Origin of the sequence: Cryobacterium sp. TMT3-29-2, from assembly GCF_004564305.1 — a bacterium.
Taxonomy (GTDB): domain Bacteria; phylum Actinomycetota; class Actinomycetes; order Actinomycetales; family Microbacteriaceae; genus Cryobacterium; species Cryobacterium sinapicolor.
This window is the reverse complement of sequence record NZ_SOGK01000065.1, coordinates 1-107,396: the sequence shown is the minus strand read 5'-3', so window position 1 is coordinate 107,396 and position 107,396 is coordinate 1. Positions and strand designations below refer to the sequence as shown.

Genomic DNA, 107,396 nt, shown 5'->3' with positions numbered 1-107,396 from the left:
TGCGCTACATCAAGCCGGACTTCGTGCACGTCTTCGTCGACGGCCGCATCGCAGAGCAGGGCGGCCCCGAGCTCGCCGACCGCCTCGAAGACGAGGGCTACGATCGCTTTCTCACGGAATCGAACGTAGGCTAGATTCATGGTTTCCACGCTGACCCCGGCGCGTTTCGATGAAATCGAGGAGGCGCTCAAAGACGTCATGGACCCGGAACTCGGCATCAACGTCGTCGACCTCGGGCTCATCTACGACCTGGGCTGGGACGATGAGAACGATGCCCTGATCATCCACATGACCCTGACCTCGGCCGGCTGCCCGCTGACCGACGTGCTTGAGGAACAGACCGCCGAGGCGTTGGACGGCGTCGTCGACCAGTTCCGCATCAACTGGGTCTGGATGCCGCCGTGGGGTCCCGAGAAAATCACCGACGACGGTCGGGACATGATGAGGGCCCTCGGCTTCTCCATCTGATCCACGTGCCTCCCTGTGCCCACGAGAATGGGGCACCGGCTATCTGGCCGGTGCCCCATTCTCTGTTCCGGTCCGCGCTCCGCACCGGCGTCACTCGTCCGTCTTGGTGTCCGCAGCGCCCGTTTCCTCTGTGCCTGCCGAGGACGCCAGTTCGGACGGCTCCCAGTTCTCCAGGTTGATCAGGGACGGGTGCGGCCCGACATCGGTCTCGCCCTCCTCGAACATGTCACCCACCGGGCTGGTGGATTCCTGTTTCTCGTCAGGCTCGTCCTGCGGGGGCCCGCTCTGGTTCGCTGGGGGTGGTGTGGCTGAATTCCTGTCCATCGTCGACCTCCTCGCAATCGCGCAGCGACCGCTGCGGCTGCAACCGACGGTAGGCCTCAGCCCTCCCCGCCGCTAGATCGGGAACCCATTTGGTTCCCGCGGCTCGACCGACGGCCGGTGGAAGGTATCGGCTAGGCCTTCGTGACGGTGACGGTCACCGGGGTGGGGTTCGCAAACAGGTCGAGCACGGGGCAGTGCGCGTCGACGGTGGCCCGGAGCTCCTGGTAACGCTCATCCCGTTCCGGACCGCTGAGGGTGATGTTCAAGCGGATCGCGGAGAAGCCGGCCCGCACGTCCTCGTCGAGGCCGAACAGCTTCCGCACGTCGAGGTCCCCTTCCGCGACGATGTCGATCTCGTCGACCTGGATACCGAGCGCCTGGGCGTAGAGGCGATAGACGACTACCTGGCACGAGAGCAAGGCGCCGAGCGCGATCTCCACGGGGCTGGCCGCGCCGTCGTCACCGGCGAGGGCGCCGGGTTCGTCCACGAGGAAGACGTGTCTGCCGGCCGTGACGCGGGTCGCGACCGACCCCTCTCCCGTGGCCGTGACCCGGTAGATGAGTTGCGCCTTCGTGGCGTCAGCCCGGATGCGTTCAGTCCAGGAGATTCCGGCGGCGGTGAGGCGGCCGGCCCGATCGTCGGCCAGGGGGGAGAGGGAGGCAGGCGGCTGCAAGAGTGTCATGCCGTAACCATAGAAGCCGAGTGCGGCTTGGATGCCCCGCCTGGTCACTCAACGTCATGGAGGCCGGCCGGCGGGATGCCACCCGGATTGGCTCAGGCCTATTAGAATGCCATGACAGTGAGTGGAAAGATATTCTAAGTTTATGGTTGAAGTCCTGATAAATGCGAAATCCCGGCGTGAAGCGCAGACGCTGGAGACCCGTACCCTGATTGTTCGCGCCGCGCTGCGCCTGATGCTTCAGCGTGGGTACATGTGCACCACTCTCGGGGCCATTGCCACCGAGGCAGGCGTGGCGGTGCAGACAATCTACAACTCGGTGGGCGGTAAGTCCGCCGTCCTCTCCGCCGTGCTCGACCTCGCGGCCGCACACCCCGGAGAAGCGGATGCCCATCCTGCACCACTGCGCAACCGGGTCGCCGAGGCGCGCACGGCCGCTGAGATCGTCCGAATCCTGACCGATTGGATCGCCGACCTGAACGTGCTGACGTCCGGGGTGCACCGGGTGATCGCCCAGGCGGCCGGCGTCGACGCGGACATCGCCGAGTTGGAGACCCGGCGGTCCGCCCAACGACTCATCCAGTACGGAGAGGTGGCGTCCGCGCTGCGCTCACGGCACAGTCTGCGCGGCGGAGTCAGCGACCACGAGGCGGCGGCAACGGTCTGGGCGCTCGGACATCCGCAGGCGTACAGATCTCTGGTGCTCGACCTCGGCTGGTCCGATGATGCCTACCGGAGCTGGCTGGGGAAGGCGCTCCGGGGGACGCTTTCGCTTCCCGGCGCACTCGGAGACGCAGGCGATCAAATATAGTGGAGAGTTGGTCCGCTTCGGCCCAAAAAAATCCTACGACTCCCCTGAACGGACTGTTGCTGTGCTGAGTGTGCAAAATCTCGAAATCCGAGTTGGGGCGCGCGTGCTCATGGAAGACGTGAGTTTCCGCGTTTCCGCTGGCGACAAGATCGGCCTGGTCGGCCGCAACGGTGCCGGCAAGACGACGCTGACGAAGACCCTCGCAGGCGAGACTGTTCCAACCAACGGTTCCATCAACCGCACCGGTGACATCGGCTACCTGCCCCAGGACCCCCGCTCGGGCGACCCGGAGATGCTCGCCCGCACCCGCATCCTGGACGCGCGCGGCCTCGGCACGATCTCGCTGGGACTCGCCCAGGCCGGCGTCGACATGGGCAGTGACGACCCCAAGGTCAGCGCCAAGGCCATGCGCATCTACGGCAATCTCACCGACGAGTTCAACGCGCTCGGCGGCTACGCGGCCGAGGCGGAAGCCGCGTCGATCGCCAGCAACCTGAACCTCCCCGACCGCATCCTCGACCAGCAGTTACGCACACTGTCCGGTGGACAGCGCCGCCGTATCGAGCTCGCCCGCATCCTGTTCTCGGCGGCGGAAACGATGATCCTCGATGAGCCCACGAACCACCTCGACGCTGACTCCGTGGTCTGGCTGCGGGAGTTCGTCAAGAATTATCGCGGCGGTTGCATCATCATCAGCCACGACATCGAGCTGGTCGGTGACACCGTGAACCGTGTGTTCTACCTCGACGCCAACCGCATGGTCATCGACATCTACAACATGAACTGGAAGAACTACCAGAGGCAGCGCGTCGCCGACGCGGACCGTCGCAAGAAGGAGCGCGCCAACGCCGAGAAGAAGGCGTCGACTCTGCAACTGCAGGCCGCGAAGTTCGGCGCCAAGGCGAGCAAGGCCGCCGCCGCCCACCAGATGGTGGCGCGCGCCGAGAAGCTCCTGTCCGGACTAGACGCCGTGCGGGCAGTCGATCGCGTCGCCAAGCTGCGCTTCCCCGAGCCGGCTCCCTGTGGACGTACCCCGCTGATGGCCACCGACCTCTCGAAGAGCTACGGCTCTCTCGAGATCTTCGCGGCCGTGGACCTGGCCATCGACCGCGGCTCGAAGGTCGTCATTCTCGGCCTCAACGGTGCGGGCAAGACCACCCTGCTGCGCATGCTGGCCGGCGTGGACAAGCCGGACACCGGAGAGATCGTTCCCGGCCACGGCTTGCGGATCGGCTACTACGCGCAGGAGCACGAGACGATCGATGTCAAGCGCAGTGTGCTCGAGAACATGGTGTCCTCCTCGCCCAACATCACCGAGATGGAGGCGCGCCGGGTTCTGGGCTCGTTCCTTTTCACCGGTGACGACTCGCACAAGCCGGCCGGGGTCCTGTCCGGTGGCGAGAAGACCCGGCTGGCCCTGGCCATGATCGTGGTGTCCGGTGCCAACGTGCTACTGCTCGACGAACCGACTAACAACCTCGACCCGGCCAGCCGCGAGGAGATCCTCGACGCCCTGGCGCACTACGCCGGCGCTGTCGTTCTCGTCAGCCACGATGAGGGGGCCGTCGAGGCGCTCAACCCCGAGCGTGTGCTGATCATGCCCGACGGCACAGAGGACCATTGGAACAAGGACTATCTCGATCTGATCATGCTGGCCTGATCACCCTCGCGGACACGACACGAAAGACGCCCGTACCTGCTGGTCCGGGCGCTTTCGTCTGTCTGCGGCTGCGTGGCGATCAGCGGCGGTCGATGAGTTCGTCTTCGATCTCCGAATCACTGCGCGGTCTGGCCGCCAGACGGCGGGCCCGCTCGGCAGCGCGAACGCGCTCGTCCGGATCGTCGAAATTCACGGTGCGGTATTCCTGCCGGATGGCCCAGCCGAGACCGACGAAGCCCATCAGTGCGAACACGAACCACTGGAACGCGTAGGACAGGTGCGGTCCCTCGTCCTTGACGGGGCGGGTGACGGCCACGGGGCGTTCGTCTGGTGCCGGGTCCTCCGACGCCATCAGGCCGTACGCGCCGGTGTACGTCGGGAGATCCAGCCGGGAGGCAACGTCGTCGAGGTTGATGGTGGCGATCTGATTGCCCGTGGCCGACCGGCCGGGCAGTAGGGGCTCACCGGCTTTGAGCCGGGCGACGACGGTGACGGTACCCGAGGGGGCAGCCGGAACGGATGCCGGGGCGTCGGCTGTCTGCCCCGTTGGCAGCCAGCCCCGGTTGACGATGAAGACCGAGCCATCGGCGAGCAGCAGGGGAGTGAGAACCTCGAATCCCGGGTTGATCTGCAGCGGGCGATTTCGCACGATCAGCTCATCGTTGGTCAGATATGTGCCGCTCATGACAACGGGCAGCCACTTCTGGGCCTCGGAGAACGTCTCCAGACCCGGTAGGGCCTCGGCCAGCGGAACCGGTGCCGCCGCGTAGTTGGTCTCGACCTTGCCCATCTCGGTGAGAGCGTCGGCGCGGCGCGCGAGTTGCCACAGGCCCAGACCGGAGCAGACGGCTGCGAAGAGGATGGTGAGGGCAAGGTACCCCGCCCAGCGCCGGGTGAACGCGAATTTCCAACCGATCACGCCGGTCCTGCTTCCGATTTCGTAACCAGCGGGGACACGGCCAGCGGGAAGTCTCGGCTGACCAGGAAGCCGCGGAGGAAGTCCACGTGCAGGTCGCAGGCGAGCCAGGTCTTCACGCGGTCGTCAGCATGAATTCGGGGATTGCGCCAGTCCAACCGCCAGCCGGCGCTCTCACGGCAGCCGGCGCGAGAGCAGTTCGTCGTTTCGAGTTCGGCGCCGAGGCCGATCACGTTCCGCTCTCATCGTTGCCCGGTCCGCGGCGCGGCGCACGGGACACCTGTACGGCGCCCGGGCGAACGACCGTGGAGGCCACGGCGCTGCCCTGCACATTCGCGAAGACGACCGCGACATAGGGGAGGGCGATCGCTCCGATGGCGCAGACGAGAAGCCACCAGCCCTGGACGAAGAGCATGAGCACGATGCAGACCATCCGGATGCCCATGGCGATCGAGTATTTGATCATCCGGGTACGTCGCTCATCCTCGGGCGAGGGTGGGAGCGAGGTGATCGACTGCTGCTTCATGGGTGCCATCGATTCGGTCAGTCGGGGAAGAATCTCCCTGTAAATTCTACGTCTCGTGAGGGCTGAACTCAGACGCCCTAAACTGAAATATACGTGCGTGCGACTGTTCGTTCGCTGAGAAAAAGAGATTGGACCCAGCATGACGACTGGCAGAACTGTCCTTGTCACCGGCGGAAACCGCGGCATCGGATTTTCGATTGCCGAGGAGTTCATCCGGCAGGGCCACCGTGTCGCGGTCACCGCCCGCGCAGGTGTTGGCCCCACCGGTAGCCTGACCGTGCGCGCCGATGTGACGGACGCCGCATCCATCGACGCAGCGTTCACCGAGATCGAGGCTGCGCTCGGCCCGGTCGAGGTTGTGGTCGCCAACGCGGGTATCACCCGGGACATGCTGTTGATGCGGATGAGTGAGGACGACTTCACCTCGGTCGTCGACACCAACCTGAACGGCGCCTTCCGAGTCGTGAAACGCGCCTCCAAGGGGATGCTCAAAGCACGGTTCGGGCGCATCGTGTTGATTTCCAGCGTGGTCGGCCTCTACGGCTCGGCCGGGCAGACCAATTACTCGGCGTCGAAGAGCGGCCTGGTCGGCCTGGCCCGCTCGGTGACCCGTGAGCTGGGCGCCCGAGGCATCACGGCCAACGTCGTCGCCCCCGGCTTCATCGAAACCGATATGACCGCCAAGCTCTCCGAATCACAGCAGGCCGATTACAAGAAGAGCATCCCGGCGGGACGCTTCGCCACCCCGGTCGAGGTGGCCCGGGTCGTCACCTGGCTTGCCGGCGACGACGCCGGGTACATCTCCGGCGCCGTCATCCCCGTGGACGGGGGTCTGGGGATGGGACACTAACCGCGCAGGCCGAGCATCGGGAGGACCTGGCTGAGGTCGCGGGCATCGACGGCCAGGTCCGCCTGGGCCTTCACGATCGGCTTCGCGTTGAAGGCGATCCCCAACCCGGCAGCCCGCATCATGGTCAGGTCGTTGGCGCCGTCGCCGACGGCGACGGTCTGGGGGAGAGCCACGCCTTCGAGGGCAGCCCATTCCCGGAGCGTTGCGGCCTTGGCCGCGGCGTCGATGATGGGTCCGACCAGGCCGCCGGTGAGGCGGCCGTCCGCCACCCCGAGCCGGTTCGCCCGCCAGTGGTCCAGACCGAAGGCGGCGGCAAGGGGGTCGAGCACCTCATGGAAGCCTCCCGAGACCACCCCGATGCGGCTGCCGTGGGCGTGGAGGCCATCGATCAGCTCCCGCACCCCGGGGGTCGGACGGATGAGCCGCCCGACCTCCGCGAACACGTCCGTGGACAATCCGGCCAGGGTCTCCACCCGCAATCGCAGGCTTTCCGCGAAGTCGATCTCACCGAGCATTGCCTGCTCGGTCACCTGGGCGACGAGGGCCAGCGAGCCGGCCGCATCCGCGAGCAACTCGATGACCTCGTCTTCGATCAGGGTGGAATCGGCGTCCAGGACGACGAGGAAACGAACGGGTGCGGTCACGGGTGGACGTGCACTCCCTTGCCGACCACGGTGATGCCGGACTCGGTCACGCTGAAGCCCCGCGCGAGGTCCCGCTCGCGATCGACGCCGACTTCCGCTCCGGCGGCGACAACCACGTCTTTGTCCAGGATCGCCCGACGCACGGTCGCTCCCGGCTTGATCTGCACCCGGTCGAAGACGATCGCGTCCACCACCTGGGCGCCGGAGTCGATGGCGACCCAGGGACCGAGAACGCTGCGTTCGATGTGCGCTCCCGAGATGACGCAGCCGAGGGAGACGATCGAGTCGATCATCGTCCCCAGGAAGCCCCGTCCGTCGCGAACGAACTTCGCCGGCGGGGAGTTCAGCTGCTGGCTGAAGATCGGCCACTTCTGGTTGTAGAGGTTGAACACGGGCAGCGCGCTGATCAGGTCCTGGTGCGCCTCGAAGAACGAGTCGATGGTACCGACGTCGCGCCAGTAGTCCCGGTCACGGTCCGTGGAGCCGGGGACGTCATTGAGCTTGAGGTCGTAGACGCCGGCCTCGCCGCGGGACACGAAGTCGGGGATGATGTCGCCGCCCATGTCGTGGCTGGAATCGGCGCGTTCACCGTCGCGGAGAACGGCCTCGATCAGCGCGTCCGTGTTGAAAACGTAGTTTCCCATGGAGGCGAAGACCTCGTGCGGGGCATCGGCCAGGCCGACGGCGTCCTTCGGCTTCTCGCGGAAATCACTGATGCGGTCCGGCGTCGCCGCATCGACCTCGATGACGCCGAACTGGTCGGCCAGGCCGATCGGCTGACGGATTGCCGCGACGGTCGCGGCGGCTCCGGAGGCGATGTGGGCCTCGATCATCTGGCTGAAGTCCATCCGATACACGTGGTCGGCTCCGACGACGACGACGATGTCGGGCTTCTCGTCATGGATCAGGTTGAGGCTCTGCAGGATCGCGTCGGCGGAACCACTGAACCAGCGTTTGCCGAGCCGCTGCTGTGCAGGCACCGATGCGATATAAGAGTTGAACAGGCCGCCGGAAACGTGCCACGTCTGGGAGACGTGACGGTCGAGGCTGTGCGACTTGTACTGGGTGAGCACCACAAGCTGGGTGAGTCCGGAGTTGATCAGATTCGACAAAGCGAAGTCGATCAACCGGTAATGACCCCCGAAGGGCACCGCCGGTTTCGCACGGTCCTCCGTCAACGGCATGAGCCGTTTTCCTTCTCCGCCGGCGAGCACGATTCCGAAGATCTTCTTTGACTGCATGTCTTTACAGTAGGGCCATTCATCACGTCGATCCAGCACGGATGGGTGTGTCCGTGGCCTGCCTGCGCTAGCTTTGCCTCATGCGAGTGGATCTATTGACAAAGGAATACCCCCCGGAGATTTACGGCGGGGCAGGCGTACATGTGGCGGAGCTTGTGAAGGCCCTCCGCACCGACATCGACGTCTCGGTGCGGTGCTTCGGCGCGCCCCGCGAAGCCGTCGACACCTACACCTACGAGGCGCCGACGGAGCTGGCCGACGCGAATGCGACGCTGGCCACGCTCGGTGTCGACCTTCAAATGGCACAGGACGTGCAGGGTGCCGACATCGTGCACTCGCACACCTGGTACGCCAACGGGGCCGGCCACCTCGCGAAGCTGCTGCACGGGGTCCCGCACGTGGTGACCGCGCACAGCCTTGAGCCGCTCCGCCCCTGGAAGGCCGAGCAGCTCGGCGGGGGCTACCGTGTCTCCAGCTGGATCGAGCGCACCGCCTTCGAAGCGGCGGATGCCGTCATCGCCGTCAGCGGCGGAATGCGCCGTGACATCCTCCGCAGCTACCCGGCGCTGGACGCGTCGCGGGTGCACGTCGTCTACAACGGCATCGACCTCGAGCGGTGGAAGCCCACCGTCGACCTGGACACCGTGCGGGCCCTGGGCATCGACCCGGACCGCCCGGCCGTGGTCTTCGTGGGCCGCATCACCAGGCAGAAGGGACTGCCCTACCTGCTTCGCGCCGCAGCCCTGCTGCCGCCGGAGGTTCAACTGGTGCTCTGCGCAGGAGCCCCCGATACCCCGGGCATCCTGGCGGAGGTCACGGCCGGGGTCGAGGCCCTCCAGCGCGAACGTTCCGGCGTGGTGTGGATCGACCGGCTCCTCTCGCAGCACGACCTGTCCGCGGTACTCACCGCCGGCACCGTCTTCGTCTGCCCGTCGGTGTACGAACCTCTCGGCATCGTCAACCTGGAGGCCATGGCCTGCGGACTGCCGGTCGTCGGAACGGCTACCGGAGGCATCCCCGAGGTCGTCGCCGACGGGGTGACCGGCCGGCTCGTGCCGATCGACCAGGCCACCGACGGAACCGGAACCCCCATCGACGCGGACCTCTTCGTCGCCGACCTGACGCGCACCCTGATCGAGGTCCTCGCCGACCCCGCCAAGGCCGCGGAGATGGGCAGGGCCGGCCGGGTCAGGGCCGAGCAGATGTTCAGCTGGACCCAGATCGCCACCCGCACCCGGGAGATCTACGCCTCGCTGCTCTGAATCAGGGTCTGAATAACCGCCCAAACGGGTGCCGCAGGAATGCGCGGCACCCGTTTCGCGTGTCGGTCGCTCTGCCTCGGCAGATAACATGGTCGTATGGTCAACGTTCTCCAATTCACCGGCGTCTCCGTCGTCCGGGATGGCACCCCCATTCTCGACTCAGTGAATTGGAGTGTTGATGACGACCAGCGCTGGGTCATCCTGGGTCCGAACGGCGCCGGCAAGACCACACTGCTTCAGATCGCCGCCGCGCTCATTCACCCGTCCAGCGGGAGTGCCGTGGTTCTCGACGAACCGATCGGACGCACCGACCTGTTCGAGCTGCGGCCGCGGATCGGGTTCGCCTCCACGGCGATGGCGCGCCGGGTCCCCGCGAACGAGAAGGTCCTCGACGTCGTGATGACGGCCGCGTACTCGGTCACCGGTCGCTGGACCGAGGAATACGAGGCCATCGACGAGCGACGCGCCCAGCGGGTGCTGGGGGAGTGGAAGCTCGACACGCTGGCCGGTCGCAAGTTCGGCACGCTGAGCGACGGCGAGCAGAAGCGGGTGCAGATCGCCCGGTCGATCATGACCGACCCTGAGGTCCTGCTCCTGGACGAACCGGCCGCCAGCCTCGACCTCGGCGCGCGGGAGGAACTGCTGCAGCTCCTCGGCGGGTACGCCAGCGAGTCCGGGTCTCCGGCGATCATCATGGTCACCCACCACGTTGAGGAAATCCCGCTCGGGTTCACCCACGTGCTGCTTCTGTCCGGCGGCCGCGTCGTCAGTGCCGGACCCATCGGCGAGGCTTTGACCGCGGAGTCACTGACCGAGACGTTCGGCCTGTCGATCGAGTTGAGCGAGACCGACGGACGTTTCAGCGCCCGCGCGATCTGACCCTGCCGGATGGCAGTCACCGCCACCGGATTCTGCTAAACTCCATAGTCGGTCCTTGGACCGCACATCTTTTCTGCCGCACCGGGCGAGTCTGAACTCGCTAATCGAAGCGCAACTCACCAATCGAACAGCAATAAGGAAGTCTTCATGAAGTCTGACATTCACCCCACGTACGCTCCCGTGGTTTTCCGCGACCTCGCGTCGGGTGCGACGTTCCTTACCCGTTCGACGGTCTCCAGCCCCAAGACCATCGAGTGGACCGACGGAACCACGTACCCGGTCATCGACGTTGAAATCTCGTCGGAATCGCACCCGTTCTACACCGGCAAGCAGCGGATCATGGACTCCGCCGGCCGCGTCGAGAAGTTCAACTCCCGTTACAAAGGCTTCGGCAAGTAACCCCGCCGCACTCTGCAGCACCCTGTTCAAGACAGGGCGATAACACAGGGCGACCAGCTTCGGCTGGCCGCCCTGTGTTTTTGGGGTTCAGCGCAGGTCGGCGGGATCGGAGGCGTTGTCGTGCGGGTGGCCCCGGGTCAGCGCTCCGGCCAGCCGCCGGCCGCGACGAACTCCGGGTCGCGTTCGCGCCGCATGTAGGTCTGGAAGCTTTCCGCCTGCTGGAGGGACCACTGCGCCTGCAGCACGTGCAGCTCACCGACGGTGACCGGCAGGGCCTTCTCGTGCGCCCGGGCGATGGCCTGGGCGACCCGGCCGGCGGCGATCGCATCAGCACCGGAGTCGTGCGCGTCGTCGAGCCGGACCCCGTAGAACGCACTGGTCACTTCGAGGGTGCGCTTGCCCTTGCGGTACCGGTCGACGGCCTTGTCGATCACCAGCGGGTCGACCACCGGCGACGGTGACACCAGTGGTGCGACCCCGTAGCGGATCGACTCGCGGTTGAGCAGGGTGAGGTCGTAGGGGGCGTTGTATGCCACCAGAGGCAGACCCCGGGCGAGGTGCTTGCGGATCGTGGCGACGATCTCGGCTACGCCGTCGGCGGCGCCCCGGCCGTTTTGGGCGGCGTGCTCGGTCGTGATGCCGTGCACGTTGGTCGCCTGTGCCGGGATCTCGATGCCGGGATCGAGGAGCCAGTCCACGCGCTCGAGCACCTCCCCGGTCACATCGATGATCGCGACGGTGGCCGACACGATGCGGCTCGTCTCCACGTCGGTGCCGGTCGTCTCGAGGTCGAAAACGGCGAGGTTGTCACTCCAGTTGCTCATGGGGAAAGCCTAGGGCCGACCACCGTCATCCTCGGGCACCCGGGGGCCTGGGACGTGGGCCGACGATCCGCCGTGACCGACGTTCAGCCGCAATGCAGCCAGTAGAAGCTCTGCGCTCCCAGGGTCAGGGTCAGCGTGCCCTCGGCGTCAAAGCTGGGGAACACCGACCCGCCGAAGACGTCGTAGAGGCGGAGGCCGGACAGCGACGGGTCTTCGATCCGGCAGGCGATCGGGTTGTGGGAGAAACTGAACACGCACAGCACAGTCTCCGGCTGATCGCCGAAACTCGTGCCCGATCCGGCGTATTCGCGGGTGAAGGCGAGCACCGATTCGTGGTCGGTCGCTAAGACCCGGAGAGCGCCGAGCCCGAAGACCGGATGATTCTTGCGCACGTGGATCACGTTGCGCACCCAGTGCAGCAGCGAACTGGACTGCGCCAGGTTCGACTCCACGTTCGTCTGGGTGTAATTGAAGACCAGGGACTGCACGACCGGCAGGAAAAGCTTTCCGGGGTCCGCAGCCGAGAATCCGGCGTTCCGGTCCGGTGTCCATTGCATGGGCGTGCGGGAGCTGTCCCGGTCGGGCAGCCAGATGTTGTCGCCCATGCCGATCTCGTCCCCGTAGTAGAGAAACGGGCTGCCGGGCAGCGCGAAGAGCAGGGCGTTGGCCAGTTCGAGTTCCGACCGCGAATTGTCCAGCAGGGGCGCGAGGCGACGGCGGATGCCGACGTTCGCCCGCATCCGTGGATCGTACGCATACCAGCCGTACATCGCCTGGCGGTACTCCTCGCTCACCATCTCGAGCGTCAGCTCGTCGTGGTTGCGGAGGAAGACGGCCCACCCGGCCGCAGCGGGGATGTCGGTCGTTTCCGAAAGCACCCGTACGAGTTCATCGGCCCGTTGGGAGCGTAGTGAGTAGAAGATGCGGGGCATGACCGGGAAGTCGAAGGCCATGTGGCACTCGGGTTCGGATTCGGAGCCGAAGTAGGCTGCCACCTCGCGGGGCCACTGGTTCGCCTCGGCGATCAGGACCCGGCCGGGATAGTCGCGGTCCACCAGCGTTCGCAGCTTTCGGACGAACTCGTGGGTGGGCGGCTCGCCCTCGCCGTTGCCCTCGTCGGACTCGTACAGGTAGGGGACGGCATCGAGCCGGAAACCGTCGACGCCCAGGTCGAGCCAGAACCGCACGACCTCGAAGATGGCCTCGTGCACCTGCGGGTTGTCGTAGTTGAGGTCCGGCTGGTGCGAGAAGAACCGGTGGAAATAGAACTGGCGCCGTTCGGAGTCGAAGGCCCAGTTCGAGTCCTCCGTGTCGGTGAAGATGATGCGGATGTCCGGGTACTTCTCGTCCGTGTCGCTCCACACGTAGTAGTCGCCGTAAGGCCCCTCCGGGTGCTCCCGGGACTGCTGGAACCAGTCGTGTTGGTCCGAAGTGTGGTTCAGCGGCAGGTCGATGATGATGCGCATATTGCGTTCGTGCGCCTTGGTCACCAGCTCCTTGAACAACTCGAGGGTACCGAACTCGGGCAGGATCGAACGGTAGTCGGTGACGTCGTAGCCGCCGTCCTTGAGCGGCGATCGGAAGAACGGCGGAGTCCAGAGCGCGTCGATGCCGAGCCACTGCAGGTAATCCAGTTTGGAGATGAGTCCGGCGAGGTCACCGGTCCCATCTCCGTTGCTGTCCACGAAGGAGCGCACCATCACCTCGTAGAACACGGCGCGCCGGTACCAGCGCGGATCCAGGGTGAGGCCCGGAAGCTGGATCGGGGCGGTGAAGCTCATTGCGTTCCTTCCGGCCCGTGGGGCGTCGAGTGCTCAACCGTCGGCCGCCCTAAACTTGGGATGATGAATGTTCCTTCGCCCTACGACGCACTGCTCGCCCAGATCCCTGTGAGGGTCCGGGACGTCCCGGTGCTGGGCAGCGTAACGCGGTATTGGGAGTACGGCGATCCGGCCGCGAGCACGACCGTCGTCATGGTGCACGGATTCCGCGGCGACCACCACGGCCTGGAGCCCGTGGTCGCCCAGCTCCGCGGATTCCGGATGATCTCACCGGACCTCCCCGGCTTCGGAGAGTCCGGGGTACTCCAGGGCGACCGGCACGACATCGCGGGCTACGGCCGGTGGCTGGCGGAGTTCGTGGCGGCGCTGGGTCTGACCGGCCGCGTGGTGGTGCTCGGGCACTCGTTCGGGTCGATCATCGTCGCCGCCTCCGTGGCGGGAGGCCTGCACGCCGACGACGTGGTTCTGGTGAACCCCATCGCCGCGCCCGCCCTGGCCGGGCCGCGCGGCATCCTGACCCGCCTGGCCGTGTTCTACTACTGGGCGGCCGCGCGCCTGCCGGAGCGGCTCGGCTTCGCCCTGCTGCGCAACCGGGTGATCGTGCGGGTGATGAGCGTGACCATGGCCAAGACGGGGGATCCCGGGCTGCGCCGGTGGATCCACGACCAGCACGACCGCTACTTCTCCGCCTTCGCGGACCGCAGGGTCGTGCTGGAGGCCTTCACCGCATCGGTCGGCTCCGACGTCAGCGAGTACGCCGGCCGCATCCCGCAGCGCACGCTGCTGATCGCGGCGGAGAAAGACGACATCACGCCTGTCGCAGCCCAGCACCGGCTGCAGAAGCTGTTCCCCGATGCCACCCTGCAGGTGATCCCCGATGTGGGACACCTGATCCACTACGAGGTCCCCGCCCAGGCGGCCGACGCCCTGCGTCGCTTCCTCGGCGAGGCGGTGACGACATGAGAATCGTCTTCGACTGCCGGTACACCCGGTTCGACCGGCATGACGGCATCAGCCGGTACACGACCGGGCTGGTCACGGAGCTGGGCAAGCTCCACCCTGTCACCATGCTGATCAACGACCACCGGCAGCTCGAGCTGCTTCCCGACCTGCCCTGGCAGCTCGTCAGCGCGCCCACCAGCATCCGGGAACCGTTCATCGCCCGGCAGATCAACCAGCTGAAGCCCGACGTCGTGTTCACCCCGATGCAGACGATGGGCTCCTGGGGCCGGCGTTACCGCCTGCTCCTGACCGTGCACGACCTGATCTACTATCGCAACCGCACCCCGCCGCGGGACCTGCCCGCCCTGGTGCGTCTCGCCTGGCGGTTGTACCACCTGTCGTGGTGGCCGCAACGGATGCTGCTGAACCGGGCCGACGGGGTCGTGACCGTCTCCGAGACCACCCGGAACCTGATCCGGGACAACCGTCTGACGCGGCGGCCGGTCACGGTCATCCACAACGCCGCCGACACGCTGTCGACGCCGCCCGCCGGTCGTCCCCACCCGGAGACGAGTCGCCTGGTCTACATGGGCTCCTTCATGCCGTACAAGAATGTGGACACCCTCGTGCGTGCCGCCGCGGAGCTAACGGGGTACGAGCTGCACTTGATGAGCCGGGTGAGCGAGCCCGAACGGGAGCGCCTGGCCGCCCTGGCGCCGCAGGCGACGCTGGTGTTCCACAACGGAGTCACCGACGAGGACTACGTTCGGGTGCTGCGATCGGCGACCGCGCTGGTCACGGCGTCCCTGGACGAGGGCTTCGGCATCCCCCTGGTCGAGGCGATGAGCCTCGGAATCCCCGTCGTGGTGAGCGACATCCCGATCTTCCGCGAGATCGGCGGCGACGCGGCCCTGTACTTCGACCCGGCCAGCACCGATGCGCTCGTCGCGGCGGTGCGGAGGCTGGGCGCGGGGGAGTGGGCGGCGCGTTCCACGGCATCCGTGGGCGAGGCGGAACGATTCACCTGGCGGGATTCGGCCCAGCGGCTGCTGGAACTGCTTACCGCTGCGGAGCCGGTTCAGCCGGTGTAATGCGTGTTCTCGGCCCGGCCGCGGAGGGTGGCGTCGAAATGTGTCAGCTCGAGCCGGCCGTCCCGCCAGACGAAGTCGTGCACCGACCCGTTCGCGATGAGTTCGTTCTGGCGCGGCCGTTCGCCGGCCGTGCTGTGGCGCAGCAGGGTACCGATCACCCCGCCGTGGCAGACGACCAGCACTGACTGGTCGGGTCGCGCGGCGGCCAGCAGCCCGAAGGCAGGCAGCACCCGGTCGAGCACCTCCTGGCGCGTCTCGAGGCCGGGAACGGAGACGCCGTTGGGAAAGCGGAGCTGCCTCTCGGCGAACGTCAGTCCCTCGATCTGGCCGTGATGCCGCTCGGTGAGCTCCGGGATGACCTCCGGTCTCGGCAGTCCGAGCTCGCCGGCGATGATCCGGGCCGTCTCGTGGGCACGGTCGAGCGGGCTCGTGACGATCGTGTCCCAGTTCCGGGAGCGCAACCGCAGGCCTGCCTCAGCGGCCTGCGCCCGGCCGGTCGAGTTGAGGGGGATGTCCGTGCTGCCCTGGATCCGGGTGTGCAGGTTCCACTCGGTCTGTCCGTGTCGCACGATCGAAAGTCTGGTCATCCTGCCGTTTCCGTTGTCGCCGGGGGTGGTGGTCGAAAAGGTCTGATTCACGCCGGTGTCCCGGCGAGACGGTCGGCCAGCCCCGTCAGGGACTCCGACGTGCCGGCTTCCAGTTTGATCAGAGCCCGGCCGTCCCCCTTGGTCTCGCCACGGTTGATGACGACGATCGGAAGTTTGCGGCGCCGGGCCTGTTCCAGCAGACGGATACCCGAGTTCACGAACAGGGACGATCCGGCGATGATCAGGGCCTCCGCACCGGAGACGAGCGCCGTGGCCTCGGTGAACTTCACCGTCGGCACCAGCTCACCGAAGAAGACGACGTTGGGCTTGAGCATGCCGCCGCAGACCGTGCAGTCTGGGATCGTGAAACCGTCGACGTCGGACACGTCGGCATCGCCGTCGGGGGCGGTGCGCACGTCATCCGGTGTCATCAGGGTCGGGTTGGCCGCTTCGAGGCGTGCGGCGACGCTGTCGCGGCCGTACGCCTGACCGCAGTCCAGGCAGACGACGAGGTCCAGCGACCCGTGCAGGTCCACGACGTGCCGTGACCCGGCCCGGGTGTGCAGGCCGTCCACATTCTGCGTGATGACGCCGCTGATCAGACCGGCGTGCTCCAGCCGGGCCAGGGCGCGGTGCCCGTCGTTGGGCTCCGCGGAGCGGAACCGGTGCCAGCCGAGGTGGCTGCCGGCCCAGTAGCGTTTGCGGGCGCGCTCGTCGCCGACGAAGGTCAGGTAGTTCATCGGGGTGCGCACGGGGGCACCCTTCCCACGGTAGTCGGGAATGCCCGAATCGGTGCTCAGACCGGCTCCGGTCAAGACCGCGGTGTGGCGGCCGCGGAGTAGCTCGGCCACGGCGTCCAGCGCGTCGGCGGCGCCGCCGACGGCGACCGGAAGCGTTTCGGTGGTCATGCAGCTCCATCCTGTGTACACCGAGTCTAAACTCGCGAGTTTTCGACTTGGAGACGTTCCTGGCAGGCTGGACGGATCATCTCCGTGAAAGGCGCCCCCGCTGTGCAGATCGTTCCCATCGAAAACCTTGACCTGCCTGGTCTCGCCGACTTTTCGCGACTGACGGATGTCGCGCTCCGCCGCGTCTCCGAACCCGCCGGCGGGCTGTACATCGCCGAGTCCAGCAAGGTCATCACCCGGGCCCTCGCCGCCGGCCACCGCCCGCGGTCCGTGCTGCTGCAGGAGCAGTGGCTGCCCGACGTGCTGCCGCTGCTCGCGGACTGGCCGGACGTGCCCGTGTACGTCGGCGCAGCATCCGTGCTCGAACGGCTCACCGGCTACAACCTGCACCGCGGTGCGCTGGCGGCGATGCACCGCCCGGACCTGGCTTCGGTGCACGAGGTGATCAAGGATGCGCGGCGCATCGTGATCCTCGAGGACATCGTGGACCACACCAACGTCGGCGCCATCTTCCGTTCGGTCGCCGGACTCGGCGCAGACGCCGTGTTGATCACGCCCCGCTGCGCCGACCCGCTGTACCGACGCAGCGTGCGGGTGAGCATGGGCACGGTGCTGCAGGTGCCGTGGACCCGGCTGCCGGAATGGAACGAGGCCGCCCCGATGCTTCACGACGCCGGTTTCCACCTCGCGGCCCTCGCGCTGGCGGACGACGCCGTCAGCCTCGACCGGTTCGCCGGGAACACGCCGGAACGCCTGGCCCTGATCCTCGGCGCCGAGGGCGACGGCCTCAGCACCCAGGCTCTCGCTGCCGCCGATACCGTCGTGACGATCCCCATGCTGCACGGAGTCGACTCGCTCAACGTGGCCTCGGCCAGCGCGGTGGCGCTGTACGCTCTGCGCGTCTGAACACGAGCGCTTGATAGAGTCGTCGGATGCCCCTGACCCGACGCCAAACGTTCCTCCGCCGTCGGATCGCCGTCGTGGCGGCTCTGGCTCTCACCCTCGGTGGTGTCGGCTATCTGGCCGGCACGGGGCTGGCGCCGGTTCCGGCCGCGGCGGTCGAGCTGATCGAACCGGCGACGCTCACCCAGCCGGCCGCCGAGCTGGTCTGGCCGGATGACGGCGCGGGCTCCATCGGCGCCGTCGGCTACCCGGGACTGCTCGGGTCCACCGGCGATCAGGGGTCCATGCCGATCGCTAGTATCACGAAGATGGTCACCGCGCTCGTGCTGCTCGAAGAGAAGCCCCTGAACGGCAAGGAACCCGGCCCGGACATCCGATTCACCGACGACGACGTCGACATCTACTACGACGTACTGGCCGAGGACGGTTCGGTCGCGCCCGTGTCCGCCGGCATGGTGCTCAGCCAGCGGGAGGCCTTCGAGGCCATGCTCCTGCCCTCCGCGAACAACTACAGCATCTCCCTGGCCATCTGGGCGTTCGGCTCCGTGGACGCCTACCTGGCTGAGGCCGAAGCTTGGCTGACCGACAACGGCCTGACCGACACAACGGTGGCGGACACCAGCGGGTTGTCGCCGGCCAGCGTGAGCAGCCCCGCCGACCTGGTAAGGCTCGGCAAACTCGTTCTGGCCGATCCCGTCCTGGCCGAGATCGTGTCCATGGAGACCTCCGACCTGCCCATCATCGGCACGGTCAGCAACACCAACAAACTCCTCGGCTCCAACGGTGTCACCGGGATGAAGACCGGAACCACGGATGAGGCCGGCGCCTGTCTGCTGTACTCGGCCGAGTTCTCGGTCGGCGGCGAGACCATCACCGTGGTCGGCGTCATGCTCGGCGGCGACACGCACAGTGCGCTGAACGCGTCGATCGTGGACCTGCTCGACAGCGTCGAGCCCGGCTTCCGCGAGGTCAACCTGGCCGACAAGGGCACCGCCTACGCGTCCTACGGTACCCAGTGGGGGCAGACGAGCCGGGCGGTCGCCGCAGAGGGGGCATCCGCCGTGGTCTGGTCGGACACGCCGATCACCGCCGTTCCCTCGGCGCGACCGGTCACCCTGGGGAAGGTCGGCGACTCGGCCGGCGCGATCGACTTCCAGGTGGGGGAGAGCACGGTGAGCGTGCCGCTGGTGCTCGACGGTGAGCTCACCGACCCGGGGCCCGCCTGGCGGTTCACACACCCGGGCGAGCTGGCCGCCGGCTAAACGCAACTCGGATCGGGCGGGCCGGCCCTAGCGCCGGGGCTGGCTGAACGGCCCGGCGTCGGGGCGCTTGGGCAGCATGTTGTCGCCGGAGGACTGGTGCCGGATGCGGCGCAGCGCCCAGGGCAGCAGGTACTCCCGCGCCCACTGCATGTCCTCCGTGCGAGCCTCCCGGAAGGTGCGACCCGGCGCGGGTTCGGGTTTCTGCGGTTCGAGTGCATTGGGAACTTTGAGCACGGACAGCACCATCCGGGCGACGGTGTGGTGGCCGAGCGCGTTCAGGTGCAGCCGGTCCTGAGACCACATACGGGCATCCTGGATCTCGGTCAGCGACCAGAGGTCGGCGACGACACAGTCGTATTTCGTCGCGACCGCGCGCAGGTTCTCGTTGTAGATGGCGATCTTGCCTCGGATCCCACGGAACATGGGGGAGAAGCCCACATCGGCGCCCGTGAACAGGACGATGGTGGCGTTGTCGCGGCTGAGCCGGCTGATCTCCTTCTCGACCTGGGCGGCGATCAGGTCGGGGTCGGAACCCGGTCGGAGCACGTCGTTTCCGCCCCCGGAGAAGGTGATCAGGTCCGGATGCAGCGCGAGCGCCGTGTCCACTTGCCCTTCGCTGATCTGGTGGATCAGCTTGCCGCGCACGGCGAGGTTCGCGTAGGCGAAGTCCGGCGTGCCCTGGCTGAGCACCTCGGCGAACCGGTCCGACCAGCCCCGGTTCCCACCCGGGCTCGTCGGCTCCGGATCACCCAGACCCTCGGTGAAGGAGTCGCCGAGGGCGACATAGCGGGACCACGGATGCATCGGCGTCGTCATTACTCCATTCTCCCCCGCACCACAGCCGTCCGTTCAACGGGTAAGTTCTTATGAAGTGAATACTCCACCCCCTTTCGGTCCTGCCCAGGGGACGAGTGCAGCCGAGCACCTTTCACCCTCGTTTCCGGAGCGTGCCGCGTGGGGTACTGCCGGCAAGCTGCGGGCGTGGCAGGCCGAGGCGCTGGAAGCGTACTTCGTGCACCAGCCGCGGGATTTCCTCGCCGCTGCAACCCCGGGCGCCGGCAAGACCACGTTCGCCCTGCGGCTCGCCGCCGAGCTGAAGGCCCGCCGGTTGATCGACAGCATCACGGTTGTCGCACCCACCGAGCACCTCAAGCGCCAGTGGGCGGATGCCGCTGCTCGGGCGGGCATCCGGCTGGACCCGAACTTCAAGAACGCCAACGGCCGCTATGGCAACCACTACCACGGCATCGCCGTCACCTACGCCCAGGTGGCCAGCCGGGCGGCCCTGCACCGGCAACTCACCCAGTCCAGCCGCACCCTGGTGATCCTGGACGAGGTGCACCACGGCGGGGACGCGCTGAGCTGGGGCGACGCGATCCGGGAGGCCTTCGAGCCGGCCACCCGCCGCCTCTCGCTCACCGGCACCCCGTTCCGTTCGGACACCTCACCGATCCCGTTCGTGAGTTACCTGCCGGACGAGCACGGCATCCGTCTGTCCCAGAGCGACTACAGCTACGGTTATGGCCGCGCACTCGAAGACGGTGTCGTGCGCCCGGTGATGTTCATGGTCTACGCCGGCCACATGAAGTGGCGCACCCGCGCCGGCGACGAGATGGAGGCCAAACTCGGCGAGGGGAACACCAAGGACATCACCTCCCAGGCGTGGCGCACCGCCCTGGAACCCACCGGGCAGTGGATCCCCGCGGTTCTTCGCGCGGCCGACTCGCGTCTCACCCAGGTGCGCCACGGCATCCCGGATGCCGGTGGCCTCGTCATCGCCACCGACCAGACCATGGCGCGGGCCTACGCGGCCATCCTGCAGGAGATCTCGGGGGAGTCGGTGACCGTCGTGCTCTCCGACGAGAAGGAGTCGAGCGACCGGATCGACGAATTCGCGCACAACACCTCGCGTTGGATGGTCGCGGTGCGGATGGTCTCGGAGGGAGTCGACGTGCCGCGCCTCGCCGTGGGTGTCTACGCGACCAGCGCCTCCACGCCGCTCTTCTTCGCGCAGGCCATCGGCCGGTTCGTGCGGGCCCGCCGCCGCGGCGAGACGGCGTCGATCTTCCTGCCCAATGTGCCCAGCCTGCTCAGCCTGGCGAACGCGCTCGAACTGGAACGCGACCACGCCCTCGACCGGAGCAACCGCGATGACGGCGACGACGGCATGTACAACCCCGAAGACGCCATGGTCGCCGACGCCAACAAGTCGGAGAAGGCCTCCGACGACCTCGGCGAGGAGTTCACCTGGCAGGCCATCGACTCCCAGGCCACCTTCGACATGGTGATGTTCAACGGCGACGAGTTCGGCGAACTGGCGGAACCGGGCACCGACGAGGAATTCGACTTCATCGGCATCCCCGGGCTGCTCGAGCCGGAGCAGGTCTCCGAACTGCTGCGGCAGCGCCAGCACCGGCAGGCCAAACGCTCCACCGACCGTCGCAAGGACCCGAGCACGGGCGAGGTCGCTCCGGTGGAACCGCCGCCGCTGTATCGCACCCTCAAGGAGCAACGAACCCTGCTGGCGAGCCTGGTGGGAATGTGGTCGAAGCTCGCCGGTGAGCCCCACGGCATGGTGCATGCCGAACTGCGGCGGGAGTGCGGCGGCCCCGCGGTGGCGCAGGCCAGCGTCACGCAGCTGCAGAACCGGATCGACCTGCTCCGCCGCCGGCTCGGCCGCAGCTGACCGGCGAGAGTGCCCGTTCCGGTCGAGAGTGACCCGCGCAACGGCCACTCTCGATCGGAACGGGCACTCAGGCGACGGCCTGCCGGGGCTCGCCGGCCGCGCCGTCCATTGCCGCGTTCGACCCGACGTCCATGGCCACGTCCAGGGCCGTGAGGATGTCGGCGAGCAGGTCGTCGACGTGCTCGAGGCCGATCGAGAGCCGCACGATCCCGGCGCCGGGCCGGGCGCCGGCCTCGACCGGGCGGTGGGTCAGCGATGCCGGATGCTGCACGAGCGAGTCGACGCCGCCGAGGGAGACGGCATGCGTGATCAGCGCGCAGGCCTCCGTGAACCGCACGGCCGTCTCGAAGCCGCCCGCGAGCTCGAGGGCGATGATCGAACCGGCCCCGCTCGCCTGGCGGCCCAGGAGCCGCTGCGGGTCCTGCCCGGGCAGCCCCGGGTACAGCACCCGGGTCAGGGCGGGATGGCCTACAAGGCCCTCCGCGACCATGCCGGCCGTGGCCTGCTGGGCGCGCACCCGTACCGGCAGGGTGCGTAGCCCCCGATGCAGCAGATACGCCGCGAACGGATGCAGGATCCCCCCGGTCAGGGCCCGAACCTGCCGCAGGCGGACCATCCATTGCTCGGTGCCAGAGACCGTACCGCCCATCACGTCCCCGTGGCCGCCCAGGAACTTGGTCGCACTGTGCAGCACGAGGGTGGCGCCCGATTCGACCGGGCGCTGCAGCACAGGGGTGGCGAACGTGTTGTCGACCAGAACCGGTACGCCGCCGGCCGCCGCGACCACGGCCCGGATGTCGGTCAGTGCCAGAGTCGGGTTGGCGGGGGACTCCAGGATGACCAGCCCCGTGTTCGGCCGGATCGCGTCGGCGACCCCGTCGGCGTCGACCCAGGTCACGCTCGTGCCGAGCAGCCCGGTGGCGAGCACATGGTCGGTTCCGCCGTAGATCGGCCGAAGCGCCACCACGTGGGGCGTGCCGGCGGCGACGGATGCGATCAGCACGGCCGCCAGTGCGGCCATTCCGCTCGCGAAGGCGACGGTTCCCCCGGTGCCCTCCAGCGCGGAGAGCGCCGTTTCGAAGCGGGCGACCCCGGGCTGCCAGAGCCGCTGGTACACCGCGGAGTCACCGTCACGGATCGTTCCTCCGGTGGCCAGGTTCTCGTAGGAGTCGCCACCGCATTCGACACCGGCCAGCGGATTCGTCGTGGAGAGGTCGATCACGGGCACGTGCGACCCGGAAGCGGTCACCCCGGCCATCCCGCCGTGGACGGCGACGGTATCAGGGTGTAGGGCAGGCGCCCGCTGAATCGGTTCGTGCTGTGGCAGCGGTGGCAGCAGTGGCATCGGTGGCGTCATGCACAGACAAAAGCAGATTCTGTGGCGCGACGCAATCCATGGTGCAGACCCTTCCGAATCAGCGGTTGCTTTCGCATAAACTGCTCACGGAAGAAAGAGTGTGGCAATGGAACCGAAGAAAACCGAAATCGACCGGGTCGACCGGGCGCTCCTGCGAGCACTGTCCGTCAACGCCCGCGCCTCCGGAGCGGCGCTGGCCGCGGAGATCGGCGTCGCCGAGTCGACCGTGTCTCTGCGGCTGCGCCGCCTGCAGCAGCTGGGACACATTCGCGGCTATCGTGCGAACATCGACCTCGCCGCGCTGGGCGCGTCCCTGCAGGCGCTGATCTCGGTTCGCCTGGTCAAGCACGCTCGCGTGCAGATCGACGAGTTCCGGGCGGCGGCGCCGCACTGGCCCGGGGTGATCGGCCTGTTCCACACCGCCGGCGCCGACGATTACCTGCTGCACGTGGCCGCGGCCGACGCGTCGGACCTGCGCGATTTCGTCCTGCAGCACCTGGCGGAGCATCCGGCGGTGGCACACACCGAGACCAACCTCATCTTCGAGTACGTCGACGGTGACGGCTGGCAGGACCTGGTCAAATAGTTCGCTTAACGCAGACAGTGCCCCTGCCGAAGCAGGGGCGCTGTCGAAGCTCGTGAGCTACGCGGCTCGGAAAGCCGCCTCGCTGGTTGAGCAGTTGCGCAATTTAGAGGGCGCGGATGTTCTCGGCCTGAGGACCCTTCGGGCCCTGGGTTACCTCGAACTCGACCTTCTGGTTCTCGTCGAGCGACTTGTAGCCGTTCGAAGCGATCGCGGAGTAGTGCGCGAACACGTCGGCGCTTCCGTCGTCGGGAGCGATGAAGCCGAAGCCCTTTTCAGCGTTGAACCATTTCACGGTACCTGTTGCCATTATGAAACTCCTCCAGGAGTGTTAGAAAGGCCCCGACTTTCGAGGCCGTTCGTCGCGGTATTCGTCGTCCGCTTCCGAAAGGAATACGCCGCGGTGACCGGAGTCTCCGCGTTTTAAGACGTGCAAGCACTACAACTACTGAGATAACCCTAGCCCACATCGCCGTGGTGCGTCCGGATTCGGCGGCAATTCGGTTCCAAAGTGTTACGTATATTGCAGGTGATGATCCAATCCGGGTGCACCTGCACTACTCGGTCGTGACAAAGTCGATCAGTTGCTCCACCCGGCCCAGCAACTGCGGCTCCAGGTCGGCGAAGGTGCGCACCCGGCCCAGGATCCGCTGCCAGGCCCGGGCGATGTCGGCCTGGTCCTCATGGGGCCAGCCGAGGGCCTCACAGATCCCGTGCTTCCATTCGACGCTTCGCGCAATCGCAGGCCACTCGGTGAGTCCGAGGCGGTTCGGCTTCACGGACTGCCACACGTCGATGTACGGATGCCCGACCACGAGCACATTCCGGCCGTGCGGACCGCGCGCCACGGCTTCCGCGATCCGGCTCTCCTTCGATCCGCGCACCAGATGATCGACCAGCACCCCGACCCGGCGGGTCGGTCCCGGGCGGAATTCCTTGAGGAGCTCCTCGAGGTTGTCGACGCCCTCGATGAATTCGACGACGACCCCCTCGATCCGCAGGTCGGCTCCCCAGACCTTTTCGACGAGTTCGGCGTCGTGCCGGCCCTCGACGAAGATGCGGCTGGCACGGGCCACCCGAGCCGGGGCATCCCGCACCGCCATCGATCCCGACGCGGTACGGGCGCGGCCCTGCGACGCAGCCCGGGCCGGGACGACGAGCACCACCGGTTCGCCGTCGATCAGGAATCCGCCGCCGAGCGGGAACAGGCGCAGTTTGCCGTGGCGGTCCTCCAGGGTGACGATCTTCTTCTCGATTCGCACCACGGCGCCACAGAAACCGGTCGCGACCTCTTCGACGACCAGGTCCGGCGTGGCCTCCCGGGTCGGAATCACCGTCCGGCCGGCGTCGCGCCAGCCGGGGGAGAGCACGTCCGCGCTGTACCGATCCTGCATGTTCCGTTCGTTCATTATCGGTTTCCTCGCTCCTGCGCCTCGCCGACGCCGGAATCGACGCTAGCGGATGCCCGGTTCGGGCGCCGCTCCCAGACCGGTGGTGTCGGCGGCCGGTAGTAGCCTGTCCCCATGTGCGGTCGATTCATCATCACGGATACGGCGTCCGATCTCGCCGCGATGTTCGACGTCGAGCACGAGGGCGTGAACCTGCCCGAGCCGTCCTGGAACATCAAACCCACCGAACAGATCCCGATCGTGCTCGAGTCCGCTAAGGCCGGGCCGGTCGTGCGCCGGCTCGAGGCCGCGCGCTGGTCCCTGGTCCCCTCCTTCGCGACGGAGCTGCAGGCATCTTTCCCCACATTCAACGCACGCGCCGAAACGGCGGCGGAGAAGCCCACCTTCAAGAGCTCGGTCGTCTCACGGCGCGCGCTTGTGCCGGCCACCGGATACTACGAGTGGCGCACGGTCGGCGGCATGAAGACCCCGTACTTCATCTATTCCGACGACGGCCTGCCGCTGGCCTTCGCCGGACTCTATGCCTGGTGGCGCAACCCGGCCCTGGCTGATGACGACCCGGCGCGGTGGGTGTTGTCGGCGACGATTCTGACCCAGGACGCCGAGGGCGCGGTGGCCGACCTCCACGATCGGATGCCCGTGATCCTGGCCGAGGAATGGTGGGACCAGTGGCTCGACCCTCACACCAGGGGGGACCAGTCGCTGATCGACGCCGCGGTGGCCGCCTCCCGGGAGGCGGACGAGAGCCTGCGATTCCACGAGGTCGCCCCGGTGCGGGGTAACGGCCCGGAACTCATCGAACCGGTCGGGGCGCCGTCGTCGGTCTGACGTTCGACCGGGTACGCTCGTTTCATCGGCCCGGCGACCAGTGCGGGCACCGCTCGAAAGGATCGCACCATGAACGCCGTCGCCTTCACCGTCGCAATGGCCATCTTCGTCTTCGGTCTCTGGCTGTTCGGGTTCGCGTTCGAGGTGACGGCGTATCAGCTGCCGATCTTCCTCGGCGGCATCCTCTGCGTCTCCCTCGCCGTGGCCATTCCGGTGCAGATCCTTCGCGACTAGCACGCACACACCGGCTCCGGAGGGCGCACCGTGCGTGCCAGCCAGAGGACAGATCCCGTGGCCTTCCACGCCGAGGGCCCCGTCTGGTCCCAGCAGTGGGGTGGGCTGCGCTGGGTGGACATGTTCACTGGCGACATACTCTCCCTGCACGGGGACACCGTGAGCCGGCGCCACGTCGGCACGCTCGCCGCGGCGCTTCGGCCCCGGAGCGCCGGCGGCGCCGTCATCGCACTCGAACACGGATTCGCACTCGAGGACTCCACGGGCAACATCATCGAGCTGAGCGCGCTCTGGGACGACCCCGGACTGAGGATGAACGAAGGTGGCTGTGACCCGGACGGCCGCTTCTACTGCGGTTCCATGGCCTACGACCAGGCTCCGGGGGCGGGAAGCCTTTACCGGCTGGATCCGGACGGCACCGTGACGACGGTCCTCGAGAACCTCACCATCTCGAACGGGCTGGAATGGAGCCCGGACGGCTCCCTGGCCTACTTCAACGACACGCCGACCGGCCGCATCGCCGTGCTCGACTACAGCCGGGAGTTCGGCCTGACCGGCCTGCGACCCTTCGTCGAGATTCCGGCCGAGGCGGGCTACCCCGACGGGCTGACGGTGGACAGCCAGGGTTGCGTGTGGGTAGCCCTCTACGGCGGGAGCGCCGTGCGCCGCTACATGCCCGACGGCCGACTCGATGCGATCGTCGAGGTCGGCGCCACCAACGTGACCGCGTGCACCTTCGGCGGTCCGGAGCTGAAGCAGCTTTTCATCACCACCTCGCGGGAGAATCGGGGCCCCGATCAGGACCCGCTGGCCGGGTCGCTGTTCATGGCCGAGGTCGGCGTCGCCGGTCGCCCGGTGCGGGAGTTTGCCGGCTGAAACGACACATCACCGAAGCAGACCGGCTACCAGGTTGATCAGGGTCGCCAAGATGAACGAACCGAACAGGTACGAGAGCAGGCTGTGGCGCAGCGCCGTCATCCGGATCGCGTGCGACTGCAGGCTGGTGTCGGACACTTGGAACGTCATCCCGATGGTGAAGGCCAGATAGGCGAAATCACCGTAGCGGGGAGGCGAGGCCTGATTGAAATCGACCCCTCCGTCAGGACCGGCGTAATACAACGAGGCATAGCGGAGCGTGAACAGTGTGTGCACCAGAATCCAGGAGAGCCCGACGCTGAGCACCGCGGCCGCGGCCATGATCCCCCGTTCGGTGCCGGACGTGGCAGGGGTCTCCACCAGGAGGAAGACCAGGGCGCCGAGGCTGCCCAGGCTGCTCAGAAGAATCAGGATGTCGGCCGCGCCTCGGGACGGATCTTCCTGAGTGGCATGGCTGGCCGTGTTCTCCACATTCATGGGGCCGATGATGAGCCATACCCAGGTGACATACGTCACGCACGCCGCCGCCCAGCCTGCGACAGGCGCCAGTGTCCAGTTCGCGGCCGTGCCGACCAGGGCTGCGGCAAGGACACCCGCAGTCAGCATGCCGAGGAGTCGGGTACTCGAACGGTGGAGCCGTCGGCTGCGCGTGGTCATATGCCGATCGTGCCATGAATTCAGGTGCCGCCGGTCCGAGGCACGAAGCGTGTCCGGCGAGATGCCAGCCAGGGTCGGTAGGGTGTTGTAACGATTGGCCGGCTGCTCCACCGCCGGCCGCACTAACGCTGAAAGAGACCGCTGGATGTCAGATAGCCCGGCCGCGGCGTCGCCCTACGAGGTGCTCGGCGTCAGCCCGTCGACGAGTGACGAGGAACTTCGTCGCGCCTACCGTCGCCTGCTGCGCCACACGCATCCGGATGTCGGCGGAGACGCCGCCGCCTTCCACACCGTGCAGATCGCGTGGGAACGGGTGGGAACCCCGGCCGATCGCGCCGACTACGACCGCCGGCGGTATCCGGACTCGGACCCCGAGCCCGAACGCCCTGCCTATGCCTCCGGGGCCGGCCGAGGACAGGCCGCGCAGGCGGGGCCACGGGCGCGCATGTACGGCCATCCGGGCGGTGAGGCACGCCAGCGCTACCTCGATCTGCTCCGGGAGTGGGCCGGGCGGGGAACCTCCATCGAGGACCCGTTTGCCCCCGCGCTCATCCGTTCGGCGCCACGGGAGATCCGGCACTGGCTGGCGAAGGCCCTGGCCGAGGAATCGACCGCGCAGCTCGTCTCCGCCCTCGGGATCGGCTTCACGGCCTGGCATGACGTGGCGGCCGGCGCGCACGGAGGCAAGGTCGATCACGTGGTTCTCGGTCCGGCCGGTCTCTTCGCGGTCCTGTCCGAGGACTGGGGTGGGCCGGTGCAACTGCGCCGCGGGGAGCTCGTCGGTGATGCGCTCGGTTCGGATGACCGCCCGATCGAAGACGTCGAGGGTGCCGTTCGGGCTCTGGCGAAGTCACTTCGGGTTCGGTTCACTGCCGTGTTGATCGTGCTGCCCGACGAGGCCCTGACGGATCTGCTGACGGTCCCCGGCCGCGGCCGGCGCCCGACCGTGATCACGCTGCCTCGGTCCCGGTTGATCGGAGTGCTGCGCAGTGGGCTGCCCGGAATCGACCGCGGCAGTTTTGAGAAGGTGTTCGAGCTGCGGAGCCGCCTGCAGGACGGAATCCGCTTCATTTCGGACTAGCCCCTCAGCGCAGGCCCAGCTTGTCGACCCAATACCCCAGGAATTCCGCTCCGGCCGCGTCGTGGATCAGGGAACCCTCCACGATCACGGGGTAGGGGCGCTCGAGAATGCCGTCGGAGGGTCGCACGTCCACATGCGAGACGTCGTAGCCGGCTGCATGCAGGTGGTCGGCCATCAGGTAGTCACTGCGCGAGTCCCCGACCGATCGCCAGACACGGGGGAGGCCCCCCGATTCGGAGAAGAAGGCCAGCGCCCGCTCCGCGCCGCGGTCCTTGTCCAGGGTGACCGACTCGATGTCGGTCGAGATGATCGTCGGGTCGATCCGGAATCCCACAGTGCCGGCCTGGTCCGGCACCACTCGATCACCGAAACGGATTCCCAGGCCGAGTTCCACCATCACCGAGAATGCGGCCTCGTTGAACACCGCCGCGGCGCCCTGGTAGCGGCCGTGGTCGGCATCCGTGCGCTGCTCGACCGAGACCATGGCCTGCTTGGTCTCGTCGAAGAACATCGTGTCGTCGAACCGGTCGACCACGAGGTTGCGGAGCCGGTCGACGGCGACGGCCGGCAGGGCCACGCTGTCGTCGACGACGATCTCGCCCATCCCCGCGGCCGTGATCGGGAACCAGACGGCCCCCTTCTCGCAGACCCCGTACATCCGCATCGACTCGGGCAGGCCGGCCGCGCGAAGGGGCGCGACGACCTGCTCGCGGATGAAGGTCGACGAGCGCCCGGTGATGAACGCGATCGGAACGTTGGCTCCGGCCAGGCTGATCAGGTCCGTGATGATGCTGGGCGTGGCAATGGTTCGGGTCACCGGACTGGCGATCGGCCCGTCCACGTCGAGCAGCAGGCCAAGGGGAGAGGGTGTTTCGCGCATACCCCAGTGTTTCACGGGCGCACACTCTGACCGGTCAGCGGACTCCGACCGTCACCTTCCCGTTGGTGGTCGCCGCGGTGACGGATCGCCGGGAGGACGGGTCGCTCGGGACCGATCTGCTGTCGATCTCGCCGTTGGTCGTGCGGGCGTCCACCCGGTACGTCACCCCGTCCGCCGGCAGCCGCACCGTGATCGCGCCGTTGGTGCTCCGGGCCTGAACCGTGGAAGGCGGGTCGAGGAAGTCGAGCGCGACCCCGCCATTGGTGGTCGTGGCGGCCACCCGTCGGGAGCCGGAGTCGCGCACGTCGATCGCCCCGTTGGTCGTTCGAAGTTCGAGGTCGCCCCGGCTGCCGTCGGTCGTGATGGCTCCATTCGTCGTTTCCAGGGTCAGGGCCCCGGTCAGGCCGGTCGCGGTGAGACGTCCGTTCCGGGCGACGACGTTCAGCGGCAACGCTGTGGGGAGGCGCACTGTCAGCTCGACCGAGCAGAAACCGAACCACCGACCGGGGCAGCCGCCGGAGATGCTGGTGACGCCGGCCTCGGTGGTGACCCGCAGCGACGGTGCCGCGCCGACATAGGTGCCGCGAGCCTCGACGTACACCCGATCGTCCGGGCTGGGCCGCAGGTCGACGGATGCGTTGGGCACCGTGGCAAGAACCCGCGGGCCGGCGTCGACAATCTGGGTATCCGCGTAGGTCCCGCCGAGGCTTCCCCCGCGCAGGACTGTCCCGATCACGACCACACCGACCACGATCGCCACGGCGACCACGGACAGCGTCACGATCAGCGCGGTTCGGCTGCCCGAGGACATCGGCGTGCCGGACGGCGGCCGGGTGGGCGGCTGCGCGAGTGGTTGTGCGTGCGGCGGGAGCGGCGTCTCGGTCATCGCGGGCCTCCAAACGGTCGAGCGGCGAGGGGCGTGCCGCTGCCGACGAGGATACCCGGCCACGGAACGCCTATTCTTGAACACGATGATTACGCGACGAATGGCGGCCCTGCGCCTTGATATCCCGATCGAGATGGCGCAGCGCCACGAACTGCCCTCCCGGATGTCGGAGGCCGAACTGGTCGAGATCGAGCGCAACCCGCCGCCATGGCTCGTGCAGTCCCGGGCCAACCGCACCGGCAAGAAGCCGGTCTGGGTGGAACTCCGCTGCGACGTCTGCGGCTTCACCGAGGCCGCTCGGCCCAAGAAGTGGTGGCCCGCCTTCACCTACTTGACCTGCGACTACCACGGCTCCGAGGAATTGCCGGATGCTGCGGTCGGACTCAGCCGCTCCGAGGTCGACGGTATCGGCAACGCCTTCATCGGAGTCGTCGACGAGGCACCCTAGGCCGGGCTGGAACCAATTCGACGGAGAATTTGGCTCAAACACCCGTTTTTGAGCCGAAATGCGGTGTCTGGCGCAAAATCTCCGTCGAATTCGTGAGGGGAGAGTACACCTCGCCTGGTGCGTCCCCGTGCACCCGGTTGGTGTCGGTCAGCCCGCTCAGCCGGGGTAATTTGGCGGTAGCCGCCTGAGACCGGAGGACTTCTGACCATGCTGCGCACCCTGGGTGTTTTCATCGCCCGTCACCGGTTCACCTCCCTGCTGGTCTGGGCGTGCACGATCGCCGCGTGCGTGGCGACCGCACTGTTCGGGATAACCGGTGAGAGCCTGTTCCAGCGGCTCTCCAGTGCCGGTCCCACCGTCGAGGGTGACGCGAGCCAGGCCGCCGACCTGCTGCAGGGCAACGACGGCGAAGACACGGTGTCCCTGTCCCTGCTCGTCCACGGGGTCGACCTGTCCGCGCCGGATCTGGCCGCAATCCTCACTGCGGCCACGACCGACCTGACCGAGATCGACGGGGTGTCCGGCGTCGCTGATCCGCTCGCCGTCCCGCCGCTCCCGGACGGCGCGCCGAACCCGGCTGCGGTGCCCCTCCTGGCACCAGACGGCACCGGACTGCTGCTGAACGTCCAGATGGAGGCACCCGACGGTGATCTCAGCGGTGAGCTGCTGGGGGAGGTGGAGGACCGGCTGGCCGTGGCGGCCGACGACGTGCGGCAGATCGAGCCGGGAGCCACCGTGGAGGTCGGCGGAACCCCGCTGCTGGTGGAATCCCTGGTGGCGGTCGCCGAGGCCGACCTGCGGAAGGGCGAACTGATCGCGTTACCCATCGCCCTGCTGGTGATGCTGATCATCTTCGGCGGTTTCCTGGCGGCCGGCATTCCCCTGATCGGGGCGCTGGCGTCGATCGCCGGGGCTCTCGGGGCCCTCTACGTCTTCAGCTACCTGATGGAGATCGACACCACGGTGCTCAACGTCATCACCGTGATCGGGCTGGGACTCTCCATCGACTACGGGCTGCTGATCGTCAGCCGGTTCCGGGAGGAATTCCGGGCCCTCATGGAACGGGCCGGCGATAGTGAGACCCGCTCGGAACGGCACGAGCGTATGCTTCAGGCCGTGGGCGTGACGGTCGACACGGCCGGCCGCACGGTGCTCTACTCCGGCCTGACCTTCGCCATAGCCACGGTGGGCCTGCTGGTCTTCGAACCGACGATCATCCGGGCCATCGCCATCGGCGCAGTCTCCGTGGTGCTGATCGCGATCCTGACGGCGCTCGTGCTCGTGCCGGCGCTGCTCGGGTATTTCGGCGAACGACTCGTGAAGCCGGGCCTGCTGACCCGCGTCCCCGGTCTCGGCCCCCTCCTGACCCGCTTCGGCGACGTCGCCCCCCGGGAAGGCGTCTTCTCCCGGCTGACCCGCCGGGTGCAACGGGCGCCCGTGCTCGTGTCGCTGGGCGGCATCGCCCTGCTCCTCCTGCTCGGGAGCCCCGCCCTGAACATCACCGTGGCCAGCGGCGGCGCCGACGCCATCCCGAAGGCCTCGACCCAGTACGGGTTCGTCGCGGCGCTGAACCACTACTTCCCCCTCGCCACCGCCCCGCTCGTGCAACTCGTCTCGGACACCGACGAGGGATCCGCCGCGGCCTGGGCCTCGGCGGTGGCGACGCTGCCGAACGTCACGGGCACAACACCGCCGGTGGAAGTCAACGGCTACTGGGTGTCGCGGGTCGGCGTCGAGCAGAACGAAGGTCCGGCCGTCGTGCGGGAGATCCGGGACGACCGGCCCGACTTCGAAAACTGGGTCGGTGGCACGGATGCCGCGTCGGTCGACTACGTCGACTCCCTGGTCGTCAGCGCCCCCTGGGCTGCCCTGATCATCGCCGGCGCCACGTTCCTGCTGCTCTTCCTGATGACCGGTTCCGTGGTGGTCCCGCTCACCGCCCTCGTGATCAGCGTCATCTCGCTCGGCGCCTCCGTGGGCATCCTGGTCTGGGGATTCCAGGAGGGAAATCTCGCCGGGCTGCTCGACTTCGACGCCGACACGATCGCCGGCGTGGACCCTCTGGTCCTGACCCTCGTGCTCACCTTCGGCTTCGGTCTGGCCATGGACTACGAGATGTTCCTCCTCGCCCGGATCAAGGATTACCACGACGCCGGGGAGAGCACGCGCTTGGCGATCGTGACGGGTCTGCAGAGCTCGGGCCGGATCATCTCCTCCGCGGCCCTGATCATCGTGATCGTCTTCGCCGGGTTCGCCACCGGCAACCTGCTGCAGATGAAACAGATCGGAGTCGCCCTGGCCGTGGCCGTGCTTCTGGATGCGACCCTCGTGCGCACCATCGTGGTGCCCGCCGTGATGACCGCACTCGAGAAGGGACTGTGGTGGGCGCCCCGGTGGATGCATCCGATCCACGCTCGCTTCGGGATGCGGGAGTAGTCGCGGGAGTCGGCTGCGGCTACACCGGGGCCGGTTCGTCCACGTCGTCGTGATGGACCCGGTCGGCCAGGCTGCCCAGCGGCTCGCCGCTGCCGCCCCACTGCCGGGCGATGATCTCCGCGGCGATGGACACGGCCGTCTCCTCCGGAGTGCGGGAGCCGAGGTCCAGCCCGATCGGGCTGTGCAGCCTCGCCAGGTCCGTCTCGCCCAGACCGGCCTCGCGAAGCCGGGCCAGCCGGTCCTCGTGGGTGCGCCGCGAGCCCATCGCTCCGATGTAGGCGAACGGGCCATGGGTCAGGGCCACCTCGAGGAGCGGCACGTCGAATTTCGGGTCGTGGGTGAGCACGCAGACGACACTGCGCTCGTCCACGAGCCCGGCCTCGACCTGCTCGGTCAGGTAGCGGTGCGGCCAGCCGACGACGACTTCGTCGGCGTCCGGGAAGCGGGCCGAAGTGGCGAAGACCTCCCGGGCGTCACACACGGTGACGCGATAGCCGAGGAAGGAAGCCAGCCGGGCCAGAGCGGCGGCGAAATCGATGGCGCCGAACACCAGCATCCGTGGGCGCGGGGCATAGCTGTTAACGAAGACCTGCATGCCCGCACCGCGTCGCTCGCCGTCGGGACCGTAGGTGAGGGTGCTGTTGCGCCCGGCGGCGAGCAGCCCGCGGGCGTCGTCGCTGACCGCCCGGTTGGCGCGGTCCGAGCCCAGGTCGCCGGTGGAGCCGTGCGGCCGGATGACCAGGTGCCGGCCCAGCCGGCTGGGATCGGGGTGCTCGATCACGGTCGCGACCCCCACCGGAACCGAATCGGCGATGTCCTGCTCCACGGCGGCCAGCTCCGGGAAGCTCACCCGGCTGACGGGCTCGACGAAGACGTCGAGGATTCCGCCGCAGGTCAGACCCACGGAGAAGGCGTCGTCGTCACTGATGCCGTAGCGCACGAGCACCGGCCGCCCGCCCTCGATGACCTCGGTCGCGAGGTCGTAGACGGCACCCTCGACGCAGCCGCCGGAGACCGATCCGACCACGGCGCCGTCCGCGGTCACCAGCATCGACGCTCCCGCCGGTCTGGGGGCGGACTGGAAGGTGCGCACGACGGTGGCTAGTCCGGCGACGCCGCCGGACTGCCATCCCGTCAGTAACGGATTCAGGACCTCACGCACGGGGACTGACCCTTCCGGTTACGCTCATCCGGGCCTACCGGCCGCCGGCGCGGCGGCCGAGGCGATAGGCGACGAACGCAACCGCGGCGATCACGCAGAGAAGCTTCGGCAGGCTGCTGAGCTGGTCCAGGACGATGCCCTTAGCCAGTTCGAACGCGTTCAGGCTGGTCTCGGCGGCGGCGGCCGCTTGGGGCGGGCGCGGTGCGGGAGTCGTCGTGATCGGCGGTGCCGGTGGTGCGGCGGCCGCCGATTCCGTCGTGTCGGTGCCCGCTCCGGCGACCTGCCCGGCTGCGGGCTCCGCCTGGTCCGGAGCCGGACCCGCGACCATAGCCTGCAGGTTCTCGGCGAAGAGGGACATCATCTGGTCCGTGACGCTGCCGATGATGCTGCGCCCCATCGCGGCTACCTTGCCGGAGAGGCCCACGTCGGCACTGACCGTGCCCAGGGTTCGACCCTCCGCCTCGACGAGGGTGAGGGTGGCCGTTCCCTGCGCCGTGCCCTGACCGCGGGTCTCCTGAGCGCGCCCCTCGAACACGGCGCGATGCGCGTCGCCATCCCGCTCGAGAACGGTCATCTGGCCTCTGTATTGCATGGTCACCGGACCCAGTTTCACTTTCATTCCGACCTGATAGGCGTCGTCCGAAAGCTTGTTCAGCACCTGTGCCCCCGGCACGCAGCCGGCGACACGTTCGAAGTCCATCAGAGTCTTCCACACCTCGTCGATCGGTGCGGCGACGGAGAACGTGCTGTTGATGTCCATTATCGGGTCCTCGTATTCTCGTGTGTGTCCGAACGGTCGGCGCGAATCGCCGCCGCCACTTCAGCCAGGGCCGCATAACTGTGGCCGCTGACGAATGCGTCCACAAACGGCAACGCGGCCGCCATGCCGCCCACCACCGGCTGGTAGTCGAGGGCGACCTTCCTCGGGTTGACCCAGACGATGCGGTAGGCCAGGCGACGCAGGCGGGCCATCTGGGTACGCACCGAATCCGGGTCGTCCAGGGCCCACCCGTCCGAGATGATCACGATGACCGCCCCGCGGGCGAGGCCGCGCCGACCCCAGGTATCCGTGAAATGACGGATGCTCTCCGCCAGCCGCGTGCCGCCCGCCCAGTCCTGGGTGCTGGCGGCCGCCCGGGCCAGAGCCTGGTCCGGGTCGCGCACCGCGAGCTGACGAGTCAGCCGTGTCAATCCGGTCGAGAAGATGAAGGCCTCCGCCTCCGCCTCGGCCGCGGCGACTGCGCCCTGCAGGAGCGACAGGAACACCCTCGTATACGGCTCCATCGATCCGGATACGTCACACAGCAGAATCAGGCGGCGCAATCGCGTGCGCCGGCGCCGGTAGACCAGGCGCACCGGCTCCCCACCGGTGTGCTGCGCCGCCCGTGCCGTTCGGCGCAGGTCCAGTCTCGGGGCGCTCCAGATGGTCTTCCTGGTGCGGCGGCTGACGCGTTCCGGCGTGGCGAGGGCGATCCGGCGCACGAGCTGACGCATCCGGGCGACCTCGTCCGGGGCCAGATCTGCAAAGGATTTCTGGTGCAGGCGCTCCTCGGCGGCCGCCGTCACCAGGATCGTGTCCCGCTCCGGCGCATCCGGGTCAATCGAGCCGTCCCCGCCCGGGGTCAGGGCCGGCGGCTGGGGCAGCAGCACCGGTTCCGCAGCGACCGCCGGCCGGTTGTCCGACGCGGTCGGCCGGGTGCGGGGTTCGGCGCCGATCGACGGCGGCGCGTTCTGGTCGCCGCGGAAATCCGCCGGGTCGAGGGTGCCGGCGAACACGGCGTCGAAGACCGCGTCGAATACGGGCACCTGCTCCCGGGACGAGACCAGGACCACCCGGCACGTCCAGTACAGCGGGTCGCGCGCATGCGGCGGAACCAACCGGAGGGCCTCCGCCAGCCGGGCGGCACGGTCCGGGGAACTCGGGACGCCCGCGCGGCGCAGCGCCGCGCTGAACCCGACCGCCAGTGCGGCCGCTTCGACGCTGGTCCGGCCGGCCCCGGACCGGTCGACGAGGCCCGGCGAAGCCAGGTCAGCCATGGTCGCCCACCAGCCACGCGGCCCCGCGGCCGAGCGCCAGATCGAGGTCGTCGCGGTTCTTCAGAATCGATCCCCAGGTCTGATCCACGCCTTCGGCGTCGAGCTGGCCGACGCCGAGCACGCTCAGGGCCGAGACCCAGTCGATGGCCTCGGCGATCCCCGGTGGCTTCGCCAGGTCCAGGGAGCGCAGCCGGGTGATGGCCGACGCCGCCTGCAGGGCGATCGGTGCGGCGCTGTCCGGCACCCGGCGGCGCACGATCTCGGCGATCCGCTGCGGCGTCGGATAGTCGATCCAGTGGTACAGGCACCGCCGGGTCAGGGCATCGTGCAGGTCACGGGTGCGGTTGGAGGTCAGGATCACGATCGGCGGATGCGTGGCCCGCACCGTGCCCAGCTCGGGGATCGTCACGGCCGCCTCGGCCAGCAGCTCAAAGGTGAAGGCCTCAAATTCGGCATCGGCCCGGTCGATCTCGTCGAGGAGGAGCACCGCCGGCCGGGGCCCGCGGTGCTCGATGGCCTGCAGGAGTGGGCGGCGCAGCAGATACTCCGGGCCGAACAGTTCCGTCTCGGCTAGGTTGGCCTGGCGGGCCTCGGCCAGCCTGATGCCCAGCAGCTGGCGCGGGTAGTTCCACTCGTAGAGCGCCTCGCCCGCGTCGATGCCCTCGTAACATTGCAGCCGGAACAGGGGCGTATCCAGCACCCGGGCCAGCGCCTTGGCGGCCTCAGTCTTGCCGACGCCGGGCTCACCCTCCAGCAGGATAGGCTGCGGCAGGCGCACCGCCAGGAACATCGCGGTGGCGAGGCCCTCGTCGCCCAGATAGTCGACCGCGTCCAGGGCGTCCAGCAGGGCAGGCACGTCGGGGATCATCCGGCGAACGTCGTCCTCGGCTCCCGTGCGAGCGGCACCGGTCATTGTTTCTGTCCTGACTGCGCCGGTCCCGACCGTGCCTGCCCCGATTCGGCGAGCGCCCGCTGATAGTCCGCCTCGGTGTCGATGTCCAGGGGGATCGGTCCCGCCACGACGACTTCGCACACCTCGGCGGCACGCTGCTCCAGGAGCGCCCAGACCGCCTTGTCACCGTGGAGCGCGGCCAGGTCCGGGTGCACCGATCGGTCGAAGGCGAACGGATGTCCCACGCCGTCGACGTAGCGGCACACGGCGAGGTGAGAATCGCCCCGGCCCTCCAGCAGGCGTTGCACGGTCTCCGGGCGCACACCGGGCTGGTCGCCCAGCAGAAGCACCAGCACGTCGGTGTCCGGGTGAAGTGCCTGGATGGCGGCCGCGATCGATGAGGAGCAACCGGCACCGGACGCGGGATTGATGACGACGTCGCAGCCGTCGGTGTCCACGCTCTGCCGGACGGCGTGCTCCGCTCCGCCCAGGGCCAGCAGGATCTGGTCGAAGCCGCTTGCCCGTGCGATTGCGAGAACCGCATCCAGGAGCACCCCGTCGCCGTAGGGGAGGAGCTGTTTGGGTCGGCCCAACCGACGTGACTCCCCGGCGGCCAGGATCAGCCCGGCAATGCGTGGTTCATGTGGCGACGACATACCGCACCGGATCGGCGAGGAAGCTGCGGCGGCAGGACTCGGAACAGAAGTAGACGGTTTCCCCGTCGTGCGGTGCCCGCGGCGTCGAATCCCCGAGGGTGACGGACATGCCGCACACCGGGTCGACGACGACGGGAACCGTGTCCGGGGAAGGTGCCTGTGCCGCCGGCCACTTGGCCCGCTCGGCGACGAGCTGGGCCAGGATGGACAGCGCGATCTCGGCGGGGGAGCGGGCACCGAGCTGCAGCCCGGCCGGGCTGTGTACGAGCGCCCGCTGTTCCTCCGTGACGTTGAGGGAGGCCAGCACGGCGGCGCCCCGGGCCTGGCTGGCGACCAGGGCGATGTAGGGCACCTCGGCGTTCAGGGCGGCCTCGAGGACGGGCTCCTCGTCACGCCCGTGCGACGCCACGATCAACGCCGCGTCGTCTGTCCGAGGCAACGCATCGGCTCCCACCGTGCGGTGCATCTCCAGACCCAGCGGGCGCCCCAGGGCCACGAGGGCCTGTGCCACCGGCGTCGTTCCGATGACCAGCACCCGTGGCGCGGGCACGGACGGCTCGAGGAAGATCTCGACGGCGCCGCCGCTGAGGCACGGGTTCGACACCTGCACGGCTCCCTCCTCGCGCACCTGGGATGGTTCGCCCGCCACAACGCGCAGCAGGAGGGGCTCGTGGGCGGCCAGACTCTTCAGACCGTATTCCCGCACCGACGCTTCCACACAGGCGCCGCCGACGAATCCCTCGAGCGTGCCGTCGGCCAGCAGCAGGCCGGTGTCCCCGGCCCGGGCGCTCGTGGGATGCTGGGCGCGCACCACGGTGGCGCGCACGAACGGCTCCCGGTTTACTGCCAGTGCCCGAGCCCTCTCCGCGAGGGCGTCTCTCATTTCCGTCATGGCGACCCGCGGATCAGATCGGCGGGCGTGGCCGGCCCTGCATGGCCTCCCAGACCCGGGCGGGGGTGCACGGCATATCCATGTGCGTGATGCCGAAGGGCGCGAGGGCGTCGACCACCGCGTTGACGATGGCCGGTGGCGACCCGACGGTGGCGGACTCGCCGATGCCTTTCGCTCCGATCGGGTGGGGCGGCGACGGGGTCACGGTGAACCCGGTCTCCCAGTCCGGCACCTCCAGAGCCGTGGGGATGAGGTAGTCCATGAAGGTGCCGCCGAGGTTGTTGCCCTCCTTGTCGAACTCGATGAACTGCATCAGGGCCATGCCGACCCCGTCGGTGAGGCCGCCGTGCACCTGCCCCTCGATGATCATCGGGTTGATCCGGGTGCCGCAGTCGTCGACGGCGATGAACCGGCGCACCGTGACGTGACCGGTACCGGGGTCGACGTCCACCACGCAGATGTAGGCGCCGAAGGGGAAGGTCAGGTTCGGCGGATCGTAGGTGACCTCGGCATCGAGGTTGCCGTCGATCCCTTCCGGCAGGGTGACCGTGCCATGCGCGCCCATCGCGATCTCCGCCATGGTCTTGCCGACGCTTGGGTCGCCCTTGACGAACCAGCGGCCCTTCTCCCATTCGAGGTCTTCGGGCCGGGCCTCCAGCATCGCGGCCGCGATGAACTTGGCCTTCTCCCGCACCTTTCGTGCGACCAGAGCCACGGCTGCGCCACTGACGGGGGTCGACCGGCTGCCGTAGGTGCCTAGACCGAACGGGGTCTGGTCAGTGTCCCCGTGCACGACGTCGATGTCTTCCGGGGGGATGCCGATCTCCTCGGCTACGATCTGGGCGAAGGTCGTCTCATGGCCCTGCCCCTGGCTCTGCACCGAGATGCGAACGACGGCCTTTCCGGTGGGATGGATGCGCAGCTCGGCTCCATCCGCCATGCCCAGGCCGACGATGTCCATATGCTTGCGCGGCCCGGCGCCCACGGTCTCGGTGAAGAAGGAGATTCCGATCCCCATCAGCTCGCCGCGAGCGCGCTTCTCCTGCTGTTCGCGCCGCAGGTCGTCGTAGCCGGCCATCTCCATCGACTTGCGCAGCGCCTGCTCGTAGTTGCCCGAGTCGTACTCCCACCCGGTCTTGTTCTTGTACGGGAACTGCTCGGGCTTGATCAGGTTCATCAACCGCAGTTTCGCGGGGTCCATCTCCAGCTTGTGTGCGAGCATGTCCACGAGCCGTTCGACCAGGTAGACCGCCTCGGTGACCCTGAAGGAACAGGCATAGGCGACGCCGCCCGGCGCCTTGTTCGTGTACACGCCGGTCACCTTGCAGTGCGCGGCCTGAAGATCGTAGCTGCCGGTGAAGATGTGGAAGAAACCGGCCGGGTACTTCGTTGGCTGGGCGGTGGCGTTGAAGGCGCCGTGGTCCGCGAGCACGGTCGACCGCACGGCGAGAATCTTGCCGTCCTTCGTGGCGGCGATCTCGCCCTGCATGATGTAGTCGCGGGCGAAGGAGGTGCTCATCAGGTTCTCGGACCGGTCCTCCATCCACTTCACCGGCCGTCCGGTCACGATCGACCCGACGACGGCGAGGATATAGCCGGGGTAGATCCCGACCTTGTTGCCGAAGCCACCGCCGATATCGGGGGAGACGATGCGGATCTTGTGCTCGGGGATGCCCGACACGATCGCGAACAGGGTTCGGTGCGCGTGTGGCGCCTGACTCGTCTCGTACAGGGTCAGCGCGCCTTCGATCGGTTCGAAGTCGGCGACGGCCCCGCAGGTCTCCATCGGTGCCGGGTGCACGCGGGGGTAGACCACCTCTTGGGACACGACGACGTCCGCGGAGGCGAAGACCGCGTCGGTCTCGGCCGAGTTGCCGGCCTCCCAGTCGAAGATGTGGTTGTCGGTGCGGCCCTCAAGGTCATCGCGGATGACGGGGGCGCCGGGGTCGAGGGCCGTGCGCACGTCGATGACCGGCGGCAGCACGTCGTAGTCGACCTCGATCAGCTCGAGTGCGTCGCGCGCTGCGTACCGATCCTCGGCGATCACGAAGGCGACCTCCTGCCCCTGGAATCGCACCTTGTCGGTGGCGAGCACCGCCTGCACGTCGGCGGACAGGGTCGGAGCCCAGGCAAGCTTGAGGCCGAGCAGGTCCTGGCCGGTGATCACGGCCACCACGCCCGGGTGGGCGAGCGCGGCGCTGGTGTCGATCGACACCAGGCGGGCGTGCGCCACGGGGGAGCGCAGGATGGCGCCGTGCAGCATCCCGGGCAGCACGATGTCATCGACGTAGTGCCCCTTGCCCCGCACGAAGCGGGGGTCTTCCTTGCGCTGGATGCGGCCGTAACCGATCGGGCGGTTCTCGTCTCCGGCTGCCGGATTCGCCGCCCGCTCCTCGATGATGGTCATGCCGTCACCTCTTCTCCTGCGTTCTCTTCCATCTCGTCCATTCGGTCCTGCCCCGCGGGGTGGGCCGCCGCCCACTGCACCGAGCGCACGATGGTCGCGTAGCCGGTGCACCGACACATCTGGCCGGAGATCGCCTCGCGGATCTCCCCGTCGTCCGGGTGCGGGTTGTGGTCCAGCAGTGCCCGGGCGGTGAGCATCATCCCCGGCGTGCAGAACCCGCACTGCAGGCCGTGTTCCTCCATGAACCCCTGCTGCACGGGATCGAGCGTGGCCCCGGTGGCGAGACCCTCGACCGTGGTGATGGAATGGCCGTCGGCCATCGCCGCGAGCACCGTGCAGGATTTGACCGGCCGGCCGTCCATCAGCACGACGCAGGTTCCGCAGTTCGAGGTGTCACACCCCCAGTGCGTCCCGGTCAGCCGCAGCTGGTCGCGGATGAAGTGAACGAGCAACACCCGGGGTTCGATCTCCTCGGTGATGTCAGTGCCGTTGATGGTCATGCTGATCTGCATGGACTTAGCCTTCCTGAGCTTCGCCGGCGCGGGCGGCAGCGCGCCGCAGCACCCGCCGGGTGAGTTCGTCGGCAAGGTGCCGCTTGTAGTCGACTGGACCCCGCTGGTCGGCGACCGGGTCGCTCGCCAACGCGGCGAGCCGCCCGGCCGCTACGAACAGTTCTTCCCCCGGCCGGTGGCCGCGCAGCAGGGTCTCGGCCTCGGTCACCGTCCCTTCGATGCCAACGGCGGTCAGACCGATGGTGACGTCGTCGATCGTGCCGTCAGAGGCCAGGGACACCGCTGCTCCCGCCGCGACAACGGCCCAGTCACCGACGCGACGTTCGACCTTCTCGTAGGCGCTGCCCGAGTGGGGGCGGATCGGGAAGCGCACCTCGACGAGGAGTTCGTTGTGAGCCACGGCGGTCTCATAGGGCCCCTTGTGAAAGTCGTGCATGCTGAGCACGCGCTCGCCGCCGGGCCCGCGGATGACCGCCTCCGCCCGCAGAACCTTGCAGACCGTGGAAAGATCTTCGGCGGGGTCGGCCTGGCACAGGGACCCGCCGATGGTTCCGCGGTTCCGCACCGTGGGATCGGCGATCACCCGCTCCGCATCGGCGACGATCGGAAACAGCCGGGCAATCTCGGGAGACTCCAGCAGCGTGGCGTGGCGCGTCATCGCACCGACCCGCAGCGTATTGGCGTCCCGGAGCACGAAGTCCAGTTCGAAGAGCTCGTTGATGTCGATCAGCCATTCGGGTCTGGCCAGCCGGAGCTTCATCATCGGCAGAAGGCTGTGCCCGCCCGCTACGACCCGGGACTCCGGCCCGTGGCGCTCGAGAAGACTGATCGCATCGTCGACGGTGCTGGCGCGCACATAGTCGAAGGAAGCTGGAATCTGCACAGGGGCCTCCACCTCGAAAAGGTGCCCGGCGGCAGCGACGGGGCACGGAATTGTGACACATAGTGCTCCGGGGCCCTCAGGTTGTCAACGCGAATCGGTGCGGCTCCGGGCCACCGCGGAGACGATCGCCCGGCTCGTCATACCCACCAGGCTCGGAAGACGGCCCGGAAACGAGAAAGGCCCCGGCGACGAATCGCCAGAGCCTCTTGCACTGTCTCAACCAGTGCTCGTCCGGTCGCAGCAGAACTGTGACCGGAAGTCTGTGTGTCAGCCTACAGGGCCGGCATCCGGTGCCGGGGCCGGCGCCGTTCGGATCAGGGTTCTGGGTTGTCCCCGGAGTCGAGGGCACCCGGGGGCAGGCCCAACTCGTGTTCGGCGACAGTGCGCACGAGACCGCGCAGCCGCTGCGCATGACCATAGCGCACGACGGCGTGCGCGTTCAGCCCGTCGATGATCGCCAGAAGTTGCCAGGCGACCGCATCCGGGTCGATCGCCCGGAATTCGCCGCGTACGCACCCCGTTTTCAGTAACTCGGCGAGGAACGCCTGCCAGGCGTCCATCTGCGCGCCTACCTCCACCGCGAGTGCAGGGTGGCGTCGGCCGAGGCTCCAGGCATCGAGCCAGACGGCGGTGACCGCGCTGCGCTCGGGTCCGAGCAGCGAGTCGATCAGGGTCTTCAGGGCCGCCACAGATGTCTCGCAGGGTGCCAATTCCTCGGCCACCTCGCTGATCTCGGCCGCGACGATCGCCCCGAACGTTTGCGCCACCAGCGCGTCCATGCTCGGCTGGTAGTGACTGACCAGGGCAGGGGTCACCCCGACGCGGGAAGCAACCGCGCGCAGCGTCAGGGCGGACAGACCCTCGTCGAGGGCGATCTCCTGGGACCTGCGGGCGATTTCCGCGGCCCGTTCGATCGGTGCCTTGCGCCGGGATGCGCTCGGATCGGTTGACATGGAACCTGAGTCTATATATCTTTAATCATCTGTTATTGATCACTTGATCAATTAATTCGCGGGAAGGCCTCCTCATGCTTGTGATCCACGCCCCCGGCATCGCCGAACCACTGACCCGCACGGCGGGCGAGGCCGGGCCGCTGATCCGGGTCGGCCTAGTGCAGCACCGCTGGCACGCCGATCAGGAAGCTCTGCGCGCGGAGCTGGCCGACGGCATCCGCCTGGCCGCCGACCAGGGTGCCCGCGTCGTCTTCCTGCCCGAGCTGACCCTGCGGAAATACCCGGCCAACGAGCGCGCCCAGGGTGCGCCGAAGGAGACGGCCGAGGACCTGCTCACCGGACCGACCTTCACCTTCGCGGCCGAGCAGGCCCGCAAGCACGGCGTCGTCGTGCACGCCTCCCTCTATGAGCGGCCGCACGCCGACGACGCCCCGGAGGACCCGCGCGGTTACAACACGGCCGTCATGGTGTCGCCGACCGGGCGACTGCTCGGGCGAACCCGCAAAATTCACATCCCGGTGACCGAGGGCTACTACGAAGACACCTGGTTCCGGTCGGGCCCGGCCGAGGACGCGTACCCCGTGTACGCCCCGGCGGAACTGGGCGGTGCCCGGATCGGGCTGCCCACCTGCTGGGACGAATGGTTCCCCGAGGTGTCGCGACTGTACGGCCTCGGCGGCGCCCAGCTGCTGGTCTATCCCACGGCGATCGGCTCGGAGCCCGGCTTTCCGACCTTCGACACCGAGCCCCTGTGGCGGCAGGTGATCGTGGCCAACGGCATCACCAGCGGCCTGTTCATGGTGGTACCCAACCGTCACGGCGACGAGGGTGATCTGACCTTCTACGGCTCCTCCTTCATCTCAGACCCCTATGGTCGTGTGCTCGTACAGGCGCCCCGTGACGAGTCCGCGGTGCTGGTCGCCGACCTCGACCTGGCGCAGCGGCAGGAGTGGCTCACGTTGTTCCCCTTCCTCGCCACCCGGCGTCCGGACAGCTACGCGGGCCTGACCGCGCCGGTCGACCCGACTCAACCGTTCGGCTCGACCGTGACGGCGGGGGAGTCGTGACCTGGTTGATGCCGGCGGAGTCCGCGCCGCAGGATCGGGTGTGGATGGCGTTCCCGGTGGCCGGCTACACCCTGGGCACGGACGCGGATTCCGCTGACGAAGCGCGCCGCACCTGGGCTGCGGTCGCTCACGCGGCCCTCGATTTCGAACCCGTCACCATGGTCGTCGACCCGGCCGAGATGGGGATGGCTCGTCGGTACCTGTCCGCGGAAATCGAGGTCATCGAGGCGCCGCTCGACGACGCCTGGATGCGCGATATCGGCCCGACCTTCGTTCTGGGCGACGACGGGCAGTTGGGGGCGGTGGACTGGACGTTCAACGGCTGGGGTGCCCAGGACTGGGCGCGCTGGGGCAGGGACGCGGAGATCGGCAGGATCGTCACCGCCGCCTCCGGCGCGACGGGGATCTCCTCGGTTCTGGTGAACGAGGGCGGCGGAATCCACGTGGACGGCAGGGGGACTGTGCTGGCCACCCACACCGTTCAGTTGGATCCGGGTCGAAACCCCTACGTCGACCAGGCCAGGGTCGAGGCCGAATTCGCCCGCACCCTCGGCGCCACCCGCGTTCTCTGGCTGCCCCGCGGCCTGACCCGCGACCAGCAGCGCTACGGCACCCGCGGCCATGTCGACATGGTGGCCGTCCTCCCCTCACCGGGAACCGTGTTGATGCACACCCAGAACGACCCGGCCCACCCCGACTATGCCGTGACCCGGCAGCTCCGCGCCGTGCTCGCCGAGGCGACGGATGCCACGGGCCGTGCCGTAACCATCGTCGACCTGCCGGCCCCGGCCGCGCTGACGGACAAGGATGGCTTCGTGGACTACAACTACGTCAACCACCTCGTCGTCAACGGCGGCGTGATCGCCTGCGGTTTCGGCGAGGAGCGGGCCGACCAGGCCGCGCGGGAAATTCTGGCCAGGGCGTACCCAGGCCGAACGGTCGTGTCGGTCGAGGCGCGGCCATTGTTCGAGCGAGGCGGGGGCATCCACTGCATCACCCAGCAGCAGCCGTCGGCCGGATTGCACACCACGCCACAGCACGCCGCACCACGATGATGGCCGCAAGGTGAACATTCAGGGGACTGTGGCACGATTGACAGGTTGGCCATCGGGAATTCGGCTAGTCGGCGCCATCGGGACGCCGCATGCAGCACGATCTGAATCGAGTGAGTTTGAAGTTCATTGTTGGGGAAACCCTCGTCTACCCGCACCACGGTGCGGTCACCCTTACCGAGCTCTCCACCATAACCCTGAAGGGCGTCGCGCAGCCGGCGATGACGCTGCGCGTGCATTCGTCGCAGCTCACCATCCAGCTTCCCATCGCGAATGCGGGTCTCGTCGGAGTGCGTGACGTCATCGATGCCGCGGGGCTGGAAGAGGTCTACAAGGTTCTGCGTGAGCCGTTCACCGAGGAAGCCACGAACTGGAGCCGCCGGTTCAAGGCCAACCAGGAAAAAATGGCGAGTGACAGCGTGACCCGCGTCGCCGAAGTCGTCCGGGACCTGTGGCGCCGTGAACAGGACGGCGGCGTGTCCGCCGGTGAGAAGCGGATGCTCGCCAAGTCACGTCAGCTGTTGGAGTCCGAGCTGGCACTGGCGCTGGGAACATCACCGGAGGACACCGTCCTGGCCTTGGACGAAGTCCTCTCCGGAGCCCTCACCGAAGCGGTGTAGCCCTGCACGGTTGTCCGCGGGGATCGGATGCGTCGCCGCCGGCCAGTGCGGTCGTGGTGACCGAGTACTAGTTTGTTGGCGTGTCCCCTCCCTCGATCGATCTCCGCACCGCGCACGCGGCCGGCGTGGAGCGCCTCCTCGACAGCTATCGGGCGGTGCCGCCGTCGGCCTCCGTGCGGCTCGCCAAGCGCACTTCTAATTTGTTCCGCTCCCGGGCGCAGGCGCACGCCGTTGGCCTGGACGTGTCGGGTCTGACTCGTGTGATCGCCGTCGATCCGACAGCGCGCACCGCGGACGTGGGCGGCATGTGCACCTACGAAGATCTGGTGGCCGCGACGCTGCCCCACGGTTTGACACCGCTGGTGGTGCCGCAACTGAAAACGATCACCCTGGGCGGCGCGGTCACCGGCCTCGGCATCGAGTCGACGTCCTTCCGTAACGGTCTGCCGCACGAGTCGGTACTGGAATTGGACATCCTCACCGGGGCGGGAGAGGTGGTCACCGCCTCGCCCGTCGAGCACGAAGACCTCTACCGCGCCTTCCCCAACTCGTACGGCACGCTCGGCTATGCGGTGCGCCTATGCATTGAACTGGAACCGGTACATCCTTTTGTCGCGCTTCGGCATCTGCGGTTCCACTCGCTCACCGACCTGGTCGCGGCGATTGATCGCCTCACCGTGACCGGCGCAGGGGACGGTGAGCGCGTGGACTACCTTGACGGCGTGGTGTTCAGTGCCGACGAGAGCTACCTGACTGTGGGTACCCAGACCACGACATCCGGCCCGGTGAGCGACTACACCGGACAACAGATCTACTTTCGCTCCATTCGGCACGATGACGGCATCACGCACGACCGGCTCACGATCCACGACTACCTGTGGCGGTGGGACACGGACTGGTTCTGGTGCTCGGAGGCGTTCGGCGCTCAGCGTCCGTGGATCCGCCGACTCTGGCCGCAAACGTTTCGGCGCAGCAGCTTCTATTGGAAGTTGATGCGCTTCGAGCGGCGATTCCGGATCGGGGATCGCATCGAACGACTACGCGGCCGTCCACCCCGCGAACGCGTCGTGCAGGACGTCGAGGTGCCGATCGAGGGGTGCGCGGATTTCCTGGACTGGTTCCTCGCCACGGTGCCGATCGCGCCGATCTGGCTGTGCCCGCTGCGGCTGCAGGGGGATAGCTGGCCGCTCTATCCGATGGCGCCGCAGCAGACCTACGTCAACATCGGTTTCTGGTCCACGGTGCCGCTGGGGTCCTCCGACGGGGAGACGAACCGTCTGATCGAACGCACGGTCAGCAACTTTCACGGGCACAAATCGCTGTATTCCGAGTCCTACTATTCTTCGGAAGAATTCGACGAACTCTATGGCGGTGAAACCTATCGCACCGTGAAGAGGCGGTATGACCCCGATTCACGACTCCTCGACCTCTTCGCGAAGGCGGTGCAACGACGATGACCACGTACAAGGGACATCCGCCGGAGAAAGCGGAAACGGCAGGGAGGTCGGTCACACCGGGAAAGCTCACACTTGCCCAGATCCTGGAGATCCTTGCCGGCGGACGCCTCCCGCTCAGAGTCACCGCCTACGACGGCAGTTCGGCCGGTCCGATGGACGCACCGCTGGGGCTCGAGTTGAAGACGCCGCGCGGCACGACCTATTTGGCCACGGGCCGCGGCGATCTGGGTCTGGCTCGCGCCTACATCGCCGGCGACCTTGCAGTGCACGGGGTGCACCCCGGCGACCCCTACGAGCTGTTGAAGGCTCTCGCCGGCGAACTGGTCTTCACGCTGCCCTCGCCGCGAGTGACGGCCAGCATCCTCCGCTCCATCGGCGCCCGGCACCTCCGCCCCATCGCGCCGCCGCCGCAGGAGGGGTCGCCGCGCTGGCGCCGCGCCGTCGGGGGACTCCGGCACAGCAAGATCCGAGACGCGGAAGCGATCCATCACCACTACGACGTGTCGAACAGCTTCTACGAATGGGTTCTCGGGCCGTCGATGACCTACACCTGTGCGTGCTACCCGGACCCCGAGGTGTCGCTCAACGAGGCACAGGAGAACAAGTACCGGCTGGTGTTCGAGAAGCTGCGGCTCGGGCCGGGCGACCGGCTGCTCGACGTCGGATGCGGCTGGGGCGGCATGGTGCGCTACGCAGCCCGCCGCGGAGTCGCGGCCACCGGCGTGACGCTGTCGGAACAGCAGGCCGCGTGGGCCCGGCAGGAAATCGTCGAGGAGGGTCTGACCGCCCTGGCCCAGGTGCGCCACGGCGACTACCGCGACGTCGCAGAGACAGGTTTCGATGCCGTGTCGTCGATCGGGCTGCTTGAGCACATCGGAGTGCGCAACTATCCGTCGTACTTCGGCTTCCTGCAATCCCGGCTGCGCCCCGGCGGATTGCTGCTCAACCACTGCATCACCCGGCCGGACAACCGCTCCGAACCGTCCACGCGCGGGTTCATCGACCGCTACGTCTTCCCCGACGGGGAGCTTGCCGGCTCGGGCCGCGTCATCAGCTCGGCACAGGACGTCGGCCTGGAGGTGGTGCACGACGAGAATCTGCGCCTGCACTACGCGCTGACCCTGCGCGACTGGTGCGGCAATCTCGTCGAGCACTGGGATGAGGCCGTCGCCGACGTGGGGCTGCACACCGCAAAGGTGTGGGGGCTGTACATGGCCGGGTCACGACTCGCGTTCGAGACGGGAGGGATCCAGCTGCATCAGATCCTGGCGGTCAAGCCTGAAGCAGATGGCGATGCCGGCGATCTACCGCTGCGACCGTGGTGGACGCCCTAGTTGACGGTGTTTACGTCTGGCCACGTTCAGGTCGCGTGCTCCGGCACGACTTTGGCCGTTTCTCTCCGTGTGTTCGACGTCCGTTGTCCCGATGGGAGCCGAGGAGTACTTTCTTCAGAGGCGGGGCGGGATGCTGGCTCACCCGATGCCAGTCGGGCCGTCCCTTGTTGAAAGGAAGACTCATGAAACGCATAGTGCTTGGGTGCGTTGTCGCCATCGGACTCATCTTCGTGGGCGCCACTTCAGTTCAGGCTGGAGAGACCAGTGGCAACGGCAGTCCGGTGCCCGGTGCAGGGAAAGCCAGTTCGGCCTGCGCCTATTCGGGCCGAGACCTCCCCGACGCGCAAGAGAACCAGCCGCCCGAATTCAACGACGACTTCGTCACGGACGGGCGCGTCCAGAGTTACGGGCGGTACGTCAGCCACGGCTTCAAAGACCTGGTGCCCAGCCCGGGCGTAGCCTGCCGCGGCAACGTGGAGTTCGAGGAATAGGCTGCGCAACCTGTGGTTCATTCCAGTTTGGGCAATAAAATAGGCCACACAATCGAAACCGATTGTGTGGCCTATTCACCGTGCGAAATCCGGAGATCAACCGGTTTTGTTATTGTGTGCCCGAGGGGGGACTTGAACCCCCACGCCCATAAGGGCACTAGCACCTCAAGCTAGCGCGTCTGCCATTCCGCCACCCGGGCCGGGTGTTTCAGCAGTCGTTCCCGGCCGCCGAATAGATAATCTAGCACGGATTTTGCGGCCCTCCCGCCGCGCCCATCGTCACCGTTCGGCGAAGAGGCCCGGTAGCGTGACAGGCATGCTTTCCACTGCTGACAACACCCCGGCCGACGATGCACTGGACCTCACGGCCACGATCGCCCGCGATCTCATCCGTTTCGACACGACGAATTATGGTGAGGGCCGTTCGAACGGTGAAACGGATGCCGCCGAGTACGTCGAGGCGAACCTGCGGGCTCTGGGCCTGGCCCCGCGGCTGTTCGATTCCGAACCGGGGCGCACGAGTGTCGTCGTGCGCGTACCGGGTCGCGACAGCAGCCGCGGCGCGCTCGTGGTCCACGGCCACCTCGACGTCGTCCCCGCCGACCCGGACGCCTGGTCGGTGGACCCGTTCGCCGGCGTGATCAAGGACGGACTGCTGTGGGGCCGCGGAGCCGTGGACATGAAGAACATGGATGCCATGATGCTCGCGTCGCTCCAAGACATCCTCGGTTCCCACCAGGAACCGGCCCGGGACCTGGTCGTGGCGTTCTTCGCCGACGAGGAGGCCGGGGGAGTGCTCGGCTCGCACTACCTCGTCGACACCCACCCGGAGCTCTTCCATGGTGCCACCGAGGCCATCAGCGAGGTCGGCGGGTATTCGATCACGCTCGGCGGCCAGCGCGCCTACCTGCTGCAGACGGGCGAGAAGGCCCTGATCTGGATCAAGCTGGTGGCGCGGGGCGACGCAGCCCACGGATCCCGGCTGATCCACAACAACGCCGTGACCCGGCTGGCCGAGGCGGTCGCCAAGGTCGGTCGGCGCGAGTGGCCCATCCGACTGACCGACACCACCACGCAGCTGCTGACGGAGCTGGCCCGGGTGCTCGGCGTCGACCCGCAACGTGTCGGTCCCGACGAACTGGCCCTCGCCACCGGCACGGCCTCCGGCTTCATCCAGGCGAGCCTGCGCACCACGACCAATCCCACCGTTCTGCAGGCCGGGTACAAGCACAACGTCATCCCGGACCGGGCCGAGGCGCTCATCGACATCCGCACCCTGCCCGGAGACGAGGACGCCGTGCTCGCCGAAGTGGCCGCGCTGGTCGGCCCCGACATCGAGATCGTGATCATGCACCGCGACATCGGCCTCGAGACAGAGTTCGGCGGGCCCCTCGTCGACGCCGTCGTCGAGACCCTCGGCCGGCACGATCCGGGCGCCCCCGTGCTGCCATACCTGCTCTCCGCCGGCACGGACAACAAGGCCCTCAGCACCCTCGGGATCAAAGGCTACGGCTTCGCCCCGCTCAAGCTCCCCGCCGACCTTGATTTCCCGGCGATGTTCCACGGGGTCGACGAGCGGGTGCCTCTCGACGCATTAGTGTTTGGCAGGCGGGTCCTGACCGACCTGCTCTCGAACTACTGATCAGCAAAAGGGCTTTTTGTGAACTTCATCGACGCACTCATCTTGGGACTCGTGCAGGGACTGACCGAATTCCTCCCGGTCTCCTCCAGCGCCCACATCCGCATCATCGGGGAATTCCTGGGTACCGGCGGCGACCCGGGAGCCCGTTTCACCGCCATCATCCAGATCGGCACCGAGGTCGCCGTGGTGATCTTCTTCTGGCGAGACATCGTGCGCATCATCGGCCAGTGGTCCAAGTCCCTTGTCGGCAAGGTTCCGCGCGCCGACCCGGATGCGCGAATGGGCTGGCTGATCATTCTCGGGTCTCTGCCCATCGTGGTGCTCGGCCTGCTCTTCCAGGATCAGATCGAGTCATCCCTGCGCAACCTGTGGATCACCGCCAGCGTGCTGATCGGCTTCGGCGTTCTGCTCGGCATCGCCGACTACGTCGGGGCCAAGCGCCGCCGGCTGGGCGACCTCACCGTGCCGCACGGCGTCGTCTACGGCTTCGCTCAGGCGCTCGCGCTGATCCCCGGCGTTTCCCGCTCGGGCGGCACCATCACCGCCGGCCTCTTCATGGGCTACGAGCGTGCCGCCGCGGCACGCTATGCCTTCCTGCTGGCGATCCCGGCAGTCCTGGGCAGTGGGTTCTACCAGATGTACAAGGCGATCGCGAAGCCGTGCCTGGACGGCGCGACCAACTGCACGCCGGAGATCTTCGGGCCGTGGGACACCCTGGCGGCCACGGTCGTCGCCTTCGTGGTGGCCCTCTTCGTGATCAAGTTCTTCATGGGCTACATTTCCAAGCACAGCTTCCTCCCGTTCGTGATCTACCGCATCGCGCTCGGCCTCGTGCTGATGGTCCTACTGGTGACAAACACCATCTCCGCCTAGTTAGGCTAGGACGATGCGTGCCTGGAAACGACCCGAAGTTCCGCGACTCCCCGGACAGTCGGGCCCCCCCTGGCTGCACGACACCGCCACCGCGGCCCTGATCGAGGCCCGGCCCAACGACGTCGCCCGCCTGTACGTGTGCGGGATCACCCCCTACGACGCCACGCACCTCGGCCACGCGGCCACCTACCTGGCGTTCGACACTCTGCAGCGGGTCTGGCTGGATGCCGGTTACCGCGTGCACTACGCGCAGAACGTGACGGATGTCGACGACCCGCTCCTCGAGCGAGCGGCGGCCACCGGCGTCAACTGGAAAGCTCTCGCCGAGTCGCAGGTGGACCTGTTCCGTACCGACATGGAGGCTCTGGCGATCATCCCGCCGAACGACTATGTCGCCGTCACCGAGGTCATCGACGAGATCGCGGTTGCCGTGGCCCAGCTCTGGGATGCTGGCCTCGCCTACCCGGTCCCCGTGGAACCGGCCGCCGAGGGCGCACCCGAGCCGACGGATCCTGCCGGGTCCGACATCTATTTCGACATCGAGGCCGCCCAGCGTGCGAGCTCGTGGACGCTCGGCGACGAGAGCAATCTCAATTCGGACGCCATGCTCACCCTGTTCTCCGAACGCGGCGGAGATCCGGACCGCCCGGGCAAGCGGGACGTGCTCGACCCGCTGCTCTGGCGCACGGCCCGCCCGGGAGAGCCGACCTGGGCGTCGCGCGTCGGTTCCGGCCGCCCAGGCTGGCACATCGAGTGTTCGGTCATCGCGCTGAAGGAACTCGGCACGGACTTCACGGTGCAGGGCGGCGGCAGCGACCTGATCTTCCCGCACCACGATATGAGTGCGGGGCACGCGGCAGCCCTGTCCGGGCATCCGCTGGCCGGCGTCTACAGCCATACCGGCATGGTCGCCTACCAGGGCGAGAAGATGAGCAAGTCGCTCGGCAACCTCGTGCTCGTGTCCACACTGCGCGCCGAGGGAACCGACCCGCGAGCCATCCGCCTCGCCCTGCTCGACCAGCACTACCGCACCGACTGGGAGTGGACAGACGCCCACCTCCGAGCGGCGAAGTCCCGTCTCGCTGCCTGGACCGGCGCGTTCGGTGCAGCCGCCCCGGCCGGCACCGGGACAGCCCACGAGGTCGTCGCCCAGCTGAGGGCTGCTCTGGCCGCGGACCTCGACACACCCGCGTCACTGGCGGTTGTGGACGCCGCCGCGCACGCAGGGGTCGACGACCCGCCGTTGGTCGCCCTGGCCGTCGACGCGCTGCTCGGCGTAGCTCTCTAGGCCGGGCGGGGCCCGTCGGGCCCCGGGCGGCCCTCGCCGGGGCCGTCCCGCCCATCGCCCCGCTTGCGCAGGTATTTCTCGAATTCCTGCGCGATCGCCTCACCGCTGGCCTCCGGGGAGTCGACCGTGTCCCGGGCCTGTTCGAGCTGTCCGATATAGGCTGCCATCTCGTCGTCCTCGGCGGCCAGCGTGTCGATGCCGCTCTGCCAGTCCTCGGCCTCGGTGACCAGGTCGCCGCGCGGGATGACGACGTCGATGATCTCTTCAAGCTTGTCGATCAGGGCGAGCATCGCCTTCGGCGACGGCGCGTTGTGCACGTAGTGGGGAACGGATGCCCAGATCGACAGGGTCGGGATGCCGACCTCTTCCGCGGCGATCGCGAGCACGCTCAGGATACCGACGGGGCCTTCGTAGGTGCTGCGCTCGATCTGCAGTTCGGCGCGCACCTGCGGGTTGTCACTGGACACGAAGATGGAGATCGGGCGAGTGTGGGGGACATCGGCCAGCATCGCTCCGAGGAACACGATCCCGCCGACGTCCGCTGCCAGTGCGGCGTCGAGGATCTCCGCGGCGAATCCCTTCCAACTGCGGGACGGTTCCGTTCCGAGAAGCAGATAGATGTTTCCGGCGTTCGTGCCGCTGACCCGCAGCTGCGCGTCGACGGCGAGGGGAACTCCCGCCCCAGCGGGGGTCGTCGGGCCGTAGAGTATGGCGCCCGGCCACTCGAGCTTGCGTCGGCCGTCCTCGCCGCCGGCCGAAATGGTCGGCCGGTTGAACTGGTAATCGAAGTAGATCTCGGGGTCGATTTCCGCGATCGGGGAGACATCCAGCAGATCCTTCAGGGTGCCCACGGCGCCGGTTGCCGCCTCACCGGCGTCATTCCAGCCCTCGAACGCCACCACCAGGAGGCGCCCGTTGAGGAACCCATTAGCCTCTGTCACTGTCTGAAACCTCTTTCGACGGGGTGCCCCACGTGGCGCACCATCCATCAAGGATAGGCGGTGCCCTCTACACTTGAACTCCGTGAACGCGATCCGAGTCAATTCCCCCCTGCCCGCGGCCGTGCTTTGGGACATGGACGGCACCATCGTGGACTCCGAGCCCTACTGGATGCGCGCCGAGACGGAATTGGTCGAGTCCTTCGGCGGCGTCTGGTCGCACAGCGACGCCATGCTGCTGGTCGGCTCCGGCCTCGAGGGCTCCGCCGTCATCTTGCAGAATCGGGGCGTCGACCTGTCCGGCAACGTCATCGTGCACCGACTCACCAGTCGTGTCCAGGAACTCCTCAGCACCCATGGCGCCCCGTGGCGGCCCGGCGCCCTCGAACTGCTCGCGCAGCTCAAGACCGCCGGCGTTCCCATGGCGCTGGTCACCATGTCGCAGCAACGGATGGCACGCCAGATCGCCGAACTCGTCGGATTCACCGCCTTCGACACCATCATCGCCGGCGATATGGTCACGCACAGCAAGCCGCACCCGGAGGCGTACCTGACGGCTGCCGGGCTGCTTGGAGTCAACCCAGAGCAGTGCATAGCGGTCGAGGACTCCATTCCGGGGATCGCGGCCGCCGTGGCATCCGGGGCCGTCGTCATCGGCGTCCCGCACATGGTGTCCCTGCCCGAGAGCGCGCATTACGACCTGTGGCCGACCCTCGCCGGTCGAACCCTGGATGGCGTCACCGCGCTTTATACCGCCCGACGCGGCTCCGTCGAAAGCTCCCCGGCCCTGACCGACTCCGAATGACCCGAGAACAAGGACGTAACCCACGCATGAGCGACAACCAGGTCATCCAGAACAGCGGACCCTTCCGGATCGGCGACCGGGTGCAGCTGACCGGACCCAAGAACAAACTGAACACGATCACGCTCGAACCAGGCAAGGTCTTCCACACCCACCGGGGCATCCTTGCCCACGACGACATCATCGGCCTCCCCGACGGCTCGGTCGTCACGAACAACGTCGGCGTGGAACACCTCGCCCTGCGCCCGCTGCTCAACGACTTCGTGATGTCGATGCCCCGCGGTGCTGCCATCATCTATCCCAAGGACGCAGCCCAGATCATCGCCCAGGCGGACATCTTCCCGGGGGCGACCGTGGTGGAGGCCGGCGTCGGATCCGGTGCCCTGTCGCTCTGGCTGCTTCGCGCCATCGGCCCTGCCGGACGGCTGGCCTCCTTCGAACGTCGCAGCGAATTCGCGGATGTCGCCCGCGACAACATCGCGACCTTCCTCGGGTTCGATCCCGCCAACTGGAGCATCACGCTCGGCGACCTCGCGGACACGCTGCCCGACACCATGCCGGCCCAGAGCGTCGACCGGGTCGTGCTCGACATGCTCGCACCCTGGGAATGCCTGGGATCCGTCTCGGACGCGCTCAAGCCCGGGGGAGTGCTGCTCTGCTACGTGGCCACGGTGACCCAGCTCTCGCGGGTGGCCGAGGCCATCCGTGCGACCGGTCTGTACACGAATCCGGACTCGAACGAGACCATGGTTCGTGGCTGGCACGTCGAGGGTCTTGCCGTTCGGCCCGATCACCGGATGATCGGACACACGGGCTTCCTGATCACAGCCCGCCGTCTCGCCCCGGACACGATCCTGCCGGAGCTGAAGCGACGGCCGTCGAAGACCGACTTCTCCGATGCCGATGTGGAGGCCTGGACTCCGGGCGCCCTCGGTGAACGGAGTGTCAGCTCGAAGGTCATGCGCAAGCGCGTCCGGATCGCGGAGACCGGCGCAGCCATCTCCAAGGCTCGCGATCTCGACGCGGGGGAACCCGACGACCTCGCACCCGACGCCCGTTAGGATGATGTCGGCCTGCCACTGGCCTCGAATTCGCCCCTGTCCCGCACAATCACTTGCCCCACACTGAAATGAGATCCCGTGCGTAGAGCTCCTGCACTCATCGCCTCCGCTGGCCTGCTGGTCGCGGTCCTGACCGGCTGCAGCACCCCCGTCGACGCCGCGGACTGCGAGGCTTCGGTCTCGGAGGGGGCGGCGTCGAAGCTCGTGTCGGCGTCGGGTGAATTCGGCTCCGCGCCGACGGTGGACTTTCCGACGCCGTTGAAGACGGACACGACTCAGGTCAGCGAGGTCATCGCCGGTACGGGAATCGGCCTCGTCCCGGAACAACTGGTCAAGCTCGACCTCAGCCTGTACAACGGCACAACGGGCGCGCTGATCAGTGAGGGCGAATACGACGGTGCCAACCAGGCCAGCATCGTCCTCGACGACGAGCAGACCCTCCCGGGGCTGGCGTCGGGCCTCGAATGCGCCCAGGTCGGATCCCGGCTGGCCCTCATCGTCTCTCCGGACGACGGGCTCGGCCCGGCCGGCGGAGACGCCAACAGCGGTATCGGTGCCGACGACTCCCTGGTCTTCGTGATCGACGTCGTACGAGCCAACCTGCTTCGGGCCGACGGTGCCAACCAGCCGGTCGCGAGCGGTCTTCCCTCCGTTGTCCTGGCGACCGACGGAACCCCCGGCCTCACGATTCCGTCGAGCGAGCCACCGACCGATCTCAAGATCGGCGTTCTCAAGAAGGGCGCCGGCGAGGAGATCGAGGAAGGCGACACCGCGACTCTGCACTACACGGGCGTGCTCTGGAACGAGAAGACCGTCTTCGACTCCAGCTGGCAGGCCGGGAAACCAGCCGAGTTCCTGATCGCGGACGGATCCAAGACCGAGGGCGGGCTGATCCCCGGGTTCGCCCAGGCCGTCATCGGCCAGACCGTCGGTTCGCAGGTCATCGCCGTCATCCCACCCGATCAGGCCTACGGAGACGAAGCATCGCAGACAATCCCTGCGGGTTCGACGCTCGTGTTCGTCGTCGATATCCTCGGCGTGAACTGAGCCTCGGCGTCGAAGCGGCGGTTAGACTCGCAGCGTGTCGTCCACCACTCAGAAGAACAGCCGCGTTTCGGTAGAAGAACGCCTGTTCAGCCTTGTACTTGCGCTCATCGCAACGGAAATCGGGTTGACCAAGGCCGATATTCTGTCCACAGTCCAGGGGTACCGCCAGCGCTACCTCCCCGGCGGCGACAACTCCAGTCTGGAGCGGCAGTTCGAGCGCGACAAAGACGACATCCGCGAACTGGGCATTCCCCTTGAGGTGGTGGAGCCACCGGACGATCCCGGAAGCAACCACCACCTGCGATACCGTATTCCCAAGGGTCTCTACGAGCTGCCGGTGGACGTGGTATTCAGCCCGGACGAGCTGATGCTGCTGAAGCTGGCCGCGACGGTCTGGCGGGAGGGCTCCCTGTCAGCGGAGTCCCGGCGGGCCATGACGAAACTGCACGCGCTGGGCATCGACTCGAGTGATCCCGTGCTCGGCTACTCGCCGTCCCTCCGCGTGCGAGAAGCGTCCTTCGAACCGCTCAGCAAAGCAATGGATCGTGGTCAGGTTGTCGCCTTCCTCTATCTGAAGCCCGGCGAGGCGGCCGCTCGCCGCCGCCAGGTCGAGCCCCGCGCCATGGTGCTGCATGACGGACGCTGGCACCTGTTCGGCACCGACCAGGATGCCGCGGCCACCCGCACCTACCTGCTCTCCCGCATCGTCGGGCCGGTGGTGACCGTTCCCGGCGCGTCATTCGAAGCCCACGGAGAAGGCCAGGGGCAGACTGCCCTCAGCGAGCTCGAGGCGCTGTGGATCGCCAACGTCGCCGTGATCTCCGCCCGGCCGGGGAGCGATGCCGCGTTGCGACTGGCGAAGCGACACGCGCCGGGAGAAATCCCGGCGAACGCGGACGCATCCGCCCTGCATCTGAACTACACCGACCTCAACGTGCTCGCCGATGAGCTCGCCGGCTACGGCCCGGAGGTTCTGGTGCACTCGCCCGCACTCCTACGCGCGGCGGTGCGGTCGAGACTGATGACCGTGCGGGATGCCCACACCGATTCCGATTCCGATGTGAATCCGCACCCGGACGCGTCGACGGAGGCCGGCGCATGATCGGCGGTCAGGCACTCGGAGCATCCGACAAGCTGACCTTCCTGCTGGCGCTGGTTCCCTTCCTGATGGACCATGACCGCATCAGCGTGACCGAGGTCTCCGAGCACTTCGGGGTGGCACCCGACCGGGTGCGCGACGCGGTCAACCTCATCGCGGTCTCCGGCATCCCGGGGGAGACCCGGCAATATCTGCACGGCGACCTGTTCGATATCCACTGGGACGAGTTCGAAGCCAACGACGTCATCGTGCTCACCCATCTCGTGGCGATCGACGACTCGCCTCGCTTCTCCGCCCGGGAGGCCGCCGCGCTGATCGCCGGTCTGCAGTACCTGTCGTCGCTTCCGGAGAACGCCGACGTCGACGCGATCGCCTCGCTGATGGCGAAACTCACCCGCAGTGCCTCGGCCGCTCCCAGCCAGGTTGCCGTGTCCGGAACGGATGCCCGCAGCAGCATCACGGTCGTACAGGCCGCAGTCCGCGACGGAGTCCAGATCGAGTTCGACTACCTGAATGCCCGTGGCGAGCATGAGCGTCGCCTGGTCGACCCATGGCGCATCCAGTCCGTCGACAGTGACTGGTACCTGCGCGGCTGGTGCCATCTTCGCGAAGCGGCGCGCACCTTCCGCCTCGACCGGATGAGTGATCTGCACGCGACCGACGTGCCGACCAGCCTCCGGTCTGCCGACGCTGGGCCGAGCGAGTCCCTCTTCGAGGGCTCCGCCTCCGACCTCGACGTGACGGTCGAGCTTCCGACGTCGGCCGTGCCGCTGCTCGCCGACTACGCCCCGCACGGTGCCGCCGGTGCGCCGGGGGACCGCGTGCGCCGAACACTGCGGGTGGCGCACTTCCACGGCCTCAAACGTCTCGTCTCCGGCCTCGCCGGAGTCGTGGAAGTGGTTGCCCCTGCCGACGCCCGCGTGGTCGTCCGCGACTGGGCCGCCGCCGGGGCAGCCCGCTATGACGAGGCCGAACCGACTGACGTGGGGAAGTAGACGATGCCCTGGTGGTCGTGGGTTCTGATCTGGACCGGCCTCGTGCTCGGCCTGCTCGCTATGCTGGCCTGGTTCGGGTTCGCCCTGTTCAAGAAGGTCCGGGGGACGGTGAGAGCCCTCCAGGAACTCGGCGATCTGGTCTCGGACGTCACTGGGGGGCAGGAGGCTCCGGCTCCGGACCGATTCCGACCGGCCATCTTCACGGACCTCGCAGACCTCTACTTCGCTCTCGAGCTGGTTCAGCGCGATCGTGGGCAGCGTCGGCAGCGTCGGCGGGATTCCTTGATCGCCAGAGGTAAACTAGTCACAACTCGCCCATTGACCCAGAGGACAGATACTGATGCTTAACAACCTGACCGGATGGCACTTCCTGATCATCCTCGTCATCGTTCTGCTTCTGTTCGGTGCGCCCAAGCTTCCGGCTCTCGCCCGCAGCCTCGGACAGTCGATGAAGATTTTCAAGAACGAGATCAAGAGCGATAAAGAAGATGCCGAGACGACTGGCAGCGCTGACGACTCTTCGAAGGCCGCCGGCACAGCCGACCCGACCACGAAGTCGTAAGTCCCGTGGCGGGGCGAACCCCTCGGCGCACGGCAACTGATGGAAAAATGTCGCTGGGGCAACATCTGCTGGAGCTGCGCAAGCGGCTTTTTCTTGCCGCGGCCGGAATCCTGGTCGGAGCGATCGTCGGCTGGTTCCTCTCCGATTTCGTGTGGGACGCCCTGCGCGAACCCATTTACGCCATCATCGAGGCGCAGGACCGCAAGGCCCAGCTGAACTACCCGGACATCACCAGCGCTTTCGACCTGAAGTTGAAGATCGCCTTCTACGTGGGTCTCGTCGTGTCCAGCCCGGTCTGGCTCTATCAGATCTTCGCCTTCCTGGTTCCCGGCCTCACCCGCGTCGAGAAGCAGTACACCTTCGGCTTCCTGTTCACCGCCATTCCGCTTTTTCTGGCGGGCTGCGCCGCCGGCTGGTTCGTCCTCCCGAACATCGTCGGGCTGATGACGGGGTTCGCGCCCAAGGAAGACGCCGCGCTCATCGTCGCGCAGAGCTACCTCGATTTCGTGTTGAAGCTCATGATCGCGATCGGCGTCGCCTTCGTGCTGCCCGTCTTCATCGTTCTGCTCAACCTGGCCGGCGTGATCAGCGCCCAGTCGATCATCAAATCGTGGCGAATCGCCGTGCTGCTGATCACCCTGTTCACCGCGATCGCCACCCCCGCGGCCGACGTGATCTCGATGTTCCTGCTTGCCATCCCGATGGTGGTGCTCTACTTCGCCGCCTATGGGATCGCGTACCTCCACGATCGGCGTGCCGCCCGGCGTGCCCGTGCCCTCGAACAGGAGCTGGCGCTCTGAGCGCATCCGATGACCTATCTTGAATCGCCCGCGGAACGCTATGCCGCCTCTCGAGCCCGCGCCGGCCGGCCCCGCCTGGAGTCATTCCGCGCCGGGCTCCGCTTCGAATTGGATCCGTTCCAGCTGGCCGCCTGCGCGTCCCTCGAAGACGGCAACAGTGTCCTGGTCGCCGCGCCCACGGGCGCCGGCAAGACCCTGATCGCGGAGTTCGCGATCCACCTGGCGATGCAGAGCTCCCGGAAGAAGGTCTTCTACACCGCCCCGATGAAGGCGCTGAGCAACCAGAAGTTCCAGGAGCTCGTCGCGGAATACGGTGCGGATGCCGTGGGCCTACTCACCGGTGATACAAACGTGAATCCTCAGGCCCGCATCGTGGTCATGACGACCGAAGTGCTGCGCAACATGCTCTACGCCGATTCGGACCTGCTCACGAACCTCGCCTTCGTCGTGCTGGACGAGGTCCACTTCCTCGCCGACAAATTCCGCGGCGCCGTCTGGGAAGAGGTCATCATCCACCTGCCCCAGGATGTGCGCATGGTCTCCCTCAGCGCCACCGTCTCCAACGCCGAAGAATTCGGCGACTGGCTGCAGGCCGTCCGCGGCGAGACGGATGTCATCGTGTCCGAGGAGCGACCGGTTCCGCTCGAACAGCATGCACTGGTCAAGAGCAAAATGCTCGACCTCTTCGACGCGGCCGGGCTGGCCGGGACTCACCGCGTGAACCCGGAGCTGGTGCGGCTGGCCCAGTCGGGCGGGCGCGCACCAGCACCCCGCTCGGCGAACGGGCGTCGGGGCGGCGGACGCGACGGAGACCGTGATCGCGGCCGGGGAACCCAGCCGCGCGGCGGTTTCGAACCGGGCCGGATGGATCGCTCCGAGATCGTGCGTCTGCTCGAGGGCAAGCACCTCCTCCCGGCGATCTTCTTCATCTTCAGTCGCGTCGGCTGCGACCAGGCGGTCCGCCAGGTGCTGCGGGCCGGCGTGCGTCTGACCGATGCGCGGGAGCGCGAGGAGATCCGTCAGATCGTCGATGAGCGCTGCCGGACGCTGCTCGACGAGGACCTCGGTGTGCTCGGCTATTTCGAATGGCTCGACGGCCTCGAGCGGGGCGTCGCCGCCCACCACGCCGGCCTGCTGCCTGCGTTCAAGGAGGTCGTGGAGGAGCTGTTCCAGAAGAAGCTCGTGAAGGCTGTCTTCGCGACGGAGACCCTGGCGCTGGGCATCAACATGCCGGCCCGCACGGTGGTGCTCGACAAGCTCGAGAAGTTCAACGGTGAGGCCAGAGTGCCGATCACCCCGGGGGAGTACACCCAGTTGACCGGACGGGCCGGGCGCCGCGGCATCGACATCGAGGGCCACTCGGTGATCCAGTGGGCATCCGGACTCGACCCTCAGACGGTCGCGTCCCTTGCCTCCCGGCGTACCTATCCGCTCAACTCCAGCTTCAAACCGACCTACAACATGACCGTTAACCTGATCGACCAGTTCGGTCGGGAACGCACGCGTGAGGTGCTCGAGTCCTCGTTCGCCCAGTTCCAGGCCGATCGGGCCGTCGTCGATCTGGCCCGTAAGGTACGCCAGCAGGAGGAATCCCTGGCCGGGTTCTCTCTGTCCATGGTCTGCCACCTGGGTGATTTCACCGAGTATTCCGCCATACGCCGGAACCTTACCGATGTCGAGCGCCAGAATGCGGCGGGGGAGACCGGCGCTCGTGCGGCGCGAGAACGCCGCCAGCGCGAGCTCGGCAGCCTGCGCCGCCGCATGCGCGAGCACCCCTGCCATAGCTGCCCGGAGCGCGAGCAGCACGCACGGTGGGCGCAGCGCTGGTGGAAGCTGAAACGCGACACGGATGCCCTGACCCAGCAGATCACGACGCGCACCGGTGCCGTGGCTCGCGTCTTCGACCGCGTGACCGAGGTCCTCGTGGGCTACGGCTATCTCCTCGCAGGTCCCGACGGCACCGTCACGCTCAGTTCGAGCGGCCTCATGCTTCGGCGCATCTACGCGGACCGCGACCTGCTCGTGGCGGAATCGCTGCGCCGGGGCCTGTGGAACGACCTCGATCCAGCGGGTCTGGCCGCCATGGCCTGCGCTCTCGTGTTCGAGCCCCGCCGCGAGGAGGGACTGATCGACGAACGATACCTGCCCAAGGGTGCCTTCCGTGAGGCCCTGCACGAGACCCAGGAGTTGTGGAGTCGCCTCGACGACCTCGAACGCGACCACAAGCTTCCCGGCAGTAACCCCCTCGCGGTGGGACTCAGCCTGGCGATGTGGAAGTGGGCGCGAGACGGCTCGCTCATCGAGGTCCTGGATGAGGCCGAAATGGCGGCTGGCGACTTCGTGCGGTGGACCAAGCAGACCATTGACCTGCTGGATCAACTCTCCGTCGTGGCCGACGACCCGGTCGGCCGCATGGCTCGTAAGGCCATGGATGCGATCCGTCGTGGGATCGTGGCCTACTCATCGGTCGCTTAGGCTGTTGACGTGATTTCGGGGACCCTCCGGCCGCCGGCCCTCCCGTTGCCGGCCGCTGTTTTGCTCGCGGCCTTGGCCGGGGCCATCCTGGACGCCGGGTTCCCCGATCGCTCGTGGTGGATCCTGGCCCCGGTCGGGGTCTTCCTCATGCTCTTGGCCCTGCTGGGGCGTGGTTTCTGGTCCGGCCTGCTGATCGGGATGGTGGCCGGAGCGTCGTTCTGGTTGATCCATATCAGCTGGCTGACGCTCTATCTCGGGCCCGTGCCGTGGTTGGCGCTGGCCGGTCTTCAGTCAATTTTCTTCGGCATCAGCCTGGCGCTGATCGGCGTCGTGCTCGAAGTGGGGCCGCGGGTGTGGCCGACCACCCTGGGCCGCCTCGGCGTGGTGCCGGTGGTCGTGGCCGGGCTGTGGACGGCGCGGGAGGCTCTCGCCTCCGTGTGGCCGTACGGCGGTTTCGCCTGGGGCCGGATGGCCATCTCCCAGTCCGAGAGCCCGTTCAATTCGCTCGTGGCGTGGGTCGGCATGTCGGGGCTCAGCTTCGTCCTGGTCTGGCTCTGCGCCCTGGCCTTGCAGCTGCTTCGCGAAACCCCGGTTCGGTTCACCGTGCGGGCGGGCATCGCCGCGGGGGCGATCGCGGCCCTGCTGGTCGTCCCGGCCTGGCCCATGGTTCAGACGGGCGAGGCACGTCTGGCGGCCGTCCAGGGGGCGTCCGATGCCGGTCTGTTCGCACGCTACTCGCCGGGGCAGATTCTGGCGGATCACACGTCGGCGACCCTGGCCGTGATCGACGAGGACGTCGACTTCGTCGTGTGGCCGGAGAACGCCAGCGACATCGACCCGCTTCGGTCGGCGGATGCCGCGAGGAACCTTGACTTCCTCAGCCGCGAAATGGGCGTGCCGATCATCGCGGGCACGATCACGCAGCGCGACAACAAGTTCTACAACAGTTCCCTACTGTGGCAGGAGGGGGAGGGCGCCGTCGACATCTACGACAAGGTGCACCCGGTTCCCTTCGCTGAGTACATGCCGGACCGGGCGTTCTGGCGGCCGTTCGCCCCCGAACTGATCGATTTGATCGCGCGCGACTACTCCATCGGAACCCGGGACAATGTCTTCGATATCAACGAGATCAGAGCGGGGATCGCAATCTGCTTCGACATCGCCGACGACCAGCTCGTGCAGGAGATGGTGGATGACAGGGCAGAGATCATTCTCGCCCAGACGAACAACGCTGATTTCGGCCGTACCGACGAAAGCGTTCAGCAGCTGGCCATCGCCCGGCTCCGGGCCATCGAGGCCGGGCGCACGGTCGTCAACATCTCGACCGTGGGCACCAGCGCCATCATCACCCCGGACGGAGCCACCCTCGACAGCCTGCCGACCTGGTTGCCCGGGGCGATGGTGCAAACGGTTCCGCTGAGCGACACGGTCACCCCGGCAATGGCGGCGGGGCGGTCACTCGAGTGGCTGGTGTCCGGCATGGGCCTGGCGGGGCTGGTGCTGTGCTCCGTTAACGCACTACGCACCCGACGGAATCGGGCGCGTAGTGCGCGATTGTGATCAGTTCTGGGCGAGAGAGGCGGCCGGTCAGGCCCCGATCTTCTGCTGTCCGCGACGCTCCCGCAGGAACGTCAGCCGTTCTTCGAGGAGTTCCTCGAGCTCGGCTCGCGTGCGACGCTCCAGAAGCATGTCCCAGTGCGTACGGGGTACTTTCTCGTCGGAGTGGTCAACCGTCACCGGCTTGGAGTCAACCAGCCGGGTTGCTGTCTGTGAACAGAAACGACACTCCCATTCGTCAGGGGCTTCCGCCTCTGCCGAGAAGATCATGACCGTCTCCCGTGCGCACGTTGCACACAAATACGTGTGGCTAACTCGTGGTGAAAAGGTCACGCCCTCTTCGCTTTGAAGGCTTTGTGCGCCTAACCTCATGCCACGCAAACTGCGATCCGCCATCGTGTGGTCTCCTCTCGCGATGCAACTCTCAGGTATAAACCATCAAGCTGGACGTTATCTTTCCGTTATCTGACTTCTCGGAGACAACTCTCAGGTTCGCGCGTTGATGATGGCCGCTGCCAGGTCGCACCGGTCGGTGACGAGCCCGTCGACGCCCAGGTCCAGGAGCCGGATCATGGACTCTGGCTCGTTGATGGTCCAGACATGGACCTCGACCCCGGCCGCGTGCATGCCGCGGATGAAGCGGGGCGTGAGAATACGAAGAAACCGCACCGACTCCGGCACCTGCACGGCGGCACAGCCCCTCAGGGTGTGCCGCAGGGGAGCCGACCCGCCCAATTCGGCGGCCAGGGCGGCACGCAGCAGGACCGAGGCGGAAGCCGATGTGGCTACCCCGGGGAGCAGTGCCTTCGTTCGACGCCGGCGGGTCTCGGAGAAGGAGGTGATCAGGACGCGATCGATGGCACCGGCGTCATGGACCGCTGCGGCCGTGGGCTCGATCGCTGCCGTCGACTTCACGTCGATGTTGAACCGGGCCTCCGGAAAAGCGTCGAGTCCCTCACGCAGTGAGGCGAAGGACTGCCCCCTGCCGACACCGATCCGACGCAGCTCGGTCATGGTGAGCTGGTCCAGGCGGATGCGGGTCCCCGCCACGTCATGCTCGGCGTCGTGGCTGAGCACCGCGATCCCGTCATCCGTGGCATGGACATCCGTCTCGAGGTGGGTTGCACCGGCGGCCAGCGCATGCTCGAAGGCCAACAGGGTGTTCTCCGGGGCCTCGAGGCAGAGGCCGCGATGAGCGAAGACACGCGGCCCGACCCCCTCGAGGTACATCGCCGCCTACGGCTCCGTGGTGGCGGGGGACTGGCCGGGGGTAGTCGGGACGGAGCCACCCGCGGCGTGGCCGAACGCTGCACCGATGCCGTTCATCGCCGCGGTGAGTTCGCTGGGCACGATCCACAGTTTGTTCGCGCTGCCCTCCGCCAGCTTGGGGAGCGTCAGCAGGTACTGGTACGCCAGCAGCTTGGGATCCGGGTCGCCGTCATGGATCGCCTTGAACACCGTGGTGATCGCCTCGGCCTCACCCTGGGCGCGCAGCACCGCCGCCTTCGCGTCACCTTCCGCCGACAGAATGGCCGCCTGCCGGGCCCCTTCGGCGGTCAGAATCGCTGACTGCTTCGTGCCCTCAGCGGTCAGGATGACCGCGCGCCGGTCGCGCTCGGCTCGCATCTGCTTCTCCATTGAATCCTGGATGGACAGGGGCGGGTCGATCGCTTTCAACTCCACCCGGCCGACTCGGATGCCCCACTTGCCGGTCGCCTCGTCCAGCACAATCCGCAACTGACCGTTGATGTTGTCGCGGCTGGTCAGCGCCTCTTCGAGGTTGAGGCCGCCGACCACGTTGCGCAGCGTCGTCGTGGTGAGCTGCTCGACCGCGCCCAGGTAGTTCGCGATCTCGTAGGTGGCGGCTCGGGCATCAGTGACCTGGAAGTACACCACTGTGTCGATGGAGACCACGAGATTGTCCTCGGTGATCACCGGCTGTGGGGGGAACGAGACGACTTGCTCGCGCATGTCGAGAAGCGGGCGCACCCGATCGATGAAGGGGACCAGAATGTTCAGGCCCGGCTCGAGCGTCTTGTGATACTTTCCCAGACGCTCGACGACGCCGGCATTGGCCTGGGGGATGATCTTGATCGCCCGAATCAAAACGACGACAACGAACACCCCCAGCACCAGGAGCAGGGCGGCAATGAAGATCTGCCCAATGAATTCACCGGTGGAGAGCACTATGTGATGTTCCTTTCCAAGGGGAGAACGACGGCGGTGGAGCCTTCGATCGCGGCAACGCGAACAATCTCACCGGGTTCGGCGGACTGCGAATCGGTGTCGGGGGAGAGGCGGGCGGTCCACGTCTCGCCGTTGGCCAGTTTGACCATCCCGCCCGAAGGACGAACGGTGGACAGCACCTGCGCCGTCATTCCGAGCAGTGCGGCCACGTTGCTGGGGGTGTGATCGGCACCCTGTCTCATCACCCGCAACAGAAACGGGCGGATGAGCAGGATGAGCAGCACTGAAACCACGGCGGCAGTGACGATCTGGAGCCACCACACGGCTCCCAGTAGGTTCGCTCCCAAGCCGGCGAGGCTGCCGACGGCGATCATCAGAAAGGTGAATTCCAGGGACAACAACTCGATGATCACACAGACGAGAATGAAGACGAGCCACACGATCCACAGGTAGTCGGTCAGGTCAGCCATCAGTTTTGGAACCTCTCACGTGACGTTTCCCTTCCGAAGCTATCACCTGGTCGGCGGCGGGAGCCAAGGCAGGCCGCGGGCGAAGCGGGCCGCGCATGTTGCTAGGCTTGCGTGTCGTGAGCACTGCACCCAAAAATCCCCTCGACGCCGGCTCTCTCACCGGTAAACGCGCCCTTGTCACCGGGTCGTCCCGTGGCGTCGGAGCGGCCACGGTCGGCCTCTTCGCCGAGGCGGGCGCCAGCGTAGCCATCAACTTTCGTAACAAGGAGGCACGGGCGATCAAGGTTGCCGATGCCATTCGTGCCGCAGGCGGTACGGCGGTCACGGTCGGAGCAGACCTGACGGATGGTGCATCCGTCGCGGCCATGTTCGAAATCATCCGTGCGGAGTTCGGCGGCCTCGACATCCTCGTCATGAACGCTTCCGGCGGCATGGAGAGCGGCATGGCCGAGGATTACGCCATGCAGCTGAACCGGGACGCCCAGGTCAACCTGCTCAACGCTGCTCGGCCGTTGCTGGCTCCGGGTTCCCGAGTGGTGTTCGTCACCAGCCACCAGGCACACTTCGTCGAGACCACGACGACCATGGCCGAATACGAGCCGGTCGCCCGCAGCAAGCGCGCCGGGGAGGACGCCCTGCGCGCCCTCATCCCCGAACTCGCGGAGGCCGGGATCGGATTCGTCGTCGTATCCGGCGACATCATCGAGGGAACGGTCACCGCTGTTCTGCTCGAGCGTGCCAGCCCGGGCACCATGAACGCCCGCAAGGATGCCGCCGGCCGGCTGTACAACGTCAGCGAATTCGGCGCCGAGGTGGCGCTGGCGGCCGTCGAGGGGGTTCCGGAGAACAACACCCGGTACGTCGGAGACATCGCGGACTACGTCGGCGAAGCCGCCAGCCAGAACTGAACGCGGCCGACACCCGGCCTGGGCAGGTAAGCCGTACGCTACGCCGTGTCGGGCGTGGCCCGCCGGCCTCGGCCGAACATGAACGCCTGCACCAGCTGGACGATCCCGGACAGAACTAGAAACACCCCGCCGATCACGACCAGGATCGTGACCGACTCGACGGGGGAGAAGAGCACCACGACGCCGGCGACGACGGCGATGGCCCCGAAAAGTGTGCCGAACCAACGGCTTGAGTCCGGTGCCGTTTCAACCAGCCCGGCCACACCTTCCACGATCCAGGAGATGCCGATGAGCATCCCGAGAACGGCCAGGGAGTCCAGCGGGTTCCGGATCGCCACGATACCGCCGACGATCAGGAGCACACCGAGCAGGATGTTCAATACCCGACTGCCGCCCGCAGCACCTTTCGTGAGCAATCCTCGGGCCACATGAACGATCCCGCTGATCAGGAAGTACAGGCCGAACAGGACTCCGAGGATGGCGACAGTGGTGTCCGGCCAGACCAGGATCAGGATGCCGACTACGAGGGCGAGCAGGCCGGTCCCGGCGATGGCCAGACGCACACCGCTGATCTCGGATTCGTTGAGCGTTCTCGAATCGAGCGAGAGATCATAGGTGGTAACGGTGCTGGGCATTTCAGCCGCCTCTCGCTTTTAAGTGGAGTGTCTGTTCGTCTACCTGTGTCTGTCTGGAGTTGCGTGACCGACGACCTGCGATGACCGTGTGCGGCACACGATAGTCGACGCTGCCAACCCCGTCCAGACCCCTTCTGAATATGACCGATAATGCACATTATGTCAGTTTGTACTTTATCTATTGCAGGAATTGCGGAATAGGACTCCCCTGGTATTTGTCCGCCGGAGCGCCGGCCACGCGAAGAACTTCCGCTGTTTCTCTGGGATGCGGGGCGCTGTGTCCGCATTGGGCACGGTCTGCGCGCTCTGATTCAACGTCGGGAATTTCGCGGCGCATATCCTCTCCGGATCCCCGTATTTCCGCGGTTTCACGTCGCTTGTTTTGCATGTTTTGCATTTGAAGAGCATAATTTGCAGACAGGTTGAGGGGGATGATGAGCGTTGCATCGGGCCGAGTAACCCATCTGCCTCTGCGCCCCGAGGCGACCAGCCCGGATGCTGTTTTCACCGACATGGTTGACAGCTGGCGCCGCCAACAGCTCTCCCGCAATTTCCGGCACGAGACCATTTCTGGACGCGAACGAACGATCCGTCGGTTCGCGGACTTCACCGGGCATTTCCCGTGGGAATGGACGTTCGCGGACGTCGAGGACTACTTCGCCTACACGCGCTCCGTATCAAACCTGTCCCAGGCCACCGTCCGCGCCTATCAAACCAACCTCAAACTGTTTTGCGACTTCCTCACCGACCCGGCTTACGACTGGAGCGAAGTCTGCGGACGATCGTTTGGCCGGCCGGTCACTCAGATCATCACCGACTTCAACCGGGCCACCCACACCCAACAGAATGAACAGCAGGCAACGAAACGACCGTTTTCGCGTCGTGAGCTGCAGGACTTCTTCGATCTGGCCGATGTGGAGGTCGAGCGTGTCCTCAATTCGGGTCGCAAGGGCGCCATCGCCGCCTACCGCGATGCCATCGCGTTCAAGACCGCCTACGCCTGGGGACTTCGCGCCAACGAGGTGACCCACCTGCAGCTGGTCGACTTCTCGCGCAACCCGCACTCGCCCCAGTACGGCGACTTCGGCGTCCTCCACGTCCGTTACGGGAAGGCCCAGAAGGGGGCTGCGCCCAAGCGCCGCTCCGTTCTCACCGTGTTCGAGTGGTCACCTGAGGCCGTTCACCGGTGGATCCGCACTGGACTGCCTCACCTTGCCGCTCAACCGACCGACCTGTTCCCGACCAGCCAGGGCCTCGTCGTGCCGAAGTCGAATCTGCGTCGACGTTTCCGCGCCTACGTCAATGAGCTGGGCTTCCCGGCCGGCCTGGACATGCATTCCCTTCGCCGGTCCTACGTCACCCACCTGTTCGAGTTCTACGGCTTCGAGCACACGTTCGTCCAACAACAAGTTGGCCACCTCCATGCGTCGACCACATCCATCTACACGGCAGTCTCCAGCGACTACCAAACCCGGGCGTTGAACCGCGTCCTCGAGCGCACGATCAACGCGACCACCAACAGCACCCCGTGGGAGGAAAAACCATGAAACGAGAAATCGAGTACCGCTGGCGCGCACGCGAGCTCATGGCGCGCCATGGCATGAAGAACAGCCGAGAACTCGTCGCCCCGCTCCGAGAACGCGGCATCACCCTCTCGGAGTCGCAGATCTATCGCCTCGTCGCCCAAGATCCCGAGCGGATCTCCTTCAAAGTCCTCACCGCTCTCTGCGACATCTTCAACGTTGAGGCGAACGAGCTCGTCACCTTCACCGCAGCGAACGCCAAGAGCCAACGCCAAGAACGAGCGATGGCCTCCGGCGAGAACATCGTCAACTTCGCCGACGCATACAAACACGTCCGCGCCCGCATCCTCGACGATGACGACTGAGCACCGCACCCGCGGACGCCCCCGAACCCCAGGCACCCTGCACTGCGACCGCTGCGGCGGTCTGGTCGCGAAGATGCGAGTGCACTGGCCATCCAAGCACCGATCGAACGCTTCGGTCGGTGGCACCACTTGAAACGACTCCGGGCGAAGTCGTTGCCCGGCAAGAATATGAACTTCGCCGTCCGGTCAGCGAAGCAGGAAATCACCGAGTCAGGACGATTCCTCGCCTGGCTCCTATCCGAGCACGACGCCACCTACAGCGATATCCGTCAGGCCCACCTCGACGACTACCTCTCCTCCGGACCATCCACGCGCCATGCCATCAACACCTTCATCGCCTCGCTCGTCGCATCACGCGAGATCGCGAAAGTCCGGGTCCCCCGTCGTGAAGCACGAGCGACCCCGATCTTGACGCAGGCAGCCAGAGTCGACCACATCCGCGCCTGCCTCACCGCCGGAGAAATGCCCGCGGCAGACCGCGTCGCCGCACTCATCCTGCTGCTCTATGCACACCCTGTCGGAAAGATCGCAGCCCTGAAAACCAGCGCACTCGAAGCGCGACCCGACGGCCTCTACTTGCGCCTGGGATCGGTGCCAGCCCTACTACCCGCACAAGTCGCGGCAACCTTCTGGGACTACGTCCACAACCGCCCCAACCAGCGAACTGTCAACACCGACAGCCCTTGGCTCTTTCCCGGCAACCTGCCTGGCCAACACACCCATCCAGAAAGCATGCTGCACCGACTTCGTAACTGGGGCATCGACCTCAACGGAGTCAGAAACACCGCCCTGCGCGACCTCGCCAGAGAACTTAATCCCACCGCCTTGGCCAATTCCCTGGGCTACAGCAGCAAGATAATCCACCAGCACGCTACCACCGCCGGAGCGCCACACGCCGACTACATCGACCTCAAATCGTCACAGCTGCAGCCCTCGTCCTGGCTCAGTTCCGCGAAGGATTAGAATCCTTCCGGATACCGCTTGACTCTGGCGTATCCGCAATTCGTGCGAATCGGAGGGTTGACATCCTCCGCCGATCCATCAATTCTGCGCTGTAGCCACACCCTCGCACGGCGGGGAACGTGCTCCACGGTTTGTGGGTACCGCCAGTCCACAGAGTTGGTCTGCCCAAACCATGCTGTCCTCACTGGGACAAGGTGACTTAGCCCAAACCGAGGCTCTGAAATCAAACGATAGTGTCGCCCTAGGGAAGCTGGCTCTGGGCGCACTTCTCTGGATCGATGCCAGCCTCGAGCAGCTGCGCCCAAACGTCCTCGGAGGACTCCTTTGGCGGAATCCCCATGGCGGTCAAGCATGCCTGATAGACGCGATTCGCCGTCGAGTTATCCTTGTTGAGATATTGCCACTTTTCATCAATGCGTTGGAACTCGGTGAAGTAACAGCGGTCATAGTCACCCGAGTCGTACGCTGAGGCAAGCATCGAATATGTGATCAAATACTCGCCCTCCTCAACACCCACCAGCGGCTGTTTGGCACCCGTCATGCACGCATCGAAACGATCGAATGCCGCCCTATATTCTTCTTGTGTGACCCCATTCTCCAGCTCGATCAGCTGCTGGTCCGAGGCCACAATTTCTGGCAAATTCTCACGCGTTACCGGTGCATCTCCGGCAGACGCGGTCAAGGCCGCACACCCTGTCAGCAAGAGCACCGCGGCGGTTGCAGCTGCAAGCGTTGCAATTCCTCTGAGCATTCCAAACTCCTTCATCACGTCGTGAACGCGCCGAGCCCCGTGGCTTGGTGGATTCCTGCATAGGTCTAGGACTGGTAAACAACGGAACTGGGATATCCGTACGTTGCACCAGACAGATAATTCGGAGAGCCTGGGTATGAGTTATACCGGACTTGGGTCCACGTCGAGTAGGCGCCGCAGCCACCAGCCGGATAAGTCTGGTCACCGCCCGACCACGAGTACCCTTTGATCGAGCCTGAGCCCGACGGACACGCCCTTGATGTGTTCCCGAGAGCAGCAAGCAGGCAACGCACTGGCTAGTGCGAGCGCGACCGCTGCCGAACCCGCCAGAACGACGTTCCTGAATCTTTTCGACATTAATCCCCCCAAATAAGTCGACCACACCTTCGTGGAGTAGCTGCAGAATATGGTAACGAGCATGCGCCGTCAATGATTTCGCCAAGCGACTTGCACCGGATATGTTAACGGCTGCTTTACCCTCAGCATGGAAGCTGCGGCTTCCCGGCAATCTGACTGGCCAGCACACCCATCAAGAAAGCATGCCGCACCGACTTCGCAACTGGGGCATCGGCCTCAACGGCGTCAGGAAACACGGCCCTGCGCGACCTCATCAGAGACGACCTCATCCCACCGCCTCGGCCAACTCCCTACCGCAGCAAGAAATTCCACCGGCACGCAGCCGCCGCCGGAGGCCATACCCCGACTATGTCAACCTCAAATCATCACAGCTGCCGCCCTCGTCCTGGCTCAGTTCCGTGAAGGATTAGGGCCCTTTCAGATAAGTCCAGTTCCCGCTCGACGGGCATGATGCTCGGATGAGCCGCCGCCCACCTGGCCGGGGAACGCGTTCGGCTGCTCCCCCAGGGCATATTGTCTTTCACCAGGCGCTCAGACTCCGCCGAGTTGCATAATCGCCCAGGGCTGTGCAACGTGCCTATTCTTCTCCGAAGCCCGACTCCAGAAGGTCCCCGAGGGCTGCTACGGCCGCCGCTCCGTTCGCATCCGACGAAGAGATCTCCGCGCTCATGCCGCGGGTGAGTCCGAGCGACATCACGGCGAGCAGACTGGACGCGTCCTTACCGTTCACGGTGACCCGGGCCTCGAACGTGCTGGCGAGCTTCACGAAGTCGGCCGCCGGCCGGGCGTGCAGGCCAGCAGTGTTGACCAGGGTGACGGTTCGCGTGACCTGCTGCGGTAGCTCTGGGTCCGCGGCGACCTCGGACTCGGCCCCGATTGCGGACTGAGCGGCACGAACGACGGAGTCGAGGTCTCCCCCGACCTCGGCGGCGACGGCTGCCGCCACTCCCCCCTCGATGAGCGGCGCGTCCGCGATGCGTACCCGGGCACGAACCGCATCATCGAGGAAGTCCAACGCGGTTTCGGCCGTCAGGATGGCGGAGCCCAGATCACAAAGGAGCACCACGCCGGCGCCGGCATCAGCCTGCTCAATGCCGCTGAGCACCTTCGTGAAGCTCGTGCCGATCCCCCCGCCGTCCGTTCCGCCGGCCGGGACCATCCTCGTCTGTGGTGCCATTTGGCGCGCCAGATCCACGAGACCGTCGGCGATCTTCGTGCTGTGAGAGATGAATACGAGGCCGACGGACTGGTCAGGACCGGCCATGTCAGACCATCGAAGCGGTGTCGGCCGCTGCACGCAGCAGCAGGGCGGAAGACTGCGCTCCCGGGTCGCGGTGGCCGATGGCCCGTTCGCCCAGGTAGCTCGCCCGCCCCTTGCGCGCGACCCACGGTTCCGTCGCCTGCGCCCCTGACTCGGCGGCGACTGCCGCGGCCACGAGGATCGCCAGGTCGTCCGCGCCTTCGGCGCGGGCTGCCTCGGCTGCATCGACCGCAGGAGTCCAGGCGTCGACCATGGTCTTATCCCCGGACTCCGCCTTGCCGCGCAGAACGATGCCGTCCCGCGCTGCCGTCAGAAATGCGACCAGAGCAGAACCGTCAAGGTCGGCCGCGCCGGTCACAGCGACGGCCGCCTTGAGGAACGCAGTCCCATATAGCGGACCCGCGGCGCCGCCCACGGTTGAGATCAAGGTGGTCGCGACGAGCTTGAAGACGTCCCCGGGGTTCGCCTCGGACGGGAGATCCTCGAGTTTGGACAACACCGCCTGGAAACCACGATCCATGTTCTCGCCATGGTCACCGTCGCCGATTGCGCGGTCCAGATTGATCAATTCCACACGGTGCTCGCTCATCACAGCCGCACTGGTCCTGATCCAGGCCTTCGCCCAGGTGACGTCCAAATTCATTTGAGCTCCTTCTGCCGACCTACCGTCCCCACCGTAGCGCTGCCGTCTGGACGGGCGCATCCCACAGGGCGGTCAATTCGTCATCGAGTTTCAGCACGGTGATGGATGCCCCCTGCATCTCGAGCGACGTCGTGAAGTTGCCGACGAGGGTCCGGGTCACGTCGATCCCCTGCTCGGCCAACACCTCGGCGGCCCGTCGAAAGACGATGTACAGCTCGATCTGCGGTGTGCCACCCATACCGTTGACGAACAGGAGCACCTTGTCCCCGGCCACGAACGGAATGTCCTCGAGGATGGGGCCGAGGAGACGGTCGACGATGGCATCGGCAGGCTCGAGCTTGATGCGCGCGCGCCCCGGTTCGCCGTGGATCCCGATCCCGATCTCAATCTCGTCATCGGCGAGGGAGAAGCTGCCCTCCCCTGCGTGGGGAACAACGCAGGGAGTCAGGGCCACACCCATCGACCGGACACCGGAGATCACCCTCTCTGCGATCGCGGCCACGGTCTCCAGGGCGTCTCCACGCTCAGCGGATGCTCCAGCGATCTTTTCGACGAGGACCGTTCCGGCCACACCGCGTCGTCCGGCCGTGTAGAGCGAGTCCTTCACGGCGACGTCATCGTTGACCAGCACGGAGCGGACCTCGATGCCGTCGGCGGCGGCGAGGTCCGCGGCGGTCTCGAAATTCAGGACGTCCCCGGTGTAGTTCTTGACGATGTGCAGCACCCCTGCTCCCCCGTCCACCGCCTTCGTCGCGGCGAGGATCGGATCGGGTGTCGGCGAGGTGAAGACGGCGCCGGGCACGGCGGCATCCAGCATTCCGAAACCGACGAACCCGCCATGCAGGGGCTCGTGTCCGCTTCCTCCTCCGCTGACCAGACCCACTTTCCCGGTGACGGGGGCATCGCTGCGCACGATGTAGACCGGTTCCGTGGAAACCCGGACGATATCGGCGTGGGCAGCGCCGAACCCGGCCACGGCCTCCGCGACGACGTTCCTGGGATCATTGACGAGTTTCTTCATGTCTCTTCCTTCGATCGAGGTGGATGAACGGCCCGTCTACGGGCTGTTGTAGAGCAATGTGCAGTCCCGCCTCAACCTACGCGCTGCCCCCGTTACCGGTAAGGGGTTGTGATTTGCACGTCCACCGGCCCATTCCGCTGCGTTAATCGCCGCGCTATGTTATTGCCGATCACTCACTGCTTCGGGTTGCTTCGGCACCTCCAGCCTCACTAAGGAAGGTCAACGTGGACAATATTGGAGTCGTATTCTTATCGGAAGTGCTGGGCACGGCAATGCTGGTCCTCCTCGGAACCGGTGTGGTCGCCAACGTCGCGCTGGCCAAGAACAAGGGCCTTGGCGGCGGGTTCCTCATGGTCACATTCGGATGGGGCTTCGCGGTCTTCGCCGGCGTCATCGTCGCCTACAATTCCGGCGCGCACCTCAACCCGGCTGTCACCCTCGGTCTGGTCGCCTCGGGGGCGACGGAGTTCGGTTCGGGCGTCCCCGTGAACTTCCTTTCCGTCGTCACCTACATCGCGGCGCAGTTCCTCGGTGCGTTCATCGGAGCAATCATCTGCTGGGTGGCTTACAAACAGCACTTCGATGCAGAGCCGAACTCAGCCAACAAACTCGGCGTCTTCTCGACGGGTCCGGCCATCCGTTCTTACGGCTGGAACCTGACGACCGAGATCATCGGCACGTTCGTGCTCGTCTTCGTCGTACTCGCCTTCGGCGGAGGACGTCAGGGCGAGAGTGGCGGACTGGCCGCCCTCGGCGCACTGCCGGTTGCACTGCTCGTTATCGTTATCGGCACCTCCCTCGGAGGGCCGACGGGCTACGCAATCAACCCGGCACGAGACCTGGGTCCCCGCATCGCGCACTTCGTCCTGCCGATCAAGGGCAAGGGCCCATCCGACTGGGCGTATTCGTGGGTTCCGGTGATAGGGCCGGTCATTGGCGGTGTGCTCGCCGGATGGGCATCCCTGTTCCTCTTGCCTGTACTCACCTAGCCCTTCCCGTGGGCCGGTTCAGTCGATGAATCGGCCCACTCTTTGCGGTGTCACGCAATGGCGTGCGCTGGATCGAGCACAGATTTTCACAATTCAAGGAGGCATTCCATGGCAAAGTACGTCATCGCAATCGACCAGGGAACGACAAGTTCTCGAGCGATCGTTTTCGACAAAGCCGGCTCGGTGATCGCCGTCGGCCAGCACGAGCACGAACAGATCTTCCCGCGGGCCGGATGGGTGGAACACGACCCGATGGAGATCTGGAACAACACCCGTGAGGTCATCGGTCAGGCGCTGTCGAAGGCGAACCTGACCCGGCATGACATCGAGGCCGTGGGAATCACCAACCAACGCGAGACCGCCGTGGTCTGGGACCGCCACACCGGGCTTCCCGTCTACAACGCGATCGTCTGGCAAGACACACGCACCCAGCCGATCGTGGATCGTCTCGCTGCCGACGGCGGAGTCGAACGGTTCAAGGCCAAGGTGGGACTGCCGTTGGCGACCTACTTCTCCGGCACCAAGATCGTCTGGATCCTCGAGAACGTCGAGGGTGCCCGCGACAAGGCCGAGGCCGGCGACCTGATGTTCGGAACGACCGACTCCTGGGTACTGTGGAACCTCACCGGAGGGATCGAAGGCGGCGTCCATGCGACGGACGTCACCAATGCCAGCCGCACCATGTTCATGGACCTGAAGACCCTGCAGTGGGATGACGAGATCCTCGCCGCGTTCGACGTGCCGAAGTCGATGCTGCCCGAGATCCGCTCCTCCTCGGAGGTCTACGGGCTGGTGAACGAACACAGCCTGCTGCGGGAGGTGCCGATCGCCGGAATCCTGGGTGACCAGCAGGCCGCAACCTTCGGGCAGGCAGCCTTCGACCAGGGTGAGGCCAAGAACACCTACGGCACAGGTAACTTCCTGATCTTCAACACAGGCACCGACATCGTGCATTCGAAGAACGGTTTGCTCACCACCCTTGCCTACAAACTTGGCGACGCAGAACCTCACTACGCACTGGAGGGTTCGATCGCGGTCACCGGTGCCCTCGTTCAGTGGCTGCGGGACAACCTGGGAATGATCAGTACCTCCGAGGAAATCGAAACGCTGGCCAAAACCGTCGAAGACAATGGCGGCGCCTACTTCGTGCCGGCCTTCTCCGGACTCTTCGCGCCGTACTGGCGTTCGGACGCGCGCGGAGCCCTCGTCGGCTTGACCCGGTTCGTGAACAAGGGCCACATCGCCCGTGCCGCACTCGAGGCGACGGCGTTCCAGACCCGCGAGGTCCTTGACGCGGTCAACGCCGATTCGGGTGTGCCGCTGACCGAGTTGAAGGTCGACGGCGGCATGATCGCCAACAACACGCTCATGCAGTTCCAGGCCGACATCATCGGAGTACCGGTGGTGCGACCGGTCGTGGCCGAGACCACCGCACTCGGAGCCGCGTACGCCGCCGGCTTGGCAGTTGGGTTCTGGAGCGACCTCGACGAGCTGCGGGCCAACTGGCAGGAGGACAGCCGGTGGACGCCGCACATGGACGAGGAGGAGCGAAACCGCCAGCTGCGCAATTGGAAGAAGGCCGTCACAAAGACGTTCGGTTGGGTGGACGAGGACGTCGTTTAGCGCGCCAGCTCCGGCCGGTCGGGTCAGACCCGACTGGCCGCCACCCATTCGGCCAGCTTGGCCGTGGCCGCACCGGAGTCGACTGCCTCAGCGGCCACGGCCATCTTGGTGCGGAAACGATCAAGAATGTTGACCTGAGCCTGCCCAGGATCCTTTGCCAAGTCGAACGAGACCAGGCCGGCGGCCGCGTTCAGCAACACGATGTCACGGACCGCACCGAGCTCACCGCCCAGCATCGAATGGACAACGGTGGCATTGTGTTGCGCATCCGCGCCAACCAACTCACTGATCGACGACCGACGGATACCCAGGTCCCGCGGATCGATGTCGTGCTCCGTCACCAGCCCCCGCGACACCTCCCAGATATGGCTGTGACCGGTCGTGGTCAGTTCGTCCAGACCGTCGTCGCCCCGGAAAACCAGGGCCGTCGCCCCACGGGTCTGGAAGACACCCACGATAAGCGGAACGCGGTCCAGATTGGCGACGCCGACGGCTGACGCCTCGGGACGAGCCGGGTTGCACAACGGGCCGAGGTAGTTGAACACGGTGGGGATGCCGAGTTCCTTACGCGCCTGGGCGGCATGCCGAAACCCCGGGTGGAACGCCGCGGCGTAGGCAAAGGTGATCCCGGCGGCATCCAGAATGGCCGCGACCTTGTCGGCAGACAGCGTCAGATCGATGCCGAGGGCAGCGAGCACGTCCGAGGAACCCGACGCGGAGCTCGCGGCCCGATTGCCGTGCTTGACCACGGGGACGCCGACCCCCGCACAGACGATGGAGGCCATCGTCGAGATGTTGACGGTACCGAATCGGTCCCCGCCGGTCCCGACGATATCCAGGGCCATCGGGTTCACCGACAGGGGGACGGCATGTTCAAGGATCGCATCCCGGAAACCGACGATTTCATCCACGGTTTCACCCTTCGCGCGAAGGGCCACGAGGAAGCCGGCCAGTTGAGCCGGAGTCGCCTCCCCGAGCATGACCTGCTGCATGCTCCAGGCGGCATCGGAAACGCTGAGGTCCTCCCCCGAAAGCAGGGCGTTGAGGACGTTTGGCCAAGACTGAATTTCAAGCATGAGAAGATTTTAGCGAGATCGCCGGACCGCCCAGAATTCACTTCCGGAGGCGCGTTTGTTGCAATCAGGTAGTCATTCCGGCAAATGAGCGACAGGCCTGTCCGGATGACAATAACCACTCCACAAATCGGCCATAATGGAATGGTGACGAGCCCATCTATTACGTACACGGTCAATGCGCCCGTTGTTAACCGGCCCAACAGCGTGGCTGTTGGCACTATCGTCTGGCTGGGCAGCGAAGTCATGTTCTTCGCCGGCCTGTTCGCCATTTACTTCACACTGCGGTCGACGTCACCGGAGTTGTGGTTGTTCGAGACGGAGAAGCACGGCTTCGGCTTCGCCCTGGTGAACACGCTGATCCTCGTGTCCTCCTCGGTGACCTGCCAGTTCGGCGTGTTTGCCGCTGAACGCCTGCAATCACGTTCGACCGGATGGAAGCCGAGCCAGTGGGGCATGGTCGAGTGGTTCTTCCTCACCTACGCCCTCGGCGCCATTTTCGTGTCCGGCCAGGTCTTCGAATACGCGACTCTCGTTTCCGAGGGAGTGTCACTCACCAGCAATGCCTACGGCTCTGCGTTCTACCTCACCACCGGTTTCCACGGAATCCACGTGACCGCTGGCCTGATCGCCTTCCTGCTCGTCATCGGGCGCGCTTTCGCCGTCAAGAACTTCGGCCATAAGGAAGCAACCAGCGCCATCGTCGTGTCCTACTACTGGCACTTCGTCGACGTTGTCTGGATCGGGCTGTTCCTCGTCATTTATGTTCTTAAATAGAAAGTCGGAGTGGACACCACGTATGACCACGATTAGCACACCCAAGCAGACCGGCGGTCGCAAAGCCGGACGTCGCAGCCCGCTTGCCAGCGTCGCCCTCATCGCGATTGGACTCCTCTTCACGGGAGGCGCTTACGCCGCTTTCAGCACGAGTACGGCGAGTGCCGAAACGAATGCTGCCTCCCAGCAGACCGTCGGTGAAGGCCAGAAGCTCTTCGCCGCGAACTGCGCCACCTGTCACGGATTGGAAGCGGCAGGCACCGAGGCCGGCCCCAGCCTGATTGGCGTGGGCGCGGCGTCAGTCGACTTCCAGGTCGGCACCGGGCGCATGCCGATGCAGTTGAACGGACCGCAGGCTGAGAAGAAGGCCGTCCAGTTCACAGACGAGCAGATCGCCTCTCTCGCCGCCTATGTCGCGTCCCTCGCGCCGGGTCCGGCACTTCCGGATGCGTCACTCCTCGACGGTGAGGGCGATGCCGCCAACGGAGCCGAGCTGTTCCGCATCAACTGCGCGATGTGCCACAACGTCGCCGGCGCCGGCGGTGCTCTCACCCAGGGCAAATACGCTCCTGCTCTGGCCGGGGTCACCGAAAAGCACATCTATGAGGCCATGGTCACCGGCCCGCAGAATATGCCCGTGTTCAACGACATGAACATCTCCCCGGAGAGCAAGCGGGACATCATCACCTACCTCAAGTACCTGGACAACAACCCGTCTCCCGGTGGATTCGCCCTGGGCGCCCTTGGACCGGTCTCGGAAGGTCTTTTCCTGTGGATCTTCGGTCTCGGATCCATCGTCGCCTTGACGGTGTGGATCACCGCGAAGTCGAACTGATCACCGCCCAGGTCTGACACAAACTGTTTTTATGAGAATTCCGATGAAGGAGAACAATGGCCATGGACGATAACAGCGGGAAGGACTTGACCGCCGCTGACTCGTCGAGCGTCGGGCATGAGGGGGCTCCCGCAGGCACGGCCGTCGTCGTACGGGATGCAGTGGCCAACCCGGGCTTCCCCCCACACCGCCCGCGCGTCACCGATCTCAACCCGAGCGCGGAACGTCGCGCCGAGCGAACCGTCTACACGCTGTTCTACCTGTCGATCGTCGGCAGCGTTTTCGCGATTGTGGCCTACATGGTTTTTCCGATCATCCCGGAAGAACCGGATTCGGTTCGTCTGAACAACCTCTTCATCGGACTAGGCCTCACTCTCGCCCTGCTCGCCATCGGCATCGGGGCCGTGCACTGGGGCAAGGCCCTGATGTTCGACCACGAAGGCGTCGACGAGCGTCACCCCGTGCGGGGGTCCGATGAGACCCGCGAACGTGCGGTCGAGATCTTCCACGAGGCCAATGTCGAATCGGGTATCGGTCGCCGCACCCTGATCCGGAACAGTCTGATCGGGGCGCTGATCGCCTTCCCGCTGCCGGCCGTCGTGCTGTTCCGCGGATTGGGCCCCCAGGACACCAACCCGGCTGCTCTGCTCGAACACACCATGTGGAAGAAGGGCACCAGGCTCGCCATCGACCCCACGGGCACGCCGATCAAGGCCTCGGACGTCACTCTCGGTTCTGCGTTCCACGTGATCCCCGAGGGTTTGCAGGACCTCGGTCACGGCAAACTCGAGGAGAAGGCCAAGGCCGCGGTTCTTTTGATGCGCCTGAAGCCGGAAGACATCAACGAGCCCGCCGACAAGAAGGATTGGTCGTACGACGGTATCGTCGCGTACTCGAAGATCTGCACGCACGTCGGATGCCCGGTCGCGCTCTACGAGCAGCAGACCCACACGCTCCTATGCCCCTGTCACCAGTCGCAATTCGACGTGACGAACCAGTGCGAGGTCATCTTCGGTCCGGCTAAGCGCCCACTGCCGCAGCTGCCCATCACGGTAGACTCCGAGGGTTACCTCATTGCACAGAGCGATTTCACTGAACCCGTCGGACCGAGCTTCTGGGAGCGGAATTGAGTACTGCAACTACGACCACTGAGCTGGTCGAAACGAAGAAGTCCGGTGGTCTCACCGGGGCCGCCGCAAACTACATCGACGAGCGCACGAGCATCTCGACTGCGGTCAAGGAGCTGGGTCGCAAGATCTTCCCCGACCACTGGTCCTTTCTGCTCGGTGAGGTCGCTCTCTACAGCTTCGTCATCATCCTCCTGTCCGGTTCGTTCCTGACCTTCTTCTTCAGCGCGTCGATGACGCCGGTGGAATACGACGGCTCATACATGCCGCTCAAGGGTGTGGAAATGTCCGCGGCGATGGCATCTTCTCTCGACATCTCCTTCGACATCCGCGGCGGACTCCTCATGCGCCAGGTACACCACTGGGCAGCACTGCTCTTCGTGGCCGCCATCGGGCTCCACATGCTCCGCATCTACTTCACCGGAGCGTTCCGCAAGCCGCGCGAACTGAACTGGGTCATCGGCTTCGTGCTGTTCATCCTCGCCATGGCCGAAGGTTTCACCGGTTACTCTCTCCCCGACGATCTGCTCTCCGGAAACGGACTGCGGATCATCGACGGAATGGTCAAGGGAATGCCGCTCGTCGGTACCTGGATCTCCTTCCTTCTCTTCGGCGGCGAGTTCCCAGGTGAGGCGATCGTCGGTCGTCTCTACTCCCTGCACATCCTCCTGCTGCCGGCTATCATCGTGGCGTTGATCGCAATGCACCTGCTCTTCGTGGTCGTGCACAAGCACACCCAGTACCCCGGTGCCGGACGCACCAACCAGAACGTGGTCGGTTACCCGGTTCTCCCGGTGTACGCGGCCAAGGCCGGCGGATTCTTTTTCATCGTCTTCGGCATCGTGATGCTGATGGCATCGCTGTTCACGATCAACCCCATCTGGAACTACGGCCCCTACGATCCTTCCCCTGTTTCGGCTGGAACACAGCCGGACTGGTACATCGGTTTCGCTGATGGAGCCCTTCGTCTGATCCCGCCGGGGCTCGAGTTCGTGTGGCTGGACCGCACCTGGTCCTTCAATATTCTGATCCCGCTCGTGACGCTCGGCCTCTTCATCCTGGTTGTCCTCATCTACCCGTTCATCGAGGCGTGGGTGACCGGGGACAAGCGTGAGCACCACATCCTCGACCGCCCCCGGAACGCCCCGACACGCACCGCCATCGGTGCCGCCGGCGTCACTTTCTACGCGGTGCTGTGGGCGACGGCCTCCTCGGACATCATCGCAACGCACTTCAAGGTGACAATGGAAGGAGTGATCCACACCATGCAGTTCCTGGCTATCGTGGGTCCGTTCATCGCCTTCTTCGTGACGAAGCGGATTTGCCTGGCGCTGCAGAAGAAGGATCGCGAAATTGTCCTTCACGGTTACGAGTCCGGACGCATCGTTCGTTTGCCTGGCGGCGAGTACATCGAAGTCCACCAGCCTGTCGACGAATACGAGCGCTGGAAGCTGGTCAGCTACAACGACTACAAGCCGCTCATGATCCGTCCGAATTCCCAGGGCAAGATCACGGTCGGGCAGAAAGCCCGTGCCGGGATGTCCCGCTGGTTCTTCGAGGACCGGATCGAACCGGTCTCCAGCACGGAACTCGAACGGTCGCACTCCGACCACCACTAGGCTCCGGCCGAAACTACAGAACGGGCATCGATGTCCCTCCAGACCCTGTCGGAGTGGCTTCGGTGCCCGAACTGTTTTCTCCCGCTCTCGCCCAACGAGCCTCTGGCCCTGCGGTGCGGGTCTGGACATTCGTTCGACGTGAACAAGCGCGGGTATGTGTCTCTGGCCGGCAGCGCGAGCGGTTTGATCGGCGACAGCGCCGCGATGGTCGACGCGCGAGCCCTCTTCCTCGAAACCGGCTGGTACCAACCGCTGCGTGAGCGCCTCGCCGAGCGGGTAGCGGCCGAGGATCCCACTCGGGTTCTGGACATCGGCTGCGGAACCGGCTATTACCTGCAGGGCATCCTCACGCACTCTCCGGCCGTCCGCGCTCTGGGCATGGATCTCTCCCCCGTGGCGGTCCGGCGCACCGTGAGCGGTCAAACTCACGTTGACGGGTTGGTAGCGGACGTCTGGTCCCCACTGCCGGTGCGTGATGCCTCAGCTGACGTGATCGTCAACGTCTTCGCTCCCCGGAACGCGTCTGAATTCCACCGAGTGCTTCGCGAGCACGGCCTGCTCTTCGTCGTCGTGCCGCAGGCGTCCCACCTCCGGGAGCTCCGGGCGGCCGGTCTGGCACTCGACGTACCCGCGAATAAAGGTGCGCACCTGTCCGCGGCTCTGTCCCCCGCCTTCGAACTCGCAACGCGGGACGAGCTGTCGTCCACGCTGAGGCTCGAACCGGCCCAGGCATCCGCTCTGATCGGGATGGGCCCCTCCTCCCACCACACGGATGCTGCGGCGCTCGCGCGCCAGCTGAGCGGCGTGCAGACCGTCACGGCGTCCTTCGAGCTGTTGGGATACCGGCGGCTCTCGAACTGACAGCGGCGCGTCCGCTGCCGGTTCAGCACACCTCGACTGCGTTGTCTGCCGCGATTCAGGCTGGTCAGTGTCCCGCGCGACGCTGACCAGTGTCCCGCTTCGGAATCGCCGGTATCGGCCGACGCACCACGCTGGCGTGTGCCGGATGGGCCGCGGGGCTCACGGTATCGATCAGACTCCCGGAGGACGGCACCCCCGACTCGCCCGCCGGACGGCCTTAACCAGCTTCTCAACACTTCGGATGCAGGCGACGACAGAACGGCGCCCAAGACCAGTGTCCGGAGCGCCGTTCGTCCGTGCCGTAGGCACGTGAGTGAGTTTAGATCAACGAGCGAAGTTGCCTCGATAGTACTCGTACACCCAGCCGACGAGGCAGATGACACCGATACCGAAAGCGATTATCGAGATCCACACGCCCACAGCCAGACCCAGGAAGAGCAGAGCGGCGCTGGCAGCCAGCAGGATGGGCCACCAGCTCCACGGGCTGTAGAAGCCGACCTCGGGGTCACCGTCGTCAATATTCGCGTCGAGGCGGTCCTCGGGAAGTTCGCCGCCCTGGGCGCTATGCACGCGTCCCAGATAGAAGGCGATAAAACTGAAGAGGATGGCAGACAGGCCGAGTGCGAACGTGCCAGCCCACTCAACCTTGTTTTGCAGCGGGTCGACGAGGCCCCAGATGACATAGGCCACCGTGATCACGACGAAAAAACCCGTCAGAATCCAGAGCAGATTTACGTTGGCTCTCATCTACTTTATCCTTTGCGACGCGGCGTCGTACGTAGGGGCATCCGGTGCATCCTTTGCCGGCCCGATACCGACCGTAATGGGCGCCTCCGGGTGGTTCAGGTCGAACGCAGGGCGCTCAGACCGGATGCGAGGGATGGAGGTGAAGTTATGACGGGGCGGCGGGCAGGACGTCGCCCACTCGAGTGACCCTCCGTAGCCCCACGGGTCATTCACGGTGACCATGGGAGCCTTGCGGGCAGTGATGTAGACGTTCAGGAAGAACGGGATCATCGAGACCGCGAGGATGACCGAACCGATCGTGGACAACTGGTTCATCCACGTGAAACCGTCTTCGGGCAGGTACGAGGCGTAGCGCCGCGGCATGCCGACGACGCCCAACCAGTGCTGCACCAGGAAGGTCGTGTGGAAACCGATGAAGAGAATCCAGAAGTGCCACTTGCCGAGGCTCTCGTTGAGCATCTTGCCGGTCCACTTCGGCCACCAGAAATAGAACCCGCTGAACATCGCGAAGACCACGGTGCCGAAGATGACGTAGTGGAAGTGCGCGACGACGAAGTACGTGTCGGAGACGTGGAAGTCGAGGGGCGGGGAAGCCAGGATGACGCCGGTGAGACCCCCGAAGGTGAACGTGACCAGGAAGCCGAGGGCCCACAGCATGGGCGTCTCGAAGGTCAGGGATCCGCGCCACATGGTTCCGATCCAGTTGAAGATCTTCACCCCGGTGGGCACGGCGATGAGCATGGTCATCAGGGAGAAGAACGGCAGGAGGACAGAGCCGGTGACGTACATGTGGTGCGCCCAGACCGCCACGGACAGGGCCGCGATGGAGATGGTCGCGTAGATCAGGGTCTTGTACCCGAAGATCGGCTTGCGGCTGAAGACCGGGAAGACCTCAGACACGATGCCGAAGAACGGCAGCGCGATGATGTAGACCTCGGGATGCCCGAAGAACCAGAACAGGTGCTGCCACAGGATGGCTCCACCGTTGGCCGGATCGTAGATGTGCGAGAGAAAGATGCGGTCTGAAGCGGCGGCCAGCAGGGCCGCGGCGAGGACCGGGAACGCCATCAGGACGAGAAGGGACGTGACCAGGGTGTTCCAGGTGAAGATGGGCATCCGGAACATGGTCATTCCGGGGGCGCGCATCGTGATCACCGTGGTGATGAAGTTCACGGCGCCGAGAATCGTTCCGAAACCGCTCAGCCCGAGCCCGACCATCCAGAGGTTGCCGCCGACGCCCGGGGAGAACGTCGTACTGGCGAGAGGCTGATAGGCGAACCAGCCGAAGGACGCTGCACCCTGCGGAGTGAGAAACCCGCCGATGGCAACGAGGCTGCCGAAGAAGAAGGCCCAGAACGAGAAGGCGTTCAATCGGGGGAACGCCACGTCGGGAGCGCCGATCTGCAGCGGCATGAGGGAGTTGGCGAATCCGAAGAACAATGGCGTCGCGAACATCAGAAGCATGATGGTGCCGTGCATGGTGAAGAGCTGGTTGTACTGTTCCTTCGTCTGTACGACCTCGAGGCCGGGGGCGAAGAGCTGTGCGCGGATGACCAGGGCCATGACTCCGGCGAGGCAGAAGTAGACGAAGGACGTGATCAGGTACATGTACCCGATGACCTTGTGGTCGGTGGAGGTGATCCAACGGACGATGACGTTACCCTTGCGGTCAACGCCGGGGGGCCGGCGCGATGCTGTCGGGGCGGCCGGTGAGGTAGGCGCCGTAGTGGTGGTAGTCATGGACTAGTTGCCCTCCTGCTCGGTCGGGGCTGTCGTGCCCGGCTGGTTCTGGTTGCGTTCGTACTCGAGCCCGAGCTGTCCGTCGTTGCCTGCGGCACGGAGGGAGTCGATGTAGGACTCGTAGTCAGCCTCGGATACGACCTCGACCTTGAACAGCATCAAGGAGTGGTACTCGCCGCACAACTCGGCGCACTTACCGGAGTAAGTCCCGATGCGCTCCGGGATGACGGACATGTAGTTCGTCTTGCCGGGGATCATGTCCTTCTTGTACAGGAAGTCCACCACCCAGAACGAGTGGATGACATCGCGGGCGTCGAGCGCAAGTTCGACTTTCTTGCCCACCGGCAGGACGAGGGTGGGGATCTCAGACTGAACCAGCGAGCCGGCCGGTCCGTCGACGTCGGGCTGACCCTGGATTCCGGCGGTGTACACGTCTTCATTGATGTAGTTGAAGTCCCACGCCCACTGCTTGCCGATGACCTGGACCTTGACCTCGGGCTCATCGAAGCGTGCCTCGATCTGCGCTTGGTCCCGCGCGGTGAAGGCGAAGAAGCCGACCACGAGAATGAGGGGAACGACCGTGTAGAAGATTTCGATCGGCATGTTGTACCGCAGTTGTACCGGGAGGCCGGTCTGGCCCTTGCGGCGCCGGTAGACCACGACAGCCCAGATCGTGAGCCCCCAGGTGAGAAGCCCCACGATCATCAGAACGATCCAGGAAGTTGTCCACAAACCGGAAATGCGCTCAGTCTGATTGGTCACCGCCGGCTCGCCCTCGATGAAACCGGGGAGGTAGCCATGGAGCTGGGCTTGCGAGCAACCTGCTAGAACAAGGGCCAACGACGCTGCGATCGGAATTGCAGCCCATCGGAGACGATGGTTTTTGCGCACCAGTAACCTTTCGGTGAGACTCGACGACACTTAACGGAAAGTGCTTCTATAGACTTCAAGCCTACTGCGGGTGGCACGTTCCGTTGTGCAAGAACAGGCCGCCTGAGGTAACGAATTCGCCGCCAGTCGCAGTATTCGCAGTGCTGTCGTTCCGTGGCTGTTCAATTGAAGCTGCTGGATCAACTGAAGGAATCTCCACACGCGCAACTGCCGCCGGCATTGGGATTGTCGATGGTGAACCCCTGCTTCTGGATGGTGTCCTCGAAGTCGATGGATGCCCCATCCAGGTAGGGAACACTCATTTTGTCGACGACGACCTCGACCCCATCGAAGTCGACCAGCGCGTCCCCTTCGAGCACTCGCTCATCGAAATACAGCTGGTAGATGAGGCCGGAACAGCCGCCGGGTTGCACGGCGACGCGCAGGCGAAGGTCTTCTCTTCCCTCCTGGGCGAGCAGGCTCCGCACCTTGTCGGCGGCGGCGGCGCTCAGACCCACGCCATGGGCGGCTGTGCTGGTGACGACTGTGTCGGTCATGGGGCTCCTCATTGTTCGCATCGTTCTTGCGTGGTCGTGTGCAGCGGCCGGATGTCCGCTGGATTCCACGCAGATTCTACCGAGCAATGCCGGGAATGCACCCCGTTCATTCCCGGCTCTCAGCCCCGCACGGTGAGGTCATCGTTCGGTGCGCTGGTTCAAGCGGCCGAGAAGGAAGGCCTCGCTGAGGATGGCCCGCTTGAACACACCGAGGTGCAAAGATTCGTTCGGGCTGTGCGCCCTGGAATCGGGGTCTTCGACCCCGGTGACCAAGATCTGTGCCTCCGGGAACACGCGGACCAGATCGGCGATGAAGGGGATTGATCCGCCGACGCCGATGTCCACCGGGCTTTCACCCCACGCTTCGGCCATGGCGCTTCGCGTCTCGGCGACGGCCCAGCCGCCGGTGTCCACCAGGAAGGCCTCCCCCGTGTCGACGTCGTCGATGTCGATTCGGGCACCGAAGGGAGCCATGGCGCGCAGGTGCGCCTCGAGCGCGCGGAAGGCCTCGTCGGCCGGCTGACCGGGAGCGATCCGGGTGCTGACACGTACGGTGACGGCCGGCGTGAGGGTGTTCGACGCGTTGGCCACGGACGGTGCATCGATCCCGGTGACCGTAATGGACGGCTGGGACCAGATCCGGCTGAGGACCGAGCCGTGCCCGATCGGGCTGACGCCGTCGGTGAGCCCGGTCTCCAAGCGGAGCTGCTCCACGGAGTAGTCGGGGGTCGGAACGTTGATGCTCGTCAGCCCGGCGACGGCGACAGAGCCGTCCTCGGCGTAGAGGCTGTCGAGGAGGCGAACGGCTGCCATCATCGCGTCGGGAACAGCTCCCCCGAACATGCCTGAATGCGATGCGTGGTCAAGAGTGCGAACGGTCAGACGGAAGGTGACGTTGCCGCGCAGTGCCGTGGTCAGCGCCGGGGTGTTGATGTCCCAGTTGTTCGAGTCCGCGACGACGATGGCATCCGCCCGCAAGGCCTCCCGGTTCTCCCCCAGGAAGGTGGCGAAGGACCGGCTGCCGAACTCTTCCTCCCCCTCGATGAAGAGCGCCAGGCCAAGGTCGAAGTCGGGTCCTTCAGCCTCCACGAGAGCTCGGATCGAGGCGATGTGTACCATGACGCCCGCTTTGTCGTCCGCGGCGCCGCGTCCGTAAAGGCGGTCGCCGCGCACCGTCGGTTCGAAGGGGTTGGAGTCCCAGTCAGCATCCTGGCCGGGAGGTTGCACATCGTGGTGGGCGTAGAGCAGAACTGTCGGGCGCCCGTTCCGAGCGGCGCGCGTGGCCAGAACGGCCGGGTGGCCGAGCTCGGCACCGCCCGGGATCCCGGTCGTCTTGATTTCAACGGATTCGAACACCCCGAGACCGCGGACAAGGTTCGCGACGGCATCGGCGCTGGCGGCGACCTGTCGAGCGTCGAAGGCGTCCCAGGATACGGAGGGAATCCGCACCAGGGAGCACAGATCTGCGATGGTGGTGGGAAGGCCTCGCTCGACGGCCGCGCGAAGAGCCGGTGCGGCCGGGGAGATTGCCGTGGGAGCTGTTTCTCGAATATCGGTCATCGGGTAATCTTAAGGCAACCAATTGCAAGGAACTGATGTGGCTAAGCCTGTGAACCCAGACGCACAACCATCCATGGAGACCCCGGAAGAGACGAAGTCTCGTCTCGCGGCCGGCCACCCCGTCGGCAAAGGGCAGGCGACGCCCAGCCGGAAACAGCAGGAGGCCCTGAACCGGCGCCCTCTGGTTCCGGACGACCGAAAGCTCGCGGCCAAGCAGGCCAGAAGCAAGGCCGCTGAGACTCGCGAGCGCACTCGGATCGGGATGGCTGCGGGGGACGAAAAATACCTCCCGATGCGGGACCGCGGCCTGCAGAAGCGCTTCGTTCGCGATTTCGTCGACGCTCGCTTCAACGTGGGCGAATTCATGATCCCGGTGATGTTCCTCGTGATCCTGCTGAGCGTCTTCCCCGAACCGGCCATCCAGACCTACGGTTTCCTCGCTCTGTGGGCCTTCGTTATCGTCGCCGTGGTCGACTGCATCATCCTGGGCTTCATCGTCACCCGCAAGCTCAATGCCAAGTTCGGAGTACAGAAGGCCGAGCGGGTTCGCTGGTACGCGGCAATGCGGGCGTTGCAACTGCGCGTCTTACGTCTGCCCAAGCCCCAGGTCAAGCGCGGACAGTACCCGTCCTGAGGTCCGTTCTCCAACGCTCAGGCGGAGAATGCCCCTGATCTGATCAGCGGTACCCGGAGTTCCTCATCCGTCAGAGATCCGTGCTGACCGACCATCGACCGTGCGGATTGGTTCGGCTCTCGGGAGTCGTAGTAGGCGATGAGTTTGCGTGCGGCGACGATGACGTCGCCGATGCGCGGCAAGACATCGGGCGAAACATCGCCGAAGAGACCGGACTCGACAGCCTCAGTGCGCGTGAAGATCCAGGCGCGGTGGCCCTCGACGGCGCGCCACGTGTCGGCAAGAGCCGCGGCGGCCTCGTCGACCGCTTCGGGTTCGAGGTAGAGGTGCAGGCAGCGTGGGTCCCCGCCGATGTGCCGGACGCCGTCGACGAGTTCGGGAACCGTGTCGAAGAGCACGTGACTGGTCGCCGGGACGTCGATGATGCCATGGTCGGCCGTGAGCAGGAGCCCCTCGTCGGCCGTGAGTCCTGCGGCGAAGCGGGCGGTCGCATCGTCGAGGACTTCCAACGCAGCCAGCCACCGGTCGGACTCCCAGCCGTGGGCGTGGGCGGCCACATCCAGCTCGGGGACATAGAGGTAGACGAGGGCGCGCGGCTCGGTGTCCAGAAGGTGCCTGGCGGCGGCGAACCTGTCGGACACGCTCTCCGCCGGCACATAGCGCGCACCGCGAAGCGCCGCCTGGGTGAAACCGGATGCGGAATAGCGGCGGGGTCCGATGGCGAAACCGGGAACGCCGGCATCCGCCGCCCGTTCGAAGACTGTGCGCACGCGCTGCCAGGTCTCCGGCCGCATCCCGTCATCCCAGCCGGTCAGCTGGTTCACCACGCGGTCCCTGTCGGCGTCTCGGACCCGGTAGCCGACGAGGCCGTGCTGCCCAGGGGCGACACCCGTGGTGAGGGTCGTGATCCCCGCCGCGGTGGTGGACGGGAAGACCCCGTCGATCACGCTGGACTTGGTCAGCAGCGACTTCAGGAACCGGGCGTGCCCGGCCCGGGCGCGCAGGGAACTGATTCCCAGGCCGTCCGCGAGAACAACGACCGTTTTGTTCGTCGGAACGAGGCGTAGTGGATTGGGAAGACCCTGGACCGACGCGAGGGAAGATGTGAGTACGTCGGCAAGGCGAAGGGTGCTGAATTGGCGGGCCGGTAGCATAGAAGGCATCGTGCCAAGTTTGACATAGACAAAGCCGAATCGATCCAGCGCCTACCCGACAGCGCGCGTCCCGCAACGCACGCCTCAGCAGAATTCACGAATGAGCCGTCAAGACAGCACCCCGCCCGCCACGTTCACCGAGCGCATCGAAGACGTCGATGTCTCCACCGAGATGCAGGGCTCGTTCCTCGAATACGCCTATTCGGTGATCTACTCTCGGGCGCTCCCGGACGCCAGGGACGGACTCAAGCCCGTGCAACGGCGCATTCTGTATCAGATGAGCGAGATGGGGCTTCGTCCCGATCGCGGCCACGTCAAGTCCGCTCGAGTCGTCGGCGAGGTCATGGGCAAGCTGCACCCGCATGGCGACACCGCGATCTACGACGCTCTCGTGCGGATGGCGCAGGCATTCACGCTGCGCGTTCCCCTGATCGACGGCCACGGCAACTTCGGCTCCCTTGATGACGGCCCGGCGGCCCCTCGCTACACCGAGGCCAGGCTGGCCGCTCCCGCCTTGGCCATGACGGAGAATCTCGACGAAGACGTCGTCGATTTCGTGCCCAACTATGACAATCAGCTCACCCAGCCGGACGTTCTCCCGGCCGCCTACCCGAACCTGCTGGTCAACGGTGCGAGCGGTATCGCCGTGGGCATGGCCACCAACATGGCACCGCACAACCTGATCGAGGTCGTCGGTGCGGCGCGACATCTGCTCGCCCACCCGAACGCGAGCCTGGAAGACCTGATGGAGTTCGTTCCCGGGCCTGACCTGCCCACCGGCGGCACGATCGTCGGATTGGCGGGAATCAAGGATGCCTACGCGACCGGCCGCGGCAGCTTCAAGACCCGGGCACGGGTATCCGTTGAAGCCATCACCGCCCGCAAGGCAGGTCTCGTCGTCACGGAACTCCCCTACCTCGTCGGCCCCGAGCGGGTCATCGAGAAGATCAAGGATGGGGTCAATTCCAAGAAGCTCAACGGAATCTCCGATGTCACCGATCTGACGGACCGCACCAAAGGACTTCGACTCGTCATCGGGATCAAAACCGGCTTCAGCCCGGAGGCCGTGCTCGAGCAGCTGTACCGGGTCACCCCGCTCGAGGACTCCTTCAACATCAATGCGGTCGCCCTCGTCGACGGCGGCCCGCAGACGCTGGGACTTCGGGAACTGTTGCTCGTCTACATCGGACACCGCATCGAGGTCGTCACCCGGCGCTCCGCTTACCGGCTGGCCCGACGCAAGGAGCGCCTGCACCTCGTCGAGGGTCTGCTGGTGGCGATCCTGGACATCGACGAGGTGATCCAGGTCATCCGCGCCAGCGATGACAGCGAACAGGCACGCGCCAAGCTGATCGATGTCTTCGACCTGAGCCAGATTCAAGCCGAGTACATCCTCGAGCTCCGCCTGCGGCGCCTGACCCGGTTCTCCCGAATCGAACTTGAAAACGAGCGGGATCAACTGCTGGCGGAGATCGCGGCCCTGGAGAAGCTTCTCGGCAGTAAGGCGTCCATCCGCACTCTGGTGTCCGACGAACTCGCCTCGGTGGCCGATCGTTTCGGCACGCCACGGCGGACCTTGTTGACCGAGGCGACGGCGAGTATCGCCGGCGCAAACGGCGCCGCCGCCAAGCGGAAGGCCGCCATCCTCGAGGTGACGGACACCCCGACCCGGGTCTACCTCAGCGCAACGGGCAGGATCGCTCGGGTGGAGCTTGCGGCCGACACTGCGGACCTGCCGGAGCGGATCACGCCGGCACAGAGGCGCAGCAAGCATGACGCCGTCCTCTCCGTTTTGGACACGACCAGCCGAACTGAGATCGGAGCGGTCACAAGCCTGGGGCGGCTCATCCGCTTCTCCCCCGTCGACCTCCCGGTGTTGCCGCCGACCTCGGTCCAGCTCGGGGCGGGCGTGCGCGTGAGCGATTACCTGGCCTTGCCCAACAAAGCCGAGAGGATTCTGGCGCTCGTCGCGCTCGACTCCGAACGGTCGATCGTGCTCGGGACCAGACAGGGCACCGTGAAGCGCGTCACCGCGGGCGATTGGGCCAACAAACCAGACTTCGAGATCATCGCCTTGAAGCCCAAGGACGTGGTGGTCGGCGCTGTGCAGGGGGCGGAAGACGACGAACTGGTCTTCATCGCCTCCGACTCCCAGCTGCTGCGCTTTCCGGCCGGCTCGGTGCGCCCGCAGGGACGCACGGCCGGCGGTATGGCCGGCATCAAGCTGACCGCCGGCGCACACGTGGTTCACTTCGCCAGCGTGGACGCACGGAACGAGGATGTCCTCGTGGTCGCGACCATCGCCACCGGCAGCCACACGCTGACCGGAACCGATCCCGGCAGCGCCAAAGTTTCCGACTTCTCGGAATACCCGGCAAAAGGCCGGGGAACCGGTGGCGTGCGCTCCCAGCGATTCCTGAAGGGCGAAGACACCGTCTCCGTTGCGTGGGTGGGTCCCCTTCCGGCCCGGGCGGTCTCTTCAGATGGCACGCCCCGAACGCTGCCTGAATCGGGGTCGCGGCGTGACGCATCCGGAGCCATGCTCGATTCCGTGATCGGTGCCATCGGCGCCCGGATCGGCTGACCACTTCGCGCTGTCTCCAGCAGGAACCGCAGGACAGGGCGCAGGGTGGTGGGTTATGGTGGCGAAATGACACACCGCGACGACTCCGCCATTCTCGTCCTCGGCGCCTCGGGGGGTCTGGGACGTGAAATCGCCCGACTTCTGGCTGCCGGAGGCGCCCGACTCGTCCTGAGCGGGCGCGACCAGGCGAAACTTGAGGCGCTGTCGATCCCCGGGACCCGTCTCGCCGCCGACCTGACCGACCCGGAGGCGATTACGGCTCTCGTCGCCGAGTCGATTCGAGTCAACGGGCGGCTCGACGGCATCATCAACGCCGCGGGGGTTGTCGCGTTCGGGCCCGCGACGGAGGTGAGTGACGAAACGCTCACGGAGCTGTTCGCCCTGAACACGCTGGCGCCGATCCGCCTGCTGCGGGCCGCCCGATTCGCGCTGACCGAATCCGCCGAGCAGGGCCGCGACCCCTTCGTCGTCACGCTCAGTGGGGTCGTCAGCGAAAGCCCGACCGCCAATCTCGCCGCCTACTCGGCGTCCAAGGCCGCCCTCGCGGCCTTCGGACAGGCCGCCGGCCGGGAACTGCGCCGCAGCGGCATCCGTATCTTGGACGCCCGGCCCGGCCATACCGAGACGGAACTCTCCACTCACCCGATCCAAGGGACCGCCCCGCGCCTGCCGGCCGGCTACTCCCCCGTTGTCGTTGCCCAGCGCGTCGTCGACGCCATCATCAACGGCGAGCGGGACCTGGCGAGCACGTCCTTCCAATCGTGAGACGCCCGGCCCGGGTCATCACACGTCGATGCGGTCGCGACTGAGTTTGTCCGAACTTTCGATGATGAATTCCTTGCGCGGGGCGACGTCGTTGCCCATCAGGAGTTCGAAAACGTTTCCGGCCATCTCGGCGTCGGCGACCCTCACCCGGCGCAGAGTGCGGTGCGCCCGCTCCATCGTCGTTGTCGCAAGCTGGTCGGCATCCATCTCGCCCAGACCCTTGTACCGCTGGATCGGATCCTGATAGCGCTTTCCGCTCTTTTTGAGGCCGGCAAGGACGGCCTGAAGTTCGACCTCCGAATAGGTGTAGATGGTTTCATTAGGCTTCGTCCCCGGGTTCATCACCACGACCCGGTGGAGTGGCGGGACGGCCGCGAAAACGCGGCCCTCCGTGATCATCGGGCGCATGTAGCGGAAGAACAGGGTGAGCAACAGCGTCCGGATGTGCGCGCCGTCCACGTCCGCGTCGCTCATAATGATGACCTTGCCGTAGCGGGCGGCGGACAGGTCGAAACTCCGGCCGGAACCGGCGCCGATTACCTGGATGATCGATGCGCACTCGACGTTGGACAGCATGTCGGCGACGGATGCCTTCTGCACGTTCAGGATCTTGCCGCGAATGGGCAGGAGCGCCTGGTGTTCACTATCCCGAGCGAGCTTGGCTGTTCCCAGTGCGGAGTCTCCTTCGACGATGAAGAGTTCACTCGTCGACACGTCGTTGCTGCGGCAGTCGACCAGTTTTGCGGGTAGAGACGAACTCTCCAGTGCGTTCTTGCGGCGCTGGGTCTCCTTGTGGGCACGAGCCGAGATGCGCGATTTCATCTCGGCCACGATCTTGTCCAGCACGACCGCGGCCTGCATCTTGTCGTCCCGCTTCGTCGACACGAAACGCTCGTTCATGGCCTGGGCGACGACGTTGGCGACGATGGCGCGAACCGCGGGTGTGCCGAGCACCTCCTTGGTCTGCCCCTCGAACTGAGGCTCGGGCAGCCGCACGGTGAGCACTGCGGTGAGGCCGGCCATCACGTCGTCTTTCTCCAGCTTGTCGGACCCCATTTTGAGTCGACGGGCGTTCAACTCAACCTGGGCACGGAGAAATTTGAGCAGGCCCGCGTCGAAACCGGCCTGGTGCGTTCCGCCCTTCGGCGTGGCTATGATATTCACGAAACTGCGGACGACGGTGTCGTACCCTGTCCCCCAGCGAAGGGCGATATCCACGGCGCAGTCCCGGACCAGCTCGGTGGGCACCATGGCGCCCGTGGGGGTCAGAACCGGGACGGTCTCCCGGAAGGTCCCATTGCCGGTGAGGCGCCAGGTGTCGGTGATCGGGCTGTCGGTGGCGAGGTGGTCGACGAACTCCGAGATCCCACCCTCGAACTTGAAGGACTCGAGCACGTGCACGTCAGTGCGCTGGTCCGCGATCTCGATCCCCAGGCCCGGCACGAGGAAGGCCGTCTGGCGCGCCCGTTCGAGCAATTCCTCGGTTTGAAATGCCGCGCCCTTGGTGAAGATCTGGCGGTCGGCCCAGTACCGCACTCGCGTGCCGGTCACGCCACGCTTGACTTTGCCGATGACGCGGAGCTCACTCTGCTTCTCGAAGGGTGTGAAGGGCGCGTCGGGGCTCTTCTCGCCCGAATCCGCGAAGATCCCCGGTTCGCCACGGTGGAAGGACATTGCCCAGGTCTTGCCGTCTCGGTCGACTTCGACGTCGAGACGTTCGGACAGGGCGTTGACAACGGATGCCCCCACACCGTGCAGTCCGCCGGACGCCGCATACGACCCGCTGCCGAACTTGCCGCCCGCGTGCAGTTTGGTGAAGACGACCTCGACCCCGGTCAGTCCCGTTTTGGGCTCGATGTCAACCGGCACACCGCGGGCCGTGTCGCGCACTTCGACGCTCTCGTCCGCGTGAAGCACGATATCGATGCTGCTGCCGAATCCACCCAACGCCTCGTCGACCGAGTTGTCGATGATCTCCCAGAGACAGTGCATGAGCCCCCGCGAGTCGGTGGACCCGATGTACATGCCCGGACGTTTGCGAACCGCTTCCAGCCCTTCGAGTACAGACAGGTGGCGGGCGGAATAATCAGAAGAACTCACAACAGTCAAGAATACCGGTCGGCGCTCCCCGCCAGACGTCGACACCCGATCGAAGTGCACTACGCGGTGAGCGAAATAGCGGTCCCCCGACTCGATATCCGCGCCGGACCGTGTTTCCATGGAGTACAGGTTAAATTGGTATCAGTTGGTATCAGTCTGGAGGAGGAAACCATGTCCCAGATCGCAGCCGAGAATGGTGCCATCAACCAAGAGAAGGCTCCCCACCAGCTCACCGCGGCAGACCGCTGTGATGCGTGTGGGGCTCAGGCCTACATCCGTGTGGTCGTGAACAACAGCGAGCTGTTGTTCTGTGCACACCACGGTCGCAAGCACCAGGAGAAGCTCGCCGCCATCGCGGAGAGCTGGCACGACGAGTCGAGCCGCCTCCTCGAGGATCAGCGCTCCTAACGGAATCGGCGGGGCGCACAGCAGCTTCGGTTGCTTTGCGCCCCGCCGAGTCAGGCCGCTACTCTGTTGGAAGTCCGAGCCGTACCGCAACCTGGTTGCGTGCGGCTTTTGCCATGTCGTCAGCGGCCGACGAATGTCCGCCGGGACGGTATTCGTGTCCGATGCGCACCAGAGCAGTGCGCAGGAGGTGGTCGGCAAGACCGGGATTTCGGGCGAGCACAGGCCCGTGCAGATGAGTACCGACGACGCTGCCCATGACGAGTCCCTCGGAACCCGCGCCATTGCCGGTTCCGTAAAGCACTTGGCCGAGCGGCGACGCCTCGGCGCCGACGTAGTGGCGGGAATGGTTCTCAAAACCGATCAGCCGGCCGTGTCGGGAGGTGACCACGATGTCATCCGTGGCGCGTGCCGGCATCGGCACAGCGCGACCGGCCAGGATGCCCAGCCCCTCGACGACGGTTCCGTCGCCGAGTTCTATGCCCCAGCTCAGGAGTTCCCAGCCGGTTCCGACCAGGAGGATCGGGACACCCGCAGTGGCCCAGGTGCGCAACTCCGTGGTCATCGTCGCCAGGATGTCCCTGGCGCGCACCAGATCGGCGTCGGAGCCCGATCCGACGATGACGGCGTCGACCTGGTCGGGCAGATCAGCCGAGGAACGCACCTCCACCACGGCGGCCTCAACACCGGCCCACCGAGCCCGCTGGGCGAGAACGCGGGCGTTGGCGGCATCGCCGTTGGTACCGAGGAGTTCGGGTAGCAGTGACACGATCGAGAGCGGACGGGTCATTCCTGCTCCTCCTTGTTGGTGACGAGCCCCAGGTGTGCCCTGGTGCGTCGCATGGAGTCCGCGGAGAAAATGATCGTTTTCAAACCCGTGAGTGGTTCCGGCAGCGCCAGGAACTCGTCCAGGGCCAGGCCCAGGTCCGACTCGATGCGGTCGACGACCACGTCGTCGTAGACAAGCTGAAGGGCGATGTCCTGCGCCTTCGATCCGGACGCGATGCGGACCCGGCCCAGGCTCGAGGTGTTCACGGGCCAGAAGTACGACGGGTCGCGCACGTCGGACCCGATTGCGATGAGGATCTGATCGGTCCCCGGTTCGAGACTGTCGACGTTCAACTGGAAACTGGCCGGATTCTGCACCAGCACGAATTCGACCTGCCGACCCCGGACCGTGACGATCTCGCCACGGCCGAAGACCGGAGGAATGGCCGAAATGGCACCGATGGCCAGCACTGGATCGAAGCGTCCACCGAGTGCGGCCCGCGCTGTGCTCAGCGCGGTCAAGGCGTCCACGGCATAGTGCGTGCCGCGGGCGGGCAACCCGATCGGGTACCCCACCCCCGCAATGCTCACGGTCGCGCGGCGTCCGTGCACCGAAGTGAGAAGCATCCCCTCTCCCTCGTCCAGCCGGGAAGTGGTGGTCGCACTGTAGCCGAGGCCCCGCGGGTTGGCAGCGAGAACTTCTGCGGAAACTCCGTAGCGAGCGATTGCAGAGGTGCCGTCGAGGCGAGCGGCCAGGGCGGTCAGGTACTGATCGTCCGCGTTGATCACGACGGTTCCGGTAGCTCTGGCGGCGATCTTCGCGAGCATCGCCGCGACCATGTCCGAGTCATGGAACCGATCGATCTGGTCGACCATGACGTTCGTCAAAGCTACTACGCGCGGCGTCAGCGAACCGGAGATGAGGGCGCCATGGCCCTCATCCATCTCCAGCACGGCGATGTCGCCCGCGATATGGCCGCTCAGGCTCGCCTGCTCGAGCAGCGCCGAGGTCAGACCCTGACTTATGTTGGCCGTGGACTGGTTGGTGAAGACGACCATGCCGTGAGCGCGGAGAGCCGCGACCAGCATTTTGGTCGTGGTTGATTTGCCGCTTGACCCGGTGACGATGACCAGTCCACCGGGGAAGCTGTTGAGGGTGCGGGGAAGGAACCCAGGTGCGATCCTGTTGACCACGAGGCCGGGGATCGCGGATCCGCCGCCCGGCTTCCTCCATCGGGCCAGTTTCCGTACGACTCGTCCGAGGAGAATCGCCGGCGCGTAGCGCAAACCGATCTCTATTCGAGGTAGTCGCGTAGGGACTGCGACCGTGAGGGGTGACGCAGTTTGGCCATGGTCTTCGACTCGATCTGACGGATGCGCTCCCGCGTCACGCCGAACGTGTCGCCGATCTGGTCGAGAGTCTTCGGCATGCCGTCGCCGAGGCCGAAGCGCATTCGGATGACGCCGGCTTCGCGCTCGGAGAGCGAGTCGAGCAGGCTCTCAAGCTGCTTCTGCAGCATGGTGAACCCGACCGCGTCAGCGGGGACGACGGCCTCCGTGTCCTCGATCAGGTCGCCGAATTCGCTGTCGCCGTCTTCGCCGAGCGGAGTATGCAAGGAGATGGGTTCCCGGCCGTACTTTTGAACCTCCACAACCTTCTCCGGCGTCATGTCTAGTTCGCGACTCAGCTCTTCCGGCGTGGGCTCCCGGCCGAGGTCCTGAAGCATCTGGCGCTGCACTCGGGCCAGCTTGTTGATGACTTCGACCATGTGCACCGGGATGCGGATCGTGCGGGCCTGGTCGGCCATGGCACGCGTGATCGCTTGACGGATCCACCAGGTGGCGTAGGTGGAGAACTTGAAGCCCTTGGTGTAGTCGAACTTCTCGACCGCACGGATCAGGCCCAGGTTGCCCTCCTGGATCAGGTCGAGGAACTGCATTCCGCGGCCCGTGTAGCGCTTGGCGAGCGAGACGACCAGGCGCAGGTTGGCACCCAGGAGGTGGCTCTTGGCGCGGGCGCCGTCCTTGGCGACCCACAGGAGTTCGCGGCCGAGGGCGCTCTTCTTCTCGGAATCGGTCATCTGGGACATCTTGTCCTCGGCGAACAGCCCCGCTTCGATTCGCATCGCGAGCTCGACCTCTTCGGCGGCGTTCAGCAGGGCGACCTTGCCGATCTGCTTCAGGTAGTCCTTGACTGGGTCGGCCGTCGCGCCGGTGATTGCGCTGGAGTAAACCGGCACCTCGTCGTCGTCGTCGACGAGAGACAGCACCAGAGCACCACTCGGCAGCGCTTCGGCCGATGCTGCACGCTTCTTCTTGGCTTCGTCGGAGTCGTCGTCGGCATCCGCGTCATCGCCGTGCCCGGCCTCATCGTGCTCGTCGGACGCCGGCTTGGCTTTGGCTTTGGTGCTGGCGGCGCGCTTGCGCGGTGCGGGCTTCTCTTCACCGTTCGCAGCCGCAGCCGCAGCCGCAGCCGCGGCCTTGGCCAGGGCCGCCTTGGTCGGCTTCTTCACGGCGGCGGCCTTGGGCGCCGGCGCAGCTGCGTCCGGAGCCTCAGGTGTGCTCGCGGTGGGCTCTTCGGTCTGCTCGATTTTTGTGCGGGTTGCCATTCGAACACCTCTCATGCCGTGGCCCGGGAGCCTGCGGCGCTGCCAGGCGGGTCCCGACCGAATGGATCTGGCGGGAAGCGGCCTGAGCAGTGTGGATTTTGGGCAGTACTAGGACCCATGTCAAGTCCCGGGCTATTCACACCGACACTGCTGTCGTTGCTCCCAGGACCAGAACGGGCCCTATTGACAATTATTGCATGCTTTGTGTATGAGACAAGCCAGACGCGCAGCTATTCGGGCCGCTGCCCGCGACGCCATGCCCGCGCCACGGCGACCCAGAGCGGCGCAACCTCCACTCCCTCGTCACGGGACAGCTGACTGCGGGTGCGGGCGCGGGCGTGCAGCAGAAAGATCACGCCGAGTCCCACAACCAGGAACTGCACGGAGAACGCGACCCGGAAGGAATCCAGCGAGTACAGATCGCTCGCCTCGCCTCCGGAAGTCCGCCAGCCGTCTTGAAGATCGAGAAGCAGCCCAATCAGGTAGACCATCACGAAACTGGCAGTGAAGCCGCCGACGTTGACGACGCCGTTCGCGGATCCGTGGCTGCGCTGGGGATTGAAGGTTCGCGCGAAATCGAAACCGATCAGCGATCCGGGGCCTCCGATGCCGAGGGCGACGAGCAGCACCACCATCAGCCAGAACGGCGGCTGCTCCGGCCACAGCAATACCGCTGCCCAGGCCGCTCCCATCAGCGCCACGACGCTCAACACGATGTTGCTGCGGCGCAGCGGAAAGCGTGCCGTCAGAATCCCGAGGATCGGCCCGCAGACCATGCCGGCGCCTACCAGGACCATGAGCATCGCCGCGGCGAGGGACGGTTCGTAGCCGAGTCCCGACACCATGAATGGGAAACCCCAGAGAAGGGTGAAGACGGTTCCGGAGGACTGCGTCACGTAGTGCGACCAGAAGCCGAGTTGCGTGCCGGGCCGTTTGAAACTGTGTTTGAGCTGCAGGAGCGCGCTATGCCAGCTGGTCGTCCTGTTCTCCAGGGATGCGCGGTCGGGCTGGTCCTTCACGACGACGAGGACCACGACGAGGGCCACCGCGGCAACTGAGGCGGCGGAGAGGAACGTCGGTGTCCAACCCCAGGTGTGCAGCACCCAGGCCAGCGGGACGGCGGACAGCACCTGGCCGAGTTGACCGATGTTTCCCAGCCACTGTGAGAGCTGCGGGACGATGCGTCCCGAAAACCACGATGCGATGAGACGAATCATCGAAATGAAGATGGCGGCGTCGCCGGCACCGACGAGGATGCGTCCCAGCACGGCAATCGAAATGTCGGGGGCTAAAGCGAGCGTGATCTGGCCGACGATCATCAGCGCCGTCCCGGTGGCCACCAGCACCCGGGCCCCGTACCGATCGATCATCACGCCCACCGGCACCTGCGCCGCAGCGTAGACAGCGAGCTGCACCACGGCGAGGCTGGACAGCAGCGATGCGGATCCACCGAAGCGCTCGGTGGCCGCGACCCCGGCGATGCCGAGGGATGAGCGCTGGAGGACGGCAGAGAGGTACGCGAACGATCCGACGTAAAAGATCAACCAGGATCGGCGGGAGTTCATTGCCCCCAACTTACCCGCGCCCGGCGGCCCGCATCGACGGAGCGGTCGGCGTCAGGCGGGCGAACCGTCGTCTCGGCTGCGTCGGGTGGCGAGGAAGTTCTCCAGCTCGGCGGCGATCTCATCGGCGCTGGGCAACTCGCCGGCTTCGTCGGTCAACGGGGAGCGCAACGTGCTGCCCTCCATGTAGGCGTCGTAGCGCTCCTCGAGCGTCCCAACCAGCTTGAACAGTTCGGGGTTGTCCTGCACCTGCTCGTCGATGCGGCCGACGAAATCGCGGTTCTTCTCGCGCACTCGATCGGTGGGGAAGATCAGTCCGGTGGAGGCACTCGTGCTGTCCAGCGCCGCCAGCGCGGCGAGGGGGAATTCCGTGTCGGCGAGATAGTGCGGGATCAGCAGCACGAACCCGACGACAGAGGCGCCACTCTCCTGGAGTCGATATTCCATCAGGTGAAGCGCGTTTGCCGGCACTTGGGTGTTGGGACGCCACACCGACATGCTCTCGACCAGATCGGATCGGTTTCCACTGACGGTCACGCCGATCGGGCGGGTGTGCGGGACCGGCATCGGTATCGCGTGCACCCAGGTCGTCGAGACCACCTTGAAACGGCGTTCCAGTTGGAGCACCGCTGCGGTGAATTGTTCCCAGCGGAAGTCCGGTTCGTAGCCGGCTAGGAGCAGGAACGCCTGGCCGATCTCGTCCCTGGCCTGGTACACCCGCAAAGCGGGAGGCTGGTAGTCGGTGAGGTGGTCCTGGTCGAAATGGATGACCGGCCGGCGCGCACGGTAGTCGAGCAAGACGTCGGCGTCGAAGGTTGCGACGACGGTGTGGTCGAGGGTCTCCAGAAGATACTCCGTGAACTGCGAGACTGCGCCACCGGCATCCGCGAAGCCCGTCAGACCCGCGACAAGGTGGAGCCCCTCCGGGACGTTCTCCGCGTCCGCAGTCAGCTCGTAAATGTCACCTGGATCCAGCATCCGTTAACTGTAAGCGCCAATTTCCGAGGCGTGCTGGAATAGGCGACGCCGCCGTGATGCCGAGAGCGAACACACCCGGAGCGTACGATCGGGGGATGAACGCACCTCGCCTGACCGTATCCACAGGACCTGCCGTCGAATCGGAGGTGGACGTTCTCATTGTTGGGGCGCTCCAGTCCGGTGACTCCGCCACTCTGTTCGCCGACCCCGCTTTCGCCGGCCTCGCCGACCAACTCGCCCCCTTGGGCATCACGGGCGGCAGAGACCAGGTGACGCGTATGCCCGCCTCGATCGGCAGTGCGCGCAGCATCGCCGTCGTCGGACTCGGCAAGAAGGCTACGGTCGACGCTCTGCGCCACGCCGCCGGATCAGCTGTCCGCCAACTGACCGGGGTCACCTCGGTCGCATTCGCCTTTCCAACGACGACGGACAATGAGACGGAGGCCGTCCTGGAGGGCGCCGCGCTCGGGGCGTACTCCTTCACCGCCTACCGGCAGAGCTCGCTCGCCGCGACCAAGGTGCCCGCGCAGCAGATCACGGTGCATGCCGCCGCGGAGCCGGAGGGAGCCGCCGTCCGCGTCGGAGTCATCGCAGAGGCCGTCAGCCTGGTCAAGGACCTGGTCAACATGCCTCCGCTCGATCTCTACCCCGAATCCTTCGCGCGGAAGGCCGCGGACGCCGCGGCCGGCCTGCCCGTCGACGTGCGGGTCTGGGACGAGAAGGAACTTGCCGCGGATGGCTTCGGTGGGATTGCGGGCGTCGGCCAGGGTTCCACTCGTCCTCCCCGCTTGGTCAAGGTCAGTTACAGCCCGGACGGCGCGACGCAGCATCTCGCCCTCGTCGGCAAGGGCATCACCTTCGACACAGGCGGACTGTCCCTCAAGCCGCCAGCATCCATGGTCGGGATGAAATACGACATGACCGGGGCGGCAACCGTTCTGGCCGTGACCTTGGCGGCCGCCCGTCTGGGCCTCGACGTGCGCATCACCGCCTGGCTGTGCATCGCGGAGAACATGCCGTCCGGCTCGGCCATCCGGCCCAACGACGTGTTGCGGATTCGCGGTGGCCGCACGGTGGAGGTGCTGAACACGGATGCGGAAGGTCGTCTGGTTCTCGCCGACGGTCTCGTCGCGGCCGGCGAAGAGGGCCCTGATGCGATTGTCGATGTGGCGACGCTGACCGGCGCCGCCCTCGTCGCACTCGGCACTCGCTACTACGCCGCCATGGGTGAGGATGCCCTTGTCGCCCGTGTGTTGAACGCCAGTAAGTCCGTCGGTGAACTGGTGTGGCCGATGCCGCTCCCCGAGGAACTGCGTCCGCTACTCAACTCTGATATCGCCGATATCGCCAACGCGAAAATCGGCAGCGCTCACGGCGGCATGCTGCTCGCCGGGGTCTTCCTACAGGAGTTCATCGGGAGTCGCGGCGACGGCGACGCCGCCGAGACAATCCCGTGGGCCCATCTGGACATCGCCGGACCGGCCCACAACACCGGTGGCGGGTGGGGATTCACGAACGCAGGGCCGACCGGAATCTCGGTTCGGACACTATTGCGACTGGCAGAGGACTTTTCGCGCCCGTAGTACAGTCGAGTGGGCGAGAAATCTCGCCCACTCTTCGCCTGCCCGGATGCGCAACGTCGCGATGGGCAGACCGGGTTGTGATGCATAAGGGAGTATCTGGGTGTCGGAACAGAAGTTTGACCTTGTCGTTCTCGGCGGCGGAAGCGGCGGCTACGCGGCTGCACTGCGGGCCGTTCAACTCGGCCTCACCGTTGGCCTGATCGAAAAAGACAAACTCGGGGGAACCTGTCTGCACCTTGGATGCATACCGACCAAGGCACTCCTTCACTCGGCCGAGGTGGCTGACGTCAGCCGCGAGGCCGCGAAATACGGAGTCAAGACGCAGTTCGAGGGCATCGACATGCCCGCCGTGAACGTGTTCCGCAAGAACATCGTGGCGTCAAAGTACAAAGGACTGCAGGGGCTGATCAAGTCGCGCGGCATCACCGTGATCGAGGGCGAAGGTCGCCTCATTTCACCGAACACGGTGCGGGTCGGTGCCGACACCATCGTGGGTAAGAACATCGTCCTCGCTACGGGTTCCTACTCCCGCTCCCTGCCGGGGCTCGCCATCGGCGGCCGTGTCATGACCAGCGAGCACGCCCTCGAACTCGAGTTCGTCCCCAAGAAGGTCGCCGTACTCGGCGGCGGTGTCATCGGCGCCGAGTTCGCGAGCGTCTGGAAATCCTTCGGCGCGGACGTGACGATCATCGAGGCCCTTCCCCACCTGGTTCCCAACGAGGAAGAGTCCATCTCCAAGCAGCTCGAGCGCGCCTTCCGCAAGCGCGGCATCGAGTACTCGCTCGGCGTCCGGTTCCAGAGCGTCACCCAGCACGAGAACGGCGTCGTCGTCACTCTGGAGAACGGCACCATCATCGAAGCGGAGATCCTGCTCGTGGCCGTCGGCCGTGGGCCGTCGACCGCTGGACTCGGCTTCGAAGAGGTCGGCGTCACCATGGACCGTGGCTTCGTCCTGACCGACGAGCGCCTCGCGACCAACATCCCCGGCGTTTTCGCCGTGGGCGACATTGTTCCCGGCCTGCAGCTCGCGCACCGCGGATTCCAGCAGGGAATCTTCGTCGCAGAGGAGATCGCCGGACTCAACCCCATCGTCGTCGACGACCTCAACATTCCCAAGGTCACCTACTGCGACCCGGAGATCGCCTCCGTCGGCTACTCGGAGGCCAAGGCTGCCGAGAAGTTCGGCGCCGACCAGGTCTCAACCTTCGAGTACAACCTCGGAGGGAACGGCAAGAGCTCCATCCTCGGTACGAGCGGTTCCATCAAGCTCGTCCGAGTCAAGGACGGCCCCATCCTCGGCGTCCACATGATCGGCGCCCGCGTCGGCGAGCTGATCGGCGAGGGACAGCTGGTTGTCAACTGGGAGGCGTACCCGGAGGACATCGCCCCGTTCCTGCACGCGCACCCCACCCAGAACGAGGCACTCGGCGAGGCCTTCCTGGCTTTGGCCGGCAAGCCGCTGCACGCGTAGTCGCCGAACTTCGGCATTCAGACATTCACTTCTCTAATTACAGACAAATGGCTTTGAAGGAGACAATCGCATGAGCGAATCCGTTAACCTCCCGGCACTCGGTGAGAGTGTCACCGAGGGTACGGTCACCCGCTGGCTGAAGAACGTGGGAGACCGCGTCGAAGTCGACGAGCCGCTGCTCGAGGTATCGACCGACAAGGTGGACACTGAAATTCCGTCCCCCATTGCCGGAGTGATCGAAGCCATCCTGGTGCAGGAAGACGAGACCGTCGAGGTCGGAACCGCCCTGGTCATGATCGGTGACGGTTCCGCCGCTGCCGCTCCGGCCGCAGAAGCGCCGGCTCCGGTGGCCGCACCCGAGCCCGTCGCGGAAGCGCCGGCTCCGGTGGCCGCACCCGAGCCCGTCGCGGAAGCGCCGGCACCGGTGGCCGCACCCGAGCCCGTCGCG

Annotated in this window: 106 protein-coding genes, 1 tRNA gene and 1 pseudogene; 56 read left to right on the top strand and 52 right to left on the bottom strand. The window is 66.2% G+C overall.

From position 1 onward, the window contains the following. A pseudogene (gene sufC / locus E3O67_RS17420) lies at nt 1-134 on the top strand (Fe-S cluster assembly ATPase SufC); the annotation flags it as partial. Nucleotides 135-138: 4 nt separating this feature from the next. Next, nucleotides 139-468 (top strand): metal-sulfur cluster assembly factor, encoded by a 330-nt coding sequence (locus E3O67_RS07925; RefSeq protein ID WP_134366452.1) that lies wholly within the window; start codon nt 139-141, stop codon nt 466-468. Nucleotides 469-558: 90 nt separating this feature from the next. Here E3O67_RS07925 and E3O67_RS07920 read toward each other — a convergent pair whose 3' ends face one another. Further along, the gene (locus E3O67_RS07920; protein ID WP_134429716.1) at nt 559-792 is read right to left on the bottom strand and encodes a hypothetical protein; all 234 of its coding nucleotides are present in this window, start codon (nt 790-792) and stop codon (nt 559-561) included. A gap of 131 nt (nt 793-923) precedes the next feature. Further along, nucleotides 924-1,475, bottom strand: coding sequence for an OsmC family protein (locus E3O67_RS07915; protein WP_134429718.1), 552 nt, complete (start codon nt 1,473-1,475; stop codon nt 924-926). Between the two features lie 142 nt (nt 1,476-1,617). On the opposite strand from E3O67_RS07915, the gene E3O67_RS07910 reads away from it, so the two are divergent. Together E3O67_RS07910 and E3O67_RS07905 are read left to right on the top strand one after the other, a co-directional pair. Next, nucleotides 1,618-2,283 (top strand): TetR/AcrR family transcriptional regulator, encoded by a 666-nt coding sequence (locus E3O67_RS07910; RefSeq protein WP_135102411.1) that lies wholly within the window; start codon nt 1,618-1,620, stop codon nt 2,281-2,283. Between the two features lie 61 nt (nt 2,284-2,344). Then, nucleotides 2,345-3,943, top strand: a complete 1,599-nt coding sequence (locus E3O67_RS07905; protein WP_134429722.1) for an ABC-F family ATP-binding cassette domain-containing protein — start codon at nt 2,345-2,347, stop codon at nt 3,941-3,943. A gap of 79 nt (nt 3,944-4,022) precedes the next feature. Here E3O67_RS07905 and E3O67_RS07900 read toward each other — a convergent pair whose 3' ends face one another. From E3O67_RS07900 to E3O67_RS07890, 3 genes are read right to left on the bottom strand one after another with little or no spacing between them, the layout of a single operon-like run. Next, nucleotides 4,023-4,862, bottom strand: a complete 840-nt coding sequence (locus E3O67_RS07900; protein ID WP_134429724.1) for an SURF1 family protein — start codon at nt 4,860-4,862, stop codon at nt 4,023-4,025. Further along, nucleotides 4,859-5,092 carry a hypothetical protein gene (locus E3O67_RS07895; RefSeq protein WP_134429726.1) on the bottom strand — a complete coding sequence of 78 codons (234 nt, stop codon included), beginning with the start codon at nt 5,090-5,092 and terminating at the stop codon, nt 4,859-4,861. Before E3O67_RS07895 ends, E3O67_RS07900 begins: the two co-directional genes overlap by 4 nt. Next, entirely contained in the window at nt 5,089-5,385 is a 297-nt protein-coding gene (locus E3O67_RS07890) for a DUF3099 domain-containing protein (RefSeq protein ID WP_134429728.1), read from the bottom strand. Before E3O67_RS07890 ends, E3O67_RS07895 begins: the two co-directional genes overlap by 4 nt. Before the next feature lie 139 nt (nt 5,386-5,524). Here E3O67_RS07890 and fabG point away from each other — a divergent pair, with 139 nt between their 5' ends. Then, a complete protein-coding gene (gene fabG, locus E3O67_RS07885) occupies nt 5,525-6,235 on the top strand; it encodes a 3-oxoacyl-ACP reductase FabG (protein WP_135102410.1) in 711 nt (236 codons plus the stop codon). Here the strand turns inward: fabG and serB are convergent. Next, nucleotides 6,232-6,879: a phosphoserine phosphatase SerB gene (gene serB / locus E3O67_RS07880; RefSeq protein ID WP_135102409.1), complete on the bottom strand. Its 648-nt coding sequence runs from the start codon at nt 6,877-6,879 to the stop codon at nt 6,232-6,234. The two genes, fabG and serB, sit on opposite strands and share 4 nt — an antisense overlap. Then, nucleotides 6,876-8,120 (bottom strand): glucose-1-phosphate adenylyltransferase, encoded by a 1,245-nt coding sequence (locus E3O67_RS07875; protein ID WP_134429734.1) that lies wholly within the window; start codon nt 8,118-8,120, stop codon nt 6,876-6,878. Before E3O67_RS07875 ends, serB begins: the two co-directional genes overlap by 4 nt. Nucleotides 8,121-8,200: 80 nt before the next feature. Between E3O67_RS07875 and glgA the strand changes: the two genes are divergently transcribed. The 3 genes from glgA (at nt 8,201) to E3O67_RS07860 (ending at nt 10,660) form a co-directional block, all read left to right on the top strand. Then, nucleotides 8,201-9,382: a glycogen synthase gene (glgA, locus tag E3O67_RS07870; RefSeq protein ID WP_134429736.1), complete on the top strand. Its 1,182-nt coding sequence runs from the start codon at nt 8,201-8,203 to the stop codon at nt 9,380-9,382. Nucleotides 9,383-9,478: 96 nt separating this feature from the next. Further along, nucleotides 9,479-10,261 (top strand): ABC transporter ATP-binding protein, encoded by a 783-nt coding sequence (locus E3O67_RS07865; protein WP_134429738.1) that lies wholly within the window; start codon nt 9,479-9,481, stop codon nt 10,259-10,261. Between the two features lie 147 nt (nt 10,262-10,408). After that, nucleotides 10,409-10,660: a type B 50S ribosomal protein L31 gene (locus tag E3O67_RS07860; protein ID WP_134429740.1), complete on the top strand. Its 252-nt coding sequence runs from the start codon at nt 10,409-10,411 to the stop codon at nt 10,658-10,660. Between the two features lie 137 nt (nt 10,661-10,797). On the opposite strand, the gene E3O67_RS07855 is transcribed toward E3O67_RS07860, so the two are convergent. Both E3O67_RS07855 and treS read right to left on the bottom strand, forming a co-directional pair. After that, nucleotides 10,798-11,484 carry a 3'-5' exonuclease gene (locus E3O67_RS07855; RefSeq protein ID WP_135102408.1) on the bottom strand — a complete coding sequence of 229 codons (687 nt, stop codon included), beginning with the start codon at nt 11,482-11,484 and terminating at the stop codon, nt 10,798-10,800. 83 nt (nt 11,485-11,567) lie between these two features. Beyond that, nucleotides 11,568-13,265, bottom strand: coding sequence for a maltose alpha-D-glucosyltransferase (gene treS, locus E3O67_RS07850; RefSeq protein ID WP_134429744.1), 1,698 nt, complete (start codon nt 13,263-13,265; stop codon nt 11,568-11,570). Between the two features lie 63 nt (nt 13,266-13,328). On the opposite strand from treS, the gene E3O67_RS07845 reads away from it, so the two are divergent. Then, nucleotides 13,329-14,228 carry an alpha/beta fold hydrolase gene (locus E3O67_RS07845; protein ID WP_135102407.1) on the top strand — a complete coding sequence of 300 codons (900 nt, stop codon included), beginning with the start codon at nt 13,329-13,331 and terminating at the stop codon, nt 14,226-14,228. Then, nucleotides 14,225-15,298 (top strand): glycosyltransferase family 1 protein, encoded by a 1,074-nt coding sequence (locus E3O67_RS07840; protein ID WP_134429748.1) that lies wholly within the window; start codon nt 14,225-14,227, stop codon nt 15,296-15,298. Before E3O67_RS07845 ends, E3O67_RS07840 begins: the two co-directional genes overlap by 4 nt. On the opposite strand, the gene E3O67_RS07835 is transcribed toward E3O67_RS07840, so the two are convergent. Next, the gene (locus E3O67_RS07835; RefSeq protein ID WP_134429750.1) at nt 15,286-15,885 is read right to left on the bottom strand and encodes a histidine phosphatase family protein; all 600 of its coding nucleotides are present in this window, start codon (nt 15,883-15,885) and stop codon (nt 15,286-15,288) included. The two genes, E3O67_RS07840 and E3O67_RS07835, sit on opposite strands and share 13 nt — an antisense overlap. Nucleotides 15,886-15,932: 47 nt before the next feature. Then, nucleotides 15,933-16,793, bottom strand: a complete 861-nt coding sequence (locus E3O67_RS07830; protein WP_134429752.1) for a Sir2 family NAD-dependent protein deacetylase — start codon at nt 16,791-16,793, stop codon at nt 15,933-15,935. Between the two features lie 102 nt (nt 16,794-16,895). Between E3O67_RS07830 and E3O67_RS07825 the strand changes: the two genes are divergently transcribed. Continuing rightward, entirely contained in the window at nt 16,896-17,699 is an 804-nt protein-coding gene (locus tag E3O67_RS07825) for an RNA methyltransferase (protein ID WP_134429841.1), read from the top strand. 26 nt (nt 17,700-17,725) lie between these two features. Further along, nucleotides 17,726-18,958 carry a D-alanyl-D-alanine carboxypeptidase family protein gene (locus E3O67_RS07820; RefSeq protein WP_134429754.1) on the top strand — a complete coding sequence of 411 codons (1,233 nt, stop codon included), beginning with the start codon at nt 17,726-17,728 and terminating at the stop codon, nt 18,956-18,958. Nucleotides 18,959-18,985: 27 nt separating this feature from the next. On the opposite strand, the gene E3O67_RS07815 is transcribed toward E3O67_RS07820, so the two are convergent. Next, on the bottom strand, nt 18,986-19,774 hold the full coding sequence (locus E3O67_RS07815) for an SGNH/GDSL hydrolase family protein (protein WP_135102406.1): 789 nt from the start codon (nt 19,772-19,774) through the stop codon (nt 18,986-18,988). A gap of 55 nt (nt 19,775-19,829) precedes the next feature. On the opposite strand from E3O67_RS07815, the gene E3O67_RS07810 reads away from it, so the two are divergent. Continuing rightward, nucleotides 19,830-21,644 (top strand): DEAD/DEAH box helicase, encoded by a 1,815-nt coding sequence (locus tag E3O67_RS07810; protein WP_135102405.1) that lies wholly within the window; start codon nt 19,830-19,832, stop codon nt 21,642-21,644. A 67-nt stretch (nt 21,645-21,711) separates the two neighbouring features. Here E3O67_RS07810 and E3O67_RS07805 read toward each other — a convergent pair whose 3' ends face one another. After that, the gene (locus tag E3O67_RS07805; RefSeq protein WP_134429843.1) at nt 21,712-22,989 is read right to left on the bottom strand and encodes a PLP-dependent aspartate aminotransferase family protein; all 1,278 of its coding nucleotides are present in this window, start codon (nt 22,987-22,989) and stop codon (nt 21,712-21,714) included. Between the two features lie 118 nt (nt 22,990-23,107). Between E3O67_RS07805 and E3O67_RS07800 the strand changes: the two genes are divergently transcribed. After that, nucleotides 23,108-23,587, top strand: coding sequence for an Lrp/AsnC family transcriptional regulator (locus E3O67_RS07800; protein ID WP_134429760.1), 480 nt, complete (start codon nt 23,108-23,110; stop codon nt 23,585-23,587). 103 nt (nt 23,588-23,690) lie between these two features. Here E3O67_RS07800 and E3O67_RS07795 read toward each other — a convergent pair whose 3' ends face one another. Continuing rightward, complete coding sequence (locus E3O67_RS07795; protein WP_035840308.1) at nt 23,691-23,894, bottom strand: cold-shock protein; 204 nt, start codon at nt 23,892-23,894, stop codon at nt 23,691-23,693. A 247-nt stretch (nt 23,895-24,141) separates the two neighbouring features. Continuing rightward, nucleotides 24,142-24,978 (bottom strand): DUF3097 domain-containing protein, encoded by an 837-nt coding sequence (locus tag E3O67_RS07790; protein WP_134429844.1) that lies wholly within the window; start codon nt 24,976-24,978, stop codon nt 24,142-24,144. A gap of 129 nt (nt 24,979-25,107) precedes the next feature. Here E3O67_RS07790 and E3O67_RS07785 point away from each other — a divergent pair, with 129 nt between their 5' ends. The 3 genes from E3O67_RS07785 (at nt 25,108) to E3O67_RS07780 (ending at nt 26,931) form a co-directional block, all read left to right on the top strand. Beyond that, nucleotides 25,108-25,821: an SOS response-associated peptidase gene (locus E3O67_RS07785; RefSeq protein WP_135102404.1), complete on the top strand. Its 714-nt coding sequence runs from the start codon at nt 25,108-25,110 to the stop codon at nt 25,819-25,821. A gap of 69 nt (nt 25,822-25,890) precedes the next feature. Further along, entirely contained in the window at nt 25,891-26,055 is a 165-nt protein-coding gene (locus tag E3O67_RS16910) for a hypothetical protein (RefSeq protein ID WP_166786969.1), read from the top strand. A 30-nt stretch (nt 26,056-26,085) separates the two neighbouring features. Then, the gene (locus tag E3O67_RS07780) at nt 26,086-26,931 is read left to right on the top strand and encodes an SMP-30/gluconolactonase/LRE family protein (RefSeq protein WP_135102403.1); all 846 of its coding nucleotides are present in this window, start codon (nt 26,086-26,088) and stop codon (nt 26,929-26,931) included. Nucleotides 26,932-26,940: 9 nt separating this feature from the next. Here the strand turns inward: E3O67_RS07780 and E3O67_RS07775 are convergent, their stop codons facing one another. Beyond that, the gene (locus E3O67_RS07775) at nt 26,941-27,588 is read right to left on the bottom strand and encodes a DUF1345 domain-containing protein (protein ID WP_135102402.1); all 648 of its coding nucleotides are present in this window, start codon (nt 27,586-27,588) and stop codon (nt 26,941-26,943) included. Between the two features lie 145 nt (nt 27,589-27,733). On the opposite strand from E3O67_RS07775, the gene E3O67_RS07770 reads away from it, so the two are divergent. Further along, the gene (locus E3O67_RS07770; RefSeq protein ID WP_134429767.1) at nt 27,734-28,669 is read left to right on the top strand and encodes a DnaJ domain-containing protein; all 936 of its coding nucleotides are present in this window, start codon (nt 27,734-27,736) and stop codon (nt 28,667-28,669) included. 4 nt (nt 28,670-28,673) lie between these two features. Here E3O67_RS07770 and E3O67_RS07765 read toward each other — a convergent pair whose 3' ends face one another. Beyond that, nucleotides 28,674-29,549 (bottom strand): hypothetical protein, encoded by an 876-nt coding sequence (locus E3O67_RS07765; protein WP_135102401.1) that lies wholly within the window; start codon nt 29,547-29,549, stop codon nt 28,674-28,676. Between the two features lie 34 nt (nt 29,550-29,583). Continuing rightward, entirely contained in the window at nt 29,584-30,435 is an 852-nt protein-coding gene (locus E3O67_RS07760; protein WP_135102400.1) for a DUF4097 family beta strand repeat-containing protein, read from the bottom strand. An 85-nt stretch (nt 30,436-30,520) separates the two neighbouring features. Here E3O67_RS07760 and E3O67_RS07755 point away from each other — a divergent pair, with 85 nt between their 5' ends. Together E3O67_RS07755 and E3O67_RS07750 are read left to right on the top strand one after the other, a co-directional pair. Beyond that, nucleotides 30,521-30,883, top strand: a complete 363-nt coding sequence (locus E3O67_RS07755) for a hypothetical protein (protein WP_134429773.1) — start codon at nt 30,521-30,523, stop codon at nt 30,881-30,883. A gap of 207 nt (nt 30,884-31,090) precedes the next feature. Further along, a complete protein-coding gene (locus E3O67_RS07750) occupies nt 31,091-33,319 on the top strand; it encodes an MMPL family transporter (RefSeq protein WP_135102399.1) in 2,229 nt (742 codons plus the stop codon). Nucleotides 33,320-33,338: 19 nt separating this feature from the next. Here E3O67_RS07750 and E3O67_RS07745 read toward each other — a convergent pair whose 3' ends face one another. The 10 genes from E3O67_RS07745 to E3O67_RS07700 all read right to left on the bottom strand — a co-directional run bounded on the left by E3O67_RS07745 (nt 33,339) and on the right by E3O67_RS07700 (nt 43,713). After that, entirely contained in the window at nt 33,339-34,481 is a 1,143-nt protein-coding gene (locus tag E3O67_RS07745) for an XdhC/CoxI family protein (protein WP_135102398.1), read from the bottom strand. A 34-nt stretch (nt 34,482-34,515) separates the two neighbouring features. Next, on the bottom strand, nt 34,516-35,241 hold the full coding sequence (locus E3O67_RS07740) for an SRPBCC family protein (RefSeq protein ID WP_134429779.1): 726 nt from the start codon (nt 35,239-35,241) through the stop codon (nt 34,516-34,518). After that, nucleotides 35,241-36,518: a VWA domain-containing protein gene (locus E3O67_RS07735; protein WP_135102397.1), complete on the bottom strand. Its 1,278-nt coding sequence runs from the start codon at nt 36,516-36,518 to the stop codon at nt 35,241-35,243. Before E3O67_RS07735 ends, E3O67_RS07740 begins: the two co-directional genes overlap by 1 nt. Further along, complete coding sequence (locus tag E3O67_RS07730) at nt 36,511-37,431, bottom strand: MoxR family ATPase (RefSeq protein WP_174776810.1); 921 nt, start codon at nt 37,429-37,431, stop codon at nt 36,511-36,513. The genes E3O67_RS07735 and E3O67_RS07730 overlap by 8 nt, the downstream gene beginning before the upstream one ends. Continuing rightward, nucleotides 37,428-38,066, bottom strand: coding sequence for an NTP transferase domain-containing protein (locus E3O67_RS07725; RefSeq protein WP_134429783.1), 639 nt, complete (start codon nt 38,064-38,066; stop codon nt 37,428-37,430). Before E3O67_RS07725 ends, E3O67_RS07730 begins: the two co-directional genes overlap by 4 nt. Then, on the bottom strand, nt 38,050-38,958 hold the full coding sequence (locus tag E3O67_RS07720; protein ID WP_134429785.1) for an XdhC family protein: 909 nt from the start codon (nt 38,956-38,958) through the stop codon (nt 38,050-38,052). Before E3O67_RS07720 ends, E3O67_RS07725 begins: the two co-directional genes overlap by 17 nt. Before the next feature lie 13 nt (nt 38,959-38,971). Then, entirely contained in the window at nt 38,972-41,365 is a 2,394-nt protein-coding gene (locus E3O67_RS07715; RefSeq protein ID WP_135102396.1) for an aerobic carbon-monoxide dehydrogenase large subunit, read from the bottom strand. Then, nucleotides 41,362-41,877 (bottom strand): (2Fe-2S)-binding protein, encoded by a 516-nt coding sequence (locus E3O67_RS07710; protein WP_134370161.1) that lies wholly within the window; start codon nt 41,875-41,877, stop codon nt 41,362-41,364. The genes E3O67_RS07715 and E3O67_RS07710 overlap by 4 nt, the downstream gene beginning before the upstream one ends. Nucleotides 41,878-41,881: 4 nt before the next feature. Continuing rightward, nucleotides 41,882-42,760: a xanthine dehydrogenase family protein subunit M gene (locus E3O67_RS07705; RefSeq protein ID WP_134429789.1), complete on the bottom strand. Its 879-nt coding sequence runs from the start codon at nt 42,758-42,760 to the stop codon at nt 41,882-41,884. A 314-nt stretch (nt 42,761-43,074) separates the two neighbouring features. Further along, nucleotides 43,075-43,713, bottom strand: coding sequence for a TetR/AcrR family transcriptional regulator (locus E3O67_RS07700; protein WP_134429791.1), 639 nt, complete (start codon nt 43,711-43,713; stop codon nt 43,075-43,077). Between the two features lie 74 nt (nt 43,714-43,787). Here E3O67_RS07700 and E3O67_RS07695 point away from each other — a divergent pair, with 74 nt between their 5' ends. From E3O67_RS07695 to E3O67_RS07670, 6 genes are all read left to right on the top strand, one after another. Continuing rightward, complete coding sequence (locus E3O67_RS07695; RefSeq protein ID WP_135102395.1) at nt 43,788-44,780, top strand: nitrilase-related carbon-nitrogen hydrolase; 993 nt, start codon at nt 43,788-43,790, stop codon at nt 44,778-44,780. Then, entirely contained in the window at nt 44,777-45,835 is a 1,059-nt protein-coding gene (locus tag E3O67_RS07690) for an agmatine/peptidylarginine deiminase (protein ID WP_135102394.1), read from the top strand. The genes E3O67_RS07695 and E3O67_RS07690 overlap by 4 nt, the downstream gene beginning before the upstream one ends. Before the next feature lie 116 nt (nt 45,836-45,951). Next, nucleotides 45,952-46,452 (top strand): CarD family transcriptional regulator, encoded by a 501-nt coding sequence (locus tag E3O67_RS07685; RefSeq protein ID WP_104102105.1) that lies wholly within the window; start codon nt 45,952-45,954, stop codon nt 46,450-46,452. 125 nt (nt 46,453-46,577) lie between these two features. Beyond that, nucleotides 46,578-47,909, top strand: a complete 1,332-nt coding sequence (locus E3O67_RS07680; protein ID WP_241979243.1) for an FAD-binding oxidoreductase — start codon at nt 46,578-46,580, stop codon at nt 47,907-47,909. Next, nucleotides 47,906-49,243, top strand: coding sequence for a class I SAM-dependent methyltransferase (locus E3O67_RS07675; RefSeq protein ID WP_134429801.1), 1,338 nt, complete (start codon nt 47,906-47,908; stop codon nt 49,241-49,243). The genes E3O67_RS07680 and E3O67_RS07675 overlap by 4 nt, the downstream gene beginning before the upstream one ends. Nucleotides 49,244-49,425: 182 nt before the next feature. Continuing rightward, the gene (locus E3O67_RS07670; RefSeq protein ID WP_134429803.1) at nt 49,426-49,734 is read left to right on the top strand and encodes a hypothetical protein; all 309 of its coding nucleotides are present in this window, start codon (nt 49,426-49,428) and stop codon (nt 49,732-49,734) included. A gap of 117 nt (nt 49,735-49,851) precedes the next feature. Here the strand turns inward: E3O67_RS07670 and E3O67_RS07665 are convergent. Then, a tRNA-Leu gene (locus E3O67_RS07665) sits at nt 49,852-49,934 on the bottom strand. A 116-nt stretch (nt 49,935-50,050) separates the two neighbouring features. Here E3O67_RS07665 and E3O67_RS07660 point away from each other — a divergent pair. Genes E3O67_RS07660 through mshC form a run of 3 tightly spaced genes read left to right on the top strand, consistent with a single transcriptional unit; the run spans nt 50,051 to nt 53,537 of the window. Then, a complete protein-coding gene (locus E3O67_RS07660; protein WP_134429805.1) occupies nt 50,051-51,376 on the top strand; it encodes a M20/M25/M40 family metallo-hydrolase in 1,326 nt (441 codons plus the stop codon). A gap of 18 nt (nt 51,377-51,394) precedes the next feature. Continuing rightward, nucleotides 51,395-52,249, top strand: coding sequence for an undecaprenyl-diphosphate phosphatase (locus tag E3O67_RS07655; RefSeq protein ID WP_134429807.1), 855 nt, complete (start codon nt 51,395-51,397; stop codon nt 52,247-52,249). A 13-nt stretch (nt 52,250-52,262) separates the two neighbouring features. After that, nucleotides 52,263-53,537: a cysteine--1-D-myo-inosityl 2-amino-2-deoxy-alpha-D-glucopyranoside ligase gene (mshC, locus tag E3O67_RS07650; protein WP_135102392.1), complete on the top strand. Its 1,275-nt coding sequence runs from the start codon at nt 52,263-52,265 to the stop codon at nt 53,535-53,537. Here the strand turns inward: mshC and E3O67_RS07645 are convergent. Continuing rightward, nucleotides 53,534-54,478: a proteasome assembly chaperone family protein gene (locus tag E3O67_RS07645; RefSeq protein ID WP_198418964.1), complete on the bottom strand. Its 945-nt coding sequence runs from the start codon at nt 54,476-54,478 to the stop codon at nt 53,534-53,536. The two genes, mshC and E3O67_RS07645, sit on opposite strands and share 4 nt — an antisense overlap. Before the next feature lie 82 nt (nt 54,479-54,560). Here E3O67_RS07645 and E3O67_RS07640 point away from each other — a divergent pair, with 82 nt between their 5' ends. From E3O67_RS07640 to lnt, 9 genes are all read left to right on the top strand, one after another. After that, nucleotides 54,561-55,280 (top strand): HAD family hydrolase, encoded by a 720-nt coding sequence (locus E3O67_RS07640; protein WP_370260365.1) that lies wholly within the window; start codon nt 54,561-54,563, stop codon nt 55,278-55,280. A 26-nt stretch (nt 55,281-55,306) separates the two neighbouring features. Then, nucleotides 55,307-56,338 (top strand): tRNA (adenine-N1)-methyltransferase, encoded by a 1,032-nt coding sequence (locus E3O67_RS07635; RefSeq protein ID WP_134429811.1) that lies wholly within the window; start codon nt 55,307-55,309, stop codon nt 56,336-56,338. Between the two features lie 78 nt (nt 56,339-56,416). Next, nucleotides 56,417-57,385: an FKBP-type peptidyl-prolyl cis-trans isomerase gene (locus E3O67_RS07630; RefSeq protein WP_134429813.1), complete on the top strand. Its 969-nt coding sequence runs from the start codon at nt 56,417-56,419 to the stop codon at nt 57,383-57,385. A 34-nt stretch (nt 57,386-57,419) separates the two neighbouring features. Continuing rightward, nucleotides 57,420-58,487, top strand: a complete 1,068-nt coding sequence (locus E3O67_RS07625; protein ID WP_135102390.1) for a YafY family protein — start codon at nt 57,420-57,422, stop codon at nt 58,485-58,487. Next, nucleotides 58,484-59,479, top strand: a complete 996-nt coding sequence (locus E3O67_RS07620) for a YafY family protein (protein WP_134429817.1) — start codon at nt 58,484-58,486, stop codon at nt 59,477-59,479. The genes E3O67_RS07625 and E3O67_RS07620 overlap by 4 nt, the downstream gene beginning before the upstream one ends. A 340-nt stretch (nt 59,480-59,819) precedes the next feature. Continuing rightward, entirely contained in the window at nt 59,820-60,041 is a 222-nt protein-coding gene (gene tatA / locus E3O67_RS17415; RefSeq protein WP_134429821.1) for a twin-arginine translocase TatA/TatE family subunit, read from the top strand. 47 nt (nt 60,042-60,088) lie between these two features. After that, nucleotides 60,089-60,841, top strand: coding sequence for a twin-arginine translocase subunit TatC (gene tatC, locus E3O67_RS07610; RefSeq protein WP_134429823.1), 753 nt, complete (start codon nt 60,089-60,091; stop codon nt 60,839-60,841). 9 nt (nt 60,842-60,850) lie between these two features. Then, entirely contained in the window at nt 60,851-63,316 is a 2,466-nt protein-coding gene (locus E3O67_RS07605) for an RNA helicase (RefSeq protein ID WP_135102389.1), read from the top strand. A gap of 9 nt (nt 63,317-63,325) precedes the next feature. Continuing rightward, complete coding sequence (lnt, locus tag E3O67_RS07600) at nt 63,326-64,876, top strand: apolipoprotein N-acyltransferase (RefSeq protein WP_135102388.1); 1,551 nt, start codon at nt 63,326-63,328, stop codon at nt 64,874-64,876. A gap of 27 nt (nt 64,877-64,903) precedes the next feature. Here the strand turns inward: lnt and E3O67_RS07595 are convergent, their stop codons facing one another. The 4 genes from E3O67_RS07595 to E3O67_RS07580 form a co-directional block, all read right to left on the bottom strand. Beyond that, nucleotides 64,904-65,269 carry an RNA polymerase-binding protein RbpA gene (locus E3O67_RS07595; protein ID WP_134429829.1) on the bottom strand — a complete coding sequence of 122 codons (366 nt, stop codon included), beginning with the start codon at nt 65,267-65,269 and terminating at the stop codon, nt 64,904-64,906. Between the two features lie 90 nt (nt 65,270-65,359). Continuing rightward, nucleotides 65,360-66,103, bottom strand: a complete 744-nt coding sequence (locus E3O67_RS07590) for a glycerophosphodiester phosphodiesterase family protein (protein WP_134429831.1) — start codon at nt 66,101-66,103, stop codon at nt 65,360-65,362. Nucleotides 66,104-66,109: 6 nt separating this feature from the next. Then, nucleotides 66,110-67,039 (bottom strand): SPFH domain-containing protein, encoded by a 930-nt coding sequence (locus E3O67_RS07585; protein WP_370260373.1) that lies wholly within the window; start codon nt 67,037-67,039, stop codon nt 66,110-66,112. A gap of 20 nt (nt 67,040-67,059) precedes the next feature. Beyond that, the gene (locus tag E3O67_RS07580; RefSeq protein ID WP_174776809.1) at nt 67,060-67,530 is read right to left on the bottom strand and encodes an NfeD family protein; all 471 of its coding nucleotides are present in this window, start codon (nt 67,528-67,530) and stop codon (nt 67,060-67,062) included. A 116-nt stretch (nt 67,531-67,646) separates the two neighbouring features. Between E3O67_RS07580 and E3O67_RS07575 the strand changes: the two genes are divergently transcribed. Continuing rightward, a complete protein-coding gene (locus E3O67_RS07575; protein WP_241979244.1) occupies nt 67,647-68,438 on the top strand; it encodes an SDR family oxidoreductase in 792 nt (263 codons plus the stop codon). A gap of 38 nt (nt 68,439-68,476) precedes the next feature. On the opposite strand, the gene E3O67_RS07570 is transcribed toward E3O67_RS07575, so the two are convergent. After that, the gene (locus tag E3O67_RS07570) at nt 68,477-69,073 is read right to left on the bottom strand and encodes an HdeD family acid-resistance protein (RefSeq protein WP_134429839.1); all 597 of its coding nucleotides are present in this window, start codon (nt 69,071-69,073) and stop codon (nt 68,477-68,479) included. Nucleotides 69,074-69,504: 431 nt separating this feature from the next. On the opposite strand from E3O67_RS07570, the gene E3O67_RS07565 reads away from it, so the two are divergent. From E3O67_RS07565 to E3O67_RS07555, 3 genes are all read left to right on the top strand, one after another. Further along, nucleotides 69,505-70,620, top strand: a complete 1,116-nt coding sequence (locus E3O67_RS07565; RefSeq protein WP_241982064.1) for a site-specific integrase — start codon at nt 69,505-69,507, stop codon at nt 70,618-70,620. After that, nucleotides 70,617-70,961 carry a helix-turn-helix transcriptional regulator gene (locus E3O67_RS07560; protein WP_135102385.1) on the top strand — a complete coding sequence of 115 codons (345 nt, stop codon included), beginning with the start codon at nt 70,617-70,619 and terminating at the stop codon, nt 70,959-70,961. The genes E3O67_RS07565 and E3O67_RS07560 overlap by 4 nt, the downstream gene beginning before the upstream one ends. A 168-nt stretch (nt 70,962-71,129) precedes the next feature. Continuing rightward, the gene (locus E3O67_RS07555) at nt 71,130-71,924 is read left to right on the top strand and encodes a hypothetical protein (RefSeq protein WP_135102384.1); all 795 of its coding nucleotides are present in this window, start codon (nt 71,130-71,132) and stop codon (nt 71,922-71,924) included. Nucleotides 71,925-72,165: 241 nt separating this feature from the next. On the opposite strand, the gene E3O67_RS07550 is transcribed toward E3O67_RS07555, so the two are convergent. From E3O67_RS07550 to dhaK, 4 genes are all read right to left on the bottom strand, one after another. Further along, complete coding sequence (locus tag E3O67_RS07550; protein ID WP_134426823.1) at nt 72,166-72,675, bottom strand: hypothetical protein; 510 nt, start codon at nt 72,673-72,675, stop codon at nt 72,166-72,168. Between the two features lie 934 nt (nt 72,676-73,609). Continuing rightward, nucleotides 73,610-74,296: a dihydroxyacetone kinase phosphoryl donor subunit DhaM gene (gene dhaM / locus E3O67_RS07545; RefSeq protein WP_135102383.1), complete on the bottom strand. Its 687-nt coding sequence runs from the start codon at nt 74,294-74,296 to the stop codon at nt 73,610-73,612. A 1-nt stretch (nt 74,297) separates the two neighbouring features. Continuing rightward, nucleotides 74,298-74,936, bottom strand: coding sequence for a dihydroxyacetone kinase subunit DhaL (gene dhaL / locus E3O67_RS07540; protein ID WP_134429265.1), 639 nt, complete (start codon nt 74,934-74,936; stop codon nt 74,298-74,300). Between the two features lie 19 nt (nt 74,937-74,955). After that, complete coding sequence (gene dhaK, locus E3O67_RS07535) at nt 74,956-75,957, bottom strand: dihydroxyacetone kinase subunit DhaK (RefSeq protein WP_134429263.1); 1,002 nt, start codon at nt 75,955-75,957, stop codon at nt 74,956-74,958. A 224-nt stretch (nt 75,958-76,181) separates the two neighbouring features. Between dhaK and E3O67_RS07530 the strand changes: the two genes are divergently transcribed. Together E3O67_RS07530 and glpK are read left to right on the top strand one after the other, a co-directional pair. Next, the gene (locus E3O67_RS07530; RefSeq protein ID WP_134429261.1) at nt 76,182-76,946 is read left to right on the top strand and encodes an MIP/aquaporin family protein; all 765 of its coding nucleotides are present in this window, start codon (nt 76,182-76,184) and stop codon (nt 76,944-76,946) included. A 108-nt stretch (nt 76,947-77,054) separates the two neighbouring features. Continuing rightward, the gene (gene glpK, locus E3O67_RS07525) at nt 77,055-78,569 is read left to right on the top strand and encodes a glycerol kinase GlpK (RefSeq protein WP_134429259.1); all 1,515 of its coding nucleotides are present in this window, start codon (nt 77,055-77,057) and stop codon (nt 78,567-78,569) included. 23 nt (nt 78,570-78,592) lie between these two features. On the opposite strand, the gene trpD is transcribed toward glpK, so the two are convergent. Next, entirely contained in the window at nt 78,593-79,645 is a 1,053-nt protein-coding gene (gene trpD / locus E3O67_RS07520) for an anthranilate phosphoribosyltransferase (protein WP_135102382.1), read from the bottom strand. 141 nt (nt 79,646-79,786) lie between these two features. On the opposite strand from trpD, the gene E3O67_RS07515 reads away from it, so the two are divergent. The 5 genes from E3O67_RS07515 to E3O67_RS07495 are packed head-to-tail and all read left to right on the top strand — an operon-like array spanning nt 79,787 to nt 84,861. Beyond that, nucleotides 79,787-80,419, top strand: coding sequence for a heme-copper oxidase subunit III (locus E3O67_RS07515; RefSeq protein ID WP_134429254.1), 633 nt, complete (start codon nt 79,787-79,789; stop codon nt 80,417-80,419). 22 nt (nt 80,420-80,441) lie between these two features. Further along, on the top strand, nt 80,442-81,254 hold the full coding sequence (locus tag E3O67_RS07510) for a cytochrome c (protein WP_134429252.1): 813 nt from the start codon (nt 80,442-80,444) through the stop codon (nt 81,252-81,254). Nucleotides 81,255-81,310: 56 nt separating this feature from the next. Continuing rightward, on the top strand, nt 81,311-82,384 hold the full coding sequence (locus E3O67_RS07505; RefSeq protein ID WP_134429250.1) for a ubiquinol-cytochrome c reductase iron-sulfur subunit: 1,074 nt from the start codon (nt 81,311-81,313) through the stop codon (nt 82,382-82,384). Then, entirely contained in the window at nt 82,381-84,000 is a 1,620-nt protein-coding gene (locus tag E3O67_RS07500) for a ubiquinol-cytochrome c reductase cytochrome b subunit (RefSeq protein ID WP_174776808.1), read from the top strand. The genes E3O67_RS07505 and E3O67_RS07500 overlap by 4 nt, the downstream gene beginning before the upstream one ends. A 30-nt stretch (nt 84,001-84,030) precedes the next feature. Beyond that, nucleotides 84,031-84,861, top strand: a complete 831-nt coding sequence (locus tag E3O67_RS07495) for a methyltransferase domain-containing protein (RefSeq protein ID WP_135102381.1) — start codon at nt 84,031-84,033, stop codon at nt 84,859-84,861. Between the two features lie 324 nt (nt 84,862-85,185). Here the strand turns inward: E3O67_RS07495 and E3O67_RS07490 are convergent, their stop codons facing one another. From E3O67_RS07490 to E3O67_RS07470, 5 genes are all read right to left on the bottom strand, one after another. Continuing rightward, on the bottom strand, nt 85,186-85,608 hold the full coding sequence (locus E3O67_RS07490) for a cytochrome c oxidase subunit 4 (protein WP_135102380.1): 423 nt from the start codon (nt 85,606-85,608) through the stop codon (nt 85,186-85,188). Continuing rightward, nucleotides 85,609-87,348 (bottom strand): cytochrome c oxidase subunit I, encoded by a 1,740-nt coding sequence (gene ctaD / locus E3O67_RS07485; RefSeq protein WP_134429244.1) that lies wholly within the window; start codon nt 87,346-87,348, stop codon nt 85,609-85,611. A 3-nt stretch (nt 87,349-87,351) separates the two neighbouring features. Then, entirely contained in the window at nt 87,352-88,239 is an 888-nt protein-coding gene (gene coxB, locus E3O67_RS07480; RefSeq protein WP_134429242.1) for a cytochrome c oxidase subunit II, read from the bottom strand. A 179-nt stretch (nt 88,240-88,418) separates the two neighbouring features. Continuing rightward, the gene (erpA, locus tag E3O67_RS07475; protein WP_134429240.1) at nt 88,419-88,775 is read right to left on the bottom strand and encodes an iron-sulfur cluster insertion protein ErpA; all 357 of its coding nucleotides are present in this window, start codon (nt 88,773-88,775) and stop codon (nt 88,419-88,421) included. Between the two features lie 138 nt (nt 88,776-88,913). Then, nucleotides 88,914-90,335, bottom strand: a complete 1,422-nt coding sequence (locus tag E3O67_RS07470) for a dipeptidase (protein ID WP_135102379.1) — start codon at nt 90,333-90,335, stop codon at nt 88,914-88,916. 37 nt (nt 90,336-90,372) lie between these two features. Between E3O67_RS07470 and E3O67_RS07465 the strand changes: the two genes are divergently transcribed. Then, nucleotides 90,373-90,969 carry a DUF3043 domain-containing protein gene (locus tag E3O67_RS07465; protein ID WP_370260355.1) on the top strand — a complete coding sequence of 199 codons (597 nt, stop codon included), beginning with the start codon at nt 90,373-90,375 and terminating at the stop codon, nt 90,967-90,969. Between the two features lie 17 nt (nt 90,970-90,986). Here the strand turns inward: E3O67_RS07465 and E3O67_RS07460 are convergent, their stop codons facing one another. After that, nucleotides 90,987-92,132, bottom strand: a complete 1,146-nt coding sequence (locus E3O67_RS07460; protein ID WP_135102378.1) for an alkaline phosphatase family protein — start codon at nt 92,130-92,132, stop codon at nt 90,987-90,989. Nucleotides 92,133-92,223: 91 nt separating this feature from the next. Here E3O67_RS07460 and E3O67_RS07455 point away from each other — a divergent pair, with 91 nt between their 5' ends. Both E3O67_RS07455 and E3O67_RS07450 read left to right on the top strand, forming a co-directional pair. Beyond that, on the top strand, nt 92,224-94,707 hold the full coding sequence (locus E3O67_RS07455; protein WP_135102377.1) for a DNA topoisomerase (ATP-hydrolyzing) subunit A: 2,484 nt from the start codon (nt 92,224-92,226) through the stop codon (nt 94,705-94,707). Nucleotides 94,708-94,773: 66 nt separating this feature from the next. Continuing rightward, complete coding sequence (locus tag E3O67_RS07450) at nt 94,774-95,472, top strand: SDR family oxidoreductase (protein ID WP_135102376.1); 699 nt, start codon at nt 94,774-94,776, stop codon at nt 95,470-95,472. 18 nt (nt 95,473-95,490) lie between these two features. On the opposite strand, the gene E3O67_RS07445 is transcribed toward E3O67_RS07450, so the two are convergent. Then, complete coding sequence (locus E3O67_RS07445) at nt 95,491-97,572, bottom strand: type IIA DNA topoisomerase subunit B (protein ID WP_135102375.1); 2,082 nt, start codon at nt 97,570-97,572, stop codon at nt 95,491-95,493. Nucleotides 97,573-97,743: 171 nt separating this feature from the next. Between E3O67_RS07445 and E3O67_RS07440 the strand changes: the two genes are divergently transcribed. Continuing rightward, complete coding sequence (locus E3O67_RS07440; protein WP_134429228.1) at nt 97,744-97,980, top strand: hypothetical protein; 237 nt, start codon at nt 97,744-97,746, stop codon at nt 97,978-97,980. Between the two features lie 58 nt (nt 97,981-98,038). On the opposite strand, the gene E3O67_RS07435 is transcribed toward E3O67_RS07440, so the two are convergent. From E3O67_RS07435 to E3O67_RS07415, 5 genes are all read right to left on the bottom strand, one after another. Next, the gene (locus E3O67_RS07435; RefSeq protein WP_135102374.1) at nt 98,039-98,767 is read right to left on the bottom strand and encodes a type 1 glutamine amidotransferase; all 729 of its coding nucleotides are present in this window, start codon (nt 98,765-98,767) and stop codon (nt 98,039-98,041) included. Continuing rightward, entirely contained in the window at nt 98,764-99,939 is a 1,176-nt protein-coding gene (locus E3O67_RS07430) for a MurT ligase domain-containing protein (protein WP_134429224.1), read from the bottom strand. Before E3O67_RS07430 ends, E3O67_RS07435 begins: the two co-directional genes overlap by 4 nt. 101 nt (nt 99,940-100,040) lie before the next feature. Further along, the gene (locus E3O67_RS07425) at nt 100,041-101,354 is read right to left on the bottom strand and encodes an RNA polymerase sigma factor (protein WP_134429222.1); all 1,314 of its coding nucleotides are present in this window, start codon (nt 101,352-101,354) and stop codon (nt 100,041-100,043) included. A 230-nt stretch (nt 101,355-101,584) separates the two neighbouring features. Further along, the gene (locus tag E3O67_RS07420) at nt 101,585-102,919 is read right to left on the bottom strand and encodes a nitrate/nitrite transporter (protein ID WP_135102373.1); all 1,335 of its coding nucleotides are present in this window, start codon (nt 102,917-102,919) and stop codon (nt 101,585-101,587) included. A 51-nt stretch (nt 102,920-102,970) separates the two neighbouring features. Then, a complete protein-coding gene (locus E3O67_RS07415; RefSeq protein ID WP_134429218.1) occupies nt 102,971-103,894 on the bottom strand; it encodes a proteasome assembly chaperone family protein in 924 nt (307 codons plus the stop codon). A 95-nt stretch (nt 103,895-103,989) separates the two neighbouring features. Here E3O67_RS07415 and E3O67_RS07410 point away from each other — a divergent pair, with 95 nt between their 5' ends. The 3 genes from E3O67_RS07410 to E3O67_RS07400 form a co-directional block, all read left to right on the top strand. After that, a complete protein-coding gene (locus E3O67_RS07410) occupies nt 103,990-105,477 on the top strand; it encodes a leucyl aminopeptidase (RefSeq protein ID WP_135102372.1) in 1,488 nt (495 codons plus the stop codon). Nucleotides 105,478-105,577: 100 nt separating this feature from the next. Next, entirely contained in the window at nt 105,578-106,948 is a 1,371-nt protein-coding gene (lpdA, locus tag E3O67_RS07405; RefSeq protein ID WP_135102371.1) for a dihydrolipoyl dehydrogenase, read from the top strand. 70 nt (nt 106,949-107,018) lie between these two features. After that, nucleotides 107,019-107,396: biotin/lipoyl-containing protein (locus E3O67_RS07400; RefSeq protein ID WP_304999314.1), on the top strand; the 378-nt coding region annotated here is incomplete at its 3' end.

Excerpts from the sequence above, each read along its gene's own strand:
- E3O67_RS07925 (WP_134366452.1), top strand. The coding sequence starts at position 139 with ATGGTTTCCACGCTGACCCCGGCGCGTTTCGATGAAATCGAGGAGGCG.
- E3O67_RS07920 (WP_134429716.1), bottom strand. The coding sequence starts at position 792 with ATGGACAGGAATTCAGCCACACCACCCCCAGCGAACCAGAGCGGGCCC.
- E3O67_RS07915 (WP_134429718.1), bottom strand. The coding sequence starts at position 1,475 with ATGACACTCTTGCAGCCGCCTGCCTCCCTCTCCCCCCTGGCCGACGAT.
- E3O67_RS07910 (WP_135102411.1), top strand. The coding sequence starts at position 1,618 with ATGGTTGAAGTCCTGATAAATGCGAAATCCCGGCGTGAAGCGCAGACG.
- E3O67_RS07890 (WP_134429728.1), bottom strand. The coding sequence starts at position 5,385 with ATGAAGCAGCAGTCGATCACCTCGCTCCCACCCTCGCCCGAGGATGAG.
- fabG (WP_135102410.1), top strand. The coding sequence starts at position 5,525 with ATGACGACTGGCAGAACTGTCCTTGTCACCGGCGGAAACCGCGGCATC.
- E3O67_RS07875 (WP_134429734.1), bottom strand. The coding sequence starts at position 8,120 with ATGCAGTCAAAGAAGATCTTCGGAATCGTGCTCGCCGGCGGAGAAGGA.
- glgA (WP_134429736.1), top strand. The coding sequence starts at position 8,201 with ATGCGAGTGGATCTATTGACAAAGGAATACCCCCCGGAGATTTACGGC.
- E3O67_RS07865 (WP_134429738.1), top strand. The coding sequence starts at position 9,479 with ATGGTCAACGTTCTCCAATTCACCGGCGTCTCCGTCGTCCGGGATGGC.
- E3O67_RS07860 (WP_134429740.1), top strand. The coding sequence starts at position 10,409 with ATGAAGTCTGACATTCACCCCACGTACGCTCCCGTGGTTTTCCGCGAC.
- E3O67_RS07855 (WP_135102408.1), bottom strand. The coding sequence starts at position 11,484 with ATGAGCAACTGGAGTGACAACCTCGCCGTTTTCGACCTCGAGACGACC.
- treS (WP_134429744.1), bottom strand. The coding sequence starts at position 13,265 with ATGAGCTTCACCGCCCCGATCCAGCTTCCGGGCCTCACCCTGGATCCG.
- E3O67_RS07845 (WP_135102407.1), top strand. The coding sequence starts at position 13,329 with ATGAATGTTCCTTCGCCCTACGACGCACTGCTCGCCCAGATCCCTGTG.
- E3O67_RS07840 (WP_134429748.1), top strand. The coding sequence starts at position 14,225 with ATGAGAATCGTCTTCGACTGCCGGTACACCCGGTTCGACCGGCATGAC.
- E3O67_RS07835 (WP_134429750.1), bottom strand. The coding sequence starts at position 15,885 with ATGACCAGACTTTCGATCGTGCGACACGGACAGACCGAGTGGAACCTG.
- E3O67_RS07830 (WP_134429752.1), bottom strand. The coding sequence starts at position 16,793 with ATGACCACCGAAACGCTTCCGGTCGCCGTCGGCGGCGCCGCCGACGCG.
- E3O67_RS07820 (WP_134429754.1), top strand. The coding sequence starts at position 17,726 with ATGCCCCTGACCCGACGCCAAACGTTCCTCCGCCGTCGGATCGCCGTC.
- E3O67_RS07815 (WP_135102406.1), bottom strand. The coding sequence starts at position 19,774 with ATGACGACGCCGATGCATCCGTGGTCCCGCTATGTCGCCCTCGGCGAC.
- E3O67_RS07805 (WP_134429843.1), bottom strand. The coding sequence starts at position 22,989 with ATGCCACTGCTGCCACCGCTGCCACAGCACGAACCGATTCAGCGGGCG.
- E3O67_RS07800 (WP_134429760.1), top strand. The coding sequence starts at position 23,108 with ATGGAACCGAAGAAAACCGAAATCGACCGGGTCGACCGGGCGCTCCTG.
- E3O67_RS07795 (WP_035840308.1), bottom strand. The coding sequence starts at position 23,894 with ATGGCAACAGGTACCGTGAAATGGTTCAACGCTGAAAAGGGCTTCGGC.
- E3O67_RS07790 (WP_134429844.1), bottom strand. The coding sequence starts at position 24,978 with ATGCAGGATCGGTACAGCGCGGACGTGCTCTCCCCCGGCTGGCGCGAC.
- E3O67_RS07785 (WP_135102404.1), top strand. The coding sequence starts at position 25,108 with ATGTGCGGTCGATTCATCATCACGGATACGGCGTCCGATCTCGCCGCG.
- E3O67_RS16910 (WP_166786969.1), top strand. The coding sequence starts at position 25,891 with ATGAACGCCGTCGCCTTCACCGTCGCAATGGCCATCTTCGTCTTCGGT.
- E3O67_RS07775 (WP_135102402.1), bottom strand. The coding sequence starts at position 27,588 with ATGACCACGCGCAGCCGACGGCTCCACCGTTCGAGTACCCGACTCCTC.
- E3O67_RS07770 (WP_134429767.1), top strand. The coding sequence starts at position 27,734 with ATGTCAGATAGCCCGGCCGCGGCGTCGCCCTACGAGGTGCTCGGCGTC.
- E3O67_RS07765 (WP_135102401.1), bottom strand. The coding sequence starts at position 29,549 with ATGCGCGAAACACCCTCTCCCCTTGGCCTGCTGCTCGACGTGGACGGG.
- E3O67_RS07760 (WP_135102400.1), bottom strand. The coding sequence starts at position 30,435 with ATGACCGAGACGCCGCTCCCGCCGCACGCACAACCACTCGCGCAGCCG.
- E3O67_RS07755 (WP_134429773.1), top strand. The coding sequence starts at position 30,521 with ATGATTACGCGACGAATGGCGGCCCTGCGCCTTGATATCCCGATCGAG.
- E3O67_RS07750 (WP_135102399.1), top strand. The coding sequence starts at position 31,091 with ATGCTGCGCACCCTGGGTGTTTTCATCGCCCGTCACCGGTTCACCTCC.
- E3O67_RS07740 (WP_134429779.1), bottom strand. The coding sequence starts at position 35,241 with ATGGACATCAACAGCACGTTCTCCGTCGCCGCACCGATCGACGAGGTG.
- E3O67_RS07735 (WP_135102397.1), bottom strand. The coding sequence starts at position 36,518 with ATGGCTGACCTGGCTTCGCCGGGCCTCGTCGACCGGTCCGGGGCCGGC.
- E3O67_RS07730 (WP_174776810.1), bottom strand. The coding sequence starts at position 37,431 with ATGACCGGTGCCGCTCGCACGGGAGCCGAGGACGACGTTCGCCGGATG.
- E3O67_RS07725 (WP_134429783.1), bottom strand. The coding sequence starts at position 38,066 with ATGTCGTCGCCACATGAACCACGCATTGCCGGGCTGATCCTGGCCGCC.
- E3O67_RS07720 (WP_134429785.1), bottom strand. The coding sequence starts at position 38,958 with ATGACGGAAATGAGAGACGCCCTCGCGGAGAGGGCTCGGGCACTGGCA.
- E3O67_RS07715 (WP_135102396.1), bottom strand. The coding sequence starts at position 41,365 with ATGACCATCATCGAGGAGCGGGCGGCGAATCCGGCAGCCGGAGACGAG.
- E3O67_RS07710 (WP_134370161.1), bottom strand. The coding sequence starts at position 41,877 with ATGCAGATCAGCATGACCATCAACGGCACTGACATCACCGAGGAGATC.
- E3O67_RS07700 (WP_134429791.1), bottom strand. The coding sequence starts at position 43,713 with ATGTCAACCGATCCGAGCGCATCCCGGCGCAAGGCACCGATCGAACGG.
- E3O67_RS07695 (WP_135102395.1), top strand. The coding sequence starts at position 43,788 with ATGCTTGTGATCCACGCCCCCGGCATCGCCGAACCACTGACCCGCACG.
- E3O67_RS07675 (WP_134429801.1), top strand. The coding sequence starts at position 47,906 with ATGACCACGTACAAGGGACATCCGCCGGAGAAAGCGGAAACGGCAGGG.
- E3O67_RS07670 (WP_134429803.1), top strand. The coding sequence starts at position 49,426 with ATGAAACGCATAGTGCTTGGGTGCGTTGTCGCCATCGGACTCATCTTC.
- E3O67_RS07660 (WP_134429805.1), top strand. The coding sequence starts at position 50,051 with ATGCTTTCCACTGCTGACAACACCCCGGCCGACGATGCACTGGACCTC.
- mshC (WP_135102392.1), top strand. The coding sequence starts at position 52,263 with ATGCGTGCCTGGAAACGACCCGAAGTTCCGCGACTCCCCGGACAGTCG.
- E3O67_RS07635 (WP_134429811.1), top strand. The coding sequence starts at position 55,307 with ATGAGCGACAACCAGGTCATCCAGAACAGCGGACCCTTCCGGATCGGC.
- E3O67_RS07620 (WP_134429817.1), top strand. The coding sequence starts at position 58,484 with ATGATCGGCGGTCAGGCACTCGGAGCATCCGACAAGCTGACCTTCCTG.
- tatA (WP_134429821.1), top strand. The coding sequence starts at position 59,820 with ATGCTTAACAACCTGACCGGATGGCACTTCCTGATCATCCTCGTCATC.
- tatC (WP_134429823.1), top strand. The coding sequence starts at position 60,089 with ATGTCGCTGGGGCAACATCTGCTGGAGCTGCGCAAGCGGCTTTTTCTT.
- E3O67_RS07605 (WP_135102389.1), top strand. The coding sequence starts at position 60,851 with ATGACCTATCTTGAATCGCCCGCGGAACGCTATGCCGCCTCTCGAGCC.
- E3O67_RS07595 (WP_134429829.1), bottom strand. The coding sequence starts at position 65,269 with ATGGCGGATCGCAGTTTGCGTGGCATGAGGTTAGGCGCACAAAGCCTT.
- E3O67_RS07590 (WP_134429831.1), bottom strand. The coding sequence starts at position 66,103 with ATGTACCTCGAGGGGGTCGGGCCGCGTGTCTTCGCTCATCGCGGCCTC.
- E3O67_RS07580 (WP_174776809.1), bottom strand. The coding sequence starts at position 67,530 with ATGGCTGACCTGACCGACTACCTGTGGATCGTGTGGCTCGTCTTCATT.
- E3O67_RS07570 (WP_134429839.1), bottom strand. The coding sequence starts at position 69,073 with ATGCCCAGCACCGTTACCACCTATGATCTCTCGCTCGATTCGAGAACG.
- E3O67_RS07565 (WP_241982064.1), top strand. The coding sequence starts at position 69,505 with ATGATGAGCGTTGCATCGGGCCGAGTAACCCATCTGCCTCTGCGCCCC.
- E3O67_RS07560 (WP_135102385.1), top strand. The coding sequence starts at position 70,617 with ATGAAACGAGAAATCGAGTACCGCTGGCGCGCACGCGAGCTCATGGCG.
- E3O67_RS07555 (WP_135102384.1), top strand. The coding sequence starts at position 71,130 with ATGAACTTCGCCGTCCGGTCAGCGAAGCAGGAAATCACCGAGTCAGGA.
- E3O67_RS07550 (WP_134426823.1), bottom strand. The coding sequence starts at position 72,675 with ATGCTCAGAGGAATTGCAACGCTTGCAGCTGCAACCGCCGCGGTGCTC.
- dhaM (WP_135102383.1), bottom strand. The coding sequence starts at position 74,296 with ATGGCCGGTCCTGACCAGTCCGTCGGCCTCGTATTCATCTCTCACAGC.
- dhaL (WP_134429265.1), bottom strand. The coding sequence starts at position 74,936 with ATGAATTTGGACGTCACCTGGGCGAAGGCCTGGATCAGGACCAGTGCG.
- dhaK (WP_134429263.1), bottom strand. The coding sequence starts at position 75,957 with ATGAAGAAACTCGTCAATGATCCCAGGAACGTCGTCGCGGAGGCCGTG.
- glpK (WP_134429259.1), top strand. The coding sequence starts at position 77,055 with ATGGCAAAGTACGTCATCGCAATCGACCAGGGAACGACAAGTTCTCGA.
- trpD (WP_135102382.1), bottom strand. The coding sequence starts at position 79,645 with ATGCTTGAAATTCAGTCTTGGCCAAACGTCCTCAACGCCCTGCTTTCG.
- E3O67_RS07515 (WP_134429254.1), top strand. The coding sequence starts at position 79,787 with ATGGTGACGAGCCCATCTATTACGTACACGGTCAATGCGCCCGTTGTT.
- E3O67_RS07510 (WP_134429252.1), top strand. The coding sequence starts at position 80,442 with ATGACCACGATTAGCACACCCAAGCAGACCGGCGGTCGCAAAGCCGGA.
- E3O67_RS07505 (WP_134429250.1), top strand. The coding sequence starts at position 81,311 with ATGGCCATGGACGATAACAGCGGGAAGGACTTGACCGCCGCTGACTCG.
- E3O67_RS07495 (WP_135102381.1), top strand. The coding sequence starts at position 84,031 with ATGTCCCTCCAGACCCTGTCGGAGTGGCTTCGGTGCCCGAACTGTTTT.
- E3O67_RS07490 (WP_135102380.1), bottom strand. The coding sequence starts at position 85,608 with ATGAGAGCCAACGTAAATCTGCTCTGGATTCTGACGGGTTTTTTCGTC.
- ctaD (WP_134429244.1), bottom strand. The coding sequence starts at position 87,348 with ATGACTACCACCACTACGGCGCCTACCTCACCGGCCGCCCCGACAGCA.
- erpA (WP_134429240.1), bottom strand. The coding sequence starts at position 88,775 with ATGACCGACACAGTCGTCACCAGCACAGCCGCCCATGGCGTGGGTCTG.
- E3O67_RS07470 (WP_135102379.1), bottom strand. The coding sequence starts at position 90,335 with ATGACCGATATTCGAGAAACAGCTCCCACGGCAATCTCCCCGGCCGCA.
- E3O67_RS07460 (WP_135102378.1), bottom strand. The coding sequence starts at position 92,132 with ATGCCTTCTATGCTACCGGCCCGCCAATTCAGCACCCTTCGCCTTGCC.
- E3O67_RS07455 (WP_135102377.1), top strand. The coding sequence starts at position 92,224 with ATGAGCCGTCAAGACAGCACCCCGCCCGCCACGTTCACCGAGCGCATC.
- E3O67_RS07450 (WP_135102376.1), top strand. The coding sequence starts at position 94,774 with ATGACACACCGCGACGACTCCGCCATTCTCGTCCTCGGCGCCTCGGGG.
- E3O67_RS07440 (WP_134429228.1), top strand. The coding sequence starts at position 97,744 with ATGTCCCAGATCGCAGCCGAGAATGGTGCCATCAACCAAGAGAAGGCT.
- E3O67_RS07435 (WP_135102374.1), bottom strand. The coding sequence starts at position 98,767 with ATGACCCGTCCGCTCTCGATCGTGTCACTGCTACCCGAACTCCTCGGT.
- E3O67_RS07425 (WP_134429222.1), bottom strand. The coding sequence starts at position 101,354 with ATGGCAACCCGCACAAAAATCGAGCAGACCGAAGAGCCCACCGCGAGC.
- E3O67_RS07420 (WP_135102373.1), bottom strand. The coding sequence starts at position 102,919 with ATGAACTCCCGCCGATCCTGGTTGATCTTTTACGTCGGATCGTTCGCG.
- E3O67_RS07415 (WP_134429218.1), bottom strand. The coding sequence starts at position 103,894 with ATGCTGGATCCAGGTGACATTTACGAGCTGACTGCGGACGCGGAGAAC.
- E3O67_RS07410 (WP_135102372.1), top strand. The coding sequence starts at position 103,990 with ATGAACGCACCTCGCCTGACCGTATCCACAGGACCTGCCGTCGAATCG.